Origin of the sequence: Agromyces sp. NPDC056389 (genome assembly GCF_042262385.1) — a bacterium.
GTDB lineage: Bacteria > Actinomycetota > Actinomycetes > Actinomycetales > Microbacteriaceae > Agromyces.
In genome coordinates this window covers 563,431-676,190 of record NZ_JBHJPN010000001.1, presented here as the reverse complement: position 1 = coordinate 676,190, position 112,760 = coordinate 563,431, and the positions used below count along the sequence as shown (strand labels likewise).

The window sequence follows — 112,760 nt, the reverse complement described above, 5'->3', positions numbered from 1 at the left end:
CGCGTCACCGCCTCCCAGATCGTGCTCGTCGTCATCGCTGCCGTGCTCATGCTCGTGCTCGCCCACATCGTGGAACGCACGCGTCAGGGCCGCGCGATGCGGGCCATCGCCCTCGACCCGACCGGCGCGCAGCTCATGGGCGTCAACGTCGACCGGGTGATCGCGATGGTGTTCTTCATCGGATCCGCGCTCGCCGGGGCCGCCGGCGTGATGGCCGGCGCCTACTACGGGTCGATCGACTTCCTCATGGGCTTCATCATCGGGCTGAAGGCGTTCACCGCCGCCGTCATCGGCGGCATCGGCAACCTGTACGGCGCCATGCTCGGCGGCGTGCTGCTCGGCATGCTCGAGTCATTCGGCTCGGCATGGTTCGGCGGCGAATGGCGGGATGTGTTCGCCTTCGGGTTTCTCATCCTGTTCCTGACGCTGAAACCCACGGGCCTGCTCGGCGCCCGCGTCGTGGAGAGGATGTGACATGGCCCGCGATCTGGACCACGCCCTGAAGCACGTGCCGTTGCGTGCCCCCGCGCCGCTGTTCGAGCGGCCGCAGGCGCCGAACGGCGTCTTCACCTCCCAGCGCGGCTTCATGCGGGCGCTCGGCCTCGTGGCCGTCATCCTGGTGGCGGTGCTGCCGTTCGTGGACGCCTCCCGTTACACGATGTCGATCGCCACGAGTGCGCTCATCTACGTGATGCTCTGCATGGGCCTGAACGTGGTGGTCGGCTACGCCGGGCTCCTCGACCTCGGCTACATCGCGTTCTTCGCCGTCGGCGCCTACATCTCCGGCATCTTCACGACGGTGCTCGGCTGGCCGATGTGGGCCGCGCTCATCGCGACGATCGTCGCCTGCATCACGGCGGGCATCATCATCGGTGCGCCGACCCTGCGCCTCAGGAGCGACTACCTGGCGATCGTGACCCTCGGGTTCGGCGAGATCATCCGCATCACGGCCAACAACCTGAAGATCACCGGAGGCCCGTCGGGCATCCACGGGATCCCCACCTGGAGCTTCGGCCCGTGGAGCTTCGACGACGGCTTCAACCTGTTCGGCATCGACTTCCCCGAGCGCGTGGTGTTCTACTACTTCGTCGCACTCGTCGTGATCGTCGTCGGCGTGATCGGTGCCGGGCGACTCGCCAAGGGGCGCCTCGGTCGTGCCTGGAAGGCCGTGCGCGACGACGAGGACGCCGCCGAGGCGATGGGCATCAACACCTACATCGCCAAGATCTCGGCCTACATCATCGGTGCCGTCTGGGCCGGCATGGCCGGTCAGCTGATGGCGACCCACCTCTCGGCGATCAGCCCGAACAGCTTCCAGTTCCTCTATTCGGCACTGATACTCATGGCCGTGGTGCTCGGCGGCATGGGCTCGACGCCCGGGGTCATCATCGGCGCGCTGTTCGTGTCGCTCGCACCCGAGCTGCTGCGCGACTTCGCCGAGTGGCGCTACCTGATCTTCGGCGTGCTGCTCGTCGTCGTCATGCTGTTCCGTCCCTCAGGGCTCTGGCCCGCCACCGCCGTGCTGCCCTGGCTGCGGCGCACCCGCCCGATTCCGCCGGCCTTCACCGAGGCGACCGCCGTGCCGGCGAGCGTCATGGAGTCGGTCGACGGCACGCCGACGACCGATGCGCACGAAGGAGACCGCGTATGAGCGCCCTGCTCGAGGTGAGCGACCTCCGGCTGCAGTTCGGCGGCGTGACCGCCGTCGACGGACTCAGCTTCGAGGTGCGCGAGGGCGAGATCCTCGCGGTCATCGGGCCGAACGGGGCCGGCAAGACGAGTGCGTTCAACTGCATCTCGGGCTTCTACCTGCCGACGGCGGGCTCGGTGGTCTTCGACGGCAAGGCGATCGTGCCGGCCGTGCCCGGAATCTGGCGCCGGCTCGGACTCGTGAACCTCCTGCAGAGCTTCGGCTTCTACCGGGTGCTCCCGTCACGGGTGACGAAGTGGGGGATGGCGCGCACGTTCCAGAACCTCCGGTTGTTCCGAGAGCTGTCGGTGCTCGAGAACGTCACGACGGCGATGCACGCGAACCTCCGCGAGGGGTTCTGGGCGACGCTGCTGCACACGCCCGGCTACCGTCGCGCCGAAGCGGCGTGCGTCCGCGAGGCTCGGGGCTGGCTCGACTTCGTCGGCTTCGAGGACGACGAGCAGCTCTACGTCACGCAATTGCCGTACGGCGAGCAGCGCAGGGTCGAGATCGCGCGCGCGCTCGCCACGAGCCCGAAGCTCCTGCTGCTCGACGAACCCGCTGCTGGCCTGAACTTCAACGAGAAGCAGGCGCTCATGCGACTCATCCGGAAGATCAGGGGGCTCGGTGTCGCCGTGGTGCTCATCGAACACGACATGGGACTCGTCATGGAACTCGCCGAACGCATCGTGGTCCTGAACTATGGCAAGGAGATCGCCGACGGGGCTCCCGACGTCGTGAAGCGGGACCCGGCCGTGATCGAGGCCTACCTCGGCGTCGACGAGAGCGAGGACGCATCATGACGCTGCTCGAAGTACGCGACGCCGACGTCGTCTACGGCAGGGTGCATGCGCTCCGCGAGCTCAGCTTCACGGTCGGCGAGGGCGAGATCGTGTGCCTGCTCGGCAACAACGGCGCGGGCAAGTCGACGACCATGAACATGCTCTCGGGCCTCGTGCGCCCGCGCTCGGGTTCGGTGACCTGGAACGGGATGGACCTCACGACGGCCAAGCCATGGGACATCGTCTCCGCGGGGCTCATCCACGTCCCGGAAGGGCGACGGATCTTCTCGACCATGACGGTGCACGAGAACCTGCTGCTCGGCGGCTACACGGTGCGCGACCAGCAGGCGATCGCGTCGCGGCTCGACGAGGTGTACGCCATGATGCCGCGCCTCGCCGAGCGGCGCGCGCAGCAGGGCGGCACCCTCTCGGGCGGCGAGCAGCAGATGGTCGCGATCGGCCGGGCGCTGATCGGCGGGCCGAAGCTGCTGCTGCTCGACGAGCCGTCGATGGGCCTCGCGCCCCTCGTCGTGAAGCAGGTCATGGAGATCATCGCCGCGGTGAACGCGGCGGGCACGACGGTGCTGCTCGTCGAGCAGAATGCCCGCGCCGCCCTGAAGATCGCCGATCGAGCGTACGTCGTCGAGACCGGCAGTGCCACGCTCGAGGGCCCGGCCGCCGATCTCGCGGAGGATCCACGTGTCATCGAGGCCTACCTCGGTGGTTGACTGGCGACGAGGAGGAGGTGCATCGTGCGAGTCGCGGTGATCGGTTCGGGCATCGTCGGTGCCGCATGCGCGCTGGCGCTCGTCGAGGGCGGCGCCGACGTCGTCGTGATCGACCGGGTCGGCGTGGCCGGCGAGACATCCAGTCGCTGCGAGGGCAACCTGCTCGTCAGCGACAAGGCCCCGGGAGCCGAGGCCGACCTCGCGGTCGCCTCGAATGCGATGTGGCGGGAGCTCGCCGAGCGGCTCGACGCCGACCGGCCGCCGGGCCAGCCGGCGACCGAGTTCGAGGCGAAGGGCGGCATCGTCGTCGCATTCGACGGCGGTGAGGCGGCGCTCGAGCGGTTCGCCGCGGCGCAGCGGGTCACCGGCATCCGCGCCGAGGCGATGGATGTCGCGGCGCTCGCCGCGGCCGAGCCGCACCTGTCTCCCGAGGTCGTGCACGCCGTGCACTATCCCGACGACGCACAGATCCAGCCGTCGACGGCGACGCAGGCGCTGCTCGACACGGCGATCCGCGCCGGCGCCCGACTCCTGATCGGCGAGGTGACCGGCTCGCTCGGCCGGCCGGGGCACCTCTCGGGCGTGATGACGACGGCCGGGCCGATCGCGGCCGATGTCGTCGTGAACTGCGCGGGGCCCTGGGCCGGCGAGGTCGCGGCGCGCCTCGGTGCCCGCCTCGACATCCGACCGCGACGCGGCGTGATCCTCGTGACGACGCCGATGCCGCAACGCGTCTTCCACAAGGTCTACGACAGCGACTACGTGGGTGCCGTCGGCTCGGGCGACGCAGCCCTGCAGACCTCGACCGTCGTGGAGTCGACCCCGGGCGGCACGGTGCTGATCGGCTCGAGCCGTGAACGCGTCGGGTTCGACGACCGGCCGGGCGTCGCCCCCGCTGCGGCGATCGCGGCGAAGGCGCTGCGGCTGTTCCCCTTCCTCGAGGCGACCACGCTGCTCCGCAGCTACTTCGGCTTCCGCCCGTACGCTCCCGACCACCTGCCGGTCATCGGCGCCGACCCCGACGTCGCGGGCCTCGTGCACGCGACCGGTCATGAGGGCGCCGGCATCGGACTCGCGCCCGCCACCGCCGAACTCGTCGCGCACGCCGTGCTCGGCGCATCCACCGATCTCGACCCGACCCCGTTCCTGCCGGGCCGGGCCAGCCTGCAGGAGACCGCATGATCCGCATCACCGTCGACGACGAGGCCATCGAAGGGCGTGACGGCCAGACCATCGCCGGCGTGCTCATCGGCGCTGGTCGCACGGCGTGGCGCACGGCGCAAACGGGCGACCGCGGTGTGTTCTGCGGCATCGGCGTCTGCCACGACTGCCTCGTGACCGTGAACGACGTCGAGGGCGTGCGCGCGTGCCAGCGCGAGGCCGTCGACGGCGACCGGGTGGAGCGCGAGGTGCGCGCGTGACGCGCGCGACCGGCCTCACCGGCACGACCGGAGTGCGGCGCGTCGCGATCCTCGGCGGCGGCCCCGCCGGGCTCGCCGCGGCGCAGGCCGCGCTCGCCGCCGGAGCGCACGTCACGCTGCTCGACGAGGGCGGCCGACTCGGCGGCCAGTACTGGCGGCATCACGAAGAGCTCACCGATCGGCGCCTCCAGCACGGGTGGGCGCGGTTCGAGCGGCTCAGGGGAGTGCTCGACCGCACCGAGGTGCACAGCGGGGCGAGCGTCTGGTCGGCCGAGGCATCCGATGGCGGTGTGCGGTTGCGTGCCGTGGTCGGTGCTGCGGATGCCGCGGGGCGCACGGCGCTCGACATCGAGGCCGACGCCGTCGTCGTCGCGACGGGCGCCCACGATCTCGCCCTGCCGGTTCCCGGGTGGACGCTTCCCGGCGTCACGACCGCCGGCGCCGCCCAGGCGCTCGCGAAGCGCGACGGCGTCGCGGTCGGGCGGCGCACGGTCGTGAGCGGTGCGGGGCCGTTCCTGCTGCCCGTCGCGCAGTCGCTCGCCATCGCCGGTTCAGAGGTCGTCGGGGTGCACGAGGCATCCCGCTTCGGCGCGCTCGCGGCGGGGTGGCTGCCGCGGCCGTGGCAGCTCGCGGGCAAGGCCGGCGAACTCGTCGAGTACGTGGGCGCGCTCGCCCGCCACCGCATCCCGTACCGCATCGGCAGCGGCGTCGTGCGAGTGCTCGGCGCAGATCGGGTCGAGGGCGTCGTCGTCTCGGCGCTCGATGCCGAGTGGCGGCCCATCGCCGGCACCGAGCGGGAGGTCGCGTGCGACTCCGTGGCGCTCGGGCACGGGTTCACGCCGCGCCTCGAGGTGGCGATCGCGCTGGGGGCCGCGATCGAGGGGGATCGCCGCGGGCGTTTCGTCGTCATCGACGAGGCGCAGCGCACGAGCGTGCCCGGCGTCTACGCGGCCGGGGAGATCACCGGCATCGGCGGTGCGGATGCCGCGCTCGCCGAAGGCGCCGTGGCGGGCTTCATGGCCGCCGGCGGCTCACTCGACGACGACCGCATCCGCGGTCCGCTCGCCGTGCGACGACGCATGCACGCCTTCGCGGCGCGACTCGAGCGCGCGCACGGCATCCGGCCCGGCTGGACGTCGTGGCTCGCCGACGACACCGTCGTGTGCCGGTGCGAGAACGTCACGCGCCGTACGATCGCCGACCGGGCCGATGCGCCGCTCCGGGCCATGAAGCTCGCGACGCGGGCCGGGCTGGGTCCCTGCCAGGGGCGCACCTGCGGCCGGGCGGTCGAAGCGATCGTGGCGGATGCCGGCGGGGCGCCCGAGGGATTCGACCGGCGCCCGGTGCTCGCACCGGTGCGGCTCGGCGAGGTTGCGGCGCTCATGCGGGAGAGCGGCGTCGTCGCGGCCGCGACCGTGCGCCCCGATGTCGACGAGCCGACGGTTGCCACCGTCGATGGAGCGGAGTAATATGTCACATATTACAGATCCGCGATCAGCGGACCAGAGAACGGAAGATCAGATGACCAGCACCATGGACCTCGGCGGCGTCGTCGTCGCCACGACGCTCGCCTTCACCGCAGACGACTCGGCGCCCGCCGGGCTCGCGGTGGACTACGACAAGTTCGCCGAGCACGTCGACTTCCTGATGAGCAACGGATGCCGCGGCGTCGGTCCGAACGGTTCGCTCGGCGAGTACTCCTCGCTCACCGACGAGGAACGGCGCAAGGTGATCCAGGTCGCCGTCGAGGCCGTCGACGGCCGCGGCATCGTCATCGCCGGTGCCCACGGGGTCGGCAGCCACCAGGCGCGCACGTGGGCGGAGTGGGCCCGCGAAGACGGCGCCGACGGCGTGCTGCTGCTGCCGCCCACGGTCTACCGCGCCAACGAGGGCGAGGTCATCGCGCACTACGAGGAGGTCGCAAAGGTCGGGCTGCCGATCATGGCGTACAACAACCCCTTCGACACCAAGGTCGACCTCGTGCCGTCGCTCGTGGCGAAGCTCGCGGAGATTCCCGAGGTCGTGGCGATCAAGGAGTTCTCGGGCGATGTGCGCCGGGTCTACGAGATCAAGGAACTCTGCGACATCGACATCATCGCCGGTGCCGACGACGTGCTGTTCGAGCTCATGGTGAATGGTGCGGTCGGCTGGTTCGCGGGCTACCCGAACGCCTTCCCGAAGGAGGCGGTCGAGCTCTACAACCTGCTCGTCGAGGGCAAGTGGCACGAGGCGCGCGAGCTCTACACGCAGCTCGTCGCCGTGTTCCGCTGGGACTCGCGCACCGAGTTCGTGCAGGCGATCAAGCTCTCGATGGACGTCTGCGGCAACTCGTACGGCGGACCGACGCGCCCGCCGCGAGGCCCGTTGAGCGACGAGCAGCGCGCCCAGGTCACCATCGACACCGAGCGTGCACTCGCCGCCCTGGCGGCTCGCTGATGCGTGGGTCGTCGGCGCAGCGTCGAGGCCGTCGTTCGCCGCAGAGTTCGACGGCGGCTCGCTGATGCGTGGGCGTCGGGTCATCTCGGCCGTCGACTCGCACACCGAGGGCATGCCGACCCGCGTCGTCACCGGAGGCGTCGGCCGGATCCCCGGCGCCACCATGAACGACCGGCGCATCTACGCCATGGAGCACCTCGACGGGCTGCGCGGCCTCCTCATGAACGAGCCGCGCGGCCACGCCTCGATGTCGGGCGCGCTCCTGCAGCCGGCCGCGCGCGACGACGCCGATTGGGGTGTCGTCTTCATCGAGGCGAGCGGATTCCTGCCGATGTGCGGCCACGGCACGATCGGCGTCGCGACGGTGCTCGTCGAGACGGGCATGGTCGAGGTCGTCGAACCCGTGACCGAGATCCGGCTCGACGTGCCCGCCGGGCTCGTCATCGCGCGGGTCGCGGTCGAGGGCGGGCGCGCGGTGCACGTCACGATCGAGAACGTGCCGAGCTTCGTCGAGCGACTGGATGCCTCGATCGAGGTGCCCGGCTTCGGCACCGTGCCCTACTCCGTCGCCTTCGGCGGCAACTTCTACGCGCTCGTCGAACTCGACGACGTCGGACTGCCGTTCGATCGAGCCCGGAAGGACGACATCGTCGCCGCCGGGCTCGCGATCATGGAGGCGATCAACACCGAGGCCCCGCCGCGGCATCCGGAGCTCGACGGGGCGAACCACGTGCATCACGTCGAGTTCATCGCGCCCGGCTCCGATGCGGTCCGGTCGCGGCACGCGATGGCGATCCATCCGGGCTGGTTCGACCGCTCGCCGTGCGGCACCGGCACCTCGGCGCGCATGGCCGAGCTGTACGCGCGCGGCGAGCTCGCACTCGAGACGGATTTCGTCAACGAGTCGTTCATCGGCACCGAGTTCACCGGGCGCCTGCTGCGCGAGACCGTCGTCGGCGGCGTGCCCGCCGTGGTTCCGACGATCACCGGCCGGGCGTGGGTCACGGGGCTCGGCCAGTACTTCCTCGATGACGACGACCCGTTCCCCGAGGGCTTCGTCTTCTGACCATCGGCACGTCCCGCACACGAACCTGGAGGCATCCATGACCACCGACGACGATTCCCTCGATCGCGTCGCCGAACGGGCGGCCGCCGTCGCGCGCGCCTTCGCCGCGACCGAACCGCGTACCAGGGCCGCGGCACTGGTCGCCGTGGCCGACGCCCTCGACCGCACCGCCGCAGAGCTCATCGCGATCGCGATGCGCGAGACCGGCCTCACCGCTCCGCGGCTCATCGGCGAGGTGCGCCGCACCTCGAACCAGCTCCGGCTCTTCGCCGAGGCGATCGTCGACGGCGCCTACCTCGACGCGCGCATCGACGCCGCCGACCCCGAGTACGTCATCGGTCCGCGGCCCGACGTGCGGCGCGTGCTCGAGCCGGTCGGCCCGGTGCTGAACTTCGCGGCGTCGAACTTCCCGTTCGCGTTCTCGGTCGCGGGCGGCGACTCGGCGGCGGCGCTCGCGGCCGGATGCCCCGTCGTCGTGAAGGCGCACTCGGGTCATCTCGAGCTCTCGCGCCGCACCGCGGAAGTGGTCATCGAGGCGCTCGCCGGCGCGGGCATGCCCGACGGCGTCTTCCAGCTCATCGAGGGGCAGCAGAACGGCGTCGCCCTGCTGAAGGACGACCGCATCCGCGCGGGTGCCTTCACGGGCTCGACGCACGTCGGCCGGCTGCTCGCCGACATCGCGGCGACGCGGCCCCGGCCGATCCCGTTCTACGGCGAGCTCGGCAGCGTGAACCCCGTCTACACGACGCCGGGTGCCGTCGTCGCCGAACCCGAGCTGCTCCAGGGCTTCCTCGCCTCCGTCGCCGGATCGGCCGGCCAGCTCTGCACGAAGCCGGGCTTCCTCTTCGTACCGGCGGGCGCCGAGCTCGGCGAGCTGGCCGAGGCCGCCGCCGCGGTCGGTGAGCATCGCCTGCTGAATCCGGGCATCGGCCGGGCGTTCGAAGAGCGCCGCAGCGCCGTGCTCGGCGCCGACGGCGTCACCGTGCTCGCCGAGGGCGAGGTGCGGGTCGACGACGACGGGCAGCGCTTCGCGACGCCGACCGTCGTCGAGGTGTCGGTCGAGCAGTTGCGAGCACAGCCCGATGCGCTCCTCGAGGAATCGTTCGGACCGCTGTCGGTGATCGTGCGGTACTCGGATGCCGCGGCGCTGCCCGATCTCCATCGCGAGCTGTTCCCCGGCAACCTGACCTCGACCCTGCACGCCACCGACGACGAGACGAGCGAACTCGGCGAGCTCGTCGACGCCCTCGCGGACACGAGCGGCCGGGTGCTCTTCGGTGGATGGCCGACCGGCGTCTCCGTGACCTCGGCGATGCAGCACGGCGGGCCGTTTCCGGCCACGACGACCGACGCCACGAGCGTCGGCACGGCGGCGATCACGCGGTTCCTCCGCGGCGTCGCGTACCAGAACCTGCCGGAGGCCCTGCTGCCCGAGGCGCTGCGCGACGACAACCCCTGGGGTGTTCCGCAGCGCCGCAGCGAGGCCGGCCGGTCGATCGACTGGGGAAGCCTCACCGGCGTCCACTGACGAGACGGGTACGCGAATGGCCCGGGCGCACCCGCCCGGGCCGTTCGTCGTCCCGTCCGACCGGTCGGCGAGTCCTTCCTCAGAGCACGCGCCGGCCGGCCTGCACGATGGACCGACGTGCGTCGGCCTCCCACAACGCGGCCGGCTCCGCGATCGGGTTCGCATCCAGTACGACCGCATCGCCGTACGCCCCGGCAGCCAGGTGGCCGAGCCGTCGATCGCCGATCAAGACGGCGTTCGTCTCGGTCAGTGAGCGCAGGGTCTCGGATGCGCCGCTCGCCTCGACCTGCAGACGCACGCCGCAGAGCTGATCGTCCTCGAGGTCTCCCATGAGATCGCTGCCGAAGCCGACCTGCACGCCCGCGGCCAGCGCGAGCTGCACGGCCTCCTGCCCCTTCGAGAGCACCTCCGCGTTCTTGGCCAGGGAGATCTCGTTCAGGCCGAGCCCTGCGCCACGGCGATCCATGGCGTCGTACGCGGCGAGCGTCGGAACCATGATCGCGCCGAGCTCGGCCATGCGTCTCGCCGTCGCCGAATCGATGAGATTGCCGTGCTCGATCGAGCGGATGCCGTTCTCGACGGAATGCAGCACGGCTTCAGGGGAGTAGGCGTGGGCGGCGACGTAGGTGCCGCGGCGCTCGGCCTCCTCGACGACCGCGCGCAGCTCCTCGGAGGAGTACTGCGGAAGCCGGATTGGGTCCGTGAGGGAGAAGACCCCGCCCGAGGTCATCACCTTGATGGCATGGGCACCGGTGCGCAGGCGGCGGCGCACCGCGAGGCGCAGCGCGTCGACCCCGTCGACCACTTCGCACATGTGCCCCTCGGTGAAGCAGACGTCGACGTGCGCGGAGCGAGGATCGCCGTGCCCCCCGGTCTGGCTGAGCGCAGGCCCCGTGAAGTGATAGCGGGGCGCTCGGAAGAGGTCGGCCTCGACGGCACGTGCCAGGCCGATGTCGCCTCCGGCCACATCCCGAACGGTGGTGAACCCGCGCCGCAGGGCGCTGCCGAGGCGGCGGGCGCCGTTGATCGCGGCGTAGCTCAGCGGGCCGCGCTCATTCTCGAATCCGTCCATGCTCGTGGCGTAGGCGTGGAAATGCGCATCGATCAGCCCGGGGACGATCCATCCGCCGGAGGCGTCCAACACCTCCGTCGAGGCATCCGCCCGCTCGGCGACGATTCCGTCGACGATGCAGAGATCGCGTTCGACGAACTCCCGCACTGTTCCATCCCAGATGTGGGCGCCAGTGATCCTCAGCGATGCCGACTTCATCCTCGTTCTCCTTCTCGACTGGTGTATCCGGTGCTCGTCTCTTCGACACGCTCGGGGCGCGCCGCCGCTCAGCGAAGGCTGAAGCCCTCGGCGAGCGGGTCGGCGGGATCGAGCTCGAACTCGCACGCGCCCACGCGGTACGCCTGGCCGGTGACCTCGGGCACGACGCCGTCGTCCGTTCGCTCGGCGACCCGTGCGAGGAAGCGCGTGCCGATGATCGAGTCGTGGGTCAGCACCTCGCCGTCGGCGAGCTCGCCCGTGTGCGCGAGCAGCGCCACCCGAGCGGCGGTGCCCGAGCCGCACGGGCTGCGGTCGACCTCGCCGTCGGCGAAGACCGTGACGTTGCGTTGCCATGGGCCGTCGGCGGTGCGGCCGAGGTCGTCGACGAGGATCGTGCCGTACACGCCCGACAGGCGATCGTCGGCGAGCTGGGCGGCCGGGTGGTCGTTCAGCGCCCACTTGATCTCACGGCCGAGGCGGATGAGCTCGGTCGTGTCGGCCGGCGTCACGGTGAGGCCGAGCGAGGCGGCGGGCAGGGTCGCGTAGACCGCACCGCCGAACACGAGGTCGACGACGACGTCGCCCCGGCTCGTCGTGAGCGGGATTCCCGTCGCGAGCACGCGCGACGGGACGTTGCGGAAGACGACGCCCGTCGTCGTGCCGCCGCTGCGCTGCACGCGCGCCTGCACCCGGCCGCTCGGCACGTCGATCGTGACGAGCGCCTCGCCGTCGTCGGGTGCGGCGACGCGGCCCGTGTGCACCGCCCAGGCGCCGAGCGCCATGGTGCCGTGCCCGCATGCCGTCGAGAAGCCGTCCTTGTGCCAGAACAGCACGCCGAAGTCGGCGCCGTCGTCGTCGGGCGGCGTGATGAACCCGCCGTACATGTCGTCGTGCCCGCGCGGTTCGAGGCAGAGGAAGCGGCGCACGGCGTCGGCCCGCCCGGTCATCGCCTCGACCCGCCGGGCGGCGACGGTGCCGCCCTCGGTCGGAGCGTCGAGCACGATGCGGAACGGTTCGCCCGCGGTGTGCCAGTCTTCGGTCTTCCAGTGCATCATGCGTTCCGTTCGTTCGTCAGCGAGTGTCGGAGAGGGCGAGCTGGGCGACGGCGAGATCCTGCCAGCCCATGCCGCAGGTCTTGATCACGACGGGCCGAGCGGATGCCTCGGCGCCGCCGCCCCCGAACAGCAGCGCCATGGGGGTCAGTGCGTCGGGGGAGAGATGCCCCTCGGCGATGGCGAGGATGACGTCGCCGGCCTCGGCGAGCGCCACCCGCTGCGACTCGACGATCACTCGGGCGCGACCGAGGAGCTCGCCGGGCAGTTCGCGGGCGTCGACTTCGTGCGACCCGACGGCGACCACCGTGGCGCGGTCGCGCACGAGCGCGGCGTCGAAGTGCGGCTCGCGGGCGGTGGTGGCGCAGACGACGAGGTCGGCATCCGCGACATCCGCTGGCGTGCCGACCGCCACGTCGAGACCGCTCGCGGCGACGAGGCTCGCGGCGTGCTCGGCCCTCGCCCGGTCGCGGCCGACGAACCGCACCCGTTCGACGGGGCGGATGGCGCGCATCGCCTCGACGTGCCGCACGCCCTGCAGGCCGGTGCCGAAGACCACGAGCGACGAGGCATCCGGTGCGGCTACGACGTCGGCGACGGCAGCCGACACAGCCGGAGTCCGGAGACTCGTGAGCTCCGTGCCGTCGAGGAGCGCGACCGGTGCGAGGGTCACGGCATCGAGCACGATGTAGATCGCCTGGATGCGCTCGAGGCCGCGTGCCGGGTTCGCCGGGGCCACCGTCGCGAGCTTCTGGCCGGTGAACGCGCCGAGGTCCGACGGCATGAGCAGGAGTTGGCCGTGCCGCACGTCGACGATCGCCCGCGCGGGGTCGTCGTGGGGGTCGAACCCGTTGCGGAGGGCCTGCTGCAGGGCGTCGATGGCCTGGCGCATGGTGATGCGCGCGGCGATGGCGGGGCCGTCGATGAGGCGGAGCGAGTCGAAGATGCCGGGCATGGACACATCGTACGGGTAATGCGTAATATGTCACATATCGCCGACGGCTCGAAGCTTCGACCCGACGAGCTGCGATCCGGATCCGGCCGCCACGAGCGCCGGAACCCCGAGCAGCGCTCGCTCGAGCACGGTGATCCGCGACGTCGTCCGACGGCGCGGACAGCGAATGACTCAAAGGTGAATCATGGCTCGAACCACCCTGCGCGCGGCCGCAGTGCTCGCCGTTTCGACGGCGCTCGTGATGACCGCGTGCACGACCACGCCGAGCGCCGACTCGGGCGACGGCGAACCGCAGACCGGCGGCACGCTCAAGGTGCTCGCGAACGGCGACGTCGACCACCTCGACCCGCAGCTCGTCGCATACGTGCCGACGTACAGCGTGATGCGCTCGGTCTCGCGCTCGCTGCTGAGCTATGCGGCCAGCGATGACGCCGCCGAGCGCATCGTGCTCCAGCCCGACCTCGTCGAGGAGGTGCCGACCCCGAGCGCCGACGGCCTCAGCTACACCGTGACGCTGCGCGACGGCGTCACCTGGGGCGCACCCGACGGCGCCCGGCCCATCGTCGCGAGCGACGTCGCCCGCGGCATCGAGCGCCTCTGCAACCCGCACATCTCTGGCGCCCTGGCCGGCTACTTCCAGGGCCTCATCGCCGGCATGGACGAGTTCTGCACCGGCTTCGCGGCCGTCGCCCCCGAGGTCGGCCCGATCAAGGACTACATCGAGGGCAACGAGATCGCGGGCATCACGACGCCCGACGACCGCACGATCGAGTTCACCCTCGTCGAGCCCGCGAGCGATTTCCCATTCATGCTCTCGCTCGACGCGGCCGACCCGGCGCCGATCGAGGCGCTCGACGCGCTGCCCGACTCGCCCGAGTTCCGGCGCGGCTTCGTGTCATCCGGCCCCTACCAGGTGGCCGAGTACACGCCCGACGCGAAGCTCGTGCTCGAGCGCAACCCCGCGTGGGACCCCGAGAGCGACCCGCTCCGCAAGGCGTACGTCGACGGCATCGAGATGACGATGGGCGTCGAGGGCGACGCCGCCATGCAGCAGTTGCAGGCCGGCTCGGCCGACATGCTCTTCGACCTCACCCCGAGCCCTGCGAACATCCAGCAGCTGAAGGCGGCGAACGACGAGAAGTTCTCCACGATGGAGAACGGCGGCGTCGACCAGTTCATGTGGATGAACACGGCCTCGACCAACAACGGGGGCGCGCTCACCAAGCTCGAGGTGCGTCAGGCGCTGCAGTACGCGGTCGACAAGTCGGCCGTCGTGCAGACCATGGGCGGCGCCGACCTCGCGGGCGTCACGAACGGCATCTTCGGCCCCGGCATCCTCGGCTACCAGGAGTCCGACGAGTACGCGACCGAGGGCGGCAAGGGCGACCCCGAGAAGGCGAAGGAACTCCTCGCCGAGGCGGGCTACCCCGACGGCCTGACCCTGAAGATGCCGTACCGCAACGTCGGCACGCAGCCCGACATCGCCCAGACGGTGCAGGCGAGCCTCGAACGCGCCGGCATCACCGTCGAGCTGACGCCGGTGCCGCCGACCGACTACTACGCGAACTTCATGACGAACCGCGACAACGCGAGCTCGGGCGCCTGGGACATCGCGCTCGTCGGCTGGTCGCCCGACTGGCAGGGCGGTGCAGCGCGCAGCGTCTTCCAGCCGCAGTTCGTCTTCGACGGCACGCCGCAGACGTACAACTACGTCGACTTCAACAGCGACGCCGCCGATGAGCTCGCCGCCGAGGCGCTCGCCGCGGCCACGCCCGAGGAGGCGGCCGACCTCTGGCACCAGGTCGACGAGGCCGTCATGGCCGACGCGCCGATCGTCAGCATCGCCTACCGACTGAAGCCGAACTACCACTCGGCCCGCGTCGGCGGCTTCGAGCCGTACGCCCAGAGCCAGAACGGCGACTGGACGAACGTCTGGCTCACGAAGTAGCCGTCCGAACACATCTGCAACGAACGTACCCGGCGGCCGGTTCCGGCCGGCCGCCGGGTCAGATCGAGGGACCCAATGACGATCCTCCTCGACGTGCGCGACCTCGCCGTCGACATCCCAACCGAGGACGGCACCGTGCACGCGGTGCAACACGTCTCGTTCACCGTCAACGAGGGCGAGTTCTTCGGCGTCGTCGGCGAATCCGGCTCCGGCAAGTCCGTGATGGTGCAGTCGATCATGGGCCTGGTGCCGGGCGCCCGAACCAGCGGCTCCGTACTCTTCCGCGACCGCGACCTGCTCGCCCTCGCGCCCGAACAGCTGCGTTCCGTGCGCGGGCGCGAGATCAGCATGATCTTCCAGGACCCGCTCTCGAGCCTGCACCCCCAGTACACGGTGGGCTGGCAGATCGTCGAGCAGATCCAGGCGCACGAGAAGGTCAGTGCCAAGGCGGCCAGGGCGCGCGCGATCGACCTGCTCGATCGCGTCCGCATTCCGGATGCCGCGGCGCGCTTCGACGCCTATCCGCACCAGTTCTCGGGGGGCATGCGACAGCGCGTCATGATCGCGATGGGCCTCTCGCTCGGCCCGGCGCTCATCATCGCCGACGAGCCGACCACCGCGCTCGACTCGACCGTACAGGCGCAGATCCTCGACCTGCTCGGCGAGATGCGCAGCGAATTCGGCACCACCGTGCTCATGATCAGCCACGATCTCGGCGTGCTCTCGCGCGTCGCCGACCGGGTCATGGTCATGTACGGCGGTCGCCGCATGGAGCTCGGCGCCGCCGACGCGGTGCTCTGCGGGCCGGCGCATCCGTACACCGCTGGCCTCTTGCGGTCGTCGTCATTCAACCGGGAGCCGGGCACGCCGCTCGTGCCCATCGGCGGGCGGCCGCCGAGCCTGCTCGCCCCGCCCGAGGGCTGCGCGTTCCGCGACCGCTGCCCCGACGCGATGTCGATCTGCGGCACGAAGCCGCCCGTGCGCCGTTACGACGACGGCACCGAGGTGGCCTGCTGGCTCGAGTCGACGCCGGTCGAGCCCGACCCGCCGGTGCTCCCGCCGCCGAGCCTCCTCGCGAGCCCCGTCGACCCCATCGTGAAGGTCGAGGGCCTCCGCCTCACGTTCCCGCAGCGTCGCGGCGAACCGCGCGTCGTACTCGACGACATCTCGCTCGAGGTGCGGCGGGGCGAGACGCTCGGCCTCGTCGGCGAGAGCGGCTGCGGCAAGACCACCCTCGCTCGTGCGATCGCCGGGCTCGTCGCGCCGACGGCGGGAACCGTCGAGTTCGACGGAGCGTCGACCGCGAACCTCGACCGCGCGCAGTGGCGAGACCTCCGGCGCCGCGTGCAGCTCGTCTTCCAGGACCCGTTCGGCTCGCTGAACCCGCGCCGTCGTGTCGGCTCGATCATCGGCGATCCGTTCCGCATCCACCGGCTCGCGAGCGGCGCCGAACGCCGTGCGAAGGTGCAGGAGCTCATGGAGCTCGTCGGGCTGAACCCCGAGCACTACAACCGCTTCCCGTCGCAGTTCTCGGGCGGGCAGCGGCAGCGCATCGGCATCGCTCGGGCGCTCGCCCTGAATCCCGAGCTCGTGATCCTCGACGAGCCGGTCTCCGCGCTCGACGTGTCGATCCAGGCGCAGGTGCTGAACCTGCTCGACGAACTGCAGCGCCGGCTCGGGCTCACCTACCTGTTCATCTCGCACGACCTCGCGGTCGTGCGCCACGTCTGCGATCGCATCGCGGTCATGGAGGGCGGGCGCATCGTCGAGCTCGGCACCGCCGACCAGGTCTGGAACGACCCGCAGCAGCCGTTCACCCGGCGGCTGCTCGCCGCGGCGGCGCCCGAGATCCCACGAGAGTCGCGTGATCGCCGTCTGCTGCCGCTGACGGACGCCGCCCCCGCACCCTCGGCCGACCTCGTCGCCCTGGAGGTCGCCTCGTGAGCCTCATGCCCAAGACCCCCGCGGCGGCGGCGCGCGCCTCGACCGAGGTGCAGGCCCGAGGCTCCGGCCGACTCACCCTCACCCGGCTCCTCCGCGACCCCGCGAGCATCGCCTCGATCATCGCGATCCTGGTCATCATCGCCTTCGCGCTCTGCGCCCCGCTCATCGCGGCGTGGACGGGGCACGGCCCGACCGAGCAGTTCCGCGAGACCGGCCTCACGCCGGAGGGCATCCCGGTCGGCCCGAACGCCGAGTTCCTGCTCGGCACCGACCAGCTCGGCCGCGATGTGCTCGTTCGCCTCGCCTACGGCGCCCAGGTGTCGCTCCTCGTCGGCGTGGTCGCGTCGATCGTGGCGTCGGTCATCGGTATCGCGATCGGCACGGTCGCCGGGTTCTCGGGCGGGGTCGTCGACACGGTGCTCAGCCGCACGATGGACCTCGTCATGAGCGTGCCGTTCCTGCTCTGCGCGATCGCGCTCGTCTCGGTGCTCGGTCCGAGCCTCAGCCTGTCGATCGCCGTGATCGTGTTCTTCAGCTGGACGGGCCTCGCCCGCGTCATCCGTGGCCAGGTGCTGGCACTCCGGCACCGCGAGTTCGTCGAGGCGGCGCGTTCGCTCGGCGCCTCGCGCACCTCGATCATGTTCCGCGACATCCTGCCCAACCTGGTGGTGCCGATCATCGTCTACACGACCCTCATGATCCCGGCGGCGATCGTGTTCGAGGCGACGCTCTCGTTCCTCGGCCTCGGCATCGTGCCGCCGACGCCCAGCTGGGGCAACATGCTGGCGGATGCCGCGAACGGCTCGCTCTACCTCGTGGCGTGGTGGATGGTCGTCGTGCCGGGCGGCGCCCTGCTCGCGCTGACCCTCGCGTTCAACCTGCTCGGCGACGGACTCCGCGACGCCCTCGATCCCGCCGCCGTCTCGAAGGGCAAGCGCGCATGACCCGGTTCATCCTCTCCCGCATCGCCTTCGGCGTGCTCGTGCTGTTCCTCCTCAGCGTCTTCGTGTTCATGCTCTTCTACGTCTCGCCGTCGGACCCGGCCCGCATCATCGCGGGCGACAAGGCGACCGAAGAACTCATGGCGCAGATCCGCACGAATCTGGGACTCGACCGCCCGATCACCGAGCAGTACGTGACCTTCATCGGCAACCTGCTGCATGGCGACCTCGGGTACTCGTACCGCTCGAGCATGCCGGTCTCCGAGCTCGTCGTCTCGCGCATCCCTGTCACGATGTCACTCGTCTTCGGCGGCATGGTGTTCTGGCTCGCGATCGGCATTCCCATCGGCATCGTGTCGGCGAAGCATCCGGGATCGGTGCGCGACCGGCTCGGACAGGGCTTCGCGATCGTCGGCATCAGCTTCCCGACCTTCGTGCTCGGCATGCTCGCGCTCTACCTGCTGTACTTCGTGCCGACGAAGCTCGGCTTCACGCTCTTCCCGCCGAGCGGTTACGTGCCGTTCGAGCAGAGCCCGCTGGAGTGGGCCTGGCATCTGCTCCTCCCGTGGCTGACGCTCGCGCTCGTCGTCGCGGCCGTGTACGCACGGCTCACGCGCGGGCAGATGCTCGAGGTGCTCGGGCAGGACTACATCCGCACCGCGCGGGCGAAGGGCGTCGACGAACGCCGCGTGACGTACGTGCACGCGTTCCGGAGCGCGATGCCGCCGCTCGTCACCCAGCTCGGCATCGACATCGGGCTCATGCTCGGCGGCGTGATCGTGATCGAGCAGGTCTTCGGCCTGCTCGGCGTCGGCAGCCTCGCCGTGACCGCGGTCGCCATGCAGGATAGACCCGTGGTGATCGCGATCGTACTGCTCGGCGGCGTCTTCGTCGTGGTCTCGAACCTCGTCGTCGACACGACGTACGCGCTGCTCGACTCGCGGGTGCGGACGGCGGCCCGATGAGCGCCGACTGGTACCCCATCGGGCAGGATGTCGCGGCCCGAGAGCTGTGGCTCGACGTGCCCCTCGACTGGGCCGACCCCGACGGACCGACGATCCGAATATTCGCGCGGGAACTCGTCGACGCCGCCCGCCGCGATGAGGACCTGCCGGTGCTCGTCTACCTGCAGGGCGGACCCGGTGGCAAGTCGCCGAGGCCGCTCGGCCGCGACGGGTTCCTCGACGAGGCGCTCGCCCGGTTCCGGGTGGTGCTGCCCGACCAGCGCGGGACCGGCCGCTCGACCCCGCTCGAGGGTCGGCGGCTCGACGGGCTCACCGCCGACGAAGCCGCGAGGATCCTCGAGCTGCACCGCGCCGACTCCATCGTGCGCGACCTCGAGGCGCTCCGCGGGGCGCACTACGAGGGCACGCCGTGGTGGACGCTCGGCCAGAGCTACGGCGGCTTCCTCACGCTGCACTACCTCTCGGTCGCGCCCGAGGCGATCGTCGCCTCGGCGATCACCGGGGGACTGCCGAGCCTCGACCCCTCGGCCGACGTCGTCTATGCGCGCACCTTCCCTCGCGTGCGGACGAAGAACCGGCGGTTCGCCGAACGACTGCCGCACCTGGCCGAGCGCATCGCACGGGTGGCCGACCTGCTCGATGCCGACGACGTGCGCCTGCCCGACGGCGACCGGCTCACCGTGAAGCGCCTGCAGGCGCTCGGCTTCGACTTCGGCATGGCCCCTGGCTTCGACCGGGTGCACTGGGTCTTCGACGAGGCGTTCGCCGATGCCGACGAGACCGTCGTCAGCGAGACGTTCCTGTCGACCGTCGGCGGACTGACGGCGTTCGAGCGCAACCCGCTCTTCATCGCCCTGCAAGAGAGCATCTACGGCCCCGGCCCCACGGCTTGGGCGGCCGAGCGGGCTCGCGCCGACAATCCCGACTTCGCTCCCGGCGCCCGGCCGCTGCTCTTCACCGGCGAGATGGTCTTCCCGTGGATGTTCGAGGAGGTGCGGGCGCTTCGCGGATTCCGTGCCGGCGTCGAGCGGCTCGCCGAGACCGATCGCCCGATCGAGCTGTACGACCACGAGCGACTCGCGGCGAACGCCGTGCCCGCCGAAGCCGTCGTCTACCTCGACGACATGTACGTCGACGCCGCGTTCTCGCTCGACACCGTCGAACGGGTCGGCGGCCTCGAGGCCTGGACCACCAACGAGTTCGAGCACGACGGACTGCACACCGGAAAGGTGGCCGGACGCCTGTTCGACGCACTCGACCGGCGCGTCGCCGGCTCGGCCCACGCTCCGCGCGCGCGATCGCGCAGCTGACGACAGTGCCCACGAAAGGACCCGGCATGACCGAACACCGCACACACACCCACGCCTCGCACGGAGCCGGCTCCGGGGGAGCGGCATCCTCGATGCCGGCTCCGGCGGAACGCGACCCGCGGATGCCGCGACTCGCGCAATCGCCGGGGTTCAACGAGTCCATGCGCAGCGGGTGGGGCACGCCCGTGCGCACACCCGTGATCCCGGCGGGTGCCGCGCTCGCCGCGCACCATCACCGCGCCCGGCTGGCCGAGGCGCTGCCCGGCCGCACCATCGCCGTCTCGGCCGGTCGGGCACCCGTGCGCGCGAACGACACGAGCTTCGAGTTCCGCGCCGACAGCGACTTCCTCTGGCTGCTCGGCTGCGGCATCGAAGACGCGGTGCTCGTGATCGAGTCGGTGCCGGGCGGCCACGACGCCACCCTCTACCTGCCCGCACCGTTCCGGCCCGGTGACGACGGCTTCCACGCCGACCCGCTCCGGGGCGAGCTGTGGGTCGGGCCGATGCCGGGCCTCGCCGAGTACGCCGAGGCGCTCGACGTGCGCACGCGCCGCATCGAGGAGCTCGTGCTGCGCGACGACACCCTCGTCGCCGGTGCGCCCACGCCGGTCGGGCCGGCAGCCGCCGCGCTCGCCGCGCACCCGCGCTCGGCCGAGCTCACGCGCGCGCTCGCCGAACTCCGCATGATCAAGGACGAGTGGGAGCTCGCCGAGCTCGCGGCCGCAGTCGCCTCGACCGAGCAGGGGTTCGCCGCGATGGCGCGCGAGCTCTCCTCGGCCATCGAGTGGGGCGGCGAGCGCTGGCTGCAGGGCACCTTCGACCGCTACGCGCGCACGGTCGGCAACGGCCCGGGGTACGCATCGATCGTCGGCTCCGGCGCCCACGCGCCGATCCTGCACTGGGTTCGCGCCGACGGCGCCATCGACCCGGCGGAGCTGCTGCTGCTCGACGTCGGCGTCGAGCGACGGTCGGGATACACGGCCGACGTCACGCGCACGATCCCGGGCGGCGGCACGTTCACCTCGGCGCACCGCGCCGTGCACGACCTCGTCGAGGCGTCGCACCGGGCCGGACTCGCGGCCGTCGGGCCGGGCCGCCAGTGGTCCGACTTCCACGTCGCGAGCATGGAGGTCCTCGCGCGTGGTCTTCACGACTGGGGGATGCTGCCCGTCTCCGTCGACGAGGCGCTCGCCCCCGACGGGCAGCAGCACCGCCGCTACATCGTGTGCGGCGTGGGGCACCACCTCGGCATCGACGTGCACGACTGCGCGGGGTCGAGCTATGCCGCCTACCAGGGCGCCAGGATGCAGCCCGGCATGGCGCTCACGGTCGAGCCCGGGCTCTACTTCCACGCGTTCGACGAGACGGTTCCGCCCGAGCTCCGCGGCCTCGGCGTTCGCATCGAGGACGACCTCGTGGTGACGGCGACCGGGCACGACGTGCTCTCCGGGGGTCTCCCGATCGACGCCGCGGGTCTCGAAGCCTGGCTGGCGGCGGCGCGCTCGGGGGAGTCGTCGTCAACGGCCCGACCGGTGCTCACCGGTTCCTGATCTCCGTGCACCGGGCGTCCCGATGCCGCTCGCGGGACGCCCGGCACGGTTCGATTCTCGTTTCGGCGCGGAATCTGCAAGAATGATCAGTCGAGTTCTGTATCGCCCGACCCTCTATCAGGCGCGCAGAACCCCTTTGAGCTTCCGCCGAGTGTGCACCCCACGCTCACGGCTGTCAGTTCGCCAACTCACAACATTTCAGGAGAATTGTGGCTGTCAAGATCCGTCTCAAGCGTCTCGGCAAGATCCGTGCGCCGTACTACCGCATCGTCGTCGCCGACTCGCGCACCAAGCGCGACGGTCGCGTGATCGAGGAGATCGGCAAGTACCACCCCACCCAGAACCCCTCGTTCATCGAGGTCGACTCCGACCGCGCACAGTACTGGCTCTCCGTCGGCGCGCAGCCGACCGAGCAGGTCGCCGCGATCCTCAAGCTCACGGGCGACTGGGGCAAGTTCAAGGGCGACAAGAACGCCGTCTCGACGGTTCAGGTCGCTGAGCCGAAGGCCGCCTTCGTGGCCGACGAGAAGAAGAAGCCCGTGCTGAAGCCCAAGGCCGAGAAGCCCGCGGCCAAGGTCGAAGAGGCTCCCGCCGAGACCGCGGCAGACGAGGCGTAAAGCCTTGCTCCAGTCCGCGCTCGAACACCTCGTCAAGGGGATCGTCGATCACCCCGACGAAGTGAAGGTCGTCTCCGCGTCGAGCGCACGTGGCGAGGTCCTCGAGGTTCATGTGAACCCCGAGGACCTCGGTCGCGTGATCGGCCGTGCCGGCCGCACCGCGAAGGCGCTCCGCACGCTCGTCACCGCTCTCGCCGACGGCCGCCGCGTTCGCGTCGACGTCGTCGACACCGACGACTGACGTGGCCGACACTTCCGGTACACAGCTCCGGGTCGGGCGCCTGCTGAAGGCGCACGGCCTGAAGGGCGCCATCAAGATCGAGCTCTACACCGACGACCCCGACCGGCGCTTCGTGCCGGGCGCGGAGTTCTCGCTGCAGGTGCCGGGCGACTCGCCCTGGCACGGCAAGAGCATCACGCTCCGTGAGCTCCGCTGGTACAACGGGCACGCCGTCGGCTTCTTCGAGGGCGTCGACGACCGCACCGAGGCCGAGGGCCTCGCCAAGGCGATCCTCTGGGTCTCGCACGTCGAAGAAGAGGCGCAGGAAGACGACGCCTGGTACGACCACCAGCTCATCGGCCTCGCGGTCGTCCGCGACGGCGAGCGGGTGGGCGAGGTCTCGCACGTCGAGCATTTCCCCGCGCAAGACCTGCTGATCGTCAAGACCGGCAGCGGCGAGGTCATGGTGCCGTTCGTCGCGGCCATCGTGCCCGAGGTCGATCTCGCGGCGGGCACGGTCACCGTGACGCCGCCCCCGGGACTCTTCGAAGAGCTTCCCGAGGTCGAGCCGGCCGCCGAGGCCGCTCCTGCAGTCGCTCCCGTCGACACCGCCGAGACGGATGCCGCGGCGCCCGCCGAGGCCGACCGCGACGAGTAGTCCGCCGATGCGCGTCGACATCGTCACGATCTTCCCCGAGTTCTTCTCGGTGCTCGACCTGTCGCTGCTCGGCAAGGCACGGCAGTCGGGCCTCATCGAGGTGACGGCGCACGACCTGCGCGACGCCACCCACGACCGCCATCGCACGGTCGACGACACCCCGTACGGCGGCGGCGCCGGCATGGTCATGAAGCCCGAGCCGTGGGGCGAGGCGATCGACGGCATCGTGGGCGACGGGACATCCGATGCCCTGCTCATCGTGCCGTCGCCGGCGGGCGAGCCGTTCACGCAGCAGATCGCCCGCGAACTGGCCGCCGAAGAGCACCTCGTGTTCGCATGCGGCCGCTACGAGGGCATCGACCAGCGCGTCGTCGACCACTACGCCACTCGCATGCGCGTGCGACTCATCAGCCTCGGCGACTACGTGCTGAACGGCGGCGAGGTCGCCGTCATGGCGATGATCGAGGCGGCCGGCCGGCTCGTGCCGGGCGTCGTCGGCAACCCCGAGAGCCTCGTCGAGGAGTCCCACGAAGACGGCCTGCTCGAGTACCCGAGCTACACCAAGCCGGCGTCGTGGCGCGGGCTCGACGTGCCGCCGGTGCTGCTGTCGGGCAATCACGGCGCGATCGCCGAGTGGCGCCGCGAGCAGCAGATCGAGCGCACGCGACGCGTTCGCCCTGAACTCCTCGGCGAGTAGCAGCACCGAGGCGCACCGCGTGCGCCTCGCGTGAGCCGTTCTTCACCTGCCGGAAACACGTGGGAGCGGAGCGCGAAACACGCCCTCCCTAGCGTCGAATCGGCGGGTGAGACCGGTTCCCGCCGGAGAGCGCGGGTCAGCACATGGTCGGGTCGGGAGTCGTCGGCGCCGCGACGGAGTACATCGAGGCGCATCCGCTCAGGCTCGTCGCCGTCACCCACGGGGCGCCGTCGAGCGCCAACCGCGAGGCGGTGATCCGGCTCGTCGACGGCGTGGCCTCCGCGAGCCCCGATCTCGATGTCTCCATCAGCTTCGTCGACGCGAGTCGGTCGGATGTCGCGGCGGTGCTCGGTCCCGACGCCCAGGAGGGTGCGGTCATCGTGCCGCTCGTGCTCTCGGCGGGCTTCCACGTGCGCACCGGGCTCTCGCTCGGGCTCGACGGGCGAGGCTCTGCAGCGGGTTCCCGCGCCGGCACGCGACTCGCCGCCGAGCTCGGCCCCGACGACCGCATCGTCGAAGTGCTCGCCGAGCGGCTGGGCAGGCTCCAGCTCGCCGAGACCGACGCCGTAGTGCTCGCAGCGGCGGGTTCCAATGACCCGCGCGCGGTGCGCGAGTGCTTCGAGACCGCCCGTCGCCTCGGGCACCGACTCGGTCGATCGGTCACCGTCGGGTTCATCGCCGCGGCGATTCCGCGATTGCACGACGCCATCGAGATGATCCGCGAGGTGCACCCCGGTGTGCGGGTGGTGGTCGGCAGCTACCTGCTGGCACCCGGCACCTTCTACGACACCGCGGCATCCGTCGGCGCCGACGCGATCGCGTCGCCGCTCCTGCTCCCCGACGAGGCGGCGCCCCGCCAGCTCGTCGATCTGGTGCTCGATCGGTACCGAGACGTCGCCGCCGCACGACTCGAGCGGACGTGAGCCTGGTCAGGCGGTGACGCTCGGCGTCTCGTCGGTCTCGGCAGCGCGGGCGATGATCTCGGCGATGCGCCCCTTGCATCCGCCGCAGCCGGTGCCCGCACGGGTCTCGCGCCCGACCCCCTCGACCGTCGCGACGCCGCACGCGGCGGCCTCCTCGATGCGGCCCACGGTGACCCCGTTGCACCAGCAGACGGTGGAGGCCGGAGCGAAGGCATCGGCGTCGGTGCTGGGGTCGTAGTCGGGGCCGTCGAACCGCAGCAGCACCGATCGATCGGCCGGCAGCTCGCCGCGACGCTCGAACAGCAGGGTGAGCTCGGCTGCGGTGCGCGGCATCCCGACGCTCACGAACCCCGTGAGTGCGCCGTCCTCCGTCACCATCTTCACGTAGCGCAGGTGCTCGGGATCCGCCCACTGCGAGACCCGTCGTCGCGGGTGCAGGGCGTCGTCGTCCCACGGGTCCGCCGAGATGTCGCCGACCGCGACGACGTCGATGTGCTCGGCTTTCAGCATCACGATCGCGTCGCGCTCGGCGGGCGCCGCGACCTCCGCCGGGCTGCTTCCCGTCGTCGACGCGATGAACGACGCTGCGAGCCATTCCGCCTGCCTCCAGCCCGGCCCGATGAGCCCGGAGGGAGCACCGGGGAGCACGCGCTGCCCGGCGAGCTCCGCGGTGCGCTCGACGACCTGTGCGCAATCGCCGATGGCGTACACGTCGGGATCCGTCCAGCTCGCGAGGCCGGGGCCGACGACGACGCCGACGGCCGTACGGAGGCCCGCGAGCGTCGCGAGCTCGGTGCGGGGGCTCACCCCGCACGAGAGCACGAGCAGGTCGCCGCGCAGCTGCTTGCCGTCGGCGGTGACGACCATGTCGAAGCGGCGCATGCCGTCGTCGTCGGTGCGGAACGCCACGGCCTCCGCACGGCTGTGGGCGACCACGGTGACGCCCGATCGGCGCAGGGCTGAGCGCAGCACGAGGCCGCCGCCGCGGTCGAGGTTGCGCGGCATCGGGTGCGGGCCGTGGTGCACGACGCAGACCTGGGCGCCGGCGTGGCCCGCGGCGAGCGCGAGTTCGAGGCCGAGCACGCCGGCGCCGAGCACGATGATGCGCTTGCGGGCCCGAACGGCGTCGAGCACGCGGTCGGCGTCGGCGAGGTCGCGGAGGGCGGTGATGCCCGCGGGCAGGGCGTCGTCGCGCGCGACGAGCTGCTTCGCGTACTTCCGCAGCGAGTCGAGGTCGCGGCGGTGGCGTTCGACACCGTCGAGCGTCGGCACGTTCGCCCGAGATCCGGTCGCGAGCACGAGCCGGTCGTATTCGAGCCCTTCACCGGAGTCGAGGTGGACGATCCGCGCCGATCGGTCGATCGAGGTCGCCGCGACGCCGAGCAGCACGCGCGCGCCGGCCGCCTCCGCGGCCGTCCGATCGCCGACGAGCATCGCGTCGAGCCCGGTGTTGCCGACGGCGTACTCGGCGACGAGCACCCGGTTGTACGCCTCGACGTCTTCGCCCGCGACCACGGTGAGCGCGAGGGAGCCGTTCGCGACGGCCGGCAGCAGCTCGTCGACGAACCGCGCGCCGACGGGGCCGTAGCCGATGAGCACGATCCTCTGCGGGTTCACGCCGTCACCTCCGTCTCGACGAGGCGTGCGAGCCGCACGAGGTTGGTCTTGAACTCGGGCATCGCCGAGACGGGGTCGACCGCGTCCGAGGTCAACAGGTTCGCCGCCTGCTCGTCGCCGTAGTGGAACGGCACGAAGACGGCGTCGGGCCGCATGTCGGTCGTGAGCCGGGCCCGGCAGCGCACCGTGCCCCTCGTGTTCGAGAGCTCGACGACCTCGCCGTCGGCGACCCCGAGGCGTTCGGCGGTCGACGGATGCAGCGAGGCCCGTGCCTCGGGCTGGGCATCGGCGAGCTCGGGCACCCGGCGCGTCTGCGCGCCGCTCTGGTAGTGCTCGAGGAGGCGGCCGGTCACGAGCGTGAGCTCGCCGGGGAGCGGCGCCGGGTGCGCCGACGCCCGCACCGAGACCGGCACGAGCCGTGCGAGGCCGTCGGGGTGGGCGAACCGGTCGGCGAAGAGGCGCGGAGTGCCCGTGCCGCCGCGCGGGTACGGCCAGTACGCGGCGTCGCCCCGGTCGAGCATGGCGTAGTCGATGCCCGAGTAGTCGGCGATGCCGCCCTCCGAAGCGAGGCGCAGCTCCTCGAAGACGAGTTCGGGGTCGACGTCGAAGGTCGCGGTGCACTCGAGTCGCCGGGCGAGCTCGGCGAGGATCCAGAGCTCGTCGCGCACGCCGCCCGGCGGCGTGATCGCACGGCGGCGACGGATGACCCGGCCCTCGAGCGAGGTCATCGTGCCCTCCTCCTCGGCCCACTGCGTGATCGGCAGCACGACGTCGGCGAGCGCCGCCGTCTCGGAGAGGAAGAAGTCGCAGACGACGAGGAGGTCGAGCGCGGCGATCCGCTCGCGCACGTTCGCGACGTTCGGCGACGAGACGACGAGATTCGATCCGTGCACGAGGAGCGCACGCACGCCGCCGGGCTCGCCGAGCGATTGCAGGAGCTCGACCGCCGGGACGCCGGGCCCGGGCAGGTCGTCGGGCGCGACCCCCCACACCCGCGCCACATGCGCCCGGGCCTCGGGGTCGGTGATCTTGCGGTACCCGGGCAGCTGATCGCATTTCTGGCCGTGCTCGCGCCCGCCCTGCCCGTTGCCCTGGCCGGTGAGCGTGCCGTAGCCGCTGCCGACGCGCCCGGGCAGGCCGAGGAGCAGCGAGAGGTTGATCGCGGCCGTCGCCGTGTCGGTGCCGTCGACGTGCTGCTCGACGCCGCGGCCCGTCAGGATGTAGACGTTCCCGCCCGAGGCGAGCCGTCGCGCGAGGCGGCGCAGCGCCAGCGCTGGCACCCCGGTCGCGGACTGCACGCGCTCGGGCCACCACGACGCGACGCCGCGGCGGATCGCCTCGAATCCGGTCGTGCGCGCTGCGACGTAGTCGAGGTCGACGAGCCGCTCGGCGATGACGACGTGGATGAGCCCCAGCAGGAGTGCGAGGTCGGTGCCGGGCATCGGCTGCAGGTGCAGGCCCCTGCCGTCGTCGGCGAGCCGGGCGGTCGCGGTGCGGCGCGGGTCGACGACGACGAGGCCGCCGGCGGCCTGCGCACCTGCCAGGTGGCCGATGAAGGGCGGCATCGTCTCGGCGACGTTCGTGCCGAGCAGCAGGATCGTGTCGGCGCCGTCGAGGTCGTCGAGCGGGAACGGCAGGCCGCGGTCGACGCCGAACGCGCGATTGCCCGCCGCCGCTGCCGACGACATGCAGTAGCGGCCGTTGTAGTCGATTCGGCTCGTGCCGAGCGCGAGCCGCGCGAACTTGCCGAGCAGGTAGGCCTTCTCGTTCGTGAGCCCGCCGCCGCCGAAGACGCCGACCGCGTCGGCCCCATGAGCCTGCCGGATGCCGCGGAGCGATGCCGCGACGAGATCGAGCGCCTCCTCCCAGTCCGCCTCGCGCAACACGCCGTCGGCGCCCCGCACGAGCGGGGCGCCGAGGCGCGAGGGAGCGCGGAGGAGTTCCGCCGAGGTCCAGCCCTTCTTGCAGAGCCCGCCCCGGTTGGTCGGGAAGTCCCGCGCGCCGACGGTCACCGGTGCCGCCGCGGCATCCGGAGCCGGCACCGTCGTGAGGGTCATGGCGCACTGCAGGGCGCAGTACGGGCAGTGCGTGTCGGCGGAGCGGCTCATCCGGACTCGATTCAGATCTTGTGGTCGCGCAGGCGGCTGGAGCGCACGTAGACGGTGTAGGTGAGCACGAGCAGCGCGACGTAGCCGGCGATGAAGCCGATGAACGCGCCGGCGTAGCCGCCCGTGGTCTGGTACGAGAGGTTCAGCACCTGCGGGATGAGGAATCCGCCGTACGCGCCGATCGCCGAGATCAGCCCGAGTGCCGCGGCGGCCTTGCGCTGGGTCGACACGTCGCCCGCGCCCGCAACTGCTCCCGCTCCACCGCCGCGCACGGCGAACACCACGGGCACCATGCGATAGGTCGAGCCGTTGCCGATGCCCGCCGCGGCGAACAGGAGCAGGAAGCATCCGAGGAAGAGCCAGAAGTTGCCGAGCGGGAGCGTGAGCAGCACGCCGACCGTGATCGTGCCCATCGCGGCGAAGGCGAGCATCGTGATGCGCGCCCCGCCGAAGCGGTCGGAGAGGCGCCCGCCGTACGGTCGGGCGAGTGAGCCGACGAGCGCGCCGAGGAAGGCCAGGGTGATCGACGCGCCGCCGATCGCCACGGTTGCGAACTCGGGGAACTGGTCGGCGATGAGCTTCGGGAAGACGCTCGCGAAGCCGATGAACGAGCCGAACGTGCCGATGTAGAGCAGCGAGAGCACCCAGAGGTGCGGTTCACGCAGGGCCGCTGCTGAGCCCGCGAAGTCGGCTTTCGCGTTCGAGATGTTGTGCATGCGGCGCGCGGCGCCGATCATCGCGACGACGATCAGCGGCACCCAGATCCAGCCCGCGAGGGGGAGGTTCAACGCTGCGCCGGCTCCGATCGTGACGACGATCGGCACGACGAATTGGGCGACGGATGCCCCGAGGTTGCCGCCCGCCGCGTTCAGCCCGAGCGCCCAGCCCTTCTCCCGCTGCGGGAAGAAGAACGTGATGTTCGACATCGAGCTCGCGAAGTTGCCGCCGCCGAAGCCCGCGAGCGCGGCCACGAGCAGGAGCACGCCGAACGGGGTCTCGGGGTTGCCGACGACGATCGCGAGGAGGATCGCGGGGATGAGGAGGAGACCGGCCGAGATGATCGTCCAGTTGCGCCCGCCGAACCTCGGCACGAGGAACGAGTAGGGGATGCGCAGCGTCGCGCCGACGAGGCTCGGGATCGAGATGAGCCAGAAGATCTCACCGGTCGAGAGGTCGAAGCCGGCGGCCGGGAGCGTGACGGCGACGATCGACCAGAGCTGCCAGACGACGAAGCCGAGGAACTCGGCGAAGATCGACCAGCGCAGGTTGCGACGGGCGATCACCCGACCTTGCGTCTCCCACTGGGCGTGGTCCTCGGGGTTCCAGTTCTCGATCCAGCGGCCGGGCCGGAGCGCGAGGGCCGGCGCCGTCGACGTCGAGGGTGCCGTCGAGTCTGGATCGATGCTCGGCGATGCGGTGACGGGCGGGGGAGCTGCGTTCACGGTGTCGGTCATCGGTGCCTCCGGGGATGGTCGGTCGCGGGTCGAGCTGGTGTCGTGCTCGACGCTATTCGCGGCGTGTTTCCGCAGCGGGTGCCGGTCGTAAACCCTGTGTCTCCACCTGCTCACCCGATGCGGCGAGGCATGTGAGGCGGGAGTCAGACATCGATCCGGTACCCGCGCTTGACCACCGTGGCGATGAGGCCGGGCACACCGAGCGTCTGGCGGAGGCGGCTGAGGGCCACCTCGAGGGCGTGCTCGTCGTCGGTGCCCGGCAGCGCGGCGGTGAGCCGGTCGCGAGCCACGACGGAGCCTCGCCCGAGCACGAGTGCGCGGAGGATCATGAGGGCGACGGGTGCGAGCGCGACTCGGCGATCGTCGATGTCGACGACGGAGCCGCGGAGTTCGAGCGGCCCGTGACGGGTGTCGAGCCGCAGCACCCGCTCCGATTCGAGGTGCTCGCAGACGAGCCTGATGAGCGCCCCCATGCGGAACCGCTCGGGCTGGATCGGCGCGATGCCCGCAGCGATGAGCGGCGCCGCGGTAACGGGCCCGACGGCCGCCGCCACGACCGGCCCGCACATCGCGTCGATGAGGTCTTCGAGCCGGCCGCGCACCTCGGCCGCCGCGAAGAGCGCGTGCACCGCGGGCGCGCTCGTGAAGGTGATGCAGTCGAGCCCGCCGGTGCAGGCGGCTTCGATGAGACGGTCGACCCGCTCATCGGTCTCGTCGGGCTCGATCCAGCGGTACGGTTCGACGGTCAGCACGCGGTCGTGGGCGTCGCGCAGGCGATCGAGCTGCGACGGGTTCAGGAACCCGTGCAGCTGCACGGCGACCGTGAGGCCCGGCGGCCTGGTGGCGAGCACCTCGTCGATGAGCGACTCGGTCGTCTCCTCGGCGCTCATCCCGACGTCGTTCAGTCCGGCGGCACGGATGCCTCCGCGCGCCTTCGGCCCGCGCACGAGGATCGCCGTGTCGGTGAGCGCGTCGACGAGCTCCTCGCCGAGCCCGGCGGCGTCGGCGACCTCGAACCAGCGGCGCACCCCGTAGGCGGTCGTGGCGAGCAGCACGTCTGGCCGTGCCTCGATCATCGCGCGGGTGTCGGCGATGACGGGGTCGTCGCTGACGGCGTTCGCCATGCGGAGCGTCGGTGCGTGCAGCACGTGCGCTCCTCGGCGCACGAGCGCGTCGATGAGGTCGCCCGATCGTCGATCGCTCGTGACGCCGATGCGGAAGCCCTCGAGCTGGTCGGGCCGGAACCCGGGCGGGAGCTCGATGACGTCGGTCATGCGCCGACCGCCGCAGACTCCGCGGCTCGCTGCATGAGCTCGGCCGCGCCGGCGTCGCCGTCGTGGGCGAGCCGCACGACCTCGCCGATCACGACGACGGCCGGAGACGCGACGCGTGCGCGGCCGGCCGCGATGACGATGCCGGCGAGGTCGCCGATCGTCGTGCGCTGGTCGCTGGCGAAGCCCCGCTCGATGATCGCGACCGGCATCTGCGCCGACATGCCGTACCGGGCAAGTCCGGCCGTCAGCGAGGGCAGCGAGCTCACGCCCATGAGCACGACGATCGTGCCGCCGAGCCCGGCGAGGTGCTCCAGCTCCGGCTCGGTGAGCGGCGCATGGCCGGAGACCACGGTGAACAGGTGGCTGATGCCGCGGTGCGTGAGCGGGATGCCGGCGGCGCCGGGAACGGCGACGGCGCTCGTGACCCCGGGGATCACCTCGACGGGAACGCCCGCGACGTGGCAGGCGAGCACCTCTTCGCCGCCGCGACCGAGTACGTAGGGGTCCCCGCCCTTCAGCCGCACGACGTGCCGGCCGGCGAGCGCATGCGAGACGAGGAGCGCCTCGATCTCGTGCTGCGGCACGGCGTGGTGGCCCGGTCGCTTGCCGACGTCGACGAGTTCGGCACCAGGAGCCAGTTCGCTCAGGCGTTCGTGCGGGGCGAGCCGGTCGAAGAGCACGATGTCGGCATCGGCGAGTGCACGTGCCGCGGCGAGCGTCAGCAGGTCCTCGCGGCCGGGGCCGCCGCCGACCAGGGTGACCCGGCCGGTCATGCGCCTGCTCCGCGCACCGGGATGCTGGGCCCTGAGACGAGCACGGCGTCGCCGCGCTCGCGTTCGTCGGCGGTGGCCGGGCGGAACTGCTCTCGCTCGGGCACCCGTGCGATCGTGGGGTCGGGCACGTTCGGCGCGTTCACGAAGGAGCGGAAGCGCCGCAGCCGTTCGGGGTCTGCGAGGGTCGCCGCCCACTCGTCCTCGTAGGTGTCGACGTGGGCGGCCATCGCCTGCTCGAGTTCGTCGGCGAGCCCGAGCGAGTCGTGCACGACGACGTCGCGCACATGGTCGAGGCCGCCCTCGAGGTCCTCGATCCATCGCGCCGTGCGCTGCAGCCGGTCGGCCGTGCGCACGTAGTACATGATGTAGCGATCGATGTAGCGGAGGAGCGTCTCGTCGTCGAGGTCGCTCGCGAGCAGTTGAGCGTGCGAGGGCTGGAAGCCGCCGTTGCCGCCGACGTACATGTTCCAGCCCTGGTCGGTGGCGATCACGCCGACATCCTTCGCCCTCGCCTCGGCGCACTCCCGGGCGCAACCCGAGACGCCGAACTTCAGCTTGTGCGGCGATCGGAGGCCGCGGTAGCGCAGCTCCAGCTGCACGGCCATCGCCACCGAGTCCTGCACGCCGTAGCGGCACCAGGTCGAGCCGACGCAGCTCTTCACGTTGCGCAGCGCCTTGCCGTAGGCCTGGCCCGACTCGAATCCGGCATCGACGAGCTGCTTCCAGATAGCGGGGAGCTGGTCGAGTCGTGCGCCGAAGAGGTCGATGCGCTGGCCGCCCGTGATCTTCGTGTACAGCCCGAAGTTCGTCGCGACCTGCGCGATCACGGCGAGCTTCTGCGGCGTGATCTCGCCCGCCGGGATGCGGGGCACGACCGAGTAGGTGCCGTCCTTCTGCATGTTCGCCATGGCGCGGTCGTTCGTGTCCTGCAGGCCGCCGCGGCCGCCGTCGAGGATGTACGAGCCGTGCTGCGTCGCGAGGATCGACCCGACGACGGGCTTGCACACGTCGCAGCCGCGGCCGGTGCCGAGGCGCGCGACGATCTCGTCGAATGACGTGAGCTCGAGCACGCGCACCGATTCGAAGAGCTCCTGGCGCGAGAGCACGAAATGCTCGCAGAGCGCACGCGAGGGCGTGATGCCCGACTTCTTCAGCTCGGACTCGAGCAGCTTCTTCACGAGGGGCACGCACGAGCCGCACTGCATGCCGGCCCGGGTGCAGGTCTTCAGCGAGCCGAGCTCGGCGCATCCTTCCGCGTGATCGGCGTGGGCGCCGCCGACGGCGTCGCGGATGGTGCCCGCGCTCACGTTGTTGCACGCGCAGACGAGCGCCGCCGCGGGCAGCTCGTCGCCGCCCGGCGCCTCAATGCCCGACGCCGAGAGGTACGCTGCCGGCTCGCTCGAGAGCTGCGTTCCGAGCAGGGGGCGCAGCGACGCGTACGGCGAGGCGTCGCCGACGAAGATGCCGCCGAGGAGCGTCTTCGCATCGGAGGTGACCACGAGCTTCTGGTACAGGCCTCGTGCCGGGTCGGCGTAGACGATCTCGAGCGCCTGCTCGGAGCGCGCGAGGGCGTCGCCGAAGCTCGCGACGTCGACGCCCGAGAGCTTCAGCTTCGTCGCGTCGTCGACGCTCGTGAACTCCGCGGCGCCGCCGAGCAGCCGATCGGCCACGACCTCGGCCATCGCGTTGGCGGGGGCGACGAGCCCGGTGCAGCGGCCGTCGAAGCTCGCGACCTCGCCGATCGCCCAGACATGGGCGGCGGATGTCGCGCACGCCGTGCTGATCGCGATGCCGCCGCGCGGACCGAGCTCGAGCCCCAGGTCGCGCGCCAGCTCGTCGCGAGGGCTGATGCCGATCGCGAAGATCACGAGGTCGGCGTCGATGCGGCGCCCGTTGGTCAATTCGACGCCGACGACGGCGTCGCCCTCGGCCAGCACGGCGGCCGGTCGGGTGCCGAGGTGCAGGCCGATGCCCTGGCCTGCGATGATGCGGCCGAGCGCACGCCCCGCGCCTTCGTCGAGCTGGGCCGACATGAGCCAGCCGCCCGAATGCACGACCGCGGCGTGTGCGCCGAGCTTCGCGAGGCCGCCCGCGGCCTCGAGCCCGAGCAGGCCGCCCCCGGCGACCACCACCTGCGCGGGGCGGCCGTGACGCACAGCGAGATCGCGGGTCTCGGCCACGAGTGCGTCGACGTCGTCGATCGTGCGGTAGACGCGGGCGAGTGCGCTGCCCGGGAGCTCGGGCACCGGTGCGCTCGAGCCCGTGGCGAAGACGAGTTCGTCCCAGTGCAGGGCACGGCCGCTCGAGGTGGTCGCCGTCTGCGCGCCGCGGTCGACGTCGACGACGCGCTCGCCGGTGACGAGCATGATGTGCTCGTCGTCCCACATCGACGACGGCTGCAGCGTCAGGTCGGCCGCGCCATCCGCGAGTCGCGTGCTGAGCGCGACCCGGTCGTACGGATGGTGCAGCTCTTCTCCGACGACCGTGACGCGCAGCGCGCGGGCGGTGTCGCGTACGTGCAGGCTGTCGGCGAGGCGGTGCGCCGCGGGTCCGCCGCCGATGATGACGACGTCTCGTACGCCGACATCCTCCTGGGTGCTCTCGATCATGGCCGCCTCCGGGGCTCGATTGAGGCGAGCACGCATGGCTGCCTCCGGGACTCGATCGAGGCGAGCACGTGGCCGCCTCCGGGACTCGAATGAGGCGAGCGTACGACCGGCTGGTTTCCGCCCTGTTTCGGGGCGGTAACCGAAGCGGTGCACCGGCGCACGTGCGGCGAGGCGCGATGTGAGGACGGTTTCACACCGCTGAAACATGCGGATGCCGCGGGGGAAACACCCCGAACCTAGCCTCGGAGGAACGCGAGAGGAGCCGGCATGTCGCTGACGATGGACACGACCACGACGTGGGTGCCGACGTGCGAGGTCGCCGAGCTCGAGCCGGGTTGGGGCGAGGTCGCGCTGCTGGGGCGCACCCAGGTCGCCCTGCTCCGCGTCGACGAGGAGGAGGTGTACGCCGTGGACCACCACGACCCGCACACGGGCGCACCAGTGATGGCCAGGGGCATCCTCGGCTCTCGAGGCGACCGGCCGACGATCGCGTCGCCGTTGCACAAGGAGGTCTACGACCTCGGCACGGGGGAGTGCTTCACCGACAGCGCGCTCGCGCTGCGGACGTATCGCACCCGGATCGTCGGCGGCATGATCGAGGTCGAACTCGAGCGCTGAGCCCCTCGTGCACTTCCTCGCGCGGGCTCAGCCGAAGGCGCGAGCGCTCAGGAACGCTGGGTGAGCACGATCGGGTCGCCGTCGGTGATCGCGATCGTGTGCTCCGAGTGCGCCCCGCGCGAGCCGTCGGCGCTGCGGAGGGTCCATCCGTCGGGATCGGTGAAGATGCGATCGGTGGTCGCGAGGAACCACGGCTCGATCGCGACCACGAGGCCCGGCTTCAACGGCAGGCCTCGACCGGGACGCCCGTTGTTCGGGATGTGCGGGTCGCCGTGCATCGTGCGACCGACGCCGTGCCCGCCGAAGTCGGTGTTGATCGAGTAGCCCTCGGCCTTCGCGACATCCGCGATCGCCCGTGAGATGTCGCCGATGCGATTGCCAGTGCGCGCTGCCGCGATGCCGGCGTCGAGTGCGCGGCGGGTCGTGTCGATGAGGCGCAGGTCGTCGCCCTGCGGGGTGCCGACGACGAGGGAGATCGCCGAGTCGGCGACCCATCCGTTCACCGATGCGGCGAAGTCGAGGCTCAGCAGGTCGCCGTCGCGCAGGACGTAGTCGTGGGGGAGGCCGTGCAGCACCGCGTCGTTGACGGAGGTGCAGATGACCTTGCCGAACGGGCTGGCACCGAACGAGGGGTGGTAGTCGATGTAGCAGCTCTCCGCGCCGGCCTTGCGGATCATCTCGTGCGCGAGGGCATCGAGTTCGAGCAGGTTCACTCCGACCGCGGCGGCGGCCGACGTGGCCTCCAGCACGCTCGCCACGAAGCGGCCGGCGGGCCGCATCTCCTCGATCTCTGCAGGGGTCCGAAGTTCAATCACGAGTCCATTCTGTCGGCTCCGCCCTGAGTGAACACCCGGCGCGCGCACAGCGGGTCGGATTACGCTGAGCTCATGCTCCTGCGGCGCGCACTGTACAGATGGCAGATGATCGCGGTCATCGTGCTGCCGGTGTGGCTCGCGGTGGGCTGGGCGATCTTCGGCGGAGGCGGCTGGGGCACGCTCGGGCTCGTCCTCGTCGTGCCCATCGCGTTCGTCGTGCTCGGCGTCGTCGCCCTCCTCACGAACGTGCGGCCGACCGTGCGGCAGGAGCGCGCGCTGTCGTGGATCGACGTCGGAGTGCTCACGGCCTGGCAGCTCTCGATCATCGGCACCGGATTCTACGGCGCCTCGGCCACGAGCTTCGGGGTGCTCGCGATCCTGCTCGGCATCGCCGCCTTCTGGGTCGCCGTCTGGCAGCTCGTCACCGACGGCGCCAACCGCATGAAGGCGTCGATGGCGGAGTTCGAGCGGCTCGCCGGCGAGCAGCCCGGCGCGTCGACCGGGACGTCGACGGGCGGCGCCTCGGCCGGTGCAGGTCCGGGCACCCGGCGCCCGCCGTTCGACGACGGCGGCGACGACGTGATCATCATCCACGAGGTCCGTGAAGACTGACCGCCGTTCGGGGCACGTGCGATCGGGTCATCCGGCGCCCGCTTTTGGCCCGATGGGCCGAGGCGTGGCACAATAGAGGATTGTGCCGCCGCAGGTCTCTGCCTCCGGGGAGCGCGCACGCACGATTCTTCGTGTGAGGCGGCACCAGAACTTCCATCCAATGATCCGCGTTCGACCGGTGGCGGGCGCAGAGAGCGAACCAACATGCATATCCTCGACCACGTCGACGCCGCGAGCCTGAGGTCGGATGTCCCCGACTTCCGCCCCGGCGACACCGTCAAGGTGCACGTCAACATCATCGAAGGCACGCGCTCGCGCATCCAGGTCTTCCAGGGCGTCGTCATCGGCCGCCAGGGTGAAGGCGTGCGCGAGACCTTCACGGTCCGCAAGGTCAGCTTCCAGGTCGGCGTCGAGCGCAAGTTCCCGGTGCACTCGCCCGTGATCGACCACATCGAGGTCGTCACCCGCGGTGACGTGCGTCGCGCGAAGCTGTACTACCTGCGCAAGCTCCGCGGCAAGAAGGCGAAGATCAAGGAGAAGCGCGACGCCTGATCCGCACTGCGGATCGCGCTCCACGCGAACTCTTCCCCGAGCTCCCCACCCCTAGACTGGGTGGGGAGCTCGGGCGGTTAAATGACAGAAGAAGACACAGGCACGCGAACGGATCGCGCGGTTTCGGCGACGCCGAACAGACGACGAGGCGTTCTGCTGTTCCTCCGAGACCTGCTCGTCATCTTCGTGGTGGCCGTGCTGGTCTCGTTCCTCATCAAGACGTTCCTCATCAGGTCGTTCTTCATCCCATCGCAGTCGATGGAGGAGACGCTCGTGAAAGACGATCGCATCATCGTGAACCAGCTGGTTCCCGAGGTCACGCCGCTCGAACGCGGCGACGTCGTCGTGTTCCGCGACCCCGGCGGATGGCTGCCGGCCCGCGTCGAGGTCGACCAGCCACCGCTCGTGGCGGCCGTCGACTGGTTCCTCGCCTTCGTGGGTCTCGCGGCCCCCGACTCGAACGACCACCTCGTCAAGCGCCTCATCGGCCTGCCCGGCGACCACGTCGTCTGCTGCAACGCCCTCGGCCAGATGAGCGTCAACGACGTGCCCCTCGACGAGCCCTACGTTGCGCTGCCGCCCGGCGACACGAAGGTCTCCGCCGACGACTTCGACGTCGTCGTCCCCGAGGACTCGCTCTGGGTCATGGGCGACAACCGCTACAACTCGAAGGACTCGCGGTACAACGGAGAGACGCCGCTCAAGGGCTTCGTGCCGATCGACAACGTCGTGGGCCGCGCCTTCGTCGTGAGCTGGCCGGTCGACCACTGGGCGTGGCTCGGCAACTACCCCGAGGTCTTCGACGGCGTCGACGAGGCGGGCGACTGACATGGCGCCTGCTGCAGTACCGACCCTTCGCGTCGAACGCGAGTTCTTCGCCGAATCGCCCATGATGCTCGCGTGCGACGAGGTCGGCCGGGGAGCCCTCGCGGGTCCAGTGACGATCGGCCTCGTGCTCATCGACTCCGGTGTCCGGCGCATGCCCGCCGGCCTCCGCGACTCGAAGCTCCTGAGCGAGCCGCGCCGCGAGGCGATGGCACCGCGAGCAGCCGCCTGGGTGCGGGCATCCGCCGTCGGCGAGGCCAGCGCGGCCGAGATCGACGAGCTCGGCATCATGGCCTGCCTCGGCCTGGCCGGGGCTCGAGCCTTCGCCGAGCTGTCGGCGGCCAACGAGCTCATCGCCGACGTGCCGCTGCTCCTCGACGGCAACCACGACTGGCTGAGCGCCTCGATCGAGCGTCGTGCGCGGGTCGTCACCCGCATCAAGGCCGACCGCGACTGCGCGTCGGTCGCCGCGGCATCCGTCATCGCGAAGGTGCACCGCGATCGCTTCATGCGCCGCGCTCACGACGAGCGCCCGCTGTACGCGTGGGACGAGAACAAGGGCTACTCGAGTCGTGCGCACTTCGCCGCGATCGCCGAGCACGGGCCGAGCGAGCTCCACCGCACCACGTGGCTGCACGAGCAGACCCAACCCGCACCGACGCTCTTCGACCTCAGCGTAGGATGAGTGCGATGGATGAGGACGAGTTCGAAGACTACGACCGCGAGGTCGAGCTGGCCCTGTATCGGGAGTACCGCGACATCGTGTCGCAGTTCAAGTACGTGGTCGAGACCGAGCGACGGTTCTACCTCGCGAACGAGGTCGAACTCGTGCGTCGGGACACCGAGCACGACTTCTACTTCGAGCTGACGATGAAAGACGTCTGGGTCTGGGACGTCTACCGTGCCGACCGCTTCGTGAAGTCGGTGCGCGTGCTCACCTTCAAGGACGTCAACGTCGAAGAGCTCGCCACGCGCGAGTTCGAGCTGCCGAAAGAGCTCGCGCTCGACGAGTAGTCGCCCGCCGACCCGATGCGCTCGGATCCGACCGTGACGTCTGGCCCGGCGAGTCTCAGCTGAGGCGGCGTTCGAGGCGCACCGTCACCGTGTCGCCGAGGTCCTTGCCGAGCTTCTCGCGGAGCTTCGCGTTCAGCGAGAGCATGTGACCGCCGGTTCCGGTGGTCATCAGGCCGACGTTGCGCACCTGCACGCCGTCGACCGTGGCATCGACCCTGACGGCCTTGCCCGTGCCGAAGAACTCGGCGGAGCCCGGCATCTCGACGCAGGCCCAGATCTCGCCCTTGACGTCGACGCCGATCGGTGCGGTGAATTCGTGGTCGAGCGGTACGGGTTCGAACGTCATCTCGATCTCCTCAGGCGACTCGCGGGTCTCCGCCCATCATGCACCCGGCCGCAGTCACTCGGTCTCCCCACGTGCGATCTCCGCGAGTTCTCCACGGCGTCGCTGCGGGCGCCGAGTCGTGGCAGCGACCCCCGCCACGCTGGGCGAGGAGGTGGTGCGGATGTCGCACAATGCAGAGCTCGGCCGACGCGGCGAGCAACTCGCGGTCGAGCATCTCGAGGCGCGCGGCATGCGGGTGCTCGAACGCAACTGGCGGTGCCGCATCGGCGAGATCGACATCGTCGCCCGCGACGGCCGCGACACGGTGTTCGTCGAGGTGAAGACGCGCACCTCCGGTGACTACGGGCATCCGTTCGAGGCCATCACGCCGCTCAAGCTCGCGCGCATGCGGCGGCTCGCGATCGCCTGGTGCGAGGCGGCGGATGCCCCAGTCGCGCGCATCCGCATCGACGCCGTCGCGGTACTGGCGCCGACGGAGGCGCCCGCGCTCATCGAGCATCTCGAGGGCATCAACTGATGCCGGTCGCGCGCACCCGCTCCGTCGCCCTCCTCGGCCTGACCGGCTCGGTCGTCGAGGTCGAGGCCGACCTCTCGTCGCAGCTCCCCGCCTTCGTCATCATCGGACTGCCCGACGCCGCCCTCGGCGAGGCCCGCGATCGCGTGCGCGCCGCAGCGGTGAACGCCGGCTGCCCCCTTCCGCAGCGGCGGCTCACCGTCAACCTGTCGCCCGCGGCCCTGCCGAAGCACGGCTCGGGATTCGACCTCGCGATCGCCGTCGCCTGCCTGGCGGCGGCAGGTGACATCTCGGCCGAGTCGGTCGAGCGGGTCGTGCATCTCGGAGAACTGGGGCTCGACGGCCGTCTCCGGCCCATCGACGGCATCCTCCCCGCCGTGCTCGCCGCCGTGCGCGCCGGCTACGACACCGTCATGGTGCCCGCCGCCAACTCAGACGAGGCACGACTCGTGCCCGGGGTGAGCGTGATCGGCGTGGCGTCGCTGCTCGACGCCGCGGTGCATCACGGGGGCGTCTACGACGAGCGGGCGTTCGAGGCAGTGCCGGCGCCCGATCGCTCCGATCCGACTGGAGCAGCGGAGGAGTCGCACGGCGACCTCGCCGACGTCTCGGGCAACGATGACGCCGTCGAGGCGCTGCTCGCGGCCGCGGCCGGCGGGCACCATGTCTTCCTGCTCGGCCCGCCCGGCGCGGGCAAGACGATGCTGGCGTCCCGCCTTCCGGGCATCCTTCCCGACCTCGATGCCGACGAGGCACTCGAGGTCGCGTCGCTCCGCTCCCTCTCAGGACGGCCGCCGGTGGCGGGGCTCTCGCACCGCCCGCCGTTCGAAGCGCCGCACCACACGGCCACTGCCGCGGCGATGGTCGGCGGCGGCAGTCGACTCATCCGCCCCGGTGCTGCAGCGCGCGCCTCGCACGGCGTGCTGTTCCTCGATGAGGCGCCCGAGTTCCCGTCGGCGGTGCTCGACGTGCTGCGCCAGCCGCTCGAATCCGGTTCGATCTCGATCCATCGGGCGAACGCCGTCGCCTCCTTCCCGGCCCGCTTCCAACTCGTGATCGCCGCGAATCCGTGTCCGTGCGGCAATCACGGGTCGAAAGGGGCGGAGTGCACGTGCCCGCCGATCGCACGACGTCGGTACCTCGCTCGCATCTCCGGGCCGCTCCTCGACCGCATCGACGTGCAGCTCAGGGTGCCGCGCATCACCGCGGCGGGCCTTCGTCTCGCCGCCGAGCGTCCAGGACCGTCCACTGCGGCCGCCCGCGCCCGGGTCGTCGAGGCCCGCGCCCGCGCCGCGCGTCGCTTGCGCGGCACCCCATGGCGCACCAACGCGCAGATGCCGGGCCCCTGGATGCGCGGTGCAGGCGGGCTCCATCCGGGCGGTCGCGCGACCGTCGACCTCGATCGCGCACTCGAACTCGGCGGTGTGACCATGCGCGGTTACGACCGCATCCTCAAGGTCGCCTGGACCCTCGCCGACCTCGACGGTGCAGACACTCCGGCCCTCGACCACGTCGGCCGCGCGCTCTTCCTCAGAAAGGGACTCCCACTGTGAACACCGTCCACCGCGAAGCGACGGGGTTGCGTGCCGTGCTCTCGGCAGTGCGATCGGCACCGATCGCCGACGACGCCGCGCTCGACGAGATCTTCGCCCGGGCGCTGCTCGGGTCGGTCGCCGAGCCCGGCGACGGACTCCTCGGCCGTGCGATCGACGCCATCGGCGCGGTCGGCGCGGCCGCGCTCCTCCTCGACTCCGCGAGTCCGACCGTCTTCGCCGATGCCCTGACGGTTGCGGGCGGTTCGATCGACGCCCGCGAGGCGGAGTCGGGCCTCGAACGCTGGACGCCGCGGCTCGATCACGCGGCGTTCGCGCGATCGCTCCAACAGGCCGCCCGGGTCGGGGCGCGCCTGCTCCTGCCGAGCGACGCCGCATGGCCGGTCGGAGTCGACGAGCTCGGCATCCACGCCCCGCTCGTGCTCTGGGTTCGCGGTCGCGAGCACGCGCTCGACGGCTCGTCGGCATCGATCTCTCTCGTCGGCGCCCGCGCGGCGACCGGCTACGGCGAGCACGTCACCATGGAGGCATCCGCCGGGCTCGTCGATCGCGGGTTCACGATCGTCAGCGGCGGTGCCTACGGCATCGACGGCATGGCGCACCGCTCGGCGCTCGCGAGCCATGGCACGACGGTGGCCTTCCTCGCCGGGGGAGTCGACCGGTTCTACCCGATGGGTCATGAGAGCCTGCTCTCGCGAATCGTCGACACCGGAGCGGTCGTCTCCGAACTGCCGTGCGGGGCTGCGCCCACGAAATGGAGGTTCCTGCAGCGCAACCGGCTCATCGCGGCTGCGAGCGAGGGCACGGTCGTGCTCGAGGCCGGGTTCCGCTCGGGGTCGCTCAACACGGCAGCACACGCCGCCGCCCTCGGCCGCCCGCTCGGTGCGGTGCCCGGTCCGGTCACGAGCCCGGCTTCCGCCGGGTGTCACCGACTCCTGCGAGAGTTCGACGCCGTATGCGTGACCGACGCCGAGCAGATGGCCGAACTCGTCGGTGGAGCGCGGGCCCGCTCCGATGCTCGAGCCCGCGGGCCCGAACCCGACGATCGCGGCGCGCTCGGCACGGCCGAATCTTCTGACACGGTGCGCGTCCTCGACGCACTGAGCACTCGCAGCCCGCGCGAGTTGGCGGATATCGCACGGCGGTGCGGCATGACCCCGTCGGCGGTGATGGGCGTGCTCGGCGGGCTCGAAGCTGTGGGGCGGGCCAAGCGGCATCCGTTCGGCTGGTTGCGGGCCAAGCGCGGGTGACGGCGGCGCTCCCACGATGCGTCGGCGGCACGGCCTAGGCTGACGGCGGAAGGAGGGCTCGATGCAGCACCCGCAGCTCGGCCGGTACCCGGCAGCCCGACACGTCATCGCCCAGGTGAGCGACACCCACCTCCTGCGCGGCGGCGCGCCGCTCGGCGGAGTCGCCGACACGGTCCAGGCGCTCGCGCAGGTTTCGGCACAGCTCGAGCGACTCGGCGGTGGGGTCGACGCGATCGTCGTCACCGGCGACATCGCCGACATGGGCGAACCCGACGCCTATCGACTCGCGCGCGCCGCGCTCGAACCGCTCGCCGAACGCATGGGCTCCCGCCTGGTGTGGGTGATGGGCAACCACGACGAGCGCGCCGCGTTCCGCAGCGAGCTGCTCGGCGAGCCCGCGAGCGACGCGCCGGTGCACCGTGTCGTCGAGGTCGACGGCCTCCGCATCATCGCCCTCGACTCCACGGTGCCCGACTACCACCACGGCGAGCTCGACGACGCATCGCTCGACTGGCTCGCGACGACCCTCGAGACGCCCGCCGAGCACGGCACGGTCGTCGCGCTGCACCACGCGCCCATCGCCACGCCGCTCGCGCTGATGGACGTGCTCGAGCTCCGCGGCCAGGACCGCTTCGCCGAGGTCCTCCGCGGCCGAGATGTGCGGCTGATCCTCGGCGGCCACCTCCACTATGCGACGAACGGGAGCTTCGCGGGCATCCCCGTCTCCGTCGCCGGGGCCACCGCGTACACGATGGACCTCTCCGCCACGCCGCGAGATCTCGTCGGCGTCGACGGCGGTCGCTCCTTCTCACTCGTGCACCTCTATGCCGACGGCGTCGTGACCTCGGTCGTGCCGGTCGGGCCGTACACGCCCGTCACGACGCTCGACGAGGTCTTCCTCGACGAGATCGAGTCGTTGTCGCCCGAGGCCCGTCTCGAGCGGTTCTCGCGCAAGCTCGGCACGGCGTGAGTCCGAGCGTTGCTTCCGGGCGTGCCGTGCGCCGTGCCGGCCCGCGCGGGAGCAAGCTGGTCACGTGAACCTCGACCAGCTGCTCGACGACTACCTGTCGCACGTCGCGGTCGAGCGTGGGTACTCGCCACACACCGTCGCCGCCTATCGGAGCGATCTCGTCGAGCTCATCTCCTTCACCGAGGCTCGTGGTTCGACCGACGCCGCGGCGATCGACCTGCCGCTCCTGCGCGACTGGCTCTGGACGGCCACCGAACGCGGACTCGCCCGGTCGAGCATCGCGCGCCGCGCGGCTTCCGCTCGGGGATTCACCGCCTGGCTGAGTCGCCGCGGCCTGCTCGAAGCCGATCCCGGTGTGCGGCTCAGGGCGCCGCGGGCGCAGCGCACGCTGCCGCGCGTCGTCACCGAGCAGGCCGTGACCGATGCCCTCGCCGCGCTGGCCGCCCGGGCAGCAGGCGACGCACCCGCCGAGGTGCGCGATCTCGCGATCATCGAGCTGCTGTACGCGTCGGCCCTCCGAGTCTCGGAACTCGTCGGACTCGACCTCGACGACGTCGATCGACGACGGCGCATCGTGCGCGTGCTCGGCAAGGGCTCCAAGGAGCGGATGGTTCCCTACGGGGCTCCAGCAGCCCGTGCGATCGACCGGTATCTCGACGTGGCGCGACCGAAGATCGTCGCGAGTGCGAGTGCGAGTGCGAGTGCGAGTGCGAGTGCGAGTGCGAACACTGCGCTGGCGCCGGGTGCCGCGAACGCCGTGTTCCTCGGCGCTCGTGGCGGGCGCATGGGGGTGCGGAGCGTCTACCGGCTCGTCGCCGCCATTCTCGAGGAGATCCCGGGCACCGGGCCAAGTGGGCCGCACGCCTTCCGGCACACCGCGGCGACGCACCTGCTCGACGGAGGCGCTGACCTCCGCGCCGTGCAGGAGTTCCTGGGACACGCGAGCCTCGGCACCACCCAGATCTACACGCACGTGTCGTCGGAGCGGCTCAAGCAGAGCTACCGCACGGCGCATCCTCGCGCCTGACGCGGGCGGCACGCCTGTCTCAGTCGAGCGGGAGCAGCACCGCTCTGGGCAGCCCGCCGAGGAAGAGGAACGGCGACACGTACTCGCCGTCGACACGCACGCCGAAATGCACGCACCCTGCGGTGCAGTGCCCGCCCGTCGAGACCGTGCCGATCGCGTCGCCCGCCGCGACGGGCGCACCTGTCGCGACGAGCCCGGCGACCGGCTCGATCGCGCTCACGACGCCGTCGCCGTGATCGATCGAGACGACCGGGCGCCCTGCGACCAGGCCGCTGAAGCTCACCACCCCTGGAGCGGCGGCGACCACGGTCGCAGCCGGGGTCGCCGCGATGTCGATGCCGCGATGACCGGCCGTGTACGGCGTGGGCGGGGCGCGGAACGGGGCGACGACACGGATCGGCGCAGCGACGGGCCATCGCCAGGGCTCCGCGGGCTCGTACTGCGATGGACGGACGGCAGCGACTCGAGCGGTCGATCGCGGCGACGGTGCCGCGGTCGCGGACGAGGCCGCAGAGATCGGAACGACCAGCAGGAGAACGACGATCACGCTCAGAGGCGAGACCGGGCGCCCCGCCCGCCGTCTGCGATTCGGTGTCGGAGCGTTCATGATCCGATGATCGGGCCGGCACGCGGCATCCGCTCGCGTCGGCGCCGGAGACGTGGATGCACCCGGCCGACCGCGGTTGGGGAGGGGCAGTGCCGATGGTAGAGTATCGGGAGCACCCCGGTCTTCCGGGGTGACTACGCGCGCCATTTCGGCCGACGACTCCACTCAGTCCAGTCTCTGCGTCATCGCAGGAACCGGCGGAGCCGTGCCGGGCGCCAGGGCTCCAGCCGCCGGCCGGAGCGACAACTGAGAACAAAGGAGTACGGCTCATGGCCGTCGTCACCATTCGCCAGCTGCTCGACAGCGGCGTTCACTTCGGGCACCAGACCCGCCGTTGGAACCCGAAGATGAAGCGCTTCATCCTCACGGAGCGTTCGGGCAGCTACATCATCGACCTGCAGCAGTCGCTCGCCTACATCGACAAGACGTACGACTTCGTGCGCGAGACGGTCGCCCACGGCGGCACCATCCTCTTCGTCGGCACGAAGAAGCAGGCGCAGAACGCGATCGCCGAGCAGGCGACCCGCGTCGGCCAGCCCTACGTGAACCAGCGCTGGCTCGGTGGCCTCCTCACCAACTTCCAGACGGTCTCCAAGCGCCTCGCGCGCATGAAGGAGCTCGAGGAGCTCGACTTCGAAGGCACCACGAGTGGCTTCACCAAGAAGGAACTCCTCATCAAGAAGCGCGAGCTCGACAAGCTGCACAAGTCGCTCGGTGGTATCCGCAACCTGACGAAGACGCCGTCGGCGCTCTGGGTTGTCGACACCAAGAAGGAGCACCTCGCGATCGACGAGGCCAAGAAGCTCGGCATCCCCGTCATCGGCATCCTCGACACCAACTGCGACCCCGACGAGGTCCAGTACCCGATCCCGGGCAACGACGACGCGATCCGTTCGGTGAGCCTGCTCACCCGCATCGTCGCCGACGCTGCAGCCGAGGGCCTCATCGAGCGTCACCAGAAGCCCGAGGCCGAGGGCAACGTCTCCGCCGTCGAGCCGCTCGCCGAGTGGGAGCAGGAGCTCCTCCAGGCCGGCTCCGAGACCACCCCCGAGCAGGCTTCGGCCGAGACCGAGGTTGTTGCCGAGACCGTCGCAGAGGCCAAGGCCGAAGCGGCCGAGGTCGTCGACGAAGCCGCGACCGAGGTCGCCGCGACCGAGACCGCTGCCGACGTCGAAGGCGCTGAGGCTGCCGAAGCCGCCGAGTCCAAGTAACACCACGAGTTCAGGAGACTTCAGAGATATGGCCAACTTCACTCTCGAAGACGTCAAGACCCTGCGCGAGCGCCTCGGCACCGGCATGGTCGACACGAAGAATGCTCTCGTCGAAGCCGATGGCGACATGGAGAAGGCGGTCGAGATCCTCCGCCTGAAGGGTGCGAAGGGCAATGCCAAGCGCGCCGACCGCTCCACCGCCGAAGGCCTCGTCGCCGCCGTCGACAACGGCGACGGCACCGCGACGATGATCGAGCTCGCCTGCGAGACCGACTTCGTCGCCAAGGGCGACAAGTTCGTCGGCCTCGCCGACCGCGTGCTCGCTGCTGTCGCAGCTGCCCGTGCCGAGAACCTCGAGGCTGCACTCGCCGCTCCGGCCGACGGCAAGACCGTCGCGACCGTGATCGACGAAGAGGCCGCGATCCTCGGCGAGAAGGTCGAGCTCCGTCGCGTCCGCCTCGTCAAGGGCGAGCAGTTCTCGATCTACCTGCACAAGACGTCGAAGGACCTCCCGCCGCAGGTCGGCGTCGTGCTCGGCTACGCCGGCACCGACGCCGAGACGGCTCGTTCCATCGCTCAGCACATCTCGTTCGCGAACCCGGAGTACCTCACGCGTGAGGAAGTTCCGGCGGAGTCGGTCGAGAAGGAGCGCGCGATCGTCGAGCAGATCTCGCGTGAGGAGGGCAAGCCCGAGGCCGCCCTCCCGAAGATCATCGAGGGTCGCCTCGGTGCGTACTTCAAGCAGGTCGCGCTGCTCGAGCAGGACTACGCGAAGGACAACAAGCTGTCCGTCGCGAAGGTGCTTTCCGACGCGGGCCTCACGGTGAGCGACTTCGCTCGCTTCAAGGTCGGCGCCTAGGTGCCTCGAAGGAGTCCGGATCGTTCGCGATCCGGACTCCTTTGCTATGTCCGGAGCGATTCCGGACGCATGGCGGGTCGTGCCCGTCGAAAACGCCTGAGCAACGGCACTGCGCCGGGCTCGGCGAACCAGTAGCTTTGACCCCAGAGGGGAAGGATCGGTCGGGATGACGGAACACAAGCGCAGGGTCCTGCTGAAACTCTCGGGGGAGGCGTTCGGGGCCGGTGCCCTCGGGGTGAACCCCGACGTGATCAGCGCACTCGCACGCGAGATCGCCGATGCCGCGCGCACGGTCGAGATCGCGATCGTCGTCGGCGGCGGCAACTTCTTCCGCGGCGCCGAGCTCTCCCAGCGCGGCATGGATCGCGGCCGGGCCGACTACATGGGCATGCTCGGCACGGTGATGAATGCGCTCGCCCTCCAGGACTTCCTCGAGCAGGCCGGTGCCGAGACGCGCGTGCAGTCGGCGATCTCCATGACGCAGGTCGCCGAGCCCTACATTCCGCGTCGTGCGGAGCGGCACCTCGAGAAGGGACGGGTCGTCATCTTCGGCGCCGGCGCGGGTCTGCCCTACTTCTCGACCGACACGGTGGCCGCGCAGCGCGCCCTCGAGATCGACGCCGAGGTCGTGCTCGTCGCGAAGAACGGTGTCGACGGCGTCTACTCCGACGACCCGCGCACGAACCCCGACGCGCACAAGATCGACCGCATCAGCTACCAGGAGGCCCTGCAGCGCGGCCTCAAGGTCGTCGATTCGACGGCGTTCAGCCTCTGCATGGACAACGGCATGCCGATGCAGGTCTTCGGCATGGCGCCCCACGGCAACGTCACCAAGGCGATCCTCGGAGCCGACCTCGGCACGATCGTCAGCAACGGCGAGCCCGCCACCAGTCGATAGACTGTCTCGAGTAGCGAAACAGAAGGAGCCCCCGTGATCGCGGACGTACTTTCCGATGCCACCACACGCATGCAGAAGGCCGTGGAGGTCGCCAAAGACGACTTCTCGAGTGTTCGCACCGGTCGGGCGAACCCCCAGCTCTTCCAGAAGATCATGGTGAGCTACTACGGCACGCCCACGCCGCTCGCGCAGCTCGCATCGATGCAGAACCCCGAAGCGCGCACCCTCGTGGTCACGCCCTACGACAAGGGCGCCCTGAAGGACATCGAGCAGGCCATCCGCGACACCCCGAACCTCGGAGCGAACCCGTCGAACGACGGCAACATCATCCGCGTCACGCTGCCCGAGCTGACCGAGGAGCGTCGCCGCGAGTTCGTCAAGATCGTGCGCGGCAAGGCCGAAGACGCACGCGTCTCGGTCCGCAACATCCGCCGCAAGGCGAAGGACGACCTCGACGCCCTCAAGGGCGACGTGGGCGATGACGAGGTTTCGCGCGCGGAGAAGGAACTCGAGCAGATCACGAAGTCCAATGTGGACGCGATCGACGACGCCCTGAAGCGCAAGGAAGCCGAACTCCTCGAGGTCTGAGGCAGACGATGTCGGGCGTCCCAGAAGAGGATCAGTCGGACGCCGGGGGAGCTGAACGAACCTCGCGCGAGGAGTTCCGAGCGCAGGTGCATGCCCGAAAGGCCGACCTGGAGCGACAGTTCGAGGTCGGCAAGGCGCAGTTCGATCAGGCGCAGGAGAAGATCAAGGCCCGCACCGGCCGCAACCTGATCCTCGCGACCCTGATCGGGCTCGGCTTCGGAGCCGTGCTCCTGCTCAGCCTCCTCGTGATCAAAGAGCTGTTCATGCTCTTCGCCGTGCTGATCGCCGCGTTCGCCAGCTACGAACTGGCCCAGGCGCTGCGCAAGGGCGGCTATCACGTTCCCCGTATCCCGACCGTGGTCGTCGCGGTGGCCGCCGTGCCGCTCGCCTACTACGGGGGCGCGGGCGGTCAGCTGATCGCCGTGCTCGGCGGCATCCTCATCGTCTCGCTCTGGCGCCTCGGCGAACAGGCCGTGCCGTCGTTGCGCCGCTCGGGTCGTGAGCTCGCACGCGACGTCGCGGCCGGTGCGTTCGTGCAGGGGTACGTGACGTTCCTCGCGACCTTCGCGGTGGTGCTCACCGCGGCGGAGGGCGGCCAATGGTGGACGCTCGCGTTCATCGCGGTGGCGGTCGCCGCCGACACGGGCGCCTACGCGTTCGGCCTCATGCTCGGCAAGCACAAGATGGCGCCCGTCATCAGCCCGAAGAAGACCTGGGAGGGTTTCGCCGGCGGAGGCGCGGTCAGTCTCGTCGCCGGCGTGCTCCTGTCGACGCTCATGCTCGGCAACACCTGGTGGTTCGGTCTCATCTTCGGTGCTGCGATCTTCCTCACGGCGACGCTCGGCGATCTCGTCGAATCCCTGATCAAGCGTGACATCGGCATCAAGGACATGAGCTCGTGGCTTCCGGGCCACGGCGGATTCCTCGATCGTCTCGACTCGATCCTGCCCTCGGCCGCCGTCGCCTTCGTGGCATTCCGCATCTTCGGGTGAGCGTTTCCTCGCCGACCCTCCGCAATAATGGAGCCGTGGACTCCACCTTCCCTCGCGCTCGCAAGCCCAAGCTCGGATACAACACGGCTCAGGTCGAGTCGTTCCTGCAGGTGGCGCGCCGCGCATACGACGGCACCGCTCAGCCAGGCGATGAGCCGCTGACCTCGGATCGCATTCGATTGACGGCGTTCGGGATGCAGAAGGGCGGCTATTCGACGACCCATGTCGATCAGGCCCTCGAGCGGCTGGAAGACGCGTTCGCCGCTCAGGAGCGCCAGGTCGCGGCCCGGCTGCATGGGGGCGAGGCATGGCTCACCGAGGCGCGTGCGACCGCACAGGTGGTTTCCAACCGCCTCGCGCGCCCAGAGGGGCATCGCTTCGATCGCGTTGCGCCGCTCGTGCGCGGGTACAGCACCCGAGACGTCGACCGCTTCGCGGACAAGCTCACGAGGTACTTCAGCGACGGGTGGCCGATCTCGATCGACGACGTGCGCGGCGTCGTGTTCAAGACGCAGCGCGGCGGGTATCGCGAGGCTCAGGTCGACCTGCTCCTCGACGCCGTCGTCGACGTGATGCTCGCGGTCCGCTGACGTGCGCGCCGTCGAGTTGGAATCCTTCGCCGCTCTTTCGATACACTCGTCGAATCGTGGGTAGACATGCGGGAGGTGACGAGGCCGAGGAGCCACGTCATCAGACGACCGTCGCCGCGTCGACCTCCGCTTCAGGGCCGAACGATCGGCCGCCGGCAACTGCACGCCCGACCGTCTCATCGGCCGCCAGGCCGCCTCGTGTCGGCAAGGTCAAGCAGGCTGCGACCGTGGTGTTCGCCTTCGCGGCATCGGTCAGCTTCCTGCTCGTGAACGTGGTCGACCCGTTCTCGGGGGCGACCGCCTCGTCGAACTTCGCCGCCCAGACCGACCGTTTCGGCGGAGAACGCGTGCAGGCGATCGAGGTCGCCGGCGACTACTCGATCGACGTCGGCCAAGAGAGCTACGACGTCGAGAAGAAGCCCGAAGTCAGGCTCGCGCCCGCCTCGACGAGCGAGGGCAGCGGATGGGCTCCTCCCGCGGTGACTCCCGACCCCGGCTCGGCCCAGGCGTACGCAGCCGGTGCCGTCGCGGCACGTGGATGGGCGTCGAGCGAGTTCGACTGCCTCGTCGCACTCTGGAACAAGGAGTCGGGCTGGCGCGTGAACGCCTACAACGCCGGCAGCGGTGCGTACGGCATCCCGCAGGCGCTTCCCGGCTCGAAGATGGCGAGCGCCGGAGCCGACTGGGAGACCAGCGCGGCCACGCAGGTCGAGTGGGGGCTGGGATACGTCTCGGGCCGCTACGGCACGCCCTGCGGCGCGTGGGCGCACTCGCAAGACGTCGGCTGGTACTGAGCCCTCCGCGCAGCCCGCGGAGCGGAGGGGTCTCGCCTGCGGCCTAGACTGGATTCCATGGCGCGTTCGAACCGATCCCGGAGTCGGGCGGCTCGTGCCCGCGAGGAGCACCCCGAACTCGACGTCGAGCGTCTCACCTCGGGGTGGCGACGCACAGAGGTGCGCGGCGGTCGTGAGTGGAACGTGCAACCCGTCTCCGAGGCGCAGGCCGTGAAGGCCTACCTCTGCCCCGGCTGCGGTCAAGACGTCGTACCGGGCGTCGCCCACCTTGTGGCATGGCGCGCTGACGGCGTGCTCGGCGACGCGGCCGACCTGGCCTCGCGCCGTCATTGGCACACACACTGCTGGAGGATCGGCGCGGCATGAGCGACACGTCCATCGAGATCCGCGCGAGCGTCGAACTGCCCGCGCGTCGTGAAGAGATCGAGCTGCACACGGCCGACGGCCTGACCCTCGTCGGCGAGCTCGCCACGCCGCTCGACCGCCCGCCCGTCGCGACGCTCGTCACGCTGCATCCGCTGCCGACGGCAGGCGGCTTCATGGACTCGCACATCATCAGGAAGGCGGCCGCCCGCCTGCCGGAGCTCGCCGACCTCGCGGTGCTGCGATTCAACACGCGCGGCACCGTCTCGCCGCGCGGCACGAGCGAGGGCTCCTTCGGCGAGGGCGTCGCAGAGCGAGCGGATGTCGCGGCGGCCATGTCGTTCGTCGAGGAGCGCGCGCTGCCGCACCCGTGGCTCGTCGGCTGGTCGTTCGGCACCGAGCTCGCACTGAAGTACGGACTCGAGCACGGCATCGACGGGGCGATCCTGCTCTCGCCGCCGCTGCATCGCACGAGCGAGGCCGAGCTCGCGCGTTGGCAGCACGCGAAGCCCGAACTGGTCGCCCTGATTCCGGAGTTCGACGACTACCTGCGACCGGCCGAGGCGGCCGAGCGGTTCGCGAGCGTTCCGAAGATCACGCGTATCGACGTGACGGGCGGCAAGCACCTGTGGGTGGGGGAGTCGCAGACCCGTCGTGTGCTCGACGAGATCGTCGGAGTCGTCAACCCCGCAGCGCTGCCGTTGCCGACGGTGTGGCCCGCCGACGCGAGCTGAGGGCATTCGCACGCTGAGCGCACGCTGGTGCCGACCGGGAGCGTGGCGAGCTCAGCGCTCGTTCTGGTGCGGCACGACGACCTGCTTGATGATCAACAGGATGGCTGCGGCGACCGGGATCGCGACGAGTGCGCCGAGCACGCCGCCGAGCGATCCGCCCGCGAGCGCCGCGATGACCACGAGCGCGCCGGGCACCTTCACCGCGCGGTTCATGATGCGGGGGCTCAGCACGTATGCCTCGACCTGCATGTAGATCACGTAGTAGATCGCTGCGACGAGGGCCGTCAGCGGTGAGCCGAGGCCGGGGATCAGGCAGACGAGCACGATCAGCACCGAGCCGCTCAGCGTGCCCACCAGCGGCACCAACGAGAACAGGAAGGCGAGGAAGGCGAGCACCGCGGGGAACGGGGCCTGGATGATCGACAGGAACACGAAGCTCGCCACGCCGTTGACCGCGGCGAGCGAGACCTGGCCGAGCACGTAGCGGCCGACCGACTGGGTGATCTGCTCCGTGAGGTCGGCGAAGCGATCGCGCTTCGACGCGGGCACCAGCTGGTAGGTGGCGCGCTTCATCGTGTTCAGCGAGGAGACGAAGTAGAGCGTCAGGATGAAGACGATGACGACGCCGAACACCCCGGCACCGATCGCGACGGCCACCTGCAGCACGCCACCGGCGAGCTCGCTCAGCTTGTCGGGATTCGTGAAGAAGTCGGTGAGACCCGTCGTGACCTGGTCGCTGATCTCGTCGACCGGAACCTGCGGGAACTGCTCCTTCAGGAACTCGATCCAGTCTTGTGAACTCGTCTGGTCGACGATGCGCGGAATCTCGTCGACGAGTTGGCTCACCTGGTCGACGATGATCGGCACGACGGCGATCACGAGGGCGGCGACGAGCAGGCCGACCCCGCTCATGACGATCACGATCGCCGCCCAACGCGGAAGCCCCCGGCGCTCGAGCCAGCTGGTTGCCGGGTCGAGGCCGAGGGCCAGGAACAATGCGATGCCGACGTAGGCGATGATCGTCGACAGCGTCGCGATCGAACTGAGGATGAGGAGGCCGACACCCACACCGAGGGTGCCGACCAGCCCGATGCGGAACGCGTTCTGGATCTTCATCGAACGGCCCGCTCCCTCTGCTCGGACCGACTACTTGGTCTTCGCGGCGATCTGCTCCGCCTGCGTCAGAACGCCGCGGAGGCTCTCGAAGTAGCCGGCGACGGCGTCGCGCTCGATCTTGATCTGCGAGAGGCGATCCTCGGCATCTGCGACGAGCGCACGGGTGCGCTCCTCGGCGTCGGCGATGAGCTTGCGTGCCTGCTCGTGCGCTGCTGCGATGCGGTCGCGGGCCTCGTCGTCGGCCTTGTCGCGAACGACCGCGATGTCGGACCGGACCTCGGTCTCGAGGCGGTCGGCCTCTGCACGGCTCTCGGCGGTGCGAGCGACGGCCTCCGCGAGCTCGGCGTTGGCGTCCTCGAGGAACTTCTGGGTCTGCGCCACTGCCTCCTGGTGGGCGGCGAGGAGCTCCTGCTCGGCCTCGTCGCGCTTCGTCGACAGCTCGGATTCGAGGTCGAGGTGCGCCTTCTCGATCTCGCGGCGCATGCGGTTGACCTCGTGCGTGGTCTTCTTGCGCATCGCGGTGAGCTGGTTGTCGAGGTCGATGCGGCCCTGCTCGGACTCGGCGTCGAAGTCGGCGCGTGCCTGCTCCTGCTCGAGGGCGAGGTCGGCGCGCATCTGCTCGAGATCGGCGGCGTGCTTGGCGCGGATGCGCTCGAGCTCGTGCTGGAGCTTGAGGCGGGCTGCCTCGGCTTCGCGCTCGATGTCGACCTTCGCCTGCTCGCGCTGCTGGACCAGTTCGACCCGGCTGCCCTCGAGCTCGCGGTCGAGGTCGTTGCGTGCCTGCTCGAGCTCGTGCACGAGCGCGGCGCGGCGTTCGGCGATCTCGGCGTCGATGCCGGCGCGTGCCTCTGCGGACTCACGCTCGAGGTCGAGTCGGGACTGCTCGGTCTCCGCGGCGAGGTCGATGCGTGCCTGCTCGCTTTCGCGAGCGAGCTCGGCGCGGGCGCGGTCGAGCTCGATCGCGACCTCGGCGCGGGTCTGCTCGGTCTCCTGCGTGAGGCCCGCGGCGGTGGCCCGCGCGTCGGTGGCCTCGGCGTTGGCCGCCAGGAGGATCTCGGCGGATTTCCGCTCGGACGCGGCGATCATCGCTGCGGATTCCCGCTTCGCGCTCGTGCGGATCTCTGCGGTCTCGGTGGCGACCGCACCGCGGATCGCCGCGGCGTCGCGTGCGGCGTCCTGACGGAGCTGCTCGCTCGCCTCGTGCGAGCGGGAGACCATGTCGTCGGCCTCGGAGCGCGCGTTCTCGAGGATGCGGTTGGCCTGTGCGCGAGCCTCGGTGAGGGTGCGCTCGGCGAGTTCGTGCGCGTCGGAGCGCATGAGGTGCGCCTCGTCTTCGGCGGCACGACGGAGCTTCTCAGCGTCGATGTCGGCCTGCGCGATGAGGCGGGTGGACTGCTCTTCCGCGACACGGAGGGTGTTCTCGAGCTTGGTGCCGAGACCGGAGAACGTGGGGCTGCCGACCTCTTCGAGCTCGGCCGTCAACTCCTCGATGCGTGCGAGGAGACGCTTGTTCTCCTTGACGCTGTCGGTGCTCTGGTTGTTCGCGGCGATGATGTCGCGGCGAAGACCATTGATCGCCTTGTCGACCTCGTCTTTGTCATATCCGCGGAACACCTGCGTGAACTCGGTCTCTTCGACGGCCATTCTTCCTCCGGGCTCTGTCCCGCGTCGTGGGGGCGCATGCGGGATGGTGTGTCCGATTGTACGGGTCGCGCGAGGTACGCGGAGACACCGGACTTCCAGCCATCGGTTAGGGATCTCCCAGAAATCGTCGGTAGTCTGGAATGTCTTTGTCAGAGGCCGCCGCGGGCGGCAATGGAGGTTCTGTTCGTGCGCTTCGTCTTCGCAATCGTGGCGTTCATCGCCGCGGCCGTGATGATCGGGCTCGGCATCGCCCAGCGCACGGTCTTCCTCGAGCCCGATCGTGTGTCGATGTCCGCCGAGCTGTCGGGCGGCGAGGCCGACTTCATCGTGATCGAACCCGACGCGCTGGCCGCCCACCCGGGCAAGCAGACGATCACCGTGTCGGGATCCCCGAAGGCGTTCCTCTCCTACGGGCGCAGTTCCGACGTCGAGGCCTGGCTCGGAGACACTCCGTACGTCTCCGTCGGCTACGACTCCGACTCCGGCGAACTGACCAACGAGATCGTCGTCACCAAGCCCGTCGACGACTCGACCCCCGTCGCCCCCGTCGCACCGGCGACGACGCCGCCGACAGCCGATGCAGCGACCGGCACCGCGACCGAGGTCGCCGAAGCGCCGTCGCCCGCGGGTTCCGACCTCTGGCTCGACGAGTTCACCGACGACCTCGTGCTCACCACGACCATCGACGTGCCCGAAGACATCGCGGTACTCGTCAGCGCCGACGGCGGCGACGAGTTGCCCTCCCGCGTGAAGATCGACTGGCCGCTCGACAACGCGACGCCGTGGGCCGGCCCCCTGATCGTCGGCGGCGCGCTCGTCTTCCTCGTCGGCATCGCGCTCGTGATCGCGGGCTTCGTGAATCACCGACGCATGCGAGGCCCTCGTCGGAACCTGCCGAAGGGACCGCGCGGCAAACTGCCGAGCGCCCCGAAGCCGGGACGCACACAGGTGGGCGGCGGCGGCCGGCGATCCATCGGTCGCGCCAAGCGAGTGGCCATCGTTCCGTTCCTCGTCATCCCGGCGCTCGCACTCTCCGCGTGCTCGGCCGACTACTGGCCGAACTTCGACCAGCAGGCGGCTCCCGAGAGCACCGCTCCGGCGACGCCGCTCGCGACGCCCGCGGCGACCGATGAACCCGATGACGACACGCCGGTGACACAGCCTGCGGTGACCGTGCCGCAGATGGAGCGCATCATGCGCCGCGTCGCCGTGTTCGCCACCGACGTCGATGCATCACGCGATGCGACGGCCGCCGCAGAGCGGTTCACGGGTCCTGCGCTCGAGGCGCGAACGGCCAACTACGTGATCCGCGGCTCGCTCGCCGAACACCCGCTGCCGACGCCGATTCCGGCGTCGCCGCTGACTCTCACGCTCCCGCAGCAGGCCACGGGCTGGCCGCGAACGGTGCTCACGATCGCCAAGAACTCGGATGACCCGACGATCGCGCCGAGCGCGCTCGTGCTCGTGCAGCAGACGCCGCGCGAGAACTACAAGATCCTGTACGCGATCTCGCTCGCGCCCGATGCCGAGGTTCCCGAGGTCGCTCCCGCGTCGATCGGCGCACCGCCGATCTCGCCCGAGTTCAAGGGACTCGTGATGCCCACCGGCCAGGTCGCCTCGGCCTACGCCGACGTGCTGCTGAAGGGCGAGTCGTCGGAGTTCGCTCCGATGTTCGACCCCGAGGGCGACACGCTCATGCAGCAGCTCGGGCCGGCGGGGCAGCAGGCCATCAACGACAGCCTGCAGGCCACCGTCGACGCCACGTACTCGAACGCGGTCGGCGACAGCCCCACGATCGCGTTGGCCACGAACGACGCGGGCGCCCTCGTGAGCGTCTCGATCGACCAGACCGAGAACGTCATCCCGAACGACGGCGGTACGATCGGATTCAAGCCCGGTGCCGCTGCTGCGCTCTCCGGCTTCACCGGGAAGAGCGCGAAGGGCGTGCAGCGCGTCATCGGCATCCAACTGCTGTTCTACGTTCCCGGCGTCGGCAACGAATCTGAAGACCAGATCCGTCTGCTCGGCTGGTCGGAGAGTCTCATCGGAGCTTCGGAGGTACCGTGACCAACCCGATTCCCCCTTCCGGCGCCGCGCTTCGCGGTGCGGTCGACCTCTCTGCGCTCGTGCAGCGTCAGTCGCCGGGTCCGGCGGGCGGGCAGGGTGCGCACGCGGCATCCGGACCGAGCGACCAGATCGTCTTCGAGACGGATGACGCCGCCTTCGGCTCCACGCTCGAGCTCTCGCGCACGGTGCCCGTCATCGTCGCCCTCTGGGCGACGTGGAGCGAGCCGTCCAAGGCGCTGCTCGCGACGCTCGAGCGACTGGTCCGCGCTCGCGCGGGTCGTCTCGTGCTCGCCGCGGCCGATGCCGACCGCAGCCCGCAGCTCGTGCAGGCCTTCCAGGCGCAGTCCATTCCCACGGTCGTCGCCGTCGTCGCCGGCCAGCCGGTGCCGCTCTTCGCGGGCGAGCAGCCCGACGAGGTCATCGACCAGGTCTTCGACCAGTTGCTGGAGCTCGCCGGCCAGCACGGCGTGACCGGCTCCATCGAGACCGGCGAGGCCGGTGCGGCGCAAGACGGCGTCCCCGCCGAGCCCGTCGAGCCGCCGCTGCCGCCCCTGCACCAGGAGGCGTACGACGCGATCGAGCGGGGCGACTTCGCCGCCGCGTCATCCGCGTACCGCACGGCGATCGCGCAGGACCCTCGCGACTCGCTCGCGGTTGCCGGCCTCGCCCAGGCGAACCTGCTCGGACGCCTGCACGGCAAGACCCTCGACGAGATCCGCAACGCCGCTGCCGCTGCGCCGAAGGACCTCGACGCGCAGCTCGACGTCGCCGACCTCGATCTCTCGGGCGGGCACGTCGACGACGCGTTCGATCGGCTGCTCACGCTGTTCCCCGACCTCGACGCCGACGGCAAGAAGCTCGTGCGCGAGCGACTCGTCGAGCTCTTCGAGGTCGTCGGCACCGACGACCCGCGTGTCGCCGTGGCGCGTCGACGCCTCACGACCCTGCTCTACTGAGCCGCGCTCCGCTGCGTGCCCCTCAGTGGGGTCGCAGCTCCATCAGTCGAGCGCGAACCACACCGCTCCGAGCGGCGGCAGCGTGAACGACGCGGATGCCGGTCGGCCGGCCCATGGCGTCTCGGTCGCGTCGACTCCGCCGAGGTTGCCGACGCCCGATCCGCCGAACTCCGCGGCATCCGAGTTCATGACCTCGCGCCATCGCCCGGCGGTCGGCAGCCCGAGGCGGAACCCCTCGTGCGGCACTCCCGAGAAGTTCACGACGCAGAGGAGCGGTCGCCGTTCGCGGTCGTACCTGAGGAACGCGATGACGTTCTCGGCGGCCGCGCCGCCCTCGACCCACTCGAATCCGGTCGCGTCGTCGTCGAGCGCCCAGAGCGCAGGCGTCGCGCGGTAGCCGCGATTCAGCGCGCCGACGAACTCGGCGAGCTGCCGGTGGCTCGGCTGATCGAGGATCCACCAGTCGAGGCCGCGCTCCTCGCTCCACTCCGAGAGCTGGCCGAATTCCTGCCCCATGAAGAGCAGTTGCTTGCCGGGGTGCGCCCACATGAAGGCGAGGTAGGCGCGCACGTTCGCCAGCTGCTGCCAGTGGTCACCCGGCATCTTGCGCACGAGCGATCCCTTGCCGTGCACGACCTCGTCGTGGCTGATCGGCAGCACGAAGTGCTCGCTGAACGCGTAGAGGAACGAGAACGTGAGGTCGTGATGGTGGTGCGAGCGGTACATCGGGTCGTTCTGGATGTACTGCAGCGAATCGTGCATCCACCCCATGTTCCACTTGTAGCCGAAGCCGAGCCCGCCGCTCTCGGTCGGTGCGGTGACGCCCGGCCAGCTCGTCGACTCCTCGGCGACCATGACGATGCCGGGGTTGCGCTTGTAGGCCGTCGCGGTCGTCTCCTGCAGGAACGCGATCGCCTCGAGGTTCTCGCGCCCGCCGTGCACGTTCGGCAGCCATTCGCCGTCGGCCCGCGAGTAGTCGAGGTAGAGCATCGAGGCGACTGCGTCGACCCGCAGCCCGTCGACGTGCATCTCCTCGAACCAGAACAGGGCGTTCGCCACGAGGAAGTTGCGCACCCGCGGGTTGCCGTAGTCGAAGACGTAGGTGCCCCAGTCGAGCTGCTCGCCGCGTCGCGGGTCGGCGTGCTCGTAGAGTGGTTGGCCGTCGAAGCGCGCGAGCGCCCACTCGTCTTTCGGGAAGTGCCCCGGCACCCAGTCCATGATCACGCCGATGCCCGCGCCGTGCAGGCGGTCGATCAGGTACTTCAGGTCGTCGGGGGAGCCGAAGCGCGAGGTCGCGGCGAAGTAGCCGGTCACCTGATAGCCCCATGAGCCGCCGAACGGATGCTCCGCGAGGGGCATGAACTCGACGTGCGTGTACCCGAGCCACTCGAGGTACTCGATGAGCTCGTCGGCGACGTCGCGGTAGCCCTTGCCGGGGCGCCAGGAGCCGAGGTGCATCTCGTAGATGCTCATGGGGAGCGCGTGCAGGTCTGCGGCGGCGCGGCGCGACATCCATTCGCCGTCGGCCCACTCATGGGAGCTCAGCGATACCACCGAGCCCGTGGCGGGGGCGACCTCGGCCTGCCGTGCCATCGGGTCGGCCTTCATGATCCAGTCGCCGTCGGCGGTGAGCAGCTCGAACTTGTAGACCGCGCCGGGCTCGACGTCGGGGATGAAGAGCTCCCAGACCCCGGTCGGGCCCATGCTGCGCATCGCGTGCCCGGTGCCGTCCCAGCGGTTGAACGCACCGGTCACGCGCACCGCGGCCGCGCGCGGCGCCCAGACCGTGAACGCGGTGCCGCGCACGCTGCCGGTCACGCCCCAGTGCTCGCGGTAGTGGGCTCCGAGAACCCGCCAGAGCTCCTCATGCCGCCCCTCGCCGATGAGGTGGAGGTCGAGTTCGCCGATCGTCGGGGCGAAGCGGTAGGGGTCGTCGCTTGTCCAGTCAGAGCCGTCGGCGTAGCGGGCGCGCACCCGGTAGTCGCGCGGCCCGAAGGCGCCGGCGCCCGCCCAGATGCCGTGACCGACGTGCTCGAGCGCGAGCTCGGCCCCATCGGGGAAGACCGCCGCGACCGACGCGGCGAGCGGTCGTCGCGTGCGGATCGCCGTGAGCGGCCCCGCGTGGTGCGGCTCGTCGAACCCGTGCTGCCCGAGCACCGAGTGCGGGTCGTGGTGGCGCCCCTCGGCGACGGCAGCGAGCACGTCGTCGGCGATGACGGGTGCGGCGATCGGTTCAGGCATCGGTGGCCCTTCTCACGTGCAGGATGTGCGCGGGCCGTGTGAACGCGTCGAGCCGCACGTAGTTCGACGCGCCCCACTCCCAGCGTTCGCCGGTCACGAGTTCGTCGACCTCGAAGCGGGCACCGGGCGGGAGGCCGATCGCCTCGAGATCGAGGTGCACGGTGGTCTCCCGCACCGAGTGCGGGTCGACGTTCGCGACGACGATGATCGTGTCGTCGGCGCCCGTGCCGGTGAAGCGGCCGTCGAGGTGCTTCGAGTAGACGAGCACCGAGTCGTCGTCGCTCGCGTGGAAGCGGATGTTGCGGAGCTGACCGAGCGCCGGGTGCTCGGCACGGATGCGGTTGAGGATGCCGAGGTAGAGCGCGAGCGAACGGCCCTCGCGCTCGGCGGCCGCGAAGTCGCGCGGCTTGTACTCGTACTTCTCGTTGTCGATCGCCTCTTCGGCGCCGGGGCGGGCGACGGATTCGAAGTGCTCGAAGCCCGCATAGACGCCCCAGAGCGGCGCCGCCGTCGCGGCGACGGTCGCGCGCACCGTGAACGCGGCCGGCCCGCCGAACTGTAGGTACTCGGTGAGGATGTCGGGGGTGTTGACGAAGAGGTTCGGCCGCATGAAGTCGGCGGTCTCCTGCGACACGCTCGTCAGGAACTCCTCGAGTTCGGTCTTGGTGTTCCGCCACGTGAAGTACGAGTACGACTGCTGGAAGCCGACCATCGCGAGCGCCTGCATCATCGCCGGGCGGGTGAAGGCCTCGGCGAGGAACACGACGCCCGGGTCATCCGCGTTCACCGTCGCGATCAGCCGCTCCCAGAACGCGAGCGGCTTCGTGTGCGGGTTGTCGACGCGGAAGATGCGCACGCCCTGCTTCATCCAGTGCCGCACGATGCGCAGCACCTCGGCGAAGATGCCCTCGGGGTCGTCGTCGAAGTTCACCGGGTAGATGTCTTGATACTTCTTCGGCGGGTTCTCGGCGTAGCGGATCGTGCCGTCGGGCAGTTGCGTGAACCAGTCGGGATGCTCCGTCACCCACGGGTGATCGGGGGTGGCCTGCAGGGCGAGGTCGAGGGCGACCTCGATGCCGAGCGCGGCCGCCCGGCGCACGAACGCGCGGAAGTCGGCGAGCGTGCCGAGGTCGGGGTGCACGGCGTCGTGGCCGCCGGGGATGCCGTCGGCGAGCGGCCCGCCGATGGCCCAAGGGGAGCCGGGGTCGTGCGGGCCCGGGTCGAGCGTGTTGTTGCGCCCCTTGCGGTTCGTGACCCCGATCGGATGGATCGGCGGCAGGTAGACGACGTCGAAGCCCATCGCCGCGACGCCGTCGAGTCGCTTGGCCGCTGTGCGGAAGGTACCCGACTTCCACGAGCCGTCCTTCAGCTGCTTCGCCCCTTCGGACCGCGGGAAGAACTCGTACCAGGCGCCGACGCCGGCGCGGTGCCGCTCGACGAGGAGCGTGTGCTCGGGGGAGTCCGTCGAGAGTCGCGCGAGCGGTCGCGCATCGAATTCGGCGAGGGCCGGGTCGTCGATGAGCGGGCGGCGGGCAGCGACGGATGCCGCGTCGTCGCGCAGCCCGGCGGCGAGCGCCGTGAGCCGCTTGCGGGCCGCGAGCGGCCGGGACTTCTCGGCGACGGCCCGGTCGATGAGGCGCGCGCCGAGCTCGAACATGAGCTCGGCGTCGACCCCGGCGTCGACCTTGAGCGCGGCGTCGTGCCGCCACGTCGCGACCTCGTCGTCGAACCCCGTGACGTGCCAGTGCCACTCGCCGGTCTCGTCGAGCAGCACCTCCGCCTCCCAGCGGTCGGTGCCGGGCGCCAGCGGAGACATCCGCTCGCGTCGTACGACACCGGCGGGGCTCGTGATGACGAGCATCGCGCCCACCTGGTCGTGCCCCTCGCGGAACACGGTCGCGCGGAACGGCACCACCTCGCCCTCGAACGCCTTGGGGCGCCAGCGCGCATCGGGCACAGCGGGGGTCAGCCGGGTCACTGGGATCCGGCCGGCGAGCACGGGGGTGGTCGTCACGGTTCGACCGTAGCGCGTCTGCGCCGGATCGCACTCGCGAACGCGGCCGGATCGTCACGCAGGCCGCATCTGTTGACGGGAGGTCCCGGCGCGGATACCGTCAGCGCATGGTGCGAGCGCGATGATCACCGCAGAGACGCTCCGCGGCATCCCGATCTTCGCGCCGGTGCCCGAGACGACGCTCGACGAACTCGCCCGGGCGGTCGAGGACATCCGCCTGATGCCCGGCGAGTACTTCGCGCACGAGGGCGACGAGCGGGCGCTGTTCGTCGTCGTCGAGGGCGGCGCCGAGATCACGAAGGTGATCAACGGCGAGGAGCGCGTGATCGGCCGCCGCAAGCCGGGGCAGTTCTTCGGCGAGGTGCCGATGACGCTGAGCACGCCGTTCCCGGCGAGCGGGCGAGCAGCGGATGTCGCGGAGGGCGCGCGCATCATCAAGCTCGACGTCACGGTCTACTACACGCTCGCTGCGGCCGAGCCGTCGATCCCGGCGCGGGTCGCGGGGCTCGCCCGTCGCTACCTCGATTCGCTGCAGGAGATGGCGGCCGAGCGGCTCGAGACCGATGTACGGGTCATCGGGCCGCGATCGGACGCCCGAACCCACGAGGTCACCGGCTTCCTCATCCGCAACCAGGTCGCGTTCGAGCGCACCACGATCGACGACCCGGTCGCCGGGGAGCGGTACCCGATTCTCGAGCACGGCGGCGAGCGCACGGTCGACCCCTCCTTGCGCGAGGTCGCGACGGCGGTCGGGCTCGACGTCGCGCCCGCGGCATCCGACTACGACGTCGTCATTCTCGGTGCCGGGCCCGCGGGCCTCACCGCCGCCGTCAACGGTGCTGCAGAGGGACTGCGCACGGTCGTGATCGAGTCCGTCGCCCCGGGTGGCCAGGCGGGCACCTCGACGCGCATCGAGAACTACACCGGGTTCCCGTTCGGCATCTCGGGCGACGACCTCGCGAGCCGTGCCCTGAAGCAGGCGAAGCGGCTCGGTGCCGAGATCGTGGTCACCCGCACGGTGGAGTCGATCGCCCCGGGCGCTGGTGCCGAAGGGGCCGAGATCGTGCTCGACGGCGGCGATGTGCTGCGGGCGCCCGTGGTCATCATCGCCACGGGCGTGGCCTGGCGGTCGCTGCCGGTGCCGGGCATCGACCGGTTCCGCGGCAACGGCGTCTACTACGGGGCCGCCCGCAGCGATGCCTCCATCGCGCAGGGAGCCGACGTCTGCATCGTGGGCGCCGGCAACTCGGCCGGCCAGGCCGCCCTCTTCTTCGCGCGGCACGCACGATCGGTCACGATGCTCGTGCGCGGCGAGTCGCTCGAGACGAGCATGTCGCGCTACCTGATCGACCAGATCGCGGCCAACGACGGTGTGCGTGTGCAGACGCGCAGCGAGATCGTCGGCCTGCACGGCGGGCCGAGCCTCGAGGCGATCGACGTCGCCGACCGAACGACCGGGGCGACCGCGCGAACCGAGGCCGGCGTCGTGTTCGTCATGATCGGCGCCGACGCCGTGACCGAGTGGATGCCTTCGGAGGTCGCTCACGACACGCACGGCTTCATCCTCACCGGGGCCGACGCGGCGGCGACGCCGCACTGGCGTCTCGATCGCCGGCCGTTCGCGCTCGAGACGAGTGCGCCGGGGGTGTTCGCGATCGGCGACGTGCGTTCGGGCTCGGTGAAGCGCGTCGCGGCGGGCGTCGGCGAGGGCGGCATGGCGGTGGCGTTCGTGCACCAGTACCTCGCGCTCGCGTAGGCTGCGAGCTCCGACGAGGTGAAAGGGCTCGCTGATGTGCCAAGAACGTGGTCTTCTCGACACGGTGTGCGGAAGAACACCGTGCGGCACGATCGCGGCTGCGGGCGTTCTGGGTGGTGGATGAATGAACGTGACTGACATGCGCATCTTCGACGACGGGAACGAAGTCCCCGGGTTCTTGGTCTACGGTCTGGCGCCACGCCGGCGATTCCCCACGGAGGCACGCCTTCAACTTCCGCGGGGTCTCGATCAAGCCGAGTCGTACCTGCTGACGGGGGAAGAGTGGGAGGTCCTCATCCGGGGAGCTTCGATCAACACCTGGCCTTCACCGGAGGACTGGGCGGTCGTGATCGATCGATGCCTTGGCGGGATGCTGAGTCTCGGCGCGACGGTGGCGTGGATCGGATGCGAAGGGCTGCCGTTCGTTGATCCGCCGAACCTGTTCGATGAAGAGTTCATGGTCGGTGGGGTCCTAGCGTGGGCTTCGGTGGATGGGAGCCGGAGCGGCGAGCTTCCGCTCGCTGGCGCTCTGGGACCGGTGAGCCGCGACGAACTCGGTCGGCTTCGACAAGCCAGCGCCGGCCTGGCGGAGAAGATCGAATGAAGGCGAGCGAAGAGAAGTACTCGGTGCACCCGGATCCGATCTGGCGGGAGCGGGCGAACTTCATCATCAACGCGCCGCTGCCCGAGGAGGGCCGCTTCGAGCAACTGTGGTGCTGGCAGCTCACCGAGGACACCTTCCGGGTCTGTTGTATCCCGTTCTTCCTCTACGACATTGCTCTCAGCGATGTCGTCCGCACGGAAACGCAATCGGGCCGTAATCACGTCGTGAGCCAGGTAGTCGAGCCTTCTGGCCGCTACGTCTTCCGGGTCTTCTTCGAACCGAGCATGCTTGGGAATCGCGGGGATGTCGTTGCCCACCTCACGGCCTTGGGTGCCCTGTTGGAGTGGTCGTCCCACAACATGCTCGCCGCCGATGCTCGCAACGCCGAGCATGGCCAGGAGATCGCCGATTTCCTGTTCGAACAGGAGGACCAGGGCCGCCTGATCTACGAGACAGGGAAGCTCACCTGAGCCCACCGAACGGCGCATGTCGCTCGGTGAAGCCCCGCCCGAGAGACGGGAGGCGCGCCCTTGCAATTGGAGAACGGGTGGATCATGGCCCAGACGACCATTGAAGCGCCGGTTGATCACCTACGGAGGCTGATGAGTACTCGGAACGAGATCCAGGTCGCAATGGACGCATGGCTCAACGGCGCTGGTTTCCGGAAGCACAAAGGTGCTTGGTACCGAAGGACCGACGAAGTCGTGACCGTGGTCGATCTTCAGAAGTCGCAGTATGGCCCGCAGTACTACCTGAACATTGGGCTCTGGTTCCGGGCCATCGAGGATCTGCAGTTTCCAAAGCCTGTCGCCTGCCACGTCGTCAACCGACTCGCGTCGGAATTGTCGGGGTTCGCGAGCGATGATCTCAGCCGACTGTTGGACCTCGAAGCCGCGGTACCTGACCGAGGCATTAGACTGCGAAACCTTCTCGACACCCACTTCGTTCCGCTACTCGGTGTATTCCAAGACGCAGCCAGCCTGAGATCGCCACGGGGTGAGTTGTTTCTGAGTCGTTCTGGGATTCGCAGCCCCGCGCTGGCGCTCCTCAATCGGGAATCGCGGTAATCCCGCATGCAACGGGTAGTCGAGCAAGCACCGGTCGTGCGCGGCTCACTCATCGCGCGTCTCACCTTCCTCACGGTTCTTCTGGTCGGGTGGCTCATTCCGCTCGCTGTGGCTGCAACCTACGTGTTCGTTCTCATGCCGGCGAGCGCGCGCCTCGGAGTCGGCGAAGCCTACGAGCAAATGGGAGGCGAGAGGCAATGGCTGGCGCTCTGGGGTGCGGGATGGATACTTGGCACGGCCGTCGTTGCGACGATCTGCGCCTTCTTGACGATGACCCAAGGCGCGAACCTCGGGGCGACTTCTCGGGTGAAGCTGATTCTCTGGCCCCTCGCCACTGTCGAACTCGGATCGTTCATCGTCGCCGCACCGATGTCGACCGCGTTGTCGCACGTCGGCTATGACGGCCCCATTCACGGTGCTTGGCTCGGGAGCGGGGGTGTGCTCCTCGGATTGGTGGCGCTCGTGGGCGCATTCGTACTGACGGTGCGAGACGTGATTCTCGAGGATCGCTAAGCACATCGGGTCGACGGGCGGACTAAGACGTCTCTCGAGCAGTCGTCTCACAATCGATGGCTGTGACTGGTGCCCACGTGTATACACGGCGGTCGGAGGTTTCGATCGGATCGCCGACATTCACGACGCGACCCGTCGTTCACGCAACCGACATCTGCGGCTCCTAGGGTGGAGCCGTGAAGCCGATTCGCAAGTTCACGGTCCGCGCGGTCATCCCTGCCGAGCTCGGTGCGCTCGAAGAGCTCGCCGCGAATCTCCGCTGGGCGTGGCACGAACCGACCCGCCGGTTGTTCCAGCACCTCGACCCAGAGCTCTGGCAGGCCTCGGATCGCGACCCCGTCGCGTTCCTCGGCGAGGTCGACCCGGCGAGGCTCGCCGAGTTGGCGGGCGACGCCGGCTACGTCGAGTGGGCCGAGCGCGAGCGGGCAGCGCTGCGCGAGTATCTCGCTGAGCCCCGCTGGTTCCAGTCGCTCGGCGCTGAGACGCCGCGCACCATCGCGTACTTCTCGCCCGAGTTCGGCATCACCGCCGCGCTGCCGCAGTATTCCGGCGGACTCGGCATCCTCGCGGGCGATCACCTGAAGGCGGCATCCGACCTCGGCGTGCCGATCGTGGGCGTCGGCCTCTTCTACAAGGCCGGGTACTTCTCGCAGTCGATCTCGCCCGACGGCTGGCAGCAGGAGCGCTATCCGGTGCTCGACCCCGACGGCCTGCCGCTCGCGCTGCTGCGCGCACCCGACGGCGCCCCGGTGCAGGTGACGCTCGCGCTGCCCGACGACCGTTCGCTGCACGCACGGGTGTGGAAGGCCGCGGTCGGTCGCGTTCCGCTGCTGCTGCTCGACACCGACATCCCCACGAACTCCGACGAGCTGCGCTCGGTGACCGATCGCCTGTACGGCGGCGGCGGCGAGCACCGACTGCTGCAAGAACTCCTGCTCGGCGTCGGCGGCGCCCGTGCGGTTCGCGCGTGGACGGAGCTGAGCGGATGCCCCGCGCCCGACACCTTCCACATGAACGAGGGTCACGCCGGCTTCCTCGGCCTCGAGCGCATTGCGACCTACATCGGCGAGGGCCTCACGTTCGCCGCTGCGCTGCAGCTCGTGCGTGCAGGCACCGTGTTCACGACGCACACGCCGGTGCCCGCCGGCATCGACCGCTTCGACCGTGCGCTCGTCGAGCGGTACCTGTCGAGCTCGCTGCTGCCCGGCGTCGACCCGGCCGACGCGCTCGCCCTCGGCGTCGAGCCCGGCGCCGACCCCGCGGCGGGCGCGTTCAACATGGCCGTCATGGGGCTGCGGCTCGCGCAGCACGCGAACGGCGTCTCGAAGCTGCACGGCGAGGTGAGCCGGCGCATGTTCGGCGACCTCTGGCCGGGATTCGACGCCGAGGAGGTGCCGATCACCTCGATCACGAACGGCGTGCACGCTCCGACCTGGACCGACCCCGCCCTGCTCGGCCTCGCCGAGACGCGGCTCGGCACCGGCGACACCGAGCATGCCGAGTGGCGCAGCCCCGCGCTCGCCGACGGCGAGTTCTGGACGGTCAAGCGCGCCATGCGCCAGCAGCTCGTCGATGACGCCCGGCGCCGGCTCGCGGCATCCTGGCGGGAACAGCACTCGGGTGCCGAGCCGCCGAAGTGGGTGTCGCAAGTGCTCGACCCCGACACGCTCACGGTGGGGTTCGCCCGCCGGGTGCCCACCTACAAGCGGCTCACGCTCATGCTGCAGGACCCCGAGCGGCTGAAGGCGATCCTCACGAACCCCGAGCGACCCGTGCAGTTCGTCATCGCGGGCAAGTCGCACCCGGCCGACGACGAGGGCAAGCGACTGATCCAGCAGCTCGTGCAGTTCGCCCAGCAGCCCGAGCTGCGGGAGCGCATCGTCTTCCTGCCCGACTACGACATGGGCATGGCGGAGAAGCTCTACCCGGGCTGCGACGTCTGGCTCAACAACCCGCTGCGCCCGCTCGAGGCGTGCGGCACCTCTGGCATGAAGGCCGCAATGAACGGCGCCCTGAACCTCTCGATCCTCGACGGCTGGTGGGCGGAGTTCGCGGGCGACGACTTCGGCTGGGTGATCCCCTCAGCCGATGCAGCGGGCGACTCGGGGGAGCGCGACGCGCTCGAGGCAGCCGCCCTCTACGACCTGCTCGAGCACCGGGTCGCACCGCGCTACTACGAGCGCGACGGCGACGGGGTACCGGTCGAGTGGGTGCGCCGGGTGCGCGAGACCCTCGCGGTGCTCGCTCCTGAGCTCGGCGCCGACCGCATGGTGCGCGAGTACGTCGAGCGCCTCTACCGGCCCGCGGCCGAGCACTTCGCCGAGGTTGCTGCCGAGAGTGCACGGGGTGCCCGCGAGCTCTCGAGCTGGGGAGCACGGGTGCGTGCGGCCTGGCCGGGCGTGCACGTCGCGCACGTCGAATCGGGCGGCATCGACGCGCCGCACGTCGGCGACGAGCTGCAGCTGCGCGCAGTCGTGCGGCTCGGCGACCTCACGCCCGACGACGTGCGGGTCGAGGTCGTGTACGGGCGCAGCCGTGCCGACGAGACGATCGACGCCGCTCAGCACGCCGAGCTCGAGGTCGCGGATGCCGCGGCGCAGCTCCCCCCGGGCGAGCACCTCTACACGGGATCGCTCGTGCTCGACCGCGCCGGTGCGTTCGGCTACACGGTGCGCGTGGTGCCGCGGCATCCGCTGCTGCTGTCGACCGCCGAGCTCGGGCTCGTGGCGGTGGCCGACTGAGCGCTCCGAAAACAGGAAACGGACGTGCGAACACGTGTTGAGCGCCTGTATTCGTCGCAGGGTCGGCGGGTCGTCCTGTTCCCGTCGCCGTGCAGTCGAACTCAGCGGGTGCGCGCGATCGGGGCGTAGCGCCCCTCGGTGACGGCGAGCAGGTCGTCGGGAGCGAGCTCGAGGTCGAGGCCGCGCCGTCCGCCCGAGACGTAGATCGTCTCGTGGAGGATGGCCGACTCGTCGAGCACCGTCGGCAGCGCCGTCTTCTGGCCGATGGGGCTGATGCCGCCGACGACGTAGCCCGTCTTGCGCTCCGCGACGGCGGGGTCGGCCATCTCGGCGCGCTTGCCGCCGAGCGCGGCGGCGAGCGCCTTGAGGTCGAGCTGCATCGCCACGGGCACGATGCCCACGGCGAGGGCGCCGTCGACGCTCGCGAGGAGGGTCTTGAAGACGCGGTCGGGGTCGAGGCCGAGCTTCTCGGCGGCCTCGAGCCCGTAGGCCGCGGCGCGCGGGTCGTGGTCGTAGACGAGTGCCGTGAAGGCGATGCCCGCCCGGGTGAGGGCGACGGTGGCCGGCGTGCCCGCCGAGGCATCCGCTCGCTTGGCCATCAGGCTGCGCCCTCTGCACGGAACAGACGCATCGACTGGGCGCCCATGGTGATGGTGGTGCCGGCGGCGAGCGGGGTGGTGGACGGCGCCGACGGCAACTCGTCGGCGGAATCCCACAGCAGGGTGTACCCGCTCACCTCGTCGTGCGTCGGCAGCACGACCGCGGCGTCGGACTCGTGCGCGTGCACGACGAGGAGGATGCGGTTCGGCGCCTCGGTCTCGGGCGTGGAGGCGGCGAGGAACTGCAGGGTGCGCTCGGCGGGGGAGTTCCAGTCGTCGATGCCCATGGTCGCGCCGTCGGCGTTGAACCAGTCCATCTGCGTGGCGCTCGGCACGGTCTCGCCGAGGCGCCCGAAGCGGCTGGGGCGGAGCGCCGGGTTCTCGGCGCGCAGCCGCATCAGGTGCCGGGCGGTCTCGAGCAGCGCGGGAGCGAAGCGGGGGCGGTCGGTCTCGTCCCACGCGAGCCAGGTGAGGGGCGAGTCGTGGCAGTACGCGTTGTTGTTGCCGCGCTGGCTGCGACCGAACTCGTCGCCCGCCGTGATCATCGGCACGCCCGCCGACAGCAGCAACGTGCCGAGCAGGTTCCGGATGCTCCGGCGCCGCGCCGCCCGCACGACCGGGTCGGCCGCCTCGCCCTCGACGCCGTGGTTGTACGAGTTGTTGGAGTCGGTGCCGTCGCGGTTCTGCTCGCCGTTGCCCTGGTTGTGCTTGACGTCGTAGGCGGTGAGGTCGGCGAGCGTGAACCCGTCGTGCGCCGTCACGAAGTTCAGGCTCGCGAGGGGCCCGCGCTCGTTGGAGAACGTGTTCGACGAACCCGCGAGGCGCGTCGCGAACCGGCCGATGCCGCTGCCCGCCGAACCGGTCTCGCGCTCACGGCGCAGGTCGCCGAGCCAGAAGTCGCGCATGCGGTCGCGGTAGCGGTCGTTCCACTCGGTGAAGCCGGCCGGGAAGTTGCCCGTCTGCCAGCCCCCCGGCCCCACGTCCCACGGCTCGGCGATGAGCTTCGACGCGCCGATCACGGGGTCGTCGAGCATGGCGCGCAGCAGCGGATGCTCGGGCGTGAACGTCTCCCGTGCATCGCGGCCGAGCGTGGCGGCGAGATCGAGGCGGAACCCGTCGACCTGCAGCTCGTCGGCGAAGTAGCGCATCGAGTCGAGCACGAGCCGCTGCGGCGCAGCCGCGGCGAAGTCGAGGCTGTTGCCGCATCCGGTGGTGTCGACGTAGCGGCCGTGCGCGTCGTGTCGGTAGTACGCGGCGTTGTCGATGCCGCGGAACGAGGAGGTCGGCCCCTCGCGGCCCTCTTCGGCCGTGTGGTTGTAGACCACGTCGAGCACGACCTCGAGGCCTGCCTCGTGCAGGCGCCGCACCATGCCGGCGAACTCGCGCCGCACGGCGGCGGCGCCCTCGGCGCGCGCGGCGTCGCTCGCATACGGCGAGTGGGCGGCGAAGAACGCGAGCGTGTTGTAGCCCCAGTAGTTGACCTTGCCCTGGCGAACGAGACGCTGCTCCGACACGAAGGCGTGCACCGGCAGCAGTTCGACGGTCGTGATGCCGAGGTTCACGAGGTACTCGATCGAGGCGTCGTGCGCGAGGCCGGCGTAGGTGCCGCGCAGAGGTTCGGGCACCGCGGGGTTCAGCTTCGAGAAGCCGCGCACCTGCGCCTCGTAGACCACGGTGCGGTCGAGCGGCACGCGGGGCTTCACCGAGTCGCCCCATTCGAACTCGGTCGCGGTGAGCGCATCGAGGGCGACGCCGCGCCAGGATCCGTCGTCGGCGCGCGCGAGCCCGCGGGCGTACGGGTCGAGCAGCGTGTGCACCGCGTTGAACGCGTGCTCGACGCCCGCGGGCCCGTCGACGCGCAGGCCGTAGTGCGCGCCGTGGCGCAGCTCGGCGGACTCGCCCTGCCACACGCCGTCGTCGCCCCGCACGAGTGGCGTGCGGGAGATCGCCCAGTCGAGGTCGTCGGCGTCGAAGACCACGAGGTCGACGGATGTCGCGTGCTCCGACCACACCCGGGCGACGCCGCCGTCGGCACCCGCGCGCACACCGAGGTCGTGCAGGGGATCGCGCTCAGGCATGCGATCTACAGTAGTTCGTGGAGGCGAGACGCCTGCAAGCGCGTGCACGCCCGTGTCGCGCACTCACTCGGACACGACCCGGAGGTCACATGGTCTACCTCGACCACGCGGCGACCACGCCGATGCTGCCCGAGGCGATCGACGCGCTCACCGCCGCGCTCGCCGTGGTGGGCAACCCCTCGTCGATCCACAGCGCCGGCCAGCAGGCCAAGCGCCTGCTCGAGGAATCCCGCGAGCGCATTGCCGCGACCCTCGGCGCCGACGGCATCGAGATCGTCTTCACGGGCAACGGCACCGAGGCCGTGAACCTCGCGATCAAGGGCCTCTGGTGGCAGCGGCGCACGAATGCAGCCGACGGTGCCGAGCGTCGCCGCATCCTCGTGCCCGCGGGGGAGCACCACGCCACGATCGACACGGTCGAGTGGCTCGTCGCCCACGAGGGCGCCGAGGTGGTCGAGTTGCCGCTCGACGAGGTCGGCCGGGTGCGCCTCGACGTGCTCGCCGACGAGCTCGAGCGGGGCGCGGCATCCGTCGCCCTCGTCACGATGCTCTGGGCCAACAACGAGGTCGGCACGATCGAGCCCGTCGACGAGGTCGCACGGCTGACCGCTCGGGCGGGCGTGCCGCTGCACGTCGACGCGGTCGCCGCCTACGGGCAGGTGCCGATCGACTTCCACGGCATCCGGCGCGCGACGGATGCCCCGCGCGGCGCCGGTCTCGTCGCCCTCAGCGTCTCGGCGCACAAGATCGGCGGACCGGCGGGCATCGGCGCGCTCGTGCTCGACCGGTCGGCCGCGGTCGAGCCGCTCATCCACGGCGGCGGGCAGCAGCGCAAGGTGCGGTCGGGTACGCAGGATGTCGCGGCTGCGGCGTCGTTCGCGGCGGCCGCCGACATCGTGGCGTCCCGACTCGACGCCGACACCGCCCGCATGGCGGCGCTCCGCGACCGGGTGATCGCCGGTGTCGCCGGTGCGGTGCCCGAGGCGCGCCTCTCGGGCGACGCGGGCCCCGGGGCATCCGTTCGGCTGCCCGGCAACGCCCACTTCTCGTTCCCGGGTTGCGAGGGCGACTCGCTCCTCTTCCTGCTCGACGCCGCGGGCGTCGCGGTCTCGACGGGCTCGGCGTGCCAGGCAGGGGTGCCGGAGCCCTCGCACGTGCTGATGGCGATGGGTCGCTCGGAGGCCGACGCGCGCGGCGCACTCCGCATCACGATCGGCCACGCGTCGACCGACGCCGACGTCGACGCGTTCCTCGCGGCGCTGCCCGCCGCCCATGCGCAGGCGGCCCGCGCGGGGCTCGCCGCCCGGGCCACCTCGTTCGACCGCTGACCGACGGTCGGGGCTCGCGCCTGCTCGGCTAGCGCGCGCCCTCCTCCTCGGGGATGCCGAGGCCGCGCGAGAACACGCTGTGGCGGAGCTGCGTCTCCATGGCGCCGACGATGTCGGCGACGTCGACGGCCGAGAGGTCCGCCGGCCGCCACTCCGGCACGGTGTCCTGGTGCAGCGTCCCGGTGTTCTGCGCCACGAGCGCCTGCACCCCGGTGAACAGGTCGGGCTGCGTCGTGAACCAGCGGGCGAGGCGGAGTTCGCGCTCGAGCGCATCGCGGAGCTCCTCGCCGTCGCGTGCGGCTCGCACCGACCGCAGGGTCGCGACGAGCGCGGTCGGCGAGAGCCGCAGCAGCGTGTCGGCGGCAGCCGCGGCGTTCTCGGCGGCCTCGGCGTCGTTCGAGTCGGCGGCGGCGAGCCCCGCGACCGTCTCGCCGCTCGAGAACGCCCAGAGCCGTTCGAGGATCTCGTCGACCGTGTTCGCCGAATAGCACGCGTCGATCCAGTCGCGACGCGCGAGCACAGTCGAGGGACCGGCGTCGACCGCGAACCGTCGAACCGTGTCGTCGGGGCTGGACGCGTCGCCGGCGAGGGCCGTCTTCAGCTCAGCGATGCGCTCCGTCGGCACCATCACGTCCGCGAAGCCGAGGGCGATCGCGTCGGCGGCGGTCAGGTCGATGGAGTTCAGGGCGAGGTAGGTGCCGAACTCGCCGGGGGTGCGCGCGAGCCGCCAGGTCGCGCCTCCGTCGGGAACGAAGCCGTAGCCGGTCTCGGGCTGCCCGAGCACGACCCGATCGGTCACGACCCGCGTCGCGACGTGTCCGGCGAGCGAGATGCCGCCGCCCATCGTCATGCCGTGCATGATCGAGATGACCGGCTTGGGGAACTCGGCGAGCTTCGCGATCAGGCGGTACTCGTCGCGGAAGAAGACCGAGCCGATCGTCATGCCCTCGGCCGCGCGAGCCAGGATCTCGCGGAAGTCGCCGCCCGCGCAGAAGCCGTGGTCGCCGGCGCCGTCCAGCAGCACGACCGCGACGGCGGGATCGGTCGACCACGCCTCGAGGGTCTCGGTCATGGCATGCATCATCTCGAGGTCGATGGCGTTGATCGACTCCGGACGATTGAGGGTCAGGTGGCCGAGTTGACCGACGACGTCGGCGTTGACAGGCGAGTGCACCAGCCCAACGGTACTTGCCGCGGGCCGCTCATGTGAACTCGCCGGCGAGGCGTGCATCGCCGGCGAGGCGTGCATCGCCGGCCACGGGGCATCCGCTCAGGAGGCCTGCCTACACTGGAGGGGTGAAGGTTCTTGCAGCGATGAGCGGTGGCGTCGACAGCGCCGTCGCTGCCGCGCGCGCCGTCGAGGCGGGGCACGAGGTCGTCGGCGTGCACCTGGCGCTCAGCCGCATGCCCGGAACCCTGCGCACCGGCAGCCGAGGCTGCTGCACCATCGAAGACTCGATGGACGCGCAGCGCGCCGCCAACGTGCTCGGCATCCCGTACTACGTGTGGGACTTCTCCGAGCGCTTCAAGGCCGACGTCGTCGACGACTTCATCGCCGAGTACTCGGCCGGGCGCACCCCGAACCCCTGCATGCGCTGCAACGAGCGCATCAAGTTCGCCGCGCTGCTCGAGAAGGCGCTCGCACTCGGCTTCGACGCCGTCGCGACCGGCCACTACGCCAAGATCACGACGGATGACGCGGGCAACCGCGAGCTCCATCGCGCGAGCGCCGAGGCGAAGGACCAGAGCTACGTGCTCGGGGTGCTCACCGCCGAGCAGCTCGCGCACGCCTACTTCCCGCTCGGCGACACCCCCTCGAAGACGCTCGTTCGCGCCGAGGCGGCAGAGCGCGGGCTCTCGGTCGCGCAGAAGCCCGACTCCTACGACATCTGCTTCATCCCCGACGGCGACACGAGGGGCTGGCTCGCCGACAAGGTCGGCACCGAGACGGGCGACATCGTCGACCGCACGGGCGCCGTCGTCGGCTCGCACGAGGGCGCGCACGCGTTCACCGTCGGCCAGCGCCGGGGCATGCGCCTCGGCACGCCCGCGGCCGACGGCAAGCCGCGCTTCGTGCTCGAGGTGCGCCCGAAGGAGAACACCGTCGTCGTGGGCCCGAAGGAGGCGCTCGCGATCGGCGTCATCGCCGGGTCGCGCTTCTCGTGGGCCGGGCTCGCGCCCGAGCAGCCCGAGACCGCGTTCGACTGCGAGGTGCAGATCCGCGCGCACGCCGACCCCGTGCCGGCCGTCGCGCAGCTCGTCGACGGCGAGCTCGTCGTCACGCCGGGGCATCCGCTCGACGGCGTCGCGCCCGGCCAGACCGCCGTCATCTACGTCGGAACCCGCGTGCTCGGCCAGTTCACGATCGACCGCACGGTCAGCGCAGTGCCGGTCGACGCGTAGCCCGCGTCTCGCAACGCCCGGTCGACGGCATCGCCAGTGTTGGCGGTCGCTCATAGGATTGGCGATGTGAGCGACATCTCCGGTGACAGCGGCCTCCCGACCGATTTCGACGCGGCGCGAGCGGAGGCGACCGCGCTCGCCGATCGCATCGAGGGTGCGCGGCTCGCGTACTACGGCGACGGCGACTCGACGCTCTCCGACGCCGAGTACGACGAGGCCTTCCATCGCCTCGAGGCACTCGAGCGGGCGTTCCCCGAACTCGCGGGTCAAGACAGCCCGACCCAGCAGGTCGGCGCGGCCATCGTCTCGGCCGGGTTCCCCGAGCACGAGCACGCCGAGCGCATGCTCAGCCTCGACAACGTGTTCTCGATCGACGAGTTCCGCGACTGGGCGACGAAGACCGCGGCGGCGGCCGGTCGCCCGGTGCACTGGCTCTCCGAGCTGAAGATCGACGGCCTCGCCATCAGCCTCGCCTACCGCGACGGCGTGCTCGAGACCGCGACGACCCGGGGCGACGGCCGGGTCGGCGAGGACATCACCGAGAACGTCGACCTGATCCCGGCGATCCCGCATCGCCTCGTGGGCGAGGGGTATCCGTCGTTCTTCGAGGTGCGCGGCGAGGTGTTCCTGCGCACGAGCGACTTCGAAGCGCTCAACGAGCGCCAGCACGAGCTGCAGGCCGCGTTCGAGGCCGAGCAGCTCGCCAAGGGGCGGGCGGCCGACGACATCCCGACGAAGTACCCCGAGTTCGCCAATGCTCGCAACACCGCAGCGGGCAGCCTGCGTCAGCGCCGCGAGAAGAAGAACGCGTTCGAACTCTCGCTCATGCGCGAGCGGCTCGGGCGACTCGAGATGTACCTGCACGGCATCGGCGCGTGGCAGCATCCAGACGTCCGGAACCAGTCCGAGATCTACGCCCTGCTCGCGAGCTGGGGCCTGCCGGTCTCGCCGCACTCGCGCGTGTTCGACACGGTCGACGAGGTCGCCGGCTACATCGCCGAGCGGGGCGAGCACCGCCACGACGTCGAGCACGAGATCGACGGCATCGTCGTCAAGGTCGACGAGCTCGCCCTGCACGACGAGCTCGGTGCCACGAGTCGCGCCCCGCGCTGGGCGATCGCCTACAAGTACCCGCCCGAAGAGGTGCACACGAAGCTCCTCGACATCGTCGTCGGCGTCGGCCGCACGGGCCGCGCGACCCCGTACGCGGTCATGCAGCCCGTCAAGGTCGCCGGTTCGACCGTGCGCCAGGCGACGCTGCACAACCAGCAGGTCGTGAAGGCCAAGGGCGTGCGCATCGGCGACACCGTGGTGCTCCGCAAGGCGGGCGACGTCATCCCCGAGATCCTCGGGGCGGTCGAGCAGCTTCGCGACGGCACCGAGGTCGAGTGGCACATGCCCGAGCTCTGCCCCGAGTGCGGCACGCCGCTGCGCGCCATGAAAGAGGGCGACATCGACCTGCGCTGCCCGAACGCGAAGTCGTGCCCCGCGCAGGTGCGCGGCCGCGTCGAGCACATCGGGTCTCGCGGTGGCCTCGACATCGAGGCGCTCGGCGAGGTCACGGCCGCGGCGCTCACCCAGCCGTCGGTGCCCGCCGAGCCGCCCCTCGCGACCGAAGCCCGGCTCTTCGATCTCACGCTCGACGAGCTCGTGCCGATCGAGGTCGTCGTGCGCGACTCCGAGACCGGCGAGCCGAAGGTCGACGAAGAGACCGGTGCGCCGTCGAGGCGAGCGCCGTTCCAGAAACTCGGGCCGGCGAGCTACCCGCCCGGAACCGAGACGATGACGCCGGCCGAACGCCGTGCGGCAGGGGTCAAGAAGGACTACCGGGTCGTCGGTCCCTCCGAGGCGGCGACGAAGCTCCTCGCCGAACTCGAGAAGGCCAAGACGAAGCCGCTCTGGCGCCTGCTCGTCTCACTCAACATCCGCCACGTCGGGCCGGTCGCCGCTCGCGCGCTCGCCGACTGGTTCGGCTCGCTCGACGCGATCCGCGCGGCGACCCGTGAACAACTCGCCGAGGTCGAGGGCGTCGGCGGCATCATCGCCGACTCGCTCATCGAGTGGTTCGGCGTCGACTGGCATCTCGACATCGTCGACCGTTGGACGGCCGCGGGCGTGCAGTTCGCGACCCCGGGGCATCCCGGGCCGGGCGCGGCTGCCGAGGCCGGGGGAGTGCTCACGGGTCTCACAGTCGTCGCGACCGGTTCGCTCGACGGCTTCAGCCGCGAGGGGGCTCAAGAGGCGATCATCGCCGCAGGTGGCAAGGCGGCGTCGAGCGTCTCGAAGAAGACCGATTTCGTGGCGGCGGGCCCGGGTGCGGGCTCGAAGCTCGCGAAGGCCGAGGAGCTCGGCATCCGCGTGCTCGACGCAGCGCAGTTCGCGCTGCTCGTGACGGCGGGCCCCGAGGCGCTGCCGCCGATCGAGGCGGCAGAAGCGACTGAAGGCGACTGAAGGCGACTGACTGATCACTGAGGGGGAGCATGTCGACACCACCCGACGACGCGACGGCGCCGAATGGCAACGCCTCGAGCGAGTCCCCACGCAGTCCGTCGCGACGTGAGTTCCTCCGCGTCGGCGGTGCGGCGGCGGCCGGAGTCGTCGTCGGGGGCGGCGCGGGCGCGGCCGTCGGCGTGGCCCTCGCCGGAGGATCGCCGAGTGCGACCGCTCCTTCGCCCTCCGCGGCGGCCAGCGGCGGTGATTCGCCGATCGAGCACCTCGTGGTGCTGATGGGAGAGAACCGGTCGTTCGACAACCTGCTCGGCCGGTTGTACTCGACGGCATCGTTGCCTCCGGGCGCGCGATTCGAGGGCCTCGAATTCGGCGACTACGCGAACGTCGCGGCCGACGGCAGCTCGATTCCCGCCCACGTCTACTCGGGCGCCACCGACCGGATCATGGAGCGACCCGATCCCGATCCGGGCGAAGAGTATCCGCACGTGAACACGCAGTTGTTCAACACCATCGACCCGCCGCACAACGAGGGTCGCGAACCCCCGCACATGACCGCGCCGTACAACGCGCCGCACGACGACTCGAAGCCCGACATGTCGGGCTTCGTACGCGACTACGAATCGAAGCTCGCCGCACTCCGGCGCGGGCACGCGCCCGACCCAGATGACGTGCGCCAGATCATGGGCGGATTCGACTCCAGCATGCTGCCGGTGCTGTCGACGCTGGCACGCGAGTTCGCCGTGTTCGACCATTGGCACTGCGCCGTGCCATCGCAGACGTTCTGCAATCGATCGTTCTTCCACGCCTCGACCTCGCACGGCTTCGTCACGAACGTGCTGAACGGCGGCTACCGCAAGTGGCTCGACGCCCCTGCAGCACCCACGGTCTTCAATCGTCTCGAGAAGCAGGGGCTGAGCTGGCGCATCTACTTCGACCAGCGCCAGCTCATCTCGTTCACCGGGTTCCTGCACGCGCCGGTGCTCGAGAAGTACTGGCGCACCGAGCACTTCGCGACCATGGAGGACTTCGAGCGAGACGCTGCAGACGGCACGCTGCCCGCCTACGCGTTCATCGAACCGCGGATGGTCTACGACCACAACGACTTCCACCCGCCGTTCGGCAAGTTCCGTGAGAGCGACCTCGACGACGAACCGGTCATCGACAGCGCGGTCTCCGACGTCAGGGCGGGTGACGCGCTGGTCAGCCGGGTCTACCAGGCCGTGCGAGGCGGGGCGTCGGAGTCGGGCTCCAACGCCCTGAACACCATGCTCCTCATCACCTTCGACGAGCACGGCGGCACCTACGACCACGTGCCCCCGCCATCGGCAACGCCTCCCGACGATGCCGGCGCCGGCGAGATGGGCTTCACCTTCGACCGTCTCGGCGTTCGCGTGCCCGCCATCGCGGTCTCGGCCTACACCCGGTCCGGAACCGTCATCAACGACGAGTTCCACCACGCCGCCGTCATCGCGACGCTGTCGAAGAAGTACGGCTTCGACGAACTGACCGATCGCGACACGGGCGCCCGAGACCTGACGGCAGCACTCAACCTCGCGGCGCCGCGGCATCCGTCGACCTGGCCGTCGCCGACCCCGCAGTACGTGCCGCCGAACGACGAGGAACGCCCGCCGAACGCGGCCGATCGCTCTTCGGCACGGCCGTTGAGCCCGCCGGCCCAGGGGCTGCTGGGCCTGCTGATCGCGAAGTACGGAAAGCCGGGCGAGGCGCAGCCCGAGACCTACGCCGACGCGTACGAGCTGCTGCAGAAGTACGGCGACGGGCTGTTCGGCGCGCCCCGATAGAATCGATGCATCCCCATCCCGAGACGACGGAGCAGCATGTCCGAAATCACTGCGGAGCAGGTCGCGCATCTCGCGAACCTCGCCCGCATCGCGCTCACCGATGAAGAGATCGAGCACCTCACCACGGAGCTCGGCCAGATCATGCACGCGGTCGAGCAGGTGAGCGAGGTCGCCACGCCCGACGTGCCGCCGACGAGCCACCCGATCCCGATGCAGAACGTGTTCCGCGACGACGTCGTGGGCACCACGGTGCTCACCGCCGACGAGGCGCTCGCGGGCGCCCCCGAGTCCGACGACTCGCGATTCAAGGTCTCGGCGATCCTGGGAGAAGAGCAGTGAGCGACGAACTGATCCGCCTGTCCGCAGCCGCACTCGGCGAGAAGCTCGCCGCCGGCGAGGTCTCCTCGGTCGAGGCGACCCGTGCCCACCTCGACCGCATCGCTGCCGTCGACGGCGCCGTGCACGCCTTCCTCCACGTCGAGGGCGAACGCGCCATCGAGACGGCCGCCGAGATCGACCGCCAGCGTGCTGCAGGCGCGCCCCTCGGCCCGCTCGCGGGTGTGCCGATCGCGATCAAAGACGTGCTGGTCACGAAGGGCATGCCCTCGACCTCCGGCTCGCGCATCCTCGAGGGCTGGATCCCCCCGTACGACGCGACGCCGGTCACGAAGGTGCGCGAAGCCGGCATGATCCCGCTCGGCAAGACGAACATGGACGAATTCGCCATGGGCTCGTCGACCGAGCACTCGGCCTACGGTCCGACCCACAACCCGTGGGACCTCGACCGCATCCCGGGCGGCTCAGGCGGCGGCTCCGCGGCATCCGTCGCCGCGTTCGAAGCCCCGCTGGCGCTCGGTTCCGACACCGGCGGCTCGATCCGCCAGCCGGCGCACGTCACGGGCACGGTCGGCGTCAAGCCGACCTACGGCGCCGTCAGCCGCTACGGCTCGATCGCCCTGGCCTCCTCGCTCGACCAGATCGGCCCCGTCACGCGCAACGTGCTCGATGCCGCACTGCTCCACGACGTGATCGCCGGGCACGACCCGCTCGACTCCACGTCGATCCCCGAGGCGTGGCCGTCGATGGCCGAGGCCGTGCGCCGAGCGGATGTCTCGGGCCTCCGCATCGGTGTCATCAAGGAGCTCGACGGCGAGGGCTTCCAGGCCGGCGTGCGCCAGCGCTTCCACGAGTCGCTCGAACTGCTCGAGAAGCAGGGCGCCGAGATCGTCGAGGTCTCCGCACCTCACTTCGAGTACGCGATCGCCGCGTACTACCTGATCCTCCCGGCCGAGGCGTCGTCGAACCTCGCGAAGTTCGACTCCGTGCGCTTCGGCCTCCGGGTCACACCCGAGGGCGGCGGCACGGTCGAGCAGGTCATGTCGGCGACGCGCGAGGCAGGCTTCGGCCCCGAGGTGAAGCGACGCATCATCCTCGGCACCTACGCGCTCTCGGCGGGCTACTACGACGCCTACTACGGCTCCGCGCAGAAGGTGCGCACGCTCGTGCAGCGCGACTTCGACGCGGCGTTCGCGAACGTCGACGTGCTCGCCTCGCCGACCGCGCCGACGACCGCGTTCAAGTTCGGCGAGAAGCTCGCCGACCCCGTGTCGATGTACCTCAACGACATCGCCACGATTCCCGCGAACCTCGCTGGCGTGCCCGGCATCTCGCTGCCCTCGGGTCTCGCTCCCGAAGACGGCCTGCCCGTCGGCATCCAGTTCCTGGCACCGGCCCGTGAAGACGCACGTCTCTACAACGTCGGCGCGGCGCTCGAGCAGCTGCTCGAAGAGCGTTGGGGCGGCCCGCTGCTCGCCCAGGCACCCGATCTCTCCACTCACGAGCTCACCGCGACCGAGGAAGGCGCACTCTGATGGCCCGCGCTGAACTGATGGACTTCGACAAGGCGCTCGAGCTCTTCGAGCCGGTCATCGGCCTCGAGGTGCACGTCGAGCTGAACACCACGACGAAGATGTTCTCGTCGGCCCCGAACCCCGCGAACTCGCAGTTCCACGGTGCCGAGCCGAACACGCTCATCACGCCCGTGTGCCTCGGCTTGCCGGGTTCGCTGCCCGTCGTCAACGGTGAGGCCGTGAAGTACTCGATCAGCCTCGGCCTCGCGCTCGGCTGCGATATCGCGCCGTCGAGCCGGTTCGCGCGCAAGAACTACTTCTACCCCGACCTCGCGAAGAACTACCAGATCTCGCAGTACGACGAACCGATCGCGTTCGACGGCGAGGTCGAGGTCGAGCTCGAGAACGGCCGTGTCTTCACGGTGCCGATCGAGCGCGCGCACATGGAAGAAGACGCAGGCAAGCTCACGCACGTGGGCGGTTCGACGGGCCGCATCCAGGGTGCCGAGTACTCGCTCGTCGACTACAACCGCGCCGGCGTTCCGCTCGTCGAGATCGTCACGCGTCCGATCTTCGGCGGCGAGGCCGACACTCCCGCCCTCGCGAAGGCGTACGTCGCGACGATCCGCGACATCGTGCTCTCGCTCGGCATCTCCGAGGCGCGCATGGAACGCGGCAACCTCCGCTGCGACGCGAACGTGTCGCTGCGCCCCCGCGGCCAGGAGAAGCTCGGCACGCGCACCGAGACGAAGAACGTCAACTCGATGCGGTCGGTCGAGCGCGCCGTGCGCTACGAGATCCAGCGTCAGGCGGCGATCCTCGCCGGCGGCGGCACGATCATCCAAGAGACGCGTCACTGGCACGAGGACACGGGTGCGACGAGCGCCGGCCGTCCGAAGTCCGACGCCGACGACTACCGCTACTTCCCCGAGCCCGACCTGCTGCCGGTCGTGCCCTCGAAGGAGCTCGTCGACGAGCTGCGCGCTGCACTGCCCGAGCCTCCGGCCGCACGTCGTCGCCGGCTCAAGTCCGAGTGGGGCTTCACCGACCTCGAGTTCCAGGATGTCGCGAACTCCGGCCTCCTCATCGAGCTCGAGGCGACGGTGAAGGCCGGTGCGACGCCCGCCGCCGCCCGCAAGTGGTGGACCGGTGAGATCGCCCGCCTCGCGAACGCCGCAGACGTCGACGCGTCGGGCCTCGTCGCTCCCGAACACGTCGCCGAGCTCGCGCAGCTCGTCGACGCCGGCACGCTCACCGACCGTCTGGCCCGCCAGGTGCTCGAGGGCGTCATCGCCGGCGAGGGTTCGCCGCAGCAGGTGGTCGATGCCCGTGGTCTCGCGGTCGTCTCCGACGACGGCGCACTGATCGCCGCGATCGACGAGGCGCTCGCCTCGCAGCCCGACGTGCTCGCGAAGATCCGCGACGGCAAGGTGCAGGCCGCGGGCGCCGTCATCGGCGCGGTCATGAAGGCGATGCAGGGCAAGGCCGATGCCGCGCGCGTGCGCGAGCTCGTGCTCGAGCGCGCCGCGCAGACCGCGTAACGCACGCAAGCGCACGAGAGCCGAGCGGAGGCATCCGCTCGGCTCTCAGCATGTTCGATGCTCGCGGCCGTACAGTGGTCGTCCCCTGAACGATTGACGAGGACAACATGGGATTCCTTGACCGTCTCTTCGGAGCAGTTCCCGCCGAACCGCAGCGCCCTCAGGCACAGCCCGCCCGCAGGCTGAGTGACGACGAACTCGCGGTCGAGCGCTACCGCTACCTGCTGCGCACGGCCCCGCCCGAGTCGGTCGAGGCGGTGCACGCAGAGGCGTTCGCGAAGCTCACGCCCCAGCAGCGTCAGGCCCTCTTCGCCTCGCTCAGCGCCGACGCGCCGGCCGGTGAACGACTCGTCTCCGATGAGCCGAGCGCCCTGGCCCGGGCAGCGACCCGCGCCGAGCTCCGCGCACCCGGCAGCGTCGAGCGCGCCTTCACTCGAGCGGATGCCTCGGGCGGCCGCCCCCAGCAGGGCGGCCCGTCGTTCGGCGGCATGTTCGCGGGCTCGCTGCTCGGCTCCGTCGCGGGTGTGGTCGTCGGCTCGGCGATCGCGCAGGCGTTCCTGCCCGACCCGTCGGCGTTCGAGGCCGGCGCCGATGGCGGTGCCGGTGATGCCGGTGCCGATGGCGGCGACGCTGCGGCGTCCGACGGCTACGACGCGTCGGGTGCCGACTCGGGCGGCGATTTCGGTGGCTTCGGCGACTTCGGCGGTGGCGATTTCGGTGGGGGCGGCGACTTCGGCTTCTGAGCACGCCCGGCCTTCGACGGCGGAGCCTGCGATGACGGCGGCAGCGGATAGGGTCGCATCATGAGCAAGCAGGACGGCTCGTCGCGCCAAGTGACCACCGGTCCGGTCGACGACTCGGCGACACCCATCCTGCACGTCGACATGGACGCGTTCTTCGTCTCCGTCGAACTGCTGAAGCGGCCCGAGCTGCGCGGCAAGCCCGTGCTGGTCGGCGGCACCGCCGGACGCGGTGTCGTGTCGGCGGCGAGCTACGAGGCCCGCAAGTACGGCGTCAACTCCGCCATGCCGATGTCTCTGGCCCTCCAGCGCTGCCCGAACGCGATCGTGCTGAGCGGCGACTACGCGAGCTACTCCGAGTACTCGCGGCGGGTCATGACGATCTTCGAAGAGGTCACGCCGCTCGTCGAGAAGCTCTCGATCGACGAGGCGTTCCTCGACGTGTCCGGCGCACGGCGGCTTCATGGCAGCCCCGCCCAGATCGCGTGGGGCCTGCGTCGACGCGTGCACGACGAGACCGGCCTCACCTGCTCGGTCGGCGTCGCGGCGACGAAGTTCGTCGCGAAGGTCGCCTCGAGCCGCGCGAAACCCGATGGCATGCTCGTCGTCCCGGCCGACCGCACGCTCGAGTTCCTGCACCCGTTGCCCGTCTCGGCACTCTGGGGGGTCGGCAAGGTCACCGAGGAGTCGCTCACCCGCATCGGGCTCCGTACCGTGGGCGACGTCGCCGCCATGCCCGCAGACGCGCTCGCACGGGCGCTGGGGCCAGCGCTTGCTGCGAAACTCGGCCACCTGTCGATGGGGGTCGACGCCCGCGACGTCGTCACCGGGCGTGAGGAGAAGAGCATCGGGCACGAGGTCACGTTCGGGTACGACCTCACCGACCTCGAACAGTTGCGACGCGAGCTGCTGCGTCTCTCCGACGACGTCGCGGTGCGGCTCCGTCGGGCCGGCGTCGTCGGGCGCACGGTCGTGCTGAAGCTGCGCTACGGCGACTTCCGCACCGTCACCCGGTCGCGCACGCTGGGGGAGCCGACCGACGTCGCGAGGCGCATCTACGACGAGGCATCCGCTGCGCTCGGCGAGCTCGCGGGCGACGGAGCCCGCATCCGTCTCATCGGCGTGCGCGCCGAGCAGCTCCGGCCCTCGGGCAGCGGCGCGATGCTGTGGGACCCCGACGAGGAGTGGCGCGAGGCCGAACGCACGATCGACGAGGTGACGGCGCGGTTCGGCCGTGGAGCGGTGCGGCCGGCCTCGCTCGTGAAGCGTGCGGCAGATCGGGTCGAATCGTCGCGTCGCACAGATCCTGACGGCGGCGACGTTCGCTGAACCGGTACCGGCGAATCTCGCAAGGGCTGGTTCGAGAGCAGGCGCGCCGGTAGCGTTGACTCATGGCTGAACTCGTTCTGGACCTCGCTGAGACCGTCGCCGGCGTCGGCGTGAAGACCTCGTACGGCGACCCCGTCGACATCGACGGCACCACGCTCGTGCCGGTGGCGCTCGGGTACTACGGTTTCGGCGCCGGCAGCGGCTCCGACGATGCGGGCGATCAGGCAGGGGGCGGCGGAGGCGGCGGCCTCTCCATTCCGCTCGGCGCATACGTCGGCCGCTCGGGCGACGTGCGCTTCGAACCGAACCTCATCGGGCTGCTGCTGGTCGCCACTCCGCTCGTCTGGGTCACGGGCAAGGCGCTCAAAATGGTGATCCGCGCGCTCAAGCGCTGACCTCGACGTCGGCGCGGCGCAGGCTGTTGCCGTCGACCACGCTGCCCGCGCCATCGGCGTATACTCGTGCTCGAACACGGGAGTCCGGTGAGCCGGGCTGAGAGGAAGGTTCTCAACCTTCGACCGTCGAACCTGATCTGGGTCATGCCAGCGCAGGGAGGCCAATCACATCTCAATTTCCCGTGCCTCTTTCCACGAATCGAAAGGGCACGACAGTGCACACTGCAGCATCAGAAACCAGCAGCCCCTCCACGCCCCGCAAGTCGCGCGACCTGCGCTGGCGAGTCGTCGACATCGTCGTCGCCAGCGTCATCGGCGTCGCGACCGGGCTCCTCTTCCTCTTCTGGAACAACGTCGGCTACGCGTGGTTCAGCGCCGCCGACGCGCTCACGCCGGGGCTCGGCGGCATCGCCGTCGGCATCTGGCTCATCGGCGGCGTGCTCGGCGGGCTCATCATCCGCAAGCCGGGTGCAGCGCTCTTCGTCGAACTGCTCGCCGCGATCGTCTCGGCCCTCGTCGGCAACCAGTGGGGCATCGAGACCATCTACTCCGGCGTGATGCAGGGCCTCGGCGCCGAGCTGGTGTTCGCGATCTTCGCCTACCGCCGCTTCGGCCTGGTGCCCGCGATGCTCGCGGGTGCCGCTGCCGGCGCCGCGGCGTGGACGCTCGAGCTCTTCACCTCGGGCAACCTCGCGAAATCGGCCGAGTTCCTCGGACTCTATTTCACGACCGTCGTCATCTCGGGTGCTGTGCTCGCCGGGCTGCTCGGCTGGCTCATCGTGCGCGGTCTCGCAGCGACGGGAGCACTCAGCCGATTCGCCGCCGGTCAAGACGTGGCACAGCGGGTCTGACGTGGGGCGTGATTCCGGTGTCACCCGGCCCGCGCGCGTGGAGGCGCGCGGGTGGGGGTGGCGGCACGCCGGGCGCAAGCGAGCCGCACTCGACGGCATCGACCTCGTCATCTCGCCGGGGGAGCGGGTGTTGCTGCTCGGCCCGTCGGGGTCGGGCAAGTCGACCCTCCTGCACGCACTCGCCGGGGTCCACGGCGGGGCCGAAGAGGGCGACGAGACCGGATCGCTGCTCATCGACGGTGCATGGCCCGGTTCCGTGCGCGGGCGGGCGAGTCTCGTGCTGCAGGATCCCGACTCGCAGGTGATCCTCGCGAAGGTCGGCGACGATGTGGCGTTCGGGTGCGAGAACCTCGGCGTTCCGCGTGACGAGATCTGGCCGCGCGTGCGGCGGGCGCTCGACGAGGTCGGTCTCGACCTGCCGCTCGATCACCCCACCAACGCGCTCTCCGGTGGCCAGAAGCAGCGGCTCGCGCTCGCGGGCGCCCTCGCGATGGGACCAGGGCTCCTGCTGCTCGACGAGCCGACGGCGAACCTCGATCCCGTCGGGGTCGGCGAGGTACGGCACGCGGTCGCTCGCACGCTCGATCGCACCGGCGCGACGTTCGTGGTCGTGGAGCATCGCGTCGACGTCTGGATCGACCTCGTCACCCGCGTGGTCGTGCTCGGCCGCGACGGACGCCTGATCGCCGACGGCGAGCCGCAGCATGTGCTCGCGACGCAGCGCGACGCGTTGCTCGCCGCAGGCGTCTGGGTGCCGGGGGTGCCGCCGGCGGTGTCGGCCGCGCGGCCCGCGCCCGCGGCATCCGTCGTCGATCTGGAGGGCATCGATCTCGCGATCGGTCGTCGAAGCGACGCCGTCGTGCGCAGCGGTCTCGCGCTCGCAGTGCCGCACGCCGCCTCGACGGTGCTCACCGGGCCGAACGGTGCGGGCAAGTCGACGCTGGCCCTCACCATGGGCGGGCTGCTCGCGCCGCTCGGCGGTCGTGTGCGCGCCTCGCACGAGCTCGCCGCCGGACTCAAGACGGATCCGATCCGGTGGCGGTCGCGCGAGCTGCTCACGCGCATCGGCACCGTCTTCCAGGAGCCCGAGCACCAGTTCGTCGCGTCGACCGTGCAGCGCGAACTCGAGGTCGCGCCGCGTGCGCTCGGACTCGACGCCGCGACGACGGCTCGGCGCACTCGCGAGGTGCTCGAACGCCTCGGACTCGACCGGCTCGCTGCGGCCAACCCGTTCACCCTGTCCGGCGGTGAGCAGCGTCGCCTCACGGTCGGGTGCGCGCTCGTCGCGCAGCCGGGTGTCGTCATCCTCGACGAGCCGACGTTCGGACAGGACCGACTCACGTGGATCGAACTCGTGACCCTGCTTCGCGGCCTCGTCGACGACGGCACGACGCTGTTGTCGGTCAGCCACGATGCGGCCTACCTCGACGCGCTCGGCGACCAGCACCTCGACCTCGGCAGCGACGCATTGCGCCTGGGGGCGGCAGCATGAGCCCGACCCCGCGACTGCATCTCGTCGACCGCGTGAACCCCGTGAGCCGGCTCGCCGCCGCGATGCTGCTCACGACCCCGCTGCTGCTCACGGTCGACTGGGTGAGCGCCGCGGTCGCCCTCGTGGTGCAGCTCGTGCTCTTCGCGATGGCGGGGGTGACCCTGAAGCTGCTCGTCTCGCGGGCATGGCCGATCCTCATCGCGGCGCCGATCGCCGGCCTCAGCATGCTGCTCTACGGGCGTCCAGAAGGCACCGAGTACTGGTCGTTCTGGCTCGCCCGCATCACCGACGGATCGATCGAGCTCGCCGTCGCCGTCACGGTGCGCGTGCTCGCGATCGGGTTGCCCGCGGTGCTGCTCTTCATGAACGTCGACCCGACCGAGCTCGCCGACGGGCTCGCGCAGATCGCCAAGCTCCCGAGCCGGTTCGTGCTCGGTGCGCTGGCGGGCGCACGACTCGTCGGCCTCTTCATGGAGGACTGGCGGGCGATGGCGCTGTCGCGTCGTGCGCGCGGCATCGGCGATCACGGCGTGACCCGCCGGTTCGCGACCATGGCGTTCGCGCTGCTCGTGCTCGCCATCCGGCGCGGCAGCAAGCTCGCGACCGCGATGGAGGCTCGCGGGTTCGGCTCCGACCACCCGCGCACCTGGGCGCGCGAGTCCCGAGTCGGCTGGCCGGATGCCGCCCTGCTCTGCATCGCCGCCGGCATCGCGGTGCTCGCGATCGGCTGTGCCGTCTGGGCTGGCACCTACCACGCGGTTTGGGCGTGAGCGTGAGCGAGCCGGGCGCTGCGGCCGTGAGCACGCCCGCGGCATCCGCGGTGCGACTCGTGCTCGATCGCTGCCGTGCCGCGGGCGCGCAGGTCGTGGCGATCGACGGGCCGAGCGGCTCGGGCAAGAGCACCCTCGCCGATGCGCTCGTGCGCGCGTGGCCTGGCCCAGCCCCCGAGCTCGTGCGCCTCGACGACGTCTATCCGGGATGGAACGGCCTCGAGCCCGCCGGCGCTGCGCTCGCGCACGAACTCGTCGCCCGCCATGCGCGCGGCGCAGTCGGGCAGTGGCGCCGATGGGACTGGGCGGGTGACCGAGTCGCATCGGTCGAACGGAGCAGGCCGGGTCGCGTGCTCATCGTCGAAGGCTGCGGTGCCTTCGCAGCGGCCGCCCCCATCGAGGCCGTCACGGTCTGGGTCGAGGCGTCGCCGCGCGTGCGCAAGCGACGGGCGCTCGAGCGCGACGCCGGGGCGTTCGATCCGTACTGGGACCTGTGGGAGCGCCAGTGGCGACGCTACGTCGCGCGAACCGCACCGGCACGCCGCGCCGACGTTCGCGTGCGTGTCGCCGACGCCTGAGGGGTCGTGATCGGCGACACGACGCGGGGCCGGGCGTGTGACCTGCCGCTGCAGCACCCCGAGGGCTACGGTAGTGACATGAGCACAGACACAGGCGCCCAGTACGTCGCGGAGTTCCTCGACGGCCCGCTCGAGGGGGAGTTCGAGCACCGGATCCTCGTGGGCGGCAAGACCGAGCAGCGTGTCGGCATGGTCGCCGCCGTCGACGGTCTCGAGTCCTTGTTCTGGTACGACGCGGTCGACGAGCGCGAGGTCAACGGCCAGGTGCGGGTGCAGTTCCGGTTCGACGCCGACGATTCCGATCCGGTCGAATCCGACGACGAGAACGACTGAGCGCGCGCTCTTCCCGTCGATCAACCCTGCTGATCGGCGACGAACGCGCCGATGAGCGCCGCGGGGTGCGTGAGACGCCAGAGCGGGCCGGGGTCGCGGATCGCGCCCGTCAGCTCGAGCGGTGAGGCGACCTCACCGGCCGCAGTCGTGAAGCTGACGCGCCCGACATCTCTGCCGGAAGCTGCGGTCGTGAAGGGCTCGACGATCACGGATGCCTCGGCGCCGGCGCCGCCCCATGACGCATCCGTTCTGCTGACCGAGGCGATGAGCTCGGCTCGGTCGCCCCACGCGGCCTCGACGCTCGCGTAGGGCGTGCCGGCAGTGATGACCTCGACCGGCACCGCCGATGCGGCAGCCGAGGTGACGGCCGTGCTCACGCCGGCGTCGAGGGTCTCGTAGTCGGGCATCAGGGTCGTGGCGCCGACGAGGCGGTGCGGCGGTTCGCCTTGGAGTCCGGGCACCGTGGTGGTGTAGACGAAGCTCACGCCCGCCTGGTCGGTGTAACTCCGCGCGAGTGCGCGAACACCGGCATCGCCCGGGCGGTCGACGGCATCTGGGATGCCCCGTTCGCCGGCCACCGCGGGCGCGTCGCCGACGCCGAACAGCTCCGCGAGGCGCGGGTCGGCGAGCACGAGGGCGGCGAGGCGGGTGAGTTCTTCTGCCGTGCCGACGTTGTCGCCTGAGAGGCCCGTGGCGTCGGCGACGTGCGTCGCGGTGAAGCCGTTCTCGGCGAGCCAGGTGTTGGCGGCCTCGACGTACGGGTCGACGCCGCCGAACGCCCACCGAGCGAGCGTGTCGGCGTGGTTGTTGCTCGAGGCGAGCAGTACCGCCCGCACGACGTCGCGCTCGGTCCACTTCTGGCCGGGGAGTACGTCGAGCGTGCGGGTGTCTTCAGCGACGTAGCGGAGGTAATCGGTGTAGTCGGCCGCGCCGATCGTGATCTCGGGCCCACCGCCGTCGGGCGGCAGCGGGAGGGAATCGAGGGTCGCGAGCACCGTGACGAGCTTCACCGCTCCGCCGATCGGGACGGCCTCCGTGTCGCCGGCGACGCCGAGCATCGTCGCGGTGTCGTCTTCGCCGAGCACGGCCATCGCGCTGGCGCCCTCGGCCGGAAGGGTTACGGTCGTGGCGCCCTCATCGGGTGCCGAGCCGGCATCGGCGGCGACGGTCACGTTCACCGTCGGAAGCGGGCCGAGGAGCATCGCCGGGCCGTAGACGCCGATTCCGAGGATCGCGATCGCGCCGACGGCGATGCCGACGATGCGGCCGGGGGTGAGGCTCATGGATTCAGCGTAACCCGGCGCGGATCAAGCCCAGCCCAGCTCGTGGAGCCGGTCGTCGTCGATGCCGTAGAAGTGCGCGATCTCGTGCACGAGCGTGACGTGGATCTCTTCGCGCAGCTCGTCCTCGTCGGCGCAGATCGCCAGCAGCGGTTCGCGGAAGAGGATGATGCGGTCGGGCATCTCGCCGAATCCATAGCGATCGCGCTCGGTGAGGGCCCAACCGTCGTAGAGACCGAGCAGGTCGAGCGATCCGTCTTCGGGGCGGTCTTCGACGACGAACACGACGTTGTCGAGGCCGTCGACCATGTCGTCGGGCAACTGATCGAGTTCATCGACGACGATCGCCTCGAAGGCTTCGGCATCGAGTTCCACGAGCGGCTCCGATCGAAATGCGACGGGCGGTGAAACGGCTCTCGCCGAGAGAGACTTGGGGTGAGTAACGGGGCTTGAACCCGCGACCTCCTGGACCACAACCAGGCGCTCTACCAACTGAGCTATACCCACCATGTGTCGACCGCCGGAGCGATCTGGCAACTCGACGAGCTTACTACACCTTGGAGGCGAACTCGTTCACCACGGTCGCCGAGAGGCTCTGGAGTTCTGCCGTCGAGGGGCCGGGCTCGGCCACGAAGACCGCGCGGCGGTAGTAATGCAGCTCGCGGATCGACTCCTGGATGTCGGCGAGCGCACGGTGGCCGCCGTTCTTCTGGGGGGAGTTGAAGTAGGCGCGGGGGAACCAGCGCTTGGCGAGCTCCTTGATCGAGGAGACATCGACGCTGCGGTAGTGCAGGTGGGCGTCGAGGCGCGGCATGTACTTCGCGAGGAAGGCGCGGTCGGTGCCGATCGAATTGCCCGCGAGGGGCGCCTTCTGCTCTTCGGGGACGTGCTGCAGCACGTACTCGAGCACCTGGTACTCGGCGTCGGCGACGCTCACGCCGTTGGGGATCTCTTCGATGAGGCCCGACGTCGTGTGCATTCCGCGCACGAAGTCGCCCATGTTCTCGAGCGCGCTGGCGTCAGGCTTGATGACGATGCTGAGACCGGCGTCGACGGGGTTGAGGTCGTAGTCGGTGATGATGACCGCAATCTCGACGAGCTCATCGACGGCGAGGTCGAGTCCGGTCATCTCGCAGTCGATCCAGACCAGGCGGTCACTCGATGAAGGCATGCGGAGAGTCTATCCGGGTGCTCCGACGATGCTGCTCGAGCGGCGTCGCAGGATCCACGAGGTACGAAACGGAGCGGACGTCGAAGCGTCGGTACTCCGCGCTACGGTCGCGTCATGAAGACGTGCTTCCGGTGCAAGGTCGAACTGCCGCGCACCAGCTTCAACGGATCGCCGAAGAACCGAGACGGCCTCCATTCGTACTGCCGGGACTGTCAGAAGGCCCACTACCGGGCGAATGCAGCTCGCCACGCCGCGAATGTCCGTGCGACGAGCGCGCGCCGGCTCATCGACGCGCGCCGCGTCGTCATCGCGCACCTCGCGAACGGCTGCGTGGACTGCGGAAACCTCGACCTGCGGGTGCTCGAATTCGACCATGTGCGGGGCGAGAAGATCGACTCGATCGCGAATCTCGTACGACGCGGTCGGAGCCTCGAGGTGATCGAGACCGAGATCCGGAAATGCGATGTGAGGTGCCGCAACTGCCACGCGATCGTCACCATTGCTCGGCGTGGCCGCTCGTGGCACCACGACCTGCTCGACGAGCGGGGAAGGGCGTCCCCCCGGAGAGATTCGAACTCCCGACCAAGTGGGTAGAAACCACCTGCTCTGTCCACTGAGCTACGGGGGGCCGACTGGAACGCCGCCATGCAAGCATAGCCATCGATGGCCGCTCACCGGCTCGTCCCGCCGGAGCGCCCGGGGATATCGCCCGGTCAGCCCTCGATGGGCACGAAGGGATCGTCCGCGGATGCGCGCGCCGGGTCATCCGACCGACCCTTGCGGATGGCGAGCGCGATGAGCGGGAAGAGCAGCACCGAGAGCATGCCGGCGCCGACCAGGGCGGCCGCCGTGCCGCTCGGCAGGTCGCCGTTGTCGACGCCGATCGCGGTGACGGCGACGATGATCGGAAGTCCGGTCGCCCCGAAGAGTGCCGTCGCGATGAGGTCCCGTCGACTCGAGCCCTTGGGGGCCGCGAGGAGCGAGGGGAGTCCGCGCACGACCAGCAGCAGCACGAGGAAGACCGGCAGGAGCACGGTCGTCCGCACGTCGGCGAAGAGGGACTCGAGGTCGAACGCGACCCCGGTGTTGATGAAGAAGACGGGCACGAGGAACCCGTACCCCACCGCCTCGAGCTTCGTCTCGACGATTTCGACATCGCGCTCAGGGGCGCCCGAGAGCAGCAGCCGGTAGAGCACGCCGGCGGTGAATGCCCCGAGCAGCATGTCGAGATCGAGCACGATGCTGAGGGCGACGAGTGCGAGCAGCACGAAGATGACGAGCCGCACCGCGAACTGCCCGCTCGTGTGCAGGGTCGCCGTGATGACCCGGTGCATGCGCTTGCCGACGCCCTTCGCGGCGAGCCAGATGGCGATGCCGGCGATCACGGCGAATCCCAGGAGCACGACGGCGGCCAGCAGCGGACTGCGCCCGCTCAGGAAGAGGGAGATCGCGAGCAGCGGTCCGAACTCGCCGATGGCGCCGAGGGCGATCACCGCGATGCCGAAGGGAGTGGCGAGGTCGCCGGAATCGCGCAGCACCGGCATGATCGTGCCGAGTGCCGTCGACGTCAGCGCGATGCCGATGAACGCCGCTGCGGGCAGATCCGCCGCCAGGAGTGTCGCGAGGCCGATGCCCGCGGCGAGGGAGATGATCCAGCCGATCGCCGCGCGGCTCAGCGGCCGTCCGCGGATGGCACGGAAGTCGATCTCGTTGCCCGCCAGGAAGAAGAGCATGGCCAGGCCGAAGTCGGCGAGCAGCGTCATGAAGTCGTCGGGCACGATCCAGCCGAGCACGGCCGGGCCGAGCAGGAGCCCCAGCACGATCTCGAAGACCACGAGGGGGATGGCGACCCATCGGCCGATCGCGCGCACGAGCAGCGGTGCTGCGACGGCGATCGCCGGCACGAGCACCATGGTTCCGATCGAGATCTCCATGAGGCACTCCGTTTCAGGCGGCAGATGAAGCCTGTCGTGATGCTAGCGGAGCGAGCGGGCGACGCCGAGGCGGCGGCCCGGAGCATCCGGTCGTCTGCCGGAAACATGACGGCGGTATCGTCATGGGATGCGAGAGCTGCAGTCGCGAATCATCGCCGAACTCAACGTCACCCCCGTCATCGACCCCGCCGAAGAGGTGCGGTCGCGCATCGACTTCCTGAAGGCCTACCTGCGCGCCACCGGGGCCAAGGGCCTCGTGCTCGGCATCAGCGGCGGCCAGGACTCCACCCTCGCGGGCCGGTTGTGCCGGCTCGCGGTCGAAGAGCTCGACGCCGAGGGCGTCCCATCGCGGTTCATCGCGGTGCGTCTGCCCTACGGTGTGCAGCGCGACGAAGACGACGCCCAGTTGGCCTTGGGCTTCATCGAGCCGCAGGAGACCGTGGTCTTCAACATCAAGGGCGGCGTCGACGGGCTCACCGAGGACTTCGCTGAGGCGACCGACGTGCCGCTCAGCGACTTCGGCAAGGGCAACGTCAAGGCGCGCATGCGGATGGTGGCGCAGTACGCCCTCGCCGGTGAGGGCGGGCTGCTCGTCGTCGGCACCGACCATGCGGCCGAGGCGGTCACCGGCTTCTTCACCAAGTACGGCGACGGGGGAGCCGACGTGCTGCCGCTCACCGGCCTCACGAAGCGGCAGGGGCGCGCGCTGCTCGCACACCTCGGTGCTTCGGAGCGCCTGTACCTCAAGGTGCCGACCGCGGACCTGCTCGACGCGAACCCCGGGCAGTCCGACGAGGCCAACCTCGGCCTGAGCTACGCCGACCTCGACGCCTATCTCGAGGGCGAGGAGATCGACGAGTCGGTCGCCGAGCGCATCGAAGCGCGCTTCCTGCAGACGCAGCACAAGCGCACGGTTCCGGTGTCGATGTTCGACGACTGGTGGCGCTGAGCGCGCTCAACTCGGGGCGCTGGTCGCAGGCGCCCGGTGCTCGTCGGTCGGTGCCCGCCCGCGGGACCGCGCGACCTAGCGCAGCTGGTCGCCCTGCAGGGTGACCGTCGGCGCGGTGTTCGCGGTCTCCGTCGAGTCGCCCTCGCCGGCGATGGTGACGCTGCCCTGATAGCGCTGCTGGTGCTGTTCGGCGACCCAGGAGTCCTGCTGGTCGACGGCAGCCTGCTCGGGCTCCTGGCGCTGCGTGCGCCAGCGTGCCAGGTCGTTCTGGAACTGGCGTCGCGTACGCCCCGGGTGGCGCTGCCACTCGAGAAGGCGATCGCGGAACTCCACCACGGCGGGGTCGAGCTGGTACCCGAACGTCGCCGACGCCCGCTTGAGTTCGTGCAGCTGGTGGGCCGCCCAGTTCGCCGCGACATCCGACCCGCGGATGGGCAGCAACCGCACGACGATGTCGGCCTGGCCGACGGCGCGATCTGCGAGCACCTGTTCTTGCGGCGTCAACGAGTTCCACACCGAGGCCTCGGTCGCGGCATCGACGAGTGCGGCGATCGCGGCGGCCTTCGCCTCGCGGTCTCGCTGCGCGACGAGTCGCTTGATCGCGAGATTGGCGATCCACGCGGCGAGGAGTCCGGCGGCGAGCACCGCGATGAACAGCACGACGGCCGAGAAGACCGTGGGCCGTGAGGCACTCGAGGCGAGCCATGAGCTGAGATCGTTCCACCACTGCATGGCCGCAGATTACCCCGGCCTCGTGTCGCGACGATCGAGCGACGACGGCGTGCCCGAATACGCGCTGCTCGAGCTCAGCGGAACACCTCGGCGGCCGCGCGCGACGACCAGAATTCGCCGAGCTCGATCGAGCGGATGCCGCCTGCGACCAGTCGCTTCGCCCCGAACCGCACCTCGTCGCCGAAGCCGCGCCGCTCGATGTGGCCGAGCACGGCGCCCTGCGGGCGGGTGACCCGCCACAGGCCCGGCGCAGCGGGCGAGATCTGCAGGCCGGGCACGACGTCGGGGAACGGTTCGCGGACGCGCGTTGCGTTCGTGGCGATGGCGGACATGTCGCTCCTCTCGTGGTGCAGCCGGCCCTGCGGTGTGCCACGAGAGTACGGCGGGCCACCGACATCCGCTCGATCATCGAAGGGGGTCGTCGTCGGCCGGCCGGGCGTGGACTCAGCCGAGCACGGTGCCGTGCGCGGCGAACGGCTCGATGCGCTCGATCTCCTCGTCGGTGAGCGGTGCCGCGTCAAGTGCGGCGATGTTCTGCTCGAGCTGGGCGACGCTCGATGCGCCGATCAGCGCGCTCGAGACGAGCGGCTGGCGCAGCACCCACGTGAGGGCGAGCTGTGCGAGCGTCTGGCCGCGCTCCTTCGCGATCCCGTCGAGCGCGCGGACGCGCTCCAGGTATTCGCCGCTGATGCGGTCGGGGGAGAGGAACCGGCTCGTCGCCGCGCGGGAGTCGGCGGGAACGTCGCCGGCGAGGTATCGATCGGTCAGGAGGCCCTGTGCGAGCGGAGAGAAGACGATGCTCGCGGCGCCGACCTCTTCGAGCGCCGGGAACAGGCCGTCCTCGATGTGGCGGTCGAACATCGAGTAGCGCGGCTGGTGGATGAGGAGCGGCACGCCCTCGGCCTCGAGCGCGGCGGCGGCGGCGCGCGTCTGGTCGGGGTCGTAGTTCGAGATGCCGACGTAGAGCGCCTTGCCCTGGCGCACGGCCGAGGCGAGTGCGCCCATCGTCTCCTCGATCGGCGTCTCGGGGTCTGGACGGTGCGAGTAGAAGATGTCGACGTATTCGAGGCCGAGGCGCCCGAGACTCTGGTCGAGCGACGACAGCAGGTACTTGCGCGAGCCGAAGTCGCCGTACGGGCCGGGCCACATGTCGTAACCGGCCTTCGACGAGATGATGAGCTCGTCGCGGTAGGGGCCGAGGTCGTCGGCGAGGATGCGGCCGAAGTTCACCTCGGCGCTGCCGGGCGGCGGGCCGTAGTTGTTCGCGAGGTCGAAGTGCGTGACCCCGAGATCGAAGGCGCGGCGCACGATCGCGCGCTGGGTGTCGTAGGGGCGTTCGTGCCCGAAGTTGTGCCAGAGACCGAGCGAGAGCGCGGGGAGTTTGAGGCCGCTGCGGCCCACCCGGTTGTAGCGCATGCGGTCGTAGCGTTCGGGGAGGGCGACGTAGCTCATGGAGCAACTCTAGGGTCGCCGACTCGTCCTCCACATTCGCGTGACGGTGTGCTTCTGCACGGCTTCCCCAGCGCGGGCCGGATGCCTCGACCGCGCCGCGATGCTGGTCGGAACGCGGCTCCGGGGTGACGATCCGGCACGAGCGCCTCCCGGGGCCGCGTGCCGTCGACTCGCGGCGGCATCCGACCGAGGAGTGCAGCACATGACCGACATCATCACCGTGACGGGAGTCGTGGGAACCGATCCCAAGCACCACGTCACCAACGGCGGACTCGCCATCACGACGTTCCGACTCGCGTCGACGAGGCGCGTGTTCGATCGCGAGAAGGCCACGTGGGAAGACGGCGAGACCAACTGGTACACCGTCTCCGCCTTCCGCCAGCTCGCCACGAACGCGAGCCTCTCGGTCCGCAAGGGCGAGCGCCTCATCATCCGGGGTCGACTCCGGCTGCGGGCCTGGGAAACCGGTGAGCGGTCGGGCACGGCCGTCGAGATCGAGGCCGATTCCATCGGACACGACCTCGCCTGGTGCGTGAGCTCGTACGCCAAGGTCCGATCCACGCGTTCAGCGGATGCCGCGGCCACGGAATCCTCGCCCGGCGGTGCGATCGCCGGATTCGACGTGCAGGCGGCCGAATCGGCGATCGACGGCAGTTCCCCGTGGCCCGGTACCGCTGCGTTGCGGCCGCTCGGGTTCGACGCCGACGCAGACGATGTCGAGGCATCCGCCGATCCCGATGATGCGACCGGCGACGCCGACGACACCGATGACCTCGCGCGCCCCGAGCTCGAGGCGACGTTCGCGGGATGACGGGCGTGCCGCGGCCGCCGACGGCCCGCCCGAGCCGGCATCGAAGGCGTACCGCCTAGAATCGGCTCGGGCGGTCGCCACCGCCGGTGAGGGGAACGATGAGACGGCGGTTCGGTACCAGCGCGGCCCTTGCAATCGCAGGGGTCGCGATGCTCGTCGGCCTGACGGCCTGCACCTTCGGCGACCCCGAGCCGACGGCTCCCACGACCGCGCGGCCGACGCCGTCCGACCCGGGTGCCGCGACGCCGACCGCCCCCGAGTTCCGACCGGAGCTCTCCGCGACCGAGAATCTGGCCTACTTCGACTGGGTGAACGGCGGCGTCGTCGCGGCGAACGCCTCGGCCGGCGGGCGGGACTTCATCGATGCGCTCGTCGCCGGTGGCTTCGACAAGGCGCAGATGCAGGTCACCTCCGACACGACGACCGAGGGCAAGCCCGCCGACTCCGTGCAGTTCTCGGTGCTCTTCCAGGGCGAATGCCTCATCGGGCAATACGGTCCCGCCTCCGGCGGGTACCACGGAGCGGTGCGCCCACCGCTCGGCACGGGCACCTGTCTCGTCGGACAGACCCGCCCCATAGACTGGTAGGCGACATGGCTGATTACATTTACTCGATGGTTCGCGCCCGCAAGGCGGTCGGCGACAAGGTCATCCTCGATGACGTGACGATGGCATTCCTCCCCGGAGCGAAGATCGGCGTGGTCGGTCCGAACGGCGCCGGCAAGTCGACGATCCTCAAGATCATGGCGGGGCTCGACCAGCCCTCCAATGGTGAGGCGCGGCTGAGCCCGGGCTTCTCCGTCGGAATCCTCATGCAGGAGCCCGTGCTCGACGAGACCAAGACCGTGCTCGAGAACGTGCAGGAGGGCGTCGGGCCGATCAAGGCGAAGCTCGACCGCTTCAACGAGATCTCGCTGGCCATGGCCGAGCCCGACGCCGACTTCGACGTGCTGCTCGCCGAGATGGGCGTGCTGCAGGAGGCCATCGACGCCGCCGACGCGTGGGACCTCGACTCCCAGCTCGAGCAGGCGATGGACGCACTGCGGTGCCCGCCGGGCGACGAGCAGATCTCCGTGCTCTCGGGTGGTGAGAAGCGCCGCGTCGCACTCTGCAAGCTGCTGCTCCAGAAGCCCGACCTGCTGCTCCTCGATGAGCCCACCAACCACCTCGACGCCGAGAGCGTGCTCTGGCTCGAGCAGCACCTCGCCAAGTACCCCGGCGCCGTGCTCGCCGTCACCCACGACCGGTACTTCCTCGACCACGTCGCCGAGTGGATCTGCGAGGTCGACCGCGGCCGCCTCTACCCCTACGAGGGCAACTACTCGACCTACCTCGAGAAGAAGCAGGAGCGACTCAGCGTCCAGGGCAAGAAGGACGCGAAGCTCGCCAAGCGACTGGCCGAAGAGCTCGAGTGGGTCCGATCGAACGCGAAGGGGCGCCAGGCGAAGTCGAAGGCGCGTCTGGCCCGCTATGAAGAGATGGCGACCGAGGCCGAGCGCACGCGCAAGCTCGACTTCGAAGAGATCGTGATCCCCGTCGGCCCGCGCCTCGGCGCGCAGGTGATCGAGGCGAAGAAGCTCCGCAAGGGCTTCGGCGAACGCATCCTCATCGAAGACCTGAGTTTCAGCCTTCCGCGCAACGGCATCGTCGGCATCATCGGCCCGAACGGCGTCGGCAAGACGACGCTGTTCAAGACCATCGTCGGGCTCGAGCCCCTCGACGGCGGCGAGCTGAAGATCGGCGAGACGGTCGACATCTCCTACGTCGACCAGAGCCGCGGTGGCATCGACCCGAACAAGAACCTGTGGGAGGTCGTCTCCGACGGCCTCGACTACATCATCGTGGGCAAGACCGAGATCCCGTCGCGCGCCTACGTCTCGCAGTTCGGCTTCAAGGGCCCCGACCAGCAGAAGAAGGCCGGCGTGCTCTCGGGTGGCGAGCGCAACCGCCTGAACCTCGCCCTCACGCTGAAGCAGGGCGGCAACCTGCTGCTGCTCGACGAGCCGACCAACGACCTCGACGTCGAGACCCTGTCGAGCCTCGAGAACGCACTGCTCGAGTTCCCCGGCTGCGCCGTCGTCATCACCCACGACCGGTGGTTCCTCGACCGCATCGCGACGCACATCCTCGCGTACGAGGGCACGGAAGAAGATCCCGCGAACTGGTACTGGTTCGAGGGCAACTTCGAGTCGTACGAGCAGAACAAGATCGAGCGGCTCGGTCCCGATGCGGCGAAGCCGCACCGTTCGGCCTACCGCAAGCTCACGAGGGACTGAGATGCGCCTTCACGTGCCCACGCCGCTGCGGTGGAGCGACCTCGACGCCTACGGGCACGTGAACAACGCGCGCATGCTGAGCCTCCTCGAAGAGGCTCGCATCCAGGCGTTCTGGGTGAGCGACGACACGTCCGAGCATGCGGCCGGCGCGTCGACGGCGGTACTCGATGCGACTCCTGGCGCGACCACGATCACGCTGATCGCGCGCCAGGAGGTCGAGTACCTCGCCCCGATCCCGTACCAGCGCCAGCCGGTCGACATCGAACTCTGGATCGGGCACATGGGCGGTGCAAGCCTCGATGTCTGCTACGAGGTGTATACGCCGGTCGGGGTCGAGCCGCGTGTGCTCTACACGCGCGCGGTCACGACGATCGTGCTCGTCGATGCGGAGACCGAGCGACCACGCCGCATCGGCGACACCGAACGTGAGGCGTGGGAGCCGTACCTCGGCGAGCCGATCGCGTTCCGTCGGCGCTGAGGCTCGCTGCGCTGAGCCTCGCTGCGCTGATTCACGCGCTGCTCCGACTCAGTCGAGCGGCTCGTCGCTGAACGACCCCTCCCAGACGGCGCGACTGCCGGCCTCTGCGATCCGCACGAGCGTCCATGTCGACCCTGCGGCGATGACGAGTGCGGCGACCGTGAGCACGGCCCCGACGGCGATGCGGATGCCGCGGCTCGGCGCCGCCCCGCCCGCGCCGCCCGTTGTGCCGTCGCCCGCGGCGCGTCGACGCGCAGTCCGCTCGACGAGCGCCCAACCGGCGATCGCCACGGCCAGCACGAGCAGCGCGACGAGCCACGGCACGATGTCTTCGCCCTGTGCGGTGTGCACCTGGATGAGCGGTGCCGGCGGCACACGCTGCTCGAGCCACTCGCCCGCCTCGATCGTGACGAGTCCGAGCGGCAGCAGCACTGCCGCCCCGACGAGCGCGGGCAACCACAACACGCGCCGGGCGCCGGGCCACGCCGCGATGACGATCAGGAGCAGGCTGAGCAACGGCGTCAGCACCACGACGGCGTGCACGAGCAGCACGTGCAGGGGGAGCCCAGCGAACGTGTAGTCCATGTTCAGGAGGCGGCGACGATGCGGTCGCCGGAGACGGCGACGGCGATCGGAGTCAGCGGTTCGAGCGCCGGACCCTGGATGACGTCGCCCGTCGCGGCATCGAACATCGAGCCGTGGCACGGGCAGTGGAACTCGTCGCCGGCGGCGGCGACGACGCACTGCTGATGCGTGCAGATCGCGCTGAACGCGACGACCTGGCCGGCCGTCGGCTGCGCGACGAGCGCCGGCGCCCCATCGATCGTGGCATCGATGCTCCCGCCGACGGGAACGTCGGCGAGTGCCGCGACGTCGCTCCCGAGCGCCGGCGCATCTGGAGCTGCCGTCTGGGTCGAGGTCGGCGGATCTTCGACGAGGGTCGGAGGCGCACTGGCCGAACCGCTGGGGCTCGGGTCATCCGCTGCACAGCCGGCGAGTGCGAGAGCGCCGCCGATCGCGCCGGCGGAGCCCAGGGTGAGGATGGTGCGTCGGGTGGGATCGGTCATTGCCAGAACTCCTTCGTCCGCGTCGCTCGCGACACGCGAGCGCCCATGGCCCCATTGTGGGTCACGGGCAGAGCAGAACGACGGATTGCACAGGATCTATTCAGGCGAATACTTCGGGGCTGCCGCCGGCACGCGCACCATGCCCTCTTGCGCGACGCTCGCCACGAGCACGCCGTCGCGCGTGTAGATGCGCCCGAGCGAGAGTCCTCGACCGCCGCTCGCCGACGGCGAGTCCTGCGTGTAGAGCAGCCACTCGTCGACGCGCGCGTCGCGGTGCCACCACATCGCGTGGTCGAGGCTCGCGACCTTCAGTCCGGGAGCCGCCCAGGCGACGCCGTGGGCGCGGAGGATCGGCTCGAGGATCGAGTAGTCGCTCGCGTAGGCGAGCGCGGCGCGGTGCATGTTGAGGTCGTCGGGCAGGCGGCCGAATGCCTTCATCCACACGGCCTGGCGCGGCACCCGCTCGCCCTCCACCCTGAGGTACACCGGCGACGGCACGTGCCGCACGTCGAAGGCGCGCTCGTTCGACCAGTACCGTGCGATGTCGTGGTCGAACGCGCCGAGCACGTCGGCCGTCGACGGCAGGCTCTCGGGGTCGGGGAGGTCGGTGGGCATCTCGACCTGGTGCGAGACGCCGTCGTCTTCGGTCTGGAACGAGGCGATGAGCGAGAGGATCGGCACGCCGTTCTGGAAGGCGTGCGTGCGACGCGTCGAGAAGGAGCGGCCGTCGTGCAGTCGGTCGACGCTGAACGTGATGGGGTGCGCGACGTCTCCGGGGCGCAGGAAGTAGCCGTGCATCGAGTGGATCGTGCGGTCGTCTGCCACGGTGCGCATCGCCGCGATGAGCGACTGGGCGAGCACCTGACCGCCGAAGACACGCCCGAGCGGCATCCACTGCGACGGCCCCGTGAAGATGTCTTCGGTCGTGCGGGCACCCGTGTCGGTGAGGTGAAGGGTGCTCAGCAGGCCGTCGATCGGACCGTTCATCGTTCCTCCGTGTCGGTGGTCGGTGACCGCTCGTGACCCTCTGAGCGTGTGACCGCCGGGGCGGCGGCGCTCTCTTGGTAGTTTAGACAGGAGATGGCTCAACAACTCACGCTCGCCGACAGCCTGTCGCTCGGAGACCTGCACACCTACCTCCAGCGCGCAGGGCGCGTCGAGGACGGTTCCGTACGCCTCATCGCGGGCTCCGGCATCCTCGCCGTGTACACCGCGATCCTGTACCCCCGGGGCATCCTCGACGAGAGCCCCACGGTGCTGGGCCTCCGCACCTTCGCCCTCGCCGACGACGAGGAGTTCGACTCGGTCGTGCCGATGCGCTCGCTCGTCGAGCGCATCGTGCGGGCCCGCGGCGAACTCGGCGAAGACGACGACTCGCGACCCGTGTCGATGTCGCGGCCGCCCGAGGTCAACACCGTCACATGGGCGGGCATCTCGCCGCCGCGGGGCGGCTGGCGGCCGCTCGGCACGACGGATGCCGCAACGCTCGAGGCTGCGGCTCGCGCGGGCATCGACGAGGTCGCCGAGGCGATCCCCGCGGGCACCGGAGAGCAGCTCGTGCAGCGCGTGCGCTCCGAGGTGTGGGGCCGCGGTGTCGAAGGCGCCGAGTTCCTGCCGACCGGCGCCGCGTTCGCGGCGTACAGCCTCGGCTTCCTCGGCGACGACGAGGTGAAGCTCTTCGAGACGGGCCCCTGGACCCGCCTCTCCTCGCGTCGCGGGCACGTGCTCGTGCGCCGCAAGCCCTGGACCCTGAAGGCCTAGGGCTTGCGGCCGGGTCATCGCTCGGGTCAGCCCCGGGCGATCGCCCGCCCGGCCGCGCGACCGGTGAAGAGGCAGCCGCCGAGGAACGTGCCCTCGAGCGCGCGGTAGCCGTGCACACCGCCGCCGCCGAATCCGGATGCCTCGCCGACGGCGTAGAGCCCGGGAACCGGTGAGCCGTCGGCGCCGAGCGCGCGGGAGTCGAGGTCGGTCTGGATGCCGCCGAGGCTCTTGCGCGTCAGGATGTGCAGCTTCACCGCGATGAGCGGCCCGGCCTTCGGGTCGAGGATCTGGTGCGGGGTGGCCACGCGGATGAGCTTGTCGCCGCGGTAGTTCCGGGCGCCGCGCACGGCCGTGAGCTGCAAGTCCTTCGTGAACTCGTTGTCGACCTCGCGATCGCGCGCGACGATCTCGCGCTCGATGTTCGCGGTGTCGAGCTCGGCCTCGGGCGAGAGGGCGCGCATGCCGTCGAGGAGTTCGTCGAGCGTGTCGGCGACCACGAAGTCGACGCCGTGCTCCTTGAAGGCCTCGACCGGGCCGGGAGCGCCGGAACCGAGGCGCTGCGCCAGCAGCTTCAGGTCCTTGCCGGTGAGGTCGGGGTTCTGCTCGCTGCCCGAGAGCGCGAACTCCTTCTCGATGATCTTCTGTGTGAGCACGAACCACGAGTGGTCGTGACCGGTCGTCATGAGGTGCTCGAGCGTGCCGAGCGTGTCGAAGCCGGGGAAGAGCGGCACCGGCAGTCGCTTGCCCGTCGCGTCGAACCAGAGCGACGACGGGCCGGGCAGGATGCGGATGCCGTGCTTCGGCCAGATCGGGTCCCAGTTGGTGATGCCCTCGGTGTAGTGCCACATGCGGTCGCCGTTGACGAGCCGAGCGCCGGATGCCTCGGCGATGCCGAGCATGCGTCCGTCGACATGCGCGGGCACGCCCGAGAGCATGTGCTCGGGGGGAGTGCCGAGACGCTCGGGCCAGGCGGCGCGCACGAGGTCGTGATTGCCGCCGATGCCGCCCGAGGCGACGACGACGGCGGGTGCGCGCAGCTCGAACTCGCCGACGACGTCGCGGTTCGAGGGCTCGCCGCGGCCTGCGCTGTCGGGGGCGAGCTCTGCGCCGCGGATGCCGACGACGGCACCGTCTTCGACGATGAGCTCGTCGACGCGGTGGCGGTGGCGGAACTCGACGAGTCCGGCCGCCTCGCCCGCCTTCACCTTGGCGATGAACGGCGCCAGCACGCCGGGGCCCGTGCCCCACGTGATGTGGAATCGCGGCACCGAGTTGCCGTGCCCGATGGCGTTGTAGCCGCCGCGTTCGGCCCATCCGACGATCGGGAAGAAGCGCACGCCCTTCTCGTGCAGCCATGCTCGCTTCTCGCCCGCGGCGAACTCGACGTAGGCGTCGGCCCAGCGCCGCCCCCAGTCGTCTTCGTCGTCACGGTCGAACCCGGCGGTGCCGTCCCAGTCCTGCTTCGCGAGCTCGAGCGAGTCCTTCACGCCCATGCGGCGCTGCTCGGGCGAGTCGACGAGGAAGAGCCCGCCGAACGACCAGTGCGCCTGGCCGCCGAGGCTCGCCGCGGGCTCCTGGTCGACGATCACGACGCGCTTGCCGGCGTCGACGAGCTCTGCTGCGGCGACGAGGCCGGAGAGGCCGGCGCCGACGACGATGGCGTCGGCGGGCTTCTGCGTGCGTTCGGGTGCGGCGGGGGCGGGGGAGGCTGCCACAAGGACTCCTTCGTCTCGGGTGGTGCGTGGTGTTCGGGTGGGGTCGGTCGGGTGGGTACTGCTACTCGTCGAACGTGTTGACCATCGCGTACGCGGCTCGCTGGAGATAATCCCACAGAGTCTCCTCCGCCAGTGGCGGGAGCTCGAGCGAGTCCACCGCGGTGCGCATGTGCAGGAGCCAGCGGTCGCGGGCATCGGGGTTCACCTTGAACGGCTGGTGCCGCATGCGCAGCCGCGGGTGGCCGCGCTGCTCGCTGTAGGTGCCGGGGCCGCCCCAGTACTGCTCCAGGAACATCGTGAGGCGCTCGGCGGCGGGGCCGAGATCCTCCTCGGGATACATCGGCTTCAGCACGGGGTCGTCGGCGACGCCGCGGTAGAACTCCGCGACGAGCCGCTCGAACGTCGGTCGACCGCCGACGGTCTCGTAGAACGACGGCCCGAGCGCCGAGCCGTGCTCGGTGCCGCGCAGCGGCACGTTCGCGGGCTGAGGGGGCCCGGATGCCTCGACGGGCAGCTGCTCGCTCATGATGCTCCTCCAGCCGGTGGTGCCGGCGGCTTCGGTGTGCGGGGTGCGCGGGGCGCGCGCGGCTTCTTCACGGCTGCGCGGGCCGCGGCGGCCCCGGTGTCACCCGCGGCGACGACGGCGTTCGGGGTCGTCTTCGGCGGCCTCGCGCCCTTGACCCGGGTGGCGCCCTCGAACCCGGCCAGCACGACGCTGTTGAGGCTCGGGAGCTTCACGTCCATCTCGTCGAGTGCGTGCTTGAGCCGCATGCGGAGTTCCCTCGCCACGTCGTCCTTCGCGGAGGAGCGCACCTTCATGACCACGCGGATGACGAGGGCCTCGGCCGTGATCGACTCCAGGCCCCAGACCTCGGGCTTCTCGAGCACCCGCGAGCGCCACTTGGCGGACTGCGCCATCTCGGTCGCCGAGCGCAGCAGCGTCGCCTCGACCGCGTCGACATCGACGTCGTACGGCACCGCGAGATCGACGATCACCCGCGCCCAGCCCTGCGACATGTTGCCGACGCGCAGGATCTCGCCGTTGCGGACGAACCAGAGGGTGCCGTTGACGTCGCGGATCTTCGTGACGCGGATGCGCACCTCTTCGACGATGCCGGTCGCTGGGCCGAGATCGACGACGTCGCCGACGCCGAGCTGGTCCTCGACGACCATGAAGATGCCGTTCAGGCCGTCTTTCACGATGTTCTGGGCGCCGAAGCCGAGGCCCGCGCCGAGCGCCGCGGTGAGCAGTGCGAACGATCCGAGGATCGCGTCGTTGATCGTGTTGACCACGAGCAGAACAACGATGATGAAGAGCGTCACGTTGACGATGTTCGTGAGCACCGTGCCGAGCGTGCGCGTGCGCTGCACGAGTCTCACGGCGGCGAGCGGCGATGCCTGCAATGCCTGCGTGTCGGTGACGTCCTGCTTCTTCTTCACGCCCGTGACGATCTGCTTCACGGTTCGTTCGATGACGAAATGCAGCACCCAGCGGATCAGGAACGCGAAGACGATGATGAACACGACCGAGATGATCTTGCCGAGCACGTCGTCCCAGTTCTCGGCCCAGTACGTCGCGATCTGCGCCCAGAAGTCCGGTGTCACCGGGTTGTCTGCATCAGGAGCTGTATCGAAACCGAACATGGTGTGAAAGTCTACTGAGCCGCACCCGAGAGCTCGCTGGCATCGCGCGCCTGTGCGGCGAGCGCCCGCTCGAGCTCGTCGAGCTGCTCGGAGACCAGTCGGTGCAGCGGCGCCGGGGTCGGGTTCGCCTCGAGCCACGTGCGGGTCATCGCCGCGAGCTCGGGGGAGACGAGCGGTGCCGGGTACAGGCGCTTCACGATGAGCGAGGCCATCGTGAAGCTCCGACTCGACCAGACGCCCTGCAACATCTCGAAGTACTCGGAGGCCGTCGACGCGAGCAGCTCGGGCTGCGTGGTGCGCTGCCAGCCGTCGGCGATCGCACGGGCGAGGTCGTTCGACAGCGAGGCATCCGTCGCGACGCGCCGCCACGCGGCATCCTTCGCCGCCTGGTCGGGGCGCGCGGCCCTCGCGGTCGCGGCGAGCAGGCGGCCCTTGGCCGTGTCGTCGCGCGCGAGCGCCGCGTCGATCTCGGCATCGGATGCCGCACCGAGCGTGGCTCGGGCGACCACGAGCTCCCAATGCAGGTCGAGGTCGATCTCGAGCCCCGCGAGCTTGATCGAGCCGTCGAGCAGGCTGCCGAGCACGTCGGCGTGCGCCGCGGTCGCGGCGATGCGGGTGAATCCCTTGACGAACTGCAGCTGGGTGTCGGAGCCCGGTGCGGCGAGCTCGGCGAGAGCCCAGACGGCGTCGCCGGCCTCTGCTGCGACCTGCGTACGGTGCTCCTCGGCGAGGTAGCGGCCGATCGCGAGCTCGAGGCGGGCGAGGGCGAGTCCGCGGGCCGCCGACTGCGTCTCGTGCCCGATGCTGCCGATGGCGAGGCGCACGAAGTCGATCGTCGGCACCTCGGCGTCGCGCAGCGCGTCCCACGCCGAGCCGAGCACGACGGCTCGCGAGACCGGGTCGGAGAGCTCGGGGAGGTGGTCGATCGCCACTCGGAAGGAGGCGGGGTCGAGCCGCACCTTCGCGTACGTGAGGTCGTCGTCGTTCACGAGCAGCAGGTCGGGCCGATCGAGTCCGACGAGCTCGGGCACCTCGGTCACGGCGCCGTCGATGTCGAGCTCGATGCGGTTGGTGCGCGCCAGACCGGTGTCGCCGAGCTCGTAGCAGCCGAGGGCGAGTCGATGGGGGCGCAGCGTCGGATGCCCCGGTGCGGCGCTCTGCTCGACGCGTGCGGCGGTGATCGTGCCAGCGGCATTCGTCTCGATCACGGCGCGCAGCGTGTTGACGCCGGCCGTCTCGAGCCAGAGCGCCGACCAGCGCGTGAGGTCGCGGCCGCTCGCCGACTCGAGCTCGTCGAGCAGGTCGCGGAGCGTCGCGTTGCCGCCGGCGTGGGCCGTGAGGTACGCGCCGACGCCGCGCTGGAAGGCATCGAGCCCGACCCATGCGACGAGCTGCTTCAGCACCGACGCGCCCTTGTCGTAGGTGATCGCGTCGAAGTTGACCTCGACATCGGCGAGGTTCGCGATCTCGGCGACGATCGGATGCGTCGACGGCAGCTGGTCCTGCTCGGCGGCGTGCGTCTTCTCATCGCTCGCGAACGTCGCCCAGACGCCGGTGAACTCGGTGACCGCCGCGGTGGCGAGGGTCGAGGCCCAGGTGGCGAACGACTCGTTCAGCCAGAGGTCGTTCCACCACTTCATCGTGACGGAGTTGCCGAACCACATGTGCGAGAGCTCGTGCAGCACGACGATCGCGCGCTGCTCACGGCGCGCATCGGAGACCCGCGAGCGGAACAGGTAGGACTCGTTGAAGGTGACCGCGCCGACGTTCTCCATGGCGCCCCAGTTGTACTCGGGCACGAAGATCTGGTCGTACTTGCCGTAGGGGTAGGGCACGCCGAAGGCGGTCTCGTAGAACCCCAGGCCGGCCTGCACCAGTTCGAACATGACCTCGGGTTCGGCGTACTGCGCGAGCGAGGCGCGAGTCAGCACACCGAGCGGGATGTCGCGGCCGTCGACGCTGCGCGCGCTGCCGTGCCATGCGGCGTAGGGGCCGGCGATGATCGCCACGATGTAGCTCGAGATGACCGGGCCCGGCTCGAACGACCACGTCGAGACGGCGCCGGGAGCGCCGTCTTCGCTCGCGCCGGTCGAGACACGCGTGGCTGGCACCGGGTCGGGCGTCGCGGCATTGCTCAGCACCGTCCACGCCGCGGGCGCGGTGATCGTGAAGGTGAACGAGGCCTTCAGGTCGGGCTGGTCGAAGACCGCGAAGACCCGGTTCGCCTCGGCGACGGCGAACTCGGTGTAGAGGTAGGTCGCTCCGTCGACGGGGTCGACGAAGCGGTGCAGGCCCTCGCCGGTGTTCGTGTACGCGGCCGTCGAGACGACGCGCAGTTCGTTCGAGCCGGCGAGGCCGTCGAGGCGGATGCGCGTGCCGTCGCTGACGGCGGCCGCGTCGAGCGGGTCGCCGTTCAGGGTGATCTCGTGCACCTCGGTCGTGCACGCCTCGATGAAGGTCGAAGCGCCCGGCTCCGCGTCGAACGAGACGAGCGTCTCGCTGCGGAACGTCTCGCCCGCCCCAGTCAAGTCGAGGCTGATGTCGTAGCGCGGTGAACGCACGACCCGGGCGCGCTGTTCGGCTTCGATTCGGGTCAGGTCGGCAGCGGGCATGCAGGGGCCTCCGTGGGGTTCGTGTGCCCCGTCAGCCTACTGACTCATGAGGAGCCGGGCATGGGGAGCAGCCCGTGCTCGTAGGCGTAGATCACGAGCTGCACGCGGTCGCGCGCGTCGAGCTTCTGCAGGACCCGGCCGACATGGGTCTTCACCGTCGACTCCGAGAGGAAGAACTGCCCGGCGATCTCGGGATTGCTGCGGCCCTCGGCGATGGCGATGAGGATCTCCCGCTCGCGGGGAGTCAGCGAGTCGAGTCCGGGGGCGTCGCTCGGCGCGGCGGAGCCCGGGAGCTCGCCGGCGAAGAGCTCGATCATCCGGCGGGTGACGCGGGGGGCGAGCGCCGCCTCGCCGGCGTGCACCGTGCGGATCGCCCCGACGAGTTCAGCGGGCCGCGAGTCCTTCAACAGGAAGCCGCTCGCTCCCGCACGGATCGCGGCGAACGCGTATTCGTCGAGATCGAAGGTCGTGAGCACGAGTACCCGCGTGGCCCGGTCGCCACTGGCGATCGCCTCCGTGGCGGCGATGCCGTCGATGTCGGGCATTCGCACGTCCATGAGCATGACGTCGACCTCGAGCGAGTCGACGAGCGCGATCGCGCCGCGCCCGTCTGCGGCCTCGCCGACGACGACGAGATCGGGCTCGGATTCGAGCACCATGCGGAGCCCGGTGCGCACGAGCGCCTGGTCGTCGGCGATCGCGACGCGGATGGGGGATGATGCACTGGTCATGCGGTTTCCTCGGGGGTGTCTGCGGCGGGCGTGGTCGGCGTGGACGGTGCGGTCTCTTCGGCCTGGAGCTCGGCGTGCAGTCGCCAGCCCCGTGCGCTGCCGGGTCCTGCCTCGAGCGTGCCGCCGTAGAGGGCGACCCGTTCGCGCATGCCGACGAGTCCCTTGCCGCCGCTGCCGAGTTCCGACGTCGATGCGACGGCGGCGTCGTCGATCACGTCGACGCGCACCATGTCGTCGGCATGCTCGACGCTGACGTCGACGCGATGCGCGGTCGCGGCGTACCGCAAAGCGTTGGTGAGCCCCTCCTGCACGATGCGATAGACCGTCAGCTGCAGGTTCGGGTCGACGATCGCGGGCCCGACGGTGGTCAGCTGCACCGGCAGTCCGGCGGCCCGGAAGCGTTCCACGAGCTCCGGCAGGGCCGCCGTGCCCGGTTGCGGAGCGAGCTCGTCGGGGCACGTCGTCGTCTCGTCGGGTTCGGCGAGCACGCCGAGCATGCGCCGCATGTCGACGAGTGCGGCACGACCGGTCTCGGCCACGAGCTGCATCGCCTCGGCGGCGCGCTCCGGGTCGCGGCCCGCTGTCGCCGCCGAGCCGTCGGCGAGCGTCACCATCACGGTGAGGCTGTGCGAGACGATGTCGTGCATCTCACGGGCGATGCGAGAGCGTTCGAGCGCGGTCGCGAGCTGGGCCTGCTGGTCGCGTTCGCGGGCGAGGTCGTGCGCACGTGCGATGAGGGCGTTCAGGTACCGGCGTCGGTTGCCGACGGTCACGCCGATGAGGGTCGCGATCAGCAGCAGCACCGTGAACTGCGAAGCGGATGCCGGTGCGTTCGCGCCGAACGGCGCCACCGTGTCGTCGGCGTGCGCCCAGACGGCGATGTAGGAGGAGGCGGTCGCGACGACCGTGGAGCCGGCGAACCCGATCCAGGCGGAGCGCGTGGAGCCGTAGACGGCGAGTGCGTAGAGCGCGAGCAGCATCGGGAGCACGTCGGTCGACCCGAAGGGGTAGACCACGAGGCAGACGAGCCAGGCGATGATGACGAGCAGCCACGGTCGCCGGCGGCGGAACAGCAGGATCGCGGCGGCCGCGACCGCGATGGCGACGAGTTGCGCGACGGCGATCCACGCAGGCGGCGGCTCCGGGACGAACAGTGACGCGATGGATCCGAAGAACGTCGGCACGAAGTACAGCGCGGTGATCAACGAGTCCGTGAGCCACGGATGCCGCGCCCAGAACTGGCGCACGACGCCCGGAGGCTTCGGCAGACGAAGTTCTCCCCCGACTACCGAAGCCGGGTAGCCGGGGGAGATGGGTGCTTCCGTCATGGACTGGACTCTACGCGTCCCGTCGCTTCAGGAGCACCGCGGCGCCGGCAATGGATGCCCCCATCCAGCCGAGCACGATGAGGAGGTTCAGCCAGACGCCGAACCCGTCGGCGGTGGGCTCCGCCGTCGTCGAGGTGAACATGTTCATGCCCGCGCTCGAGAGCAGGTACGGGATGAGGTCGTGCGCCCACTCGGCGGGGATCATCTGCAGCACCATCGGCAGGAGCAGGAGGAGGCCGAGCACCGTGGCGATGCCGCCCGCGCTGCTGCGGATCATGGTGCCGACACCGAGCGCGAACACCGCGACGAGCGCGAGGTAGAGCGCACCGCCGAGGAGCGGCAGGAACACCGCGGAGTCGGCGATGCTCGCCGAGACGTCGATGCCCGAGAAGACCACCGTGGAGACGAAGAACGCGCCGAGGTTGGCGAGGAGCCCGATGACGAACGTGGCGACGAACAGCACGACGGCCTTGGCCGCGAGGGCCGGCAGTCGCTTCGGCACGGCCGTGAGCGTCGAACGGATCATGCCCGTCGTGTACTCGCCGCTGATGACGAGCACGCCGAGCACACCGGCGACGAGCTGACCGAAGAAGACGCCGAACACCGAGGACTGCACGATGAGCGAGACCTGGTCGGCGGCCGGCATGGCCGAGGCATCCGCACCGCCGTTCATGCCGCTGGCCATGCTGAGCGACATGACGAGCGCCATGCCGAGCGAGATCGCGATGACGATGAGGTACGACCACGTGGTCGAGCGGAGGCTCCGGAGCTTGATCCACTCGGAGCGGAGGACGCCGCCGAACGACAGCGAGGTGGAGCGAGCGCGCTGGGAGGGGTGCGCCAGCGGCGGGGTGATCGTGGTCATCGGACGGCCTCCGTGCGGTATTCGACGGCGTCGGCGGTCAGGGCCATGTAGGCCTCTTCGAGCGACGCGCTGAGCGGGGTGAGTTCGTGGATCGCGAGGCCGTGCTGTGCGGCGAGGTCACCGATGCCGGGTGCCGCGACGCCCGTGACCTCGAGCACGCCCGCCTCGGAACGGATCACCGCGACATCGGGTGCGGCGAGCAGGTCGGCGAGCTGGGAGGAATGCGGGGAGCGCACGAGGACGCGAGGGCGCGTGCCGCCGGCGATGATGTCGGCGACCGGGGCGTCGGCGATGATCTCGCCGCGGCCGAGCACGATGAGGTGGTCGGCGGTGAGCGCCATCTCGCTCATGAGGTGCGAGGAGAGGAAGATCGTGCGGCCCTCGGAGGCGAGGTGGCGCACGAACTGGCGCACCCACAGCACGCCCTC

The 112,760-nt window shown here is 70.5% G+C and carries 107 protein-coding genes, 2 tRNA genes and 1 riboswitch (2 of these 110 only partly in view); of the genes, 70 read left to right on the top strand and 39 right to left on the bottom strand.

All coding sequences use genetic code 11. The annotated features are described in order from the left end of the window. The 10 genes from ACFCVM_RS03265 to ACFCVM_RS03220 all read left to right on the top strand — a co-directional run. Positions 1-474 carry the 3' portion of a branched-chain amino acid ABC transporter permease gene (locus tag ACFCVM_RS03265; RefSeq protein WP_056009660.1) on the top strand. It extends 417 nt beyond the left edge of the window, so the window shows 474 of its 891 coding nt (coding positions 418-891); the start codon falls outside the window, past its left edge; its stop codon occupies positions 472-474. 1 nt (position 475) lies between these two features. Then, on the top strand, positions 476-1,651 hold the full coding sequence (locus ACFCVM_RS03260) for a branched-chain amino acid ABC transporter permease (protein WP_375833782.1): 1,176 nt from the start codon (positions 476-478) through the stop codon (positions 1,649-1,651). After that, positions 1,648-2,493 (top strand): ABC transporter ATP-binding protein, encoded by an 846-nt coding sequence (locus tag ACFCVM_RS03255; protein ID WP_375833779.1) that lies wholly within the window; start codon positions 1,648-1,650, stop codon positions 2,491-2,493. Before ACFCVM_RS03260 ends, ACFCVM_RS03255 begins: the two co-directional genes overlap by 4 nt. Then, positions 2,490-3,200, top strand: coding sequence for an ABC transporter ATP-binding protein (locus ACFCVM_RS03250; RefSeq protein WP_375833777.1), 711 nt, complete (start codon positions 2,490-2,492; stop codon positions 3,198-3,200). Before ACFCVM_RS03255 ends, ACFCVM_RS03250 begins: the two co-directional genes overlap by 4 nt. 24 nt (positions 3,201-3,224) lie before the next feature. Beyond that, a complete protein-coding gene (locus ACFCVM_RS03245) occupies positions 3,225-4,382 on the top strand; it encodes an NAD(P)/FAD-dependent oxidoreductase (protein WP_375833774.1) in 1,158 nt (385 codons plus the stop codon). Then, positions 4,379-4,621 carry a (2Fe-2S)-binding protein gene (locus tag ACFCVM_RS03240; RefSeq protein ID WP_115957588.1) on the top strand — a complete coding sequence of 81 codons (243 nt, stop codon included), beginning with the start codon at positions 4,379-4,381 and terminating at the stop codon, positions 4,619-4,621. Before ACFCVM_RS03245 ends, ACFCVM_RS03240 begins: the two co-directional genes overlap by 4 nt. Further along, on the top strand, positions 4,618-6,090 hold the full coding sequence (locus ACFCVM_RS03235) for an FAD-dependent oxidoreductase (RefSeq protein WP_375833771.1): 1,473 nt from the start codon (positions 4,618-4,620) through the stop codon (positions 6,088-6,090). Before ACFCVM_RS03240 ends, ACFCVM_RS03235 begins: the two co-directional genes overlap by 4 nt. Positions 6,091-6,142: 52 nt before the next feature. Further along, positions 6,143-7,057: a dihydrodipicolinate synthase family protein gene (locus ACFCVM_RS03230; RefSeq protein WP_375833769.1), complete on the top strand. Its 915-nt coding sequence runs from the start codon at positions 6,143-6,145 to the stop codon at positions 7,055-7,057. Between the two features lie 64 nt (positions 7,058-7,121). Next, positions 7,122-8,123 carry a proline racemase family protein gene (locus ACFCVM_RS03225; protein ID WP_375836639.1) on the top strand — a complete coding sequence of 334 codons (1,002 nt, stop codon included), beginning with the start codon at positions 7,122-7,124 and terminating at the stop codon, positions 8,121-8,123. Positions 8,124-8,160: 37 nt separating this feature from the next. After that, complete coding sequence (locus tag ACFCVM_RS03220; protein ID WP_375833766.1) at positions 8,161-9,651, top strand: aldehyde dehydrogenase (NADP(+)); 1,491 nt, start codon at positions 8,161-8,163, stop codon at positions 9,649-9,651. 79 nt (positions 9,652-9,730) lie between these two features. Here the strand turns inward: ACFCVM_RS03220 and ACFCVM_RS03215 are convergent, their stop codons facing one another. From ACFCVM_RS03215 to ACFCVM_RS03205, 3 genes are all read right to left on the bottom strand, one after another. Next, positions 9,731-10,921, bottom strand: coding sequence for an amidohydrolase family protein (locus tag ACFCVM_RS03215; RefSeq protein ID WP_375833763.1), 1,191 nt, complete (start codon positions 10,919-10,921; stop codon positions 9,731-9,733). Positions 10,922-10,989: 68 nt separating this feature from the next. Further along, complete coding sequence (locus tag ACFCVM_RS03210) at positions 10,990-11,976, bottom strand: proline racemase family protein (protein WP_375833761.1); 987 nt, start codon at positions 11,974-11,976, stop codon at positions 10,990-10,992. Between the two features lie 16 nt (positions 11,977-11,992). Beyond that, complete coding sequence (locus ACFCVM_RS03205; RefSeq protein WP_375833758.1) at positions 11,993-12,928, bottom strand: ornithine cyclodeaminase family protein; 936 nt, start codon at positions 12,926-12,928, stop codon at positions 11,993-11,995. Positions 12,929-13,112: 184 nt separating this feature from the next. Between ACFCVM_RS03205 and ACFCVM_RS03200 the strand changes: the two genes are divergently transcribed. The 11 genes from ACFCVM_RS03200 to ACFCVM_RS03150 all read left to right on the top strand — a co-directional run bounded on the left by ACFCVM_RS03200 (position 13,113) and on the right by ACFCVM_RS03150 (position 24,701). Then, positions 13,113-14,876, top strand: a complete 1,764-nt coding sequence (locus tag ACFCVM_RS03200) for an ABC transporter substrate-binding protein (RefSeq protein ID WP_375833756.1) — start codon at positions 13,113-13,115, stop codon at positions 14,874-14,876. Between the two features lie 75 nt (positions 14,877-14,951). Beyond that, positions 14,952-16,820: an ABC transporter ATP-binding protein gene (locus tag ACFCVM_RS03195; protein ID WP_375833753.1), complete on the top strand. Its 1,869-nt coding sequence runs from the start codon at positions 14,952-14,954 to the stop codon at positions 16,818-16,820. Between the two features lie 5 nt (positions 16,821-16,825). After that, the gene (locus tag ACFCVM_RS03190; protein ID WP_375833750.1) at positions 16,826-17,764 is read left to right on the top strand and encodes an ABC transporter permease; all 939 of its coding nucleotides are present in this window, start codon (positions 16,826-16,828) and stop codon (positions 17,762-17,764) included. Continuing rightward, the gene (locus tag ACFCVM_RS03185; RefSeq protein ID WP_375833747.1) at positions 17,761-18,726 is read left to right on the top strand and encodes an ABC transporter permease; all 966 of its coding nucleotides are present in this window, start codon (positions 17,761-17,763) and stop codon (positions 18,724-18,726) included. The genes ACFCVM_RS03190 and ACFCVM_RS03185 overlap by 4 nt, the downstream gene beginning before the upstream one ends. Next, positions 18,723-20,036: an alpha/beta fold hydrolase gene (locus ACFCVM_RS03180; protein WP_375833745.1), complete on the top strand. Its 1,314-nt coding sequence runs from the start codon at positions 18,723-18,725 to the stop codon at positions 20,034-20,036. The genes ACFCVM_RS03185 and ACFCVM_RS03180 overlap by 4 nt, the downstream gene beginning before the upstream one ends. A 26-nt stretch (positions 20,037-20,062) precedes the next feature. Continuing rightward, complete coding sequence (locus ACFCVM_RS03175; protein ID WP_375833743.1) at positions 20,063-21,586, top strand: aminopeptidase P family protein; 1,524 nt, start codon at positions 20,063-20,065, stop codon at positions 21,584-21,586. 209 nt (positions 21,587-21,795) lie between these two features. Beyond that, positions 21,796-22,203, top strand: coding sequence for a 30S ribosomal protein S16 (gene rpsP, locus ACFCVM_RS03170; protein ID WP_375833741.1), 408 nt, complete (start codon positions 21,796-21,798; stop codon positions 22,201-22,203). A 4-nt stretch (positions 22,204-22,207) separates the two neighbouring features. After that, positions 22,208-22,444, top strand: a complete 237-nt coding sequence (locus ACFCVM_RS03165) for an RNA-binding protein (protein ID WP_022891825.1) — start codon at positions 22,208-22,210, stop codon at positions 22,442-22,444. A 1-nt stretch (position 22,445) separates the two neighbouring features. Then, positions 22,446-23,081 carry a ribosome maturation factor RimM gene (rimM, locus tag ACFCVM_RS03160; RefSeq protein WP_375833738.1) on the top strand — a complete coding sequence of 212 codons (636 nt, stop codon included), beginning with the start codon at positions 22,446-22,448 and terminating at the stop codon, positions 23,079-23,081. Between the two features lie 7 nt (positions 23,082-23,088). Beyond that, on the top strand, positions 23,089-23,778 hold the full coding sequence (gene trmD / locus ACFCVM_RS03155; RefSeq protein ID WP_375833735.1) for a tRNA (guanosine(37)-N1)-methyltransferase TrmD: 690 nt from the start codon (positions 23,089-23,091) through the stop codon (positions 23,776-23,778). 143 nt (positions 23,779-23,921) lie between these two features. Then, entirely contained in the window at positions 23,922-24,701 is a 780-nt protein-coding gene (locus ACFCVM_RS03150) for a sirohydrochlorin chelatase (protein WP_375833732.1), read from the top strand. 6 nt (positions 24,702-24,707) lie between these two features. On the opposite strand, the gene ACFCVM_RS03145 is transcribed toward ACFCVM_RS03150, so the two are convergent. The 6 genes from ACFCVM_RS03145 to nirB all read right to left on the bottom strand — a co-directional run bounded on the left by ACFCVM_RS03145 (position 24,708) and on the right by nirB (position 34,536). Further along, positions 24,708-26,318, bottom strand: a complete 1,611-nt coding sequence (locus ACFCVM_RS03145; protein WP_375833729.1) for an FAD-dependent oxidoreductase — start codon at positions 26,316-26,318, stop codon at positions 24,708-24,710. Further along, the gene (locus ACFCVM_RS03140) at positions 26,315-28,426 is read right to left on the bottom strand and encodes a molybdopterin oxidoreductase family protein (RefSeq protein WP_375833726.1); all 2,112 of its coding nucleotides are present in this window, start codon (positions 28,424-28,426) and stop codon (positions 26,315-26,317) included. The genes ACFCVM_RS03145 and ACFCVM_RS03140 overlap by 4 nt, the downstream gene beginning before the upstream one ends. A gap of 11 nt (positions 28,427-28,437) precedes the next feature. Further along, positions 28,438-29,880 (bottom strand): MFS transporter, encoded by a 1,443-nt coding sequence (locus ACFCVM_RS03135; protein WP_375833723.1) that lies wholly within the window; start codon positions 29,878-29,880, stop codon positions 28,438-28,440. A 143-nt stretch (positions 29,881-30,023) separates the two neighbouring features. Then, positions 30,024-31,154 (bottom strand): uroporphyrinogen-III synthase, encoded by a 1,131-nt coding sequence (locus ACFCVM_RS03130; RefSeq protein ID WP_375833721.1) that lies wholly within the window; start codon positions 31,152-31,154, stop codon positions 30,024-30,026. Beyond that, positions 31,151-31,927, bottom strand: coding sequence for a uroporphyrinogen-III C-methyltransferase (cobA, locus tag ACFCVM_RS03125; protein WP_375833718.1), 777 nt, complete (start codon positions 31,925-31,927; stop codon positions 31,151-31,153). The genes ACFCVM_RS03130 and cobA overlap by 4 nt, the downstream gene beginning before the upstream one ends. Continuing rightward, positions 31,924-34,536: a nitrite reductase large subunit NirB gene (gene nirB / locus ACFCVM_RS03120; protein ID WP_375833716.1), complete on the bottom strand. Its 2,613-nt coding sequence runs from the start codon at positions 34,534-34,536 to the stop codon at positions 31,924-31,926. Before nirB ends, cobA begins: the two co-directional genes overlap by 4 nt. Before the next feature lie 267 nt (positions 34,537-34,803). Between nirB and nirD the strand changes: the two genes are divergently transcribed. Further along, positions 34,804-35,154, top strand: coding sequence for a nitrite reductase small subunit NirD (gene nirD / locus ACFCVM_RS03115; protein WP_375833714.1), 351 nt, complete (start codon positions 34,804-34,806; stop codon positions 35,152-35,154). Positions 35,155-35,201: 47 nt separating this feature from the next. On the opposite strand, the gene map is transcribed toward nirD, so the two are convergent. Beyond that, positions 35,202-35,969, bottom strand: coding sequence for a type I methionyl aminopeptidase (gene map, locus ACFCVM_RS03110; RefSeq protein ID WP_375833712.1), 768 nt, complete (start codon positions 35,967-35,969; stop codon positions 35,202-35,204). Between the two features lie 105 nt (positions 35,970-36,074). Here map and ACFCVM_RS03105 point away from each other — a divergent pair, with 105 nt between their 5' ends. The 5 genes from ACFCVM_RS03105 (at position 36,075) to ACFCVM_RS03085 (ending at position 38,972) form a co-directional block, all read left to right on the top strand. Then, positions 36,075-36,581 carry a hypothetical protein gene (locus ACFCVM_RS03105; protein WP_375833709.1) on the top strand — a complete coding sequence of 169 codons (507 nt, stop codon included), beginning with the start codon at positions 36,075-36,077 and terminating at the stop codon, positions 36,579-36,581. 204 nt (positions 36,582-36,785) lie between these two features. After that, positions 36,786-37,133, top strand: a complete 348-nt coding sequence (gene rplS / locus ACFCVM_RS03100) for a 50S ribosomal protein L19 (protein WP_139416892.1) — start codon at positions 36,786-36,788, stop codon at positions 37,131-37,133. Positions 37,134-37,214: 81 nt separating this feature from the next. After that, on the top strand, positions 37,215-37,961 hold the full coding sequence (gene lepB / locus ACFCVM_RS03095) for a signal peptidase I (protein ID WP_375833707.1): 747 nt from the start codon (positions 37,215-37,217) through the stop codon (positions 37,959-37,961). Position 37,962: 1 nt separating this feature from the next. Further along, positions 37,963-38,643 carry a ribonuclease HII gene (locus ACFCVM_RS03090; protein ID WP_375833705.1) on the top strand — a complete coding sequence of 227 codons (681 nt, stop codon included), beginning with the start codon at positions 37,963-37,965 and terminating at the stop codon, positions 38,641-38,643. Positions 38,644-38,648: 5 nt separating this feature from the next. Further along, entirely contained in the window at positions 38,649-38,972 is a 324-nt protein-coding gene (locus ACFCVM_RS03085) for a DUF2469 family protein (RefSeq protein ID WP_022891843.1), read from the top strand. Between the two features lie 55 nt (positions 38,973-39,027). Here the strand turns inward: ACFCVM_RS03085 and ACFCVM_RS03080 are convergent, their stop codons facing one another. Next, a complete protein-coding gene (locus ACFCVM_RS03080; RefSeq protein ID WP_375833702.1) occupies positions 39,028-39,318 on the bottom strand; it encodes a DUF1905 domain-containing protein in 291 nt (96 codons plus the stop codon). 160 nt (positions 39,319-39,478) lie between these two features. Between ACFCVM_RS03080 and ACFCVM_RS03075 the strand changes: the two genes are divergently transcribed. From ACFCVM_RS03075 to ACFCVM_RS03055, 5 genes are all read left to right on the top strand, one after another. Continuing rightward, positions 39,479-39,835 (top strand): YraN family protein, encoded by a 357-nt coding sequence (locus tag ACFCVM_RS03075; RefSeq protein ID WP_375833700.1) that lies wholly within the window; start codon positions 39,479-39,481, stop codon positions 39,833-39,835. Beyond that, positions 39,835-41,385: a YifB family Mg chelatase-like AAA ATPase gene (locus ACFCVM_RS03070; protein WP_375833698.1), complete on the top strand. Its 1,551-nt coding sequence runs from the start codon at positions 39,835-39,837 to the stop codon at positions 41,383-41,385. The genes ACFCVM_RS03075 and ACFCVM_RS03070 overlap by 1 nt, the downstream gene beginning before the upstream one ends. After that, positions 41,382-42,635: a DNA-processing protein DprA gene (gene dprA, locus ACFCVM_RS03065; RefSeq protein ID WP_375833696.1), complete on the top strand. Its 1,254-nt coding sequence runs from the start codon at positions 41,382-41,384 to the stop codon at positions 42,633-42,635. Before ACFCVM_RS03070 ends, dprA begins: the two co-directional genes overlap by 4 nt. A 61-nt stretch (positions 42,636-42,696) precedes the next feature. Then, the gene (locus ACFCVM_RS03060; RefSeq protein ID WP_375833693.1) at positions 42,697-43,605 is read left to right on the top strand and encodes a phosphodiesterase; all 909 of its coding nucleotides are present in this window, start codon (positions 42,697-42,699) and stop codon (positions 43,603-43,605) included. A gap of 64 nt (positions 43,606-43,669) precedes the next feature. Beyond that, entirely contained in the window at positions 43,670-44,632 is a 963-nt protein-coding gene (locus ACFCVM_RS03055; protein WP_375833691.1) for a tyrosine recombinase XerC, read from the top strand. Positions 44,633-44,651: 19 nt separating this feature from the next. Here the strand turns inward: ACFCVM_RS03055 and ACFCVM_RS03050 are convergent, their stop codons facing one another. Continuing rightward, positions 44,652-45,179: a M23 family metallopeptidase gene (locus ACFCVM_RS03050; protein WP_375833688.1), complete on the bottom strand. Its 528-nt coding sequence runs from the start codon at positions 45,177-45,179 to the stop codon at positions 44,652-44,654. Positions 45,180-45,508: 329 nt separating this feature from the next. On the opposite strand from ACFCVM_RS03050, the gene rpsB reads away from it, so the two are divergent. From rpsB to ACFCVM_RS03005, 9 genes are all read left to right on the top strand, one after another. Then, positions 45,509-46,450, top strand: coding sequence for a 30S ribosomal protein S2 (rpsB, locus tag ACFCVM_RS03045; RefSeq protein ID WP_375833686.1), 942 nt, complete (start codon positions 45,509-45,511; stop codon positions 46,448-46,450). Positions 46,451-46,478: 28 nt separating this feature from the next. After that, complete coding sequence (gene tsf / locus ACFCVM_RS03040; protein WP_375833683.1) at positions 46,479-47,309, top strand: translation elongation factor Ts; 831 nt, start codon at positions 46,479-46,481, stop codon at positions 47,307-47,309. Positions 47,310-47,475: 166 nt separating this feature from the next. Beyond that, positions 47,476-48,207 (top strand): UMP kinase, encoded by a 732-nt coding sequence (pyrH, locus tag ACFCVM_RS03035; RefSeq protein ID WP_375833680.1) that lies wholly within the window; start codon positions 47,476-47,478, stop codon positions 48,205-48,207. A 33-nt stretch (positions 48,208-48,240) separates the two neighbouring features. Next, complete coding sequence (gene frr / locus ACFCVM_RS03030) at positions 48,241-48,795, top strand: ribosome recycling factor (RefSeq protein WP_056009535.1); 555 nt, start codon at positions 48,241-48,243, stop codon at positions 48,793-48,795. An 86-nt stretch (positions 48,796-48,881) separates the two neighbouring features. After that, positions 48,882-49,787 carry a phosphatidate cytidylyltransferase gene (locus ACFCVM_RS03025; protein WP_375833677.1) on the top strand — a complete coding sequence of 302 codons (906 nt, stop codon included), beginning with the start codon at positions 48,882-48,884 and terminating at the stop codon, positions 49,785-49,787. Between the two features lie 35 nt (positions 49,788-49,822). Beyond that, a complete protein-coding gene (locus ACFCVM_RS03020) occupies positions 49,823-50,377 on the top strand; it encodes a DivIVA domain-containing protein (protein WP_375833675.1) in 555 nt (184 codons plus the stop codon). Positions 50,378-50,433: 56 nt separating this feature from the next. Next, the gene (locus ACFCVM_RS03015) at positions 50,434-51,171 is read left to right on the top strand and encodes a lytic transglycosylase domain-containing protein (RefSeq protein WP_375833672.1); all 738 of its coding nucleotides are present in this window, start codon (positions 50,434-50,436) and stop codon (positions 51,169-51,171) included. A gap of 57 nt (positions 51,172-51,228) precedes the next feature. Beyond that, complete coding sequence (locus ACFCVM_RS03010; protein ID WP_375833670.1) at positions 51,229-51,537, top strand: hypothetical protein; 309 nt, start codon at positions 51,229-51,231, stop codon at positions 51,535-51,537. Further along, positions 51,534-52,268 (top strand): alpha/beta hydrolase, encoded by a 735-nt coding sequence (locus ACFCVM_RS03005; protein ID WP_375833667.1) that lies wholly within the window; start codon positions 51,534-51,536, stop codon positions 52,266-52,268. Before ACFCVM_RS03010 ends, ACFCVM_RS03005 begins: the two co-directional genes overlap by 4 nt. 51 nt (positions 52,269-52,319) lie before the next feature. Here ACFCVM_RS03005 and ACFCVM_RS03000 read toward each other — a convergent pair whose 3' ends face one another. Both ACFCVM_RS03000 and ACFCVM_RS02995 read right to left on the bottom strand, forming a co-directional pair. After that, positions 52,320-53,384, bottom strand: a complete 1,065-nt coding sequence (locus ACFCVM_RS03000) for an AI-2E family transporter (RefSeq protein WP_375833665.1) — start codon at positions 53,382-53,384, stop codon at positions 52,320-52,322. 30 nt (positions 53,385-53,414) lie between these two features. Then, positions 53,415-55,028 carry a DivIVA domain-containing protein gene (locus ACFCVM_RS02995; RefSeq protein WP_375833663.1) on the bottom strand — a complete coding sequence of 538 codons (1,614 nt, stop codon included), beginning with the start codon at positions 55,026-55,028 and terminating at the stop codon, positions 53,415-53,417. 186 nt (positions 55,029-55,214) lie between these two features. Between ACFCVM_RS02995 and ACFCVM_RS02990 the strand changes: the two genes are divergently transcribed. Together ACFCVM_RS02990 and ACFCVM_RS02985 are read left to right on the top strand one after the other, a co-directional pair. After that, positions 55,215-57,095, top strand: a complete 1,881-nt coding sequence (locus tag ACFCVM_RS02990; RefSeq protein WP_375833661.1) for a hypothetical protein — start codon at positions 55,215-55,217, stop codon at positions 57,093-57,095. Next, positions 57,092-58,051: a co-chaperone YbbN gene (locus ACFCVM_RS02985; RefSeq protein WP_375833658.1), complete on the top strand. Its 960-nt coding sequence runs from the start codon at positions 57,092-57,094 to the stop codon at positions 58,049-58,051. Before ACFCVM_RS02990 ends, ACFCVM_RS02985 begins: the two co-directional genes overlap by 4 nt. A 42-nt stretch (positions 58,052-58,093) precedes the next feature. Here ACFCVM_RS02985 and glgB read toward each other — a convergent pair whose 3' ends face one another. Together glgB and ACFCVM_RS02975 are read right to left on the bottom strand one after the other, a co-directional pair. Continuing rightward, on the bottom strand, positions 58,094-60,292 hold the full coding sequence (glgB, locus tag ACFCVM_RS02980; protein ID WP_375833656.1) for a 1,4-alpha-glucan branching protein GlgB: 2,199 nt from the start codon (positions 60,290-60,292) through the stop codon (positions 58,094-58,096). Next, positions 60,285-62,249: a maltotransferase domain-containing protein gene (locus ACFCVM_RS02975; protein WP_375836638.1), complete on the bottom strand. Its 1,965-nt coding sequence runs from the start codon at positions 62,247-62,249 to the stop codon at positions 60,285-60,287. The genes glgB and ACFCVM_RS02975 overlap by 8 nt, the downstream gene beginning before the upstream one ends. 178 nt (positions 62,250-62,427) lie before the next feature. Between ACFCVM_RS02975 and ACFCVM_RS02970 the strand changes: the two genes are divergently transcribed. The 6 genes from ACFCVM_RS02970 to glgP all read left to right on the top strand — a co-directional run bounded on the left by ACFCVM_RS02970 (position 62,428) and on the right by glgP (position 68,987). Beyond that, positions 62,428-64,062 (top strand): FAD-dependent oxidoreductase, encoded by a 1,635-nt coding sequence (locus ACFCVM_RS02970; RefSeq protein ID WP_375833654.1) that lies wholly within the window; start codon positions 62,428-62,430, stop codon positions 64,060-64,062. A 139-nt stretch (positions 64,063-64,201) separates the two neighbouring features. Continuing rightward, positions 64,202-64,666, top strand: coding sequence for a hypothetical protein (locus ACFCVM_RS02965; RefSeq protein ID WP_375833651.1), 465 nt, complete (start codon positions 64,202-64,204; stop codon positions 64,664-64,666). Then, positions 64,663-65,136: a DUF4265 domain-containing protein gene (locus ACFCVM_RS02960; RefSeq protein ID WP_375833648.1), complete on the top strand. Its 474-nt coding sequence runs from the start codon at positions 64,663-64,665 to the stop codon at positions 65,134-65,136. The genes ACFCVM_RS02965 and ACFCVM_RS02960 overlap by 4 nt, the downstream gene beginning before the upstream one ends. An 84-nt stretch (positions 65,137-65,220) precedes the next feature. Continuing rightward, positions 65,221-65,733, top strand: coding sequence for a DUF4304 domain-containing protein (locus tag ACFCVM_RS02955; RefSeq protein ID WP_375833646.1), 513 nt, complete (start codon positions 65,221-65,223; stop codon positions 65,731-65,733). 6 nt (positions 65,734-65,739) lie between these two features. After that, the gene (locus tag ACFCVM_RS02950) at positions 65,740-66,246 is read left to right on the top strand and encodes a hypothetical protein (protein ID WP_375833644.1); all 507 of its coding nucleotides are present in this window, start codon (positions 65,740-65,742) and stop codon (positions 66,244-66,246) included. A gap of 176 nt (positions 66,247-66,422) precedes the next feature. After that, the gene (glgP, locus tag ACFCVM_RS02945; RefSeq protein WP_375833641.1) at positions 66,423-68,987 is read left to right on the top strand and encodes an alpha-glucan family phosphorylase; all 2,565 of its coding nucleotides are present in this window, start codon (positions 66,423-66,425) and stop codon (positions 68,985-68,987) included. A 101-nt stretch (positions 68,988-69,088) separates the two neighbouring features. Here the strand turns inward: glgP and ybaK are convergent, their stop codons facing one another. Both ybaK and glgX read right to left on the bottom strand, forming a co-directional pair. Beyond that, positions 69,089-69,586, bottom strand: coding sequence for a Cys-tRNA(Pro) deacylase (gene ybaK, locus ACFCVM_RS02940; protein WP_375833639.1), 498 nt, complete (start codon positions 69,584-69,586; stop codon positions 69,089-69,091). Beyond that, positions 69,586-71,664, bottom strand: coding sequence for a glycogen debranching protein GlgX (glgX, locus tag ACFCVM_RS02935; protein WP_375833636.1), 2,079 nt, complete (start codon positions 71,662-71,664; stop codon positions 69,586-69,588). Before glgX ends, ybaK begins: the two co-directional genes overlap by 1 nt. A gap of 89 nt (positions 71,665-71,753) precedes the next feature. Between glgX and ACFCVM_RS02930 the strand changes: the two genes are divergently transcribed. Further along, positions 71,754-72,992, top strand: a complete 1,239-nt coding sequence (locus tag ACFCVM_RS02930) for a cysteine desulfurase family protein (RefSeq protein ID WP_375833633.1) — start codon at positions 71,754-71,756, stop codon at positions 72,990-72,992. Positions 72,993-73,020: 28 nt separating this feature from the next. Here the strand turns inward: ACFCVM_RS02930 and ACFCVM_RS02925 are convergent, their stop codons facing one another. Beyond that, a complete protein-coding gene (locus ACFCVM_RS02925; RefSeq protein WP_375833630.1) occupies positions 73,021-74,166 on the bottom strand; it encodes an enoyl-CoA hydratase/isomerase family protein in 1,146 nt (381 codons plus the stop codon). Between the two features lie 122 nt (positions 74,167-74,288). On the opposite strand from ACFCVM_RS02925, the gene mnmA reads away from it, so the two are divergent. The 14 genes from mnmA (at position 74,289) to ACFCVM_RS02855 (ending at position 89,527) form a co-directional block, all read left to right on the top strand. Next, a complete protein-coding gene (gene mnmA, locus ACFCVM_RS02920; protein ID WP_375833627.1) occupies positions 74,289-75,395 on the top strand; it encodes a tRNA 2-thiouridine(34) synthase MnmA in 1,107 nt (368 codons plus the stop codon). 66 nt (positions 75,396-75,461) lie between these two features. Next, on the top strand, positions 75,462-77,846 hold the full coding sequence (gene ligA, locus ACFCVM_RS02915; protein WP_375833625.1) for an NAD-dependent DNA ligase LigA: 2,385 nt from the start codon (positions 75,462-75,464) through the stop codon (positions 77,844-77,846). Between the two features lie 29 nt (positions 77,847-77,875). Then, entirely contained in the window at positions 77,876-79,648 is a 1,773-nt protein-coding gene (locus tag ACFCVM_RS02910; RefSeq protein ID WP_375833624.1) for an alkaline phosphatase family protein, read from the top strand. A 36-nt stretch (positions 79,649-79,684) separates the two neighbouring features. Further along, entirely contained in the window at positions 79,685-79,987 is a 303-nt protein-coding gene (gatC, locus tag ACFCVM_RS02905) for an Asp-tRNA(Asn)/Glu-tRNA(Gln) amidotransferase subunit GatC (protein ID WP_056009497.1), read from the top strand. Further along, positions 79,984-81,519: an Asp-tRNA(Asn)/Glu-tRNA(Gln) amidotransferase subunit GatA gene (gatA, locus tag ACFCVM_RS02900; RefSeq protein WP_375833622.1), complete on the top strand. Its 1,536-nt coding sequence runs from the start codon at positions 79,984-79,986 to the stop codon at positions 81,517-81,519. The genes gatC and gatA overlap by 4 nt, the downstream gene beginning before the upstream one ends. Further along, a complete protein-coding gene (gene gatB, locus ACFCVM_RS02895) occupies positions 81,519-83,039 on the top strand; it encodes an Asp-tRNA(Asn)/Glu-tRNA(Gln) amidotransferase subunit GatB (protein WP_375833619.1) in 1,521 nt (506 codons plus the stop codon). Before gatA ends, gatB begins: the two co-directional genes overlap by 1 nt. Before the next feature lie 107 nt (positions 83,040-83,146). Further along, the gene (locus ACFCVM_RS02890) at positions 83,147-83,782 is read left to right on the top strand and encodes a hypothetical protein (RefSeq protein ID WP_375833616.1); all 636 of its coding nucleotides are present in this window, start codon (positions 83,147-83,149) and stop codon (positions 83,780-83,782) included. A gap of 60 nt (positions 83,783-83,842) precedes the next feature. Next, the gene (locus ACFCVM_RS02885; protein WP_375833613.1) at positions 83,843-85,108 is read left to right on the top strand and encodes a DNA polymerase IV; all 1,266 of its coding nucleotides are present in this window, start codon (positions 83,843-83,845) and stop codon (positions 85,106-85,108) included. Between the two features lie 62 nt (positions 85,109-85,170). Beyond that, positions 85,171-85,503 (top strand): hypothetical protein, encoded by a 333-nt coding sequence (locus ACFCVM_RS02880; protein ID WP_375833610.1) that lies wholly within the window; start codon positions 85,171-85,173, stop codon positions 85,501-85,503. A 66-nt stretch (positions 85,504-85,569) separates the two neighbouring features. Next, a riboswitch (TPP riboswitch) is annotated at positions 85,570-85,679 on the top strand. 39 nt (positions 85,680-85,718) lie between these two features. Continuing rightward, complete coding sequence (locus ACFCVM_RS02875) at positions 85,719-86,354, top strand: ECF transporter S component (protein ID WP_375833608.1); 636 nt, start codon at positions 85,719-85,721, stop codon at positions 86,352-86,354. Between the two features lies 1 nt (position 86,355). Continuing rightward, positions 86,356-87,846 carry an ABC transporter ATP-binding protein gene (locus ACFCVM_RS02870; protein WP_375833605.1) on the top strand — a complete coding sequence of 497 codons (1,491 nt, stop codon included), beginning with the start codon at positions 86,356-86,358 and terminating at the stop codon, positions 87,844-87,846. Next, complete coding sequence (locus ACFCVM_RS02865; RefSeq protein WP_375833603.1) at positions 87,843-88,616, top strand: energy-coupling factor transporter transmembrane component T family protein; 774 nt, start codon at positions 87,843-87,845, stop codon at positions 88,614-88,616. The genes ACFCVM_RS02870 and ACFCVM_RS02865 overlap by 4 nt, the downstream gene beginning before the upstream one ends. After that, positions 88,613-89,194, top strand: coding sequence for an AAA family ATPase (locus tag ACFCVM_RS02860; protein ID WP_375833600.1), 582 nt, complete (start codon positions 88,613-88,615; stop codon positions 89,192-89,194). Before ACFCVM_RS02865 ends, ACFCVM_RS02860 begins: the two co-directional genes overlap by 4 nt. Positions 89,195-89,272: 78 nt before the next feature. Continuing rightward, entirely contained in the window at positions 89,273-89,527 is a 255-nt protein-coding gene (locus ACFCVM_RS02855; RefSeq protein ID WP_375833598.1) for a hypothetical protein, read from the top strand. 20 nt (positions 89,528-89,547) lie between these two features. Here the strand turns inward: ACFCVM_RS02855 and ACFCVM_RS02850 are convergent, their stop codons facing one another. The 6 genes from ACFCVM_RS02850 to ACFCVM_RS02825 form a co-directional block, all read right to left on the bottom strand. Then, positions 89,548-90,810 carry a hypothetical protein gene (locus ACFCVM_RS02850; RefSeq protein ID WP_375833596.1) on the bottom strand — a complete coding sequence of 421 codons (1,263 nt, stop codon included), beginning with the start codon at positions 90,808-90,810 and terminating at the stop codon, positions 89,548-89,550. A 24-nt stretch (positions 90,811-90,834) separates the two neighbouring features. Then, positions 90,835-91,182, bottom strand: coding sequence for a metallopeptidase family protein (locus tag ACFCVM_RS02845; protein ID WP_375833593.1), 348 nt, complete (start codon positions 91,180-91,182; stop codon positions 90,835-90,837). A gap of 56 nt (positions 91,183-91,238) precedes the next feature. Further along, a tRNA-His gene (locus ACFCVM_RS02840) sits at positions 91,239-91,314 on the bottom strand. 43 nt (positions 91,315-91,357) lie between these two features. Next, the gene (gene orn / locus ACFCVM_RS02835; RefSeq protein WP_375833590.1) at positions 91,358-91,978 is read right to left on the bottom strand and encodes an oligoribonuclease; all 621 of its coding nucleotides are present in this window, start codon (positions 91,976-91,978) and stop codon (positions 91,358-91,360) included. A 555-nt stretch (positions 91,979-92,533) separates the two neighbouring features. Continuing rightward, positions 92,534-92,606: transfer RNA gene (locus ACFCVM_RS02830), tRNA-Arg, on the bottom strand. An 85-nt stretch (positions 92,607-92,691) separates the two neighbouring features. Further along, positions 92,692-93,912 (bottom strand): cation:proton antiporter, encoded by a 1,221-nt coding sequence (locus ACFCVM_RS02825; RefSeq protein ID WP_375833588.1) that lies wholly within the window; start codon positions 93,910-93,912, stop codon positions 92,692-92,694. A gap of 127 nt (positions 93,913-94,039) precedes the next feature. Between ACFCVM_RS02825 and nadE the strand changes: the two genes are divergently transcribed. Next, positions 94,040-94,861: an ammonia-dependent NAD(+) synthetase gene (nadE, locus tag ACFCVM_RS02820; RefSeq protein ID WP_375833585.1), complete on the top strand. Its 822-nt coding sequence runs from the start codon at positions 94,040-94,042 to the stop codon at positions 94,859-94,861. Between the two features lie 75 nt (positions 94,862-94,936). Here the strand turns inward: nadE and ACFCVM_RS02815 are convergent, their stop codons facing one another. The 3 genes from ACFCVM_RS02815 to ACFCVM_RS02805 form a co-directional block, all read right to left on the bottom strand. Further along, a complete protein-coding gene (locus ACFCVM_RS02815; protein WP_375833583.1) occupies positions 94,937-95,593 on the bottom strand; it encodes a hypothetical protein in 657 nt (218 codons plus the stop codon). 74 nt (positions 95,594-95,667) lie between these two features. After that, positions 95,668-95,925, bottom strand: coding sequence for a hypothetical protein (locus ACFCVM_RS02810; protein ID WP_375833580.1), 258 nt, complete (start codon positions 95,923-95,925; stop codon positions 95,668-95,670). Positions 95,926-96,037: 112 nt separating this feature from the next. After that, a complete protein-coding gene (locus ACFCVM_RS02805; RefSeq protein WP_375833577.1) occupies positions 96,038-97,045 on the bottom strand; it encodes an aldo/keto reductase in 1,008 nt (335 codons plus the stop codon). A gap of 202 nt (positions 97,046-97,247) precedes the next feature. Between ACFCVM_RS02805 and ssb the strand changes: the two genes are divergently transcribed. The 4 genes from ssb (at position 97,248) to ACFCVM_RS02785 (ending at position 100,609) form a co-directional block, all read left to right on the top strand. After that, entirely contained in the window at positions 97,248-97,856 is a 609-nt protein-coding gene (gene ssb / locus ACFCVM_RS02800) for a single-stranded DNA-binding protein (protein ID WP_375833575.1), read from the top strand. A 98-nt stretch (positions 97,857-97,954) separates the two neighbouring features. Further along, a complete protein-coding gene (locus ACFCVM_RS02795) occupies positions 97,955-98,443 on the top strand; it encodes a DUF6993 domain-containing protein (protein WP_375833573.1) in 489 nt (162 codons plus the stop codon). A 5-nt stretch (positions 98,444-98,448) separates the two neighbouring features. Further along, entirely contained in the window at positions 98,449-100,131 is a 1,683-nt protein-coding gene (gene ettA, locus ACFCVM_RS02790) for an energy-dependent translational throttle protein EttA (protein ID WP_375833570.1), read from the top strand. Between the two features lies 1 nt (position 100,132). Next, entirely contained in the window at positions 100,133-100,609 is a 477-nt protein-coding gene (locus ACFCVM_RS02785) for an acyl-CoA thioesterase (RefSeq protein ID WP_375833567.1), read from the top strand. 48 nt (positions 100,610-100,657) lie between these two features. On the opposite strand, the gene ACFCVM_RS02780 is transcribed toward ACFCVM_RS02785, so the two are convergent. The 3 genes from ACFCVM_RS02780 to ACFCVM_RS02770 all read right to left on the bottom strand — a co-directional run bounded on the left by ACFCVM_RS02780 (position 100,658) and on the right by ACFCVM_RS02770 (position 102,663). Further along, positions 100,658-101,194: a hypothetical protein gene (locus tag ACFCVM_RS02780; protein WP_375833566.1), complete on the bottom strand. Its 537-nt coding sequence runs from the start codon at positions 101,192-101,194 to the stop codon at positions 100,658-100,660. A gap of 2 nt (positions 101,195-101,196) precedes the next feature. Next, positions 101,197-101,676, bottom strand: coding sequence for a ubiquinol-cytochrome c reductase iron-sulfur subunit (locus ACFCVM_RS02775; protein ID WP_375833563.1), 480 nt, complete (start codon positions 101,674-101,676; stop codon positions 101,197-101,199). Between the two features lie 96 nt (positions 101,677-101,772). Further along, positions 101,773-102,663 carry an acyl-CoA thioesterase gene (locus ACFCVM_RS02770; protein ID WP_375833561.1) on the bottom strand — a complete coding sequence of 297 codons (891 nt, stop codon included), beginning with the start codon at positions 102,661-102,663 and terminating at the stop codon, positions 101,773-101,775. A gap of 93 nt (positions 102,664-102,756) precedes the next feature. Between ACFCVM_RS02770 and ACFCVM_RS02765 the strand changes: the two genes are divergently transcribed. Continuing rightward, the gene (locus ACFCVM_RS02765; RefSeq protein WP_375833558.1) at positions 102,757-103,437 is read left to right on the top strand and encodes a hypothetical protein; all 681 of its coding nucleotides are present in this window, start codon (positions 102,757-102,759) and stop codon (positions 103,435-103,437) included. Between the two features lie 26 nt (positions 103,438-103,463). On the opposite strand, the gene ACFCVM_RS02760 is transcribed toward ACFCVM_RS02765, so the two are convergent. From ACFCVM_RS02760 to ACFCVM_RS02725, 8 genes are all read right to left on the bottom strand, one after another. Beyond that, positions 103,464-105,152, bottom strand: a complete 1,689-nt coding sequence (locus ACFCVM_RS02760) for an FAD-binding dehydrogenase (protein ID WP_375833555.1) — start codon at positions 105,150-105,152, stop codon at positions 103,464-103,466. Between the two features lie 61 nt (positions 105,153-105,213). After that, a complete protein-coding gene (locus ACFCVM_RS02755) occupies positions 105,214-105,678 on the bottom strand; it encodes a globin (protein ID WP_375833553.1) in 465 nt (154 codons plus the stop codon). After that, complete coding sequence (locus ACFCVM_RS02750; protein WP_375833550.1) at positions 105,675-106,796, bottom strand: mechanosensitive ion channel family protein; 1,122 nt, start codon at positions 106,794-106,796, stop codon at positions 105,675-105,677. Before ACFCVM_RS02750 ends, ACFCVM_RS02755 begins: the two co-directional genes overlap by 4 nt. Before the next feature lie 11 nt (positions 106,797-106,807). Beyond that, complete coding sequence (pepN, locus tag ACFCVM_RS02745) at positions 106,808-109,408, bottom strand: aminopeptidase N (RefSeq protein WP_375833547.1); 2,601 nt, start codon at positions 109,406-109,408, stop codon at positions 106,808-106,810. A gap of 44 nt (positions 109,409-109,452) precedes the next feature. After that, a complete protein-coding gene (locus ACFCVM_RS02740; RefSeq protein WP_375833543.1) occupies positions 109,453-110,139 on the bottom strand; it encodes a response regulator in 687 nt (228 codons plus the stop codon). Then, on the bottom strand, positions 110,136-111,467 hold the full coding sequence (locus ACFCVM_RS02735) for a sensor histidine kinase (RefSeq protein WP_375833541.1): 1,332 nt from the start codon (positions 111,465-111,467) through the stop codon (positions 110,136-110,138). Before ACFCVM_RS02735 ends, ACFCVM_RS02740 begins: the two co-directional genes overlap by 4 nt. 10 nt (positions 111,468-111,477) lie before the next feature. Further along, positions 111,478-112,332 carry an ABC transporter permease subunit gene (locus ACFCVM_RS02730; protein ID WP_375833540.1) on the bottom strand — a complete coding sequence of 285 codons (855 nt, stop codon included), beginning with the start codon at positions 112,330-112,332 and terminating at the stop codon, positions 111,478-111,480. Further along, positions 112,329-112,760, bottom strand: the end of a protein-coding gene (locus tag ACFCVM_RS02725; RefSeq protein WP_375833537.1) for an ABC transporter ATP-binding protein. 480 nt of this gene lie beyond the right edge of the window; only the last 432 of its 912 coding nucleotides appear in the window; the start codon falls outside the window, past its right edge; it ends in the stop codon at positions 112,329-112,331. The genes ACFCVM_RS02730 and ACFCVM_RS02725 overlap by 4 nt, the downstream gene beginning before the upstream one ends.

Bases quoted from the DNA above. Each gene is read 5' to 3' on its own strand.
- ACFCVM_RS03260 (WP_375833782.1), top strand. From the start codon at position 476: ATGGCCCGCGATCTGGACCACGCCCTGAAGCACGTGCCGTTGCGTGCC.
- ACFCVM_RS03255 (WP_375833779.1), top strand. From the start codon at position 1,648: ATGAGCGCCCTGCTCGAGGTGAGCGACCTCCGGCTGCAGTTCGGCGGC.
- ACFCVM_RS03250 (WP_375833777.1), top strand. From the start codon at position 2,490: ATGACGCTGCTCGAAGTACGCGACGCCGACGTCGTCTACGGCAGGGTG.
- ACFCVM_RS03240 (WP_115957588.1), top strand. From the start codon at position 4,379: ATGATCCGCATCACCGTCGACGACGAGGCCATCGAAGGGCGTGACGGC.
- ACFCVM_RS03230 (WP_375833769.1), top strand. From the start codon at position 6,143: ATGACCAGCACCATGGACCTCGGCGGCGTCGTCGTCGCCACGACGCTC.
- ACFCVM_RS03225 (WP_375836639.1), top strand. From the start codon at position 7,122: ATGCGTGGGCGTCGGGTCATCTCGGCCGTCGACTCGCACACCGAGGGC.
- ACFCVM_RS03220 (WP_375833766.1), top strand. From the start codon at position 8,161: ATGACCACCGACGACGATTCCCTCGATCGCGTCGCCGAACGGGCGGCC.
- ACFCVM_RS03215 (WP_375833763.1), bottom strand. From the start codon at position 10,921: ATGAAGTCGGCATCGCTGAGGATCACTGGCGCCCACATCTGGGATGGA.
- ACFCVM_RS03210 (WP_375833761.1), bottom strand. From the start codon at position 11,976: ATGATGCACTGGAAGACCGAAGACTGGCACACCGCGGGCGAACCGTTC.
- ACFCVM_RS03205 (WP_375833758.1), bottom strand. From the start codon at position 12,928: ATGCCCGGCATCTTCGACTCGCTCCGCCTCATCGACGGCCCCGCCATC.
- ACFCVM_RS03200 (WP_375833756.1), top strand. From the start codon at position 13,113: ATGGCTCGAACCACCCTGCGCGCGGCCGCAGTGCTCGCCGTTTCGACG.
- ACFCVM_RS03195 (WP_375833753.1), top strand. From the start codon at position 14,952: ATGACGATCCTCCTCGACGTGCGCGACCTCGCCGTCGACATCCCAACC.
- ACFCVM_RS03190 (WP_375833750.1), top strand. From the start codon at position 16,826: ATGCCCAAGACCCCCGCGGCGGCGGCGCGCGCCTCGACCGAGGTGCAG.
- ACFCVM_RS03185 (WP_375833747.1), top strand. From the start codon at position 17,761: ATGACCCGGTTCATCCTCTCCCGCATCGCCTTCGGCGTGCTCGTGCTG.
- ACFCVM_RS03180 (WP_375833745.1), top strand. From the start codon at position 18,723: ATGAGCGCCGACTGGTACCCCATCGGGCAGGATGTCGCGGCCCGAGAG.
- ACFCVM_RS03175 (WP_375833743.1), top strand. From the start codon at position 20,063: ATGACCGAACACCGCACACACACCCACGCCTCGCACGGAGCCGGCTCC.
- trmD (WP_375833735.1), top strand. From the start codon at position 23,089: ATGCGCGTCGACATCGTCACGATCTTCCCCGAGTTCTTCTCGGTGCTC.
- ACFCVM_RS03150 (WP_375833732.1), top strand. From the start codon at position 23,922: ATGGTCGGGTCGGGAGTCGTCGGCGCCGCGACGGAGTACATCGAGGCG.
- ACFCVM_RS03140 (WP_375833726.1), bottom strand. From the start codon at position 28,426: ATGAGCCGCTCCGCCGACACGCACTGCCCGTACTGCGCCCTGCAGTGC.
- ACFCVM_RS03135 (WP_375833723.1), bottom strand. From the start codon at position 29,880: ATGACCGACACCGTGAACGCAGCTCCCCCGCCCGTCACCGCATCGCCG.
- ACFCVM_RS03130 (WP_375833721.1), bottom strand. From the start codon at position 31,154: ATGACCGACGTCATCGAGCTCCCGCCCGGGTTCCGGCCCGACCAGCTC.
- cobA (WP_375833718.1), bottom strand. From the start codon at position 31,927: ATGACCGGCCGGGTCACCCTGGTCGGCGGCGGCCCCGGCCGCGAGGAC.
- nirB (WP_375833716.1), bottom strand. From the start codon at position 34,536: ATGATCGAGAGCACCCAGGAGGATGTCGGCGTACGAGACGTCGTCATC.
- nirD (WP_375833714.1), top strand. From the start codon at position 34,804: ATGTCGCTGACGATGGACACGACCACGACGTGGGTGCCGACGTGCGAG.
- ACFCVM_RS03105 (WP_375833709.1), top strand. From the start codon at position 36,075: ATGATCGCGGTCATCGTGCTGCCGGTGTGGCTCGCGGTGGGCTGGGCG.
- rplS (WP_139416892.1), top strand. From the start codon at position 36,786: ATGCATATCCTCGACCACGTCGACGCCGCGAGCCTGAGGTCGGATGTC.
- lepB (WP_375833707.1), top strand. From the start codon at position 37,215: ATGACAGAAGAAGACACAGGCACGCGAACGGATCGCGCGGTTTCGGCG.
- ACFCVM_RS03090 (WP_375833705.1), top strand. From the start codon at position 37,963: ATGGCGCCTGCTGCAGTACCGACCCTTCGCGTCGAACGCGAGTTCTTC.
- ACFCVM_RS03085 (WP_022891843.1), top strand. From the start codon at position 38,649: ATGGATGAGGACGAGTTCGAAGACTACGACCGCGAGGTCGAGCTGGCC.
- ACFCVM_RS03080 (WP_375833702.1), bottom strand. From the start codon at position 39,318: ATGACGTTCGAACCCGTACCGCTCGACCACGAATTCACCGCACCGATC.
- ACFCVM_RS03075 (WP_375833700.1), top strand. From the start codon at position 39,479: ATGTCGCACAATGCAGAGCTCGGCCGACGCGGCGAGCAACTCGCGGTC.
- ACFCVM_RS03070 (WP_375833698.1), top strand. From the start codon at position 39,835: ATGCCGGTCGCGCGCACCCGCTCCGTCGCCCTCCTCGGCCTGACCGGC.
- ACFCVM_RS03060 (WP_375833693.1), top strand. From the start codon at position 42,697: ATGCAGCACCCGCAGCTCGGCCGGTACCCGGCAGCCCGACACGTCATC.
- rpsB (WP_375833686.1), top strand. From the start codon at position 45,509: ATGGCCGTCGTCACCATTCGCCAGCTGCTCGACAGCGGCGTTCACTTC.
- tsf (WP_375833683.1), top strand. From the start codon at position 46,479: ATGGCCAACTTCACTCTCGAAGACGTCAAGACCCTGCGCGAGCGCCTC.
- pyrH (WP_375833680.1), top strand. From the start codon at position 47,476: ATGACGGAACACAAGCGCAGGGTCCTGCTGAAACTCTCGGGGGAGGCG.
- ACFCVM_RS03010 (WP_375833670.1), top strand. From the start codon at position 51,229: ATGGCGCGTTCGAACCGATCCCGGAGTCGGGCGGCTCGTGCCCGCGAG.
- ACFCVM_RS03005 (WP_375833667.1), top strand. From the start codon at position 51,534: ATGAGCGACACGTCCATCGAGATCCGCGCGAGCGTCGAACTGCCCGCG.
- ACFCVM_RS03000 (WP_375833665.1), bottom strand. From the start codon at position 53,384: ATGAAGATCCAGAACGCGTTCCGCATCGGGCTGGTCGGCACCCTCGGT.
- ACFCVM_RS02995 (WP_375833663.1), bottom strand. From the start codon at position 55,028: ATGGCCGTCGAAGAGACCGAGTTCACGCAGGTGTTCCGCGGATATGAC.
- glgB (WP_375833656.1), bottom strand. From the start codon at position 60,292: ATGCCTGAACCGATCGCCGCACCCGTCATCGCCGACGACGTGCTCGCT.
- ACFCVM_RS02970 (WP_375833654.1), top strand. From the start codon at position 62,428: ATGATCACCGCAGAGACGCTCCGCGGCATCCCGATCTTCGCGCCGGTG.
- ACFCVM_RS02965 (WP_375833651.1), top strand. From the start codon at position 64,202: ATGCGCATCTTCGACGACGGGAACGAAGTCCCCGGGTTCTTGGTCTAC.
- ACFCVM_RS02960 (WP_375833648.1), top strand. From the start codon at position 64,663: ATGAAGGCGAGCGAAGAGAAGTACTCGGTGCACCCGGATCCGATCTGG.
- ACFCVM_RS02955 (WP_375833646.1), top strand. From the start codon at position 65,221: ATGGCCCAGACGACCATTGAAGCGCCGGTTGATCACCTACGGAGGCTG.
- ACFCVM_RS02950 (WP_375833644.1), top strand. From the start codon at position 65,740: ATGCAACGGGTAGTCGAGCAAGCACCGGTCGTGCGCGGCTCACTCATC.
- ybaK (WP_375833639.1), bottom strand. From the start codon at position 69,586: ATGGCCAAGCGAGCGGATGCCTCGGCGGGCACGCCGGCCACCGTCGCC.
- glgX (WP_375833636.1), bottom strand. From the start codon at position 71,664: ATGCCTGAGCGCGATCCCCTGCACGACCTCGGTGTGCGCGCGGGTGCC.
- ACFCVM_RS02930 (WP_375833633.1), top strand. From the start codon at position 71,754: ATGGTCTACCTCGACCACGCGGCGACCACGCCGATGCTGCCCGAGGCG.
- ACFCVM_RS02910 (WP_375833624.1), top strand. From the start codon at position 77,876: ATGTCGACACCACCCGACGACGCGACGGCGCCGAATGGCAACGCCTCG.
- gatC (WP_056009497.1), top strand. From the start codon at position 79,685: ATGTCCGAAATCACTGCGGAGCAGGTCGCGCATCTCGCGAACCTCGCC.
- gatB (WP_375833619.1), top strand. From the start codon at position 81,519: ATGGCCCGCGCTGAACTGATGGACTTCGACAAGGCGCTCGAGCTCTTC.
- ACFCVM_RS02890 (WP_375833616.1), top strand. From the start codon at position 83,147: ATGGGATTCCTTGACCGTCTCTTCGGAGCAGTTCCCGCCGAACCGCAG.
- ACFCVM_RS02885 (WP_375833613.1), top strand. From the start codon at position 83,843: ATGAGCAAGCAGGACGGCTCGTCGCGCCAAGTGACCACCGGTCCGGTC.
- ACFCVM_RS02880 (WP_375833610.1), top strand. From the start codon at position 85,171: ATGGCTGAACTCGTTCTGGACCTCGCTGAGACCGTCGCCGGCGTCGGC.
- ACFCVM_RS02865 (WP_375833603.1), top strand. From the start codon at position 87,843: ATGAGCCCGACCCCGCGACTGCATCTCGTCGACCGCGTGAACCCCGTG.
- ACFCVM_RS02855 (WP_375833598.1), top strand. From the start codon at position 89,273: ATGAGCACAGACACAGGCGCCCAGTACGTCGCGGAGTTCCTCGACGGC.
- ACFCVM_RS02850 (WP_375833596.1), bottom strand. From the start codon at position 90,810: ATGAGCCTCACCCCCGGCCGCATCGTCGGCATCGCCGTCGGCGCGATC.
- orn (WP_375833590.1), bottom strand. From the start codon at position 91,978: ATGCCTTCATCGAGTGACCGCCTGGTCTGGATCGACTGCGAGATGACC.
- ACFCVM_RS02825 (WP_375833588.1), bottom strand. From the start codon at position 93,912: ATGGAGATCTCGATCGGAACCATGGTGCTCGTGCCGGCGATCGCCGTC.
- nadE (WP_375833585.1), top strand. From the start codon at position 94,040: ATGCGAGAGCTGCAGTCGCGAATCATCGCCGAACTCAACGTCACCCCC.
- ACFCVM_RS02815 (WP_375833583.1), bottom strand. From the start codon at position 95,593: ATGCAGTGGTGGAACGATCTCAGCTCATGGCTCGCCTCGAGTGCCTCA.
- ACFCVM_RS02810 (WP_375833580.1), bottom strand. From the start codon at position 95,925: ATGTCCGCCATCGCCACGAACGCAACGCGCGTCCGCGAACCGTTCCCC.
- ACFCVM_RS02805 (WP_375833577.1), bottom strand. From the start codon at position 97,045: ATGAGCTACGTCGCCCTCCCCGAACGCTACGACCGCATGCGCTACAAC.
- ssb (WP_375833575.1), top strand. From the start codon at position 97,248: ATGACCGACATCATCACCGTGACGGGAGTCGTGGGAACCGATCCCAAG.
- ACFCVM_RS02795 (WP_375833573.1), top strand. From the start codon at position 97,955: ATGAGACGGCGGTTCGGTACCAGCGCGGCCCTTGCAATCGCAGGGGTC.
- ettA (WP_375833570.1), top strand. From the start codon at position 98,449: ATGGCTGATTACATTTACTCGATGGTTCGCGCCCGCAAGGCGGTCGGC.
- ACFCVM_RS02785 (WP_375833567.1), top strand. From the start codon at position 100,133: ATGCGCCTTCACGTGCCCACGCCGCTGCGGTGGAGCGACCTCGACGCC.
- ACFCVM_RS02780 (WP_375833566.1), bottom strand. From the start codon at position 101,194: ATGGACTACACGTTCGCTGGGCTCCCCCTGCACGTGCTGCTCGTGCAC.
- ACFCVM_RS02775 (WP_375833563.1), bottom strand. From the start codon at position 101,676: ATGACCGATCCCACCCGACGCACCATCCTCACCCTGGGCTCCGCCGGC.
- ACFCVM_RS02770 (WP_375833561.1), bottom strand. From the start codon at position 102,663: ATGAACGGTCCGATCGACGGCCTGCTGAGCACCCTTCACCTCACCGAC.
- ACFCVM_RS02765 (WP_375833558.1), top strand. From the start codon at position 102,757: ATGGCTCAACAACTCACGCTCGCCGACAGCCTGTCGCTCGGAGACCTG.
- ACFCVM_RS02755 (WP_375833553.1), bottom strand. From the start codon at position 105,678: ATGAGCGAGCAGCTGCCCGTCGAGGCATCCGGGCCCCCTCAGCCCGCG.
- ACFCVM_RS02750 (WP_375833550.1), bottom strand. From the start codon at position 106,796: ATGTTCGGTTTCGATACAGCTCCTGATGCAGACAACCCGGTGACACCG.
- pepN (WP_375833547.1), bottom strand. From the start codon at position 109,408: ATGCCCGCTGCCGACCTGACCCGAATCGAAGCCGAACAGCGCGCCCGG.
- ACFCVM_RS02740 (WP_375833543.1), bottom strand. From the start codon at position 110,139: ATGACCAGTGCATCATCCCCCATCCGCGTCGCGATCGCCGACGACCAG.
- ACFCVM_RS02735 (WP_375833541.1), bottom strand. From the start codon at position 111,467: ATGACGGAAGCACCCATCTCCCCCGGCTACCCGGCTTCGGTAGTCGGG.
- ACFCVM_RS02730 (WP_375833540.1), bottom strand. From the start codon at position 112,332: ATGACCACGATCACCCCGCCGCTGGCGCACCCCTCCCAGCGCGCTCGC.